General features: G+C 60.8%; 68 protein-coding genes, 1 tRNA gene and 1 pseudogene. 33 read left to right on the forward strand and 37 right to left on the reverse strand.

Going from position 1 to position 88,817, the window contains the following annotated elements:
• The 8 genes and pseudogenes from F8N21_RS30870 to fdnG all read right to left on the reverse strand — a co-directional run.
• Nucleotides 1-198, reverse strand: a pseudogene (locus F8N21_RS30870) (hypothetical protein); the annotation flags it as partial.
• Nucleotides 199-474: 276 nt separating this feature from the next.
• A tRNA-Sec gene (locus tag F8N21_RS13185) sits at nucleotides 475-570 on the reverse strand.
• A gap of 6 nt (nucleotides 571-576) precedes the next feature.
• Complete coding sequence (gene selB, locus F8N21_RS13190; RefSeq protein ID WP_150642556.1) at nucleotides 577-2,496, reverse strand: selenocysteine-specific translation elongation factor; 1,920 nt, start codon at nucleotides 2,494-2,496, stop codon at nucleotides 577-579.
• A complete protein-coding gene (gene selA / locus F8N21_RS13195; RefSeq protein ID WP_150642557.1) occupies nucleotides 2,493-3,923 on the reverse strand; it encodes an L-seryl-tRNA(Sec) selenium transferase in 1,431 nt (476 codons plus the stop codon). Before selA ends, selB begins: the two co-directional genes overlap by 4 nt.
• Nucleotides 3,924-4,016: 93 nt before the next feature.
• Nucleotides 4,017-4,943 (reverse strand): formate dehydrogenase accessory protein FdhE, encoded by a 927-nt coding sequence (gene fdhE, locus F8N21_RS13200; protein ID WP_150642558.1) that lies wholly within the window; start codon nucleotides 4,941-4,943, stop codon nucleotides 4,017-4,019.
• A 4-nt stretch (nucleotides 4,944-4,947) separates the two neighbouring features.
• Complete coding sequence (locus tag F8N21_RS13205; RefSeq protein ID WP_150642559.1) at nucleotides 4,948-5,601, reverse strand: formate dehydrogenase subunit gamma; 654 nt, start codon at nucleotides 5,599-5,601, stop codon at nucleotides 4,948-4,950.
• Nucleotides 5,598-6,542, reverse strand: coding sequence for a formate dehydrogenase subunit beta (fdxH, locus tag F8N21_RS13210; protein ID WP_150642560.1), 945 nt, complete (start codon nucleotides 6,540-6,542; stop codon nucleotides 5,598-5,600). The genes F8N21_RS13205 and fdxH overlap by 4 nt, the downstream gene beginning before the upstream one ends.
• On the reverse strand, nucleotides 6,543-9,611 hold the full coding sequence (fdnG, locus tag F8N21_RS13215; RefSeq protein WP_150642561.1) for a formate dehydrogenase-N subunit alpha: 3,069 nt from the start codon (nucleotides 9,609-9,611) through the stop codon (nucleotides 6,543-6,545). It lies immediately after the preceding gene.
• A 457-nt stretch (nucleotides 9,612-10,068) separates the two neighbouring features.
• Here fdnG and F8N21_RS30875 point away from each other — a divergent pair, with 457 nt between their 5' ends.
• Nucleotides 10,069-11,163 carry a hypothetical protein gene (locus F8N21_RS30875; RefSeq protein ID WP_150642562.1) on the forward strand — a complete coding sequence of 365 codons (1,095 nt, stop codon included), beginning with the start codon at nucleotides 10,069-10,071 and terminating at the stop codon, nucleotides 11,161-11,163.
• An 81-nt stretch (nucleotides 11,164-11,244) separates the two neighbouring features.
• Here F8N21_RS30875 and F8N21_RS13225 read toward each other — a convergent pair whose 3' ends face one another.
• From F8N21_RS13225 to F8N21_RS13265, 9 genes are all read right to left on the reverse strand, one after another.
• A complete protein-coding gene (locus tag F8N21_RS13225; RefSeq protein WP_150642563.1) occupies nucleotides 11,245-11,583 on the reverse strand; it encodes a carboxymuconolactone decarboxylase family protein in 339 nt (112 codons plus the stop codon).
• A gap of 43 nt (nucleotides 11,584-11,626) precedes the next feature.
• Nucleotides 11,627-13,615, reverse strand: coding sequence for a thioredoxin domain-containing protein (locus F8N21_RS13230; protein ID WP_150642564.1), 1,989 nt, complete (start codon nucleotides 13,613-13,615; stop codon nucleotides 11,627-11,629).
• A gap of 9 nt (nucleotides 13,616-13,624) precedes the next feature.
• Nucleotides 13,625-14,461 (reverse strand): putative Fe-S cluster assembly protein SufT, encoded by an 837-nt coding sequence (gene sufT, locus F8N21_RS30455; RefSeq protein WP_191624308.1) that lies wholly within the window; start codon nucleotides 14,459-14,461, stop codon nucleotides 13,625-13,627.
• A 3-nt stretch (nucleotides 14,462-14,464) separates the two neighbouring features.
• Nucleotides 14,465-14,923, reverse strand: coding sequence for a Fe-S cluster assembly sulfur transfer protein SufU (gene sufU / locus F8N21_RS13240; protein ID WP_150642565.1), 459 nt, complete (start codon nucleotides 14,921-14,923; stop codon nucleotides 14,465-14,467).
• Nucleotides 14,920-16,197 (reverse strand): cysteine desulfurase, encoded by a 1,278-nt coding sequence (locus tag F8N21_RS13245; protein ID WP_150642566.1) that lies wholly within the window; start codon nucleotides 16,195-16,197, stop codon nucleotides 14,920-14,922. Before F8N21_RS13245 ends, sufU begins: the two co-directional genes overlap by 4 nt.
• Complete coding sequence (gene sufD, locus F8N21_RS13250) at nucleotides 16,194-17,522, reverse strand: Fe-S cluster assembly protein SufD (RefSeq protein ID WP_150642567.1); 1,329 nt, start codon at nucleotides 17,520-17,522, stop codon at nucleotides 16,194-16,196. The genes F8N21_RS13245 and sufD overlap by 4 nt, the downstream gene beginning before the upstream one ends.
• Nucleotides 17,519-18,283: a Fe-S cluster assembly ATPase SufC gene (gene sufC, locus F8N21_RS13255; protein WP_150642568.1), complete on the reverse strand. Its 765-nt coding sequence runs from the start codon at nucleotides 18,281-18,283 to the stop codon at nucleotides 17,519-17,521. Before sufC ends, sufD begins: the two co-directional genes overlap by 4 nt.
• A gap of 15 nt (nucleotides 18,284-18,298) precedes the next feature.
• A complete protein-coding gene (gene sufB, locus F8N21_RS13260) occupies nucleotides 18,299-19,747 on the reverse strand; it encodes a Fe-S cluster assembly protein SufB (protein WP_150642569.1) in 1,449 nt (482 codons plus the stop codon).
• A gap of 193 nt (nucleotides 19,748-19,940) precedes the next feature.
• Entirely contained in the window at nucleotides 19,941-20,258 is a 318-nt protein-coding gene (locus F8N21_RS13265) for a Rieske (2Fe-2S) protein (RefSeq protein ID WP_150642570.1), read from the reverse strand.
• Nucleotides 20,259-20,671: 413 nt separating this feature from the next.
• Here F8N21_RS13265 and F8N21_RS13270 point away from each other — a divergent pair, with 413 nt between their 5' ends.
• From F8N21_RS13270 to F8N21_RS13285, 4 genes are all read left to right on the forward strand, one after another.
• Nucleotides 20,672-22,045, forward strand: a complete 1,374-nt coding sequence (locus F8N21_RS13270; RefSeq protein ID WP_150642571.1) for a glutamine synthetase family protein — start codon at nucleotides 20,672-20,674, stop codon at nucleotides 22,043-22,045.
• Nucleotides 22,046-22,052: 7 nt separating this feature from the next.
• A complete protein-coding gene (locus tag F8N21_RS13275) occupies nucleotides 22,053-23,444 on the forward strand; it encodes an aldehyde dehydrogenase family protein (protein WP_150642572.1) in 1,392 nt (463 codons plus the stop codon).
• Nucleotides 23,445-23,447: 3 nt separating this feature from the next.
• A complete protein-coding gene (locus F8N21_RS13280; RefSeq protein WP_150642573.1) occupies nucleotides 23,448-24,608 on the forward strand; it encodes an iron-containing alcohol dehydrogenase in 1,161 nt (386 codons plus the stop codon).
• A 192-nt stretch (nucleotides 24,609-24,800) separates the two neighbouring features.
• Nucleotides 24,801-26,366, forward strand: a complete 1,566-nt coding sequence (locus tag F8N21_RS13285) for an amino acid permease (protein ID WP_150642574.1) — start codon at nucleotides 24,801-24,803, stop codon at nucleotides 26,364-26,366.
• A 211-nt stretch (nucleotides 26,367-26,577) separates the two neighbouring features.
• Here F8N21_RS13285 and F8N21_RS13290 read toward each other — a convergent pair whose 3' ends face one another.
• Entirely contained in the window at nucleotides 26,578-27,048 is a 471-nt protein-coding gene (locus F8N21_RS13290) for a YbhB/YbcL family Raf kinase inhibitor-like protein (RefSeq protein ID WP_150642575.1), read from the reverse strand.
• A gap of 691 nt (nucleotides 27,049-27,739) precedes the next feature.
• On the opposite strand from F8N21_RS13290, the gene F8N21_RS13295 reads away from it, so the two are divergent.
• The 6 genes from F8N21_RS13295 (at nucleotide 27,740) to F8N21_RS13320 (ending at nucleotide 33,690) form a co-directional block, all read left to right on the forward strand.
• A complete protein-coding gene (locus F8N21_RS13295; protein WP_150642576.1) occupies nucleotides 27,740-29,077 on the forward strand; it encodes a UDP-glucose dehydrogenase family protein in 1,338 nt (445 codons plus the stop codon).
• Nucleotides 29,074-30,060 carry an NAD-dependent epimerase gene (locus F8N21_RS13300; RefSeq protein ID WP_150642577.1) on the forward strand — a complete coding sequence of 329 codons (987 nt, stop codon included), beginning with the start codon at nucleotides 29,074-29,076 and terminating at the stop codon, nucleotides 30,058-30,060. Before F8N21_RS13295 ends, F8N21_RS13300 begins: the two co-directional genes overlap by 4 nt.
• Before the next feature lie 40 nt (nucleotides 30,061-30,100).
• Nucleotides 30,101-30,844: a glycosyltransferase gene (locus F8N21_RS13305; protein WP_150642578.1), complete on the forward strand. Its 744-nt coding sequence runs from the start codon at nucleotides 30,101-30,103 to the stop codon at nucleotides 30,842-30,844.
• Nucleotides 30,841-31,119 (forward strand): lipid-A-disaccharide synthase N-terminal domain-containing protein, encoded by a 279-nt coding sequence (locus tag F8N21_RS13310; RefSeq protein ID WP_150642579.1) that lies wholly within the window; start codon nucleotides 30,841-30,843, stop codon nucleotides 31,117-31,119. Before F8N21_RS13305 ends, F8N21_RS13310 begins: the two co-directional genes overlap by 4 nt.
• A 3-nt stretch (nucleotides 31,120-31,122) precedes the next feature.
• Complete coding sequence (locus F8N21_RS13315) at nucleotides 31,123-32,646, forward strand: ArnT family glycosyltransferase (protein ID WP_150642580.1); 1,524 nt, start codon at nucleotides 31,123-31,125, stop codon at nucleotides 32,644-32,646.
• 69 nt (nucleotides 32,647-32,715) lie between these two features.
• Nucleotides 32,716-33,690, forward strand: a complete 975-nt coding sequence (locus tag F8N21_RS13320) for an SdiA-regulated domain-containing protein (RefSeq protein WP_412071641.1) — start codon at nucleotides 32,716-32,718, stop codon at nucleotides 33,688-33,690.
• Nucleotides 33,691-33,952: 262 nt separating this feature from the next.
• On the opposite strand, the gene F8N21_RS13325 is transcribed toward F8N21_RS13320, so the two are convergent.
• Together F8N21_RS13325 and F8N21_RS13330 are read right to left on the reverse strand one after the other, a co-directional pair.
• Nucleotides 33,953-35,794, reverse strand: a complete 1,842-nt coding sequence (locus F8N21_RS13325; RefSeq protein WP_150642581.1) for a peptidase M4 — start codon at nucleotides 35,792-35,794, stop codon at nucleotides 33,953-33,955.
• 6 nt (nucleotides 35,795-35,800) lie between these two features.
• Nucleotides 35,801-38,671, reverse strand: coding sequence for a caspase family protein (locus F8N21_RS13330; protein WP_150642582.1), 2,871 nt, complete (start codon nucleotides 38,669-38,671; stop codon nucleotides 35,801-35,803).
• A gap of 820 nt (nucleotides 38,672-39,491) precedes the next feature.
• Between F8N21_RS13330 and nirB the strand changes: the two genes are divergently transcribed.
• Genes nirB through F8N21_RS13350 form a run of 3 tightly spaced genes read left to right on the forward strand, consistent with a single transcriptional unit; the run spans nucleotide 39,492 to nucleotide 42,975 of the window.
• Entirely contained in the window at nucleotides 39,492-42,050 is a 2,559-nt protein-coding gene (gene nirB, locus F8N21_RS13340; RefSeq protein WP_150642584.1) for a nitrite reductase large subunit NirB, read from the forward strand.
• On the forward strand, nucleotides 42,050-42,445 hold the full coding sequence (nirD, locus tag F8N21_RS13345; RefSeq protein ID WP_150642585.1) for a nitrite reductase small subunit NirD: 396 nt from the start codon (nucleotides 42,050-42,052) through the stop codon (nucleotides 42,443-42,445). The genes nirB and nirD overlap by 1 nt, the downstream gene beginning before the upstream one ends.
• Before the next feature lie 44 nt (nucleotides 42,446-42,489).
• Nucleotides 42,490-42,975, forward strand: a complete 486-nt coding sequence (locus tag F8N21_RS13350) for a CBS domain-containing protein (RefSeq protein WP_150642586.1) — start codon at nucleotides 42,490-42,492, stop codon at nucleotides 42,973-42,975.
• An 8-nt stretch (nucleotides 42,976-42,983) separates the two neighbouring features.
• On the opposite strand, the gene xerC is transcribed toward F8N21_RS13350, so the two are convergent.
• Complete coding sequence (gene xerC, locus F8N21_RS13355) at nucleotides 42,984-43,829, reverse strand: tyrosine recombinase XerC (protein ID WP_412071642.1); 846 nt, start codon at nucleotides 43,827-43,829, stop codon at nucleotides 42,984-42,986.
• 658 nt (nucleotides 43,830-44,487) lie between these two features.
• Between xerC and F8N21_RS13360 the strand changes: the two genes are divergently transcribed.
• From F8N21_RS13360 to F8N21_RS13375, 4 genes are all read left to right on the forward strand, one after another.
• On the forward strand, nucleotides 44,488-44,769 hold the full coding sequence (locus tag F8N21_RS13360) for a type VI secretion system contractile sheath small subunit (protein ID WP_150642588.1): 282 nt from the start codon (nucleotides 44,488-44,490) through the stop codon (nucleotides 44,767-44,769).
• Between the two features lie 179 nt (nucleotides 44,770-44,948).
• Nucleotides 44,949-45,656 (forward strand): HPP family protein, encoded by a 708-nt coding sequence (locus F8N21_RS13365; protein ID WP_150642589.1) that lies wholly within the window; start codon nucleotides 44,949-44,951, stop codon nucleotides 45,654-45,656.
• Nucleotides 45,657-46,106: 450 nt separating this feature from the next.
• A complete protein-coding gene (locus tag F8N21_RS13370; RefSeq protein WP_150642590.1) occupies nucleotides 46,107-47,210 on the forward strand; it encodes an enoyl-CoA hydratase/isomerase family protein in 1,104 nt (367 codons plus the stop codon).
• Nucleotides 47,211-47,213: 3 nt separating this feature from the next.
• Entirely contained in the window at nucleotides 47,214-48,365 is a 1,152-nt protein-coding gene (locus F8N21_RS13375) for an acyl-CoA dehydrogenase family protein (RefSeq protein ID WP_150642591.1), read from the forward strand.
• Between the two features lie 117 nt (nucleotides 48,366-48,482).
• On the opposite strand, the gene F8N21_RS13380 is transcribed toward F8N21_RS13375, so the two are convergent.
• From F8N21_RS13380 to pssA, 7 genes are all read right to left on the reverse strand, one after another.
• Complete coding sequence (locus F8N21_RS13380) at nucleotides 48,483-49,256, reverse strand: enoyl-CoA hydratase (protein WP_150642592.1); 774 nt, start codon at nucleotides 49,254-49,256, stop codon at nucleotides 48,483-48,485.
• A 28-nt stretch (nucleotides 49,257-49,284) separates the two neighbouring features.
• Nucleotides 49,285-50,412, reverse strand: coding sequence for an acyl-CoA dehydrogenase (locus F8N21_RS13385; RefSeq protein ID WP_150642593.1), 1,128 nt, complete (start codon nucleotides 50,410-50,412; stop codon nucleotides 49,285-49,287).
• A gap of 9 nt (nucleotides 50,413-50,421) precedes the next feature.
• Nucleotides 50,422-51,615: an acetyl-CoA C-acyltransferase gene (locus F8N21_RS13390; protein ID WP_150642594.1), complete on the reverse strand. Its 1,194-nt coding sequence runs from the start codon at nucleotides 51,613-51,615 to the stop codon at nucleotides 50,422-50,424.
• Nucleotides 51,616-51,627: 12 nt separating this feature from the next.
• Nucleotides 51,628-52,395, reverse strand: coding sequence for an SDR family NAD(P)-dependent oxidoreductase (locus F8N21_RS13395; protein ID WP_150642595.1), 768 nt, complete (start codon nucleotides 52,393-52,395; stop codon nucleotides 51,628-51,630).
• 16 nt (nucleotides 52,396-52,411) lie between these two features.
• On the reverse strand, nucleotides 52,412-54,070 hold the full coding sequence (locus tag F8N21_RS13400) for an AMP-binding protein (RefSeq protein WP_150642596.1): 1,659 nt from the start codon (nucleotides 54,068-54,070) through the stop codon (nucleotides 52,412-52,414).
• Nucleotides 54,071-54,445: 375 nt separating this feature from the next.
• Nucleotides 54,446-55,462: an AraC family transcriptional regulator gene (locus F8N21_RS13405; RefSeq protein ID WP_150642597.1), complete on the reverse strand. Its 1,017-nt coding sequence runs from the start codon at nucleotides 55,460-55,462 to the stop codon at nucleotides 54,446-54,448.
• Nucleotides 55,463-55,633: 171 nt separating this feature from the next.
• A complete protein-coding gene (pssA, locus tag F8N21_RS13410; protein WP_150642598.1) occupies nucleotides 55,634-56,977 on the reverse strand; it encodes a CDP-diacylglycerol--serine O-phosphatidyltransferase in 1,344 nt (447 codons plus the stop codon).
• A 295-nt stretch (nucleotides 56,978-57,272) separates the two neighbouring features.
• On the opposite strand from pssA, the gene F8N21_RS13415 reads away from it, so the two are divergent.
• The 3 genes from F8N21_RS13415 (at nucleotide 57,273) to F8N21_RS13425 (ending at nucleotide 59,897) form a co-directional block, all read left to right on the forward strand.
• Entirely contained in the window at nucleotides 57,273-57,836 is a 564-nt protein-coding gene (locus F8N21_RS13415) for a TetR/AcrR family transcriptional regulator (protein ID WP_150642599.1), read from the forward strand.
• A 55-nt stretch (nucleotides 57,837-57,891) separates the two neighbouring features.
• On the forward strand, nucleotides 57,892-58,371 hold the full coding sequence (locus tag F8N21_RS13420) for a DUF1348 family protein (protein WP_150642600.1): 480 nt from the start codon (nucleotides 57,892-57,894) through the stop codon (nucleotides 58,369-58,371).
• A gap of 746 nt (nucleotides 58,372-59,117) precedes the next feature.
• The gene (locus F8N21_RS13425) at nucleotides 59,118-59,897 is read left to right on the forward strand and encodes a TSUP family transporter (protein WP_150642601.1); all 780 of its coding nucleotides are present in this window, start codon (nucleotides 59,118-59,120) and stop codon (nucleotides 59,895-59,897) included.
• Here the strand turns inward: F8N21_RS13425 and nudC are convergent.
• The gene (gene nudC, locus F8N21_RS13430; RefSeq protein WP_150642602.1) at nucleotides 59,865-60,695 is read right to left on the reverse strand and encodes an NAD(+) diphosphatase; all 831 of its coding nucleotides are present in this window, start codon (nucleotides 60,693-60,695) and stop codon (nucleotides 59,865-59,867) included. The two genes, F8N21_RS13425 and nudC, sit on opposite strands and share 33 nt — an antisense overlap.
• A 6-nt stretch (nucleotides 60,696-60,701) precedes the next feature.
• A complete protein-coding gene (locus F8N21_RS13435; RefSeq protein ID WP_150642603.1) occupies nucleotides 60,702-61,514 on the reverse strand; it encodes a crotonase/enoyl-CoA hydratase family protein in 813 nt (270 codons plus the stop codon).
• A 301-nt stretch (nucleotides 61,515-61,815) separates the two neighbouring features.
• Between F8N21_RS13435 and F8N21_RS13440 the strand changes: the two genes are divergently transcribed.
• The gene (locus F8N21_RS13440) at nucleotides 61,816-62,598 is read left to right on the forward strand and encodes an anti-sigma factor family protein (RefSeq protein WP_150642604.1); all 783 of its coding nucleotides are present in this window, start codon (nucleotides 61,816-61,818) and stop codon (nucleotides 62,596-62,598) included.
• 117 nt (nucleotides 62,599-62,715) lie between these two features.
• Here F8N21_RS13440 and F8N21_RS13445 read toward each other — a convergent pair whose 3' ends face one another.
• The gene (locus tag F8N21_RS13445; RefSeq protein ID WP_150642605.1) at nucleotides 62,716-64,017 is read right to left on the reverse strand and encodes an ATP-binding protein; all 1,302 of its coding nucleotides are present in this window, start codon (nucleotides 64,015-64,017) and stop codon (nucleotides 62,716-62,718) included.
• 4 nt (nucleotides 64,018-64,021) lie between these two features.
• Entirely contained in the window at nucleotides 64,022-64,723 is a 702-nt protein-coding gene (locus F8N21_RS13450; RefSeq protein WP_150642606.1) for a response regulator transcription factor, read from the reverse strand.
• A 334-nt stretch (nucleotides 64,724-65,057) separates the two neighbouring features.
• Between F8N21_RS13450 and F8N21_RS13455 the strand changes: the two genes are divergently transcribed.
• From F8N21_RS13455 to F8N21_RS13465, 3 genes are all read left to right on the forward strand, one after another.
• A complete protein-coding gene (locus F8N21_RS13455) occupies nucleotides 65,058-66,212 on the forward strand; it encodes an efflux RND transporter periplasmic adaptor subunit (protein WP_150642607.1) in 1,155 nt (384 codons plus the stop codon).
• Nucleotides 66,213-66,224: 12 nt separating this feature from the next.
• Nucleotides 66,225-69,320, forward strand: a complete 3,096-nt coding sequence (locus F8N21_RS13460; RefSeq protein ID WP_150642608.1) for an efflux RND transporter permease subunit — start codon at nucleotides 66,225-66,227, stop codon at nucleotides 69,318-69,320.
• A 154-nt stretch (nucleotides 69,321-69,474) separates the two neighbouring features.
• Nucleotides 69,475-70,116: a DUF1345 domain-containing protein gene (locus F8N21_RS13465; protein ID WP_150642609.1), complete on the forward strand. Its 642-nt coding sequence runs from the start codon at nucleotides 69,475-69,477 to the stop codon at nucleotides 70,114-70,116.
• On the opposite strand, the gene F8N21_RS13470 is transcribed toward F8N21_RS13465, so the two are convergent.
• A complete protein-coding gene (locus F8N21_RS13470) occupies nucleotides 70,109-72,070 on the reverse strand; it encodes a fibronectin type III domain-containing protein (protein ID WP_150642610.1) in 1,962 nt (653 codons plus the stop codon). The two genes, F8N21_RS13465 and F8N21_RS13470, sit on opposite strands and share 8 nt — an antisense overlap.
• 538 nt (nucleotides 72,071-72,608) lie before the next feature.
• Here F8N21_RS13470 and F8N21_RS13475 point away from each other — a divergent pair.
• From F8N21_RS13475 to F8N21_RS13495, 5 genes are all read left to right on the forward strand, one after another.
• Complete coding sequence (locus F8N21_RS13475; protein ID WP_150642611.1) at nucleotides 72,609-73,649, forward strand: LacI family DNA-binding transcriptional regulator; 1,041 nt, start codon at nucleotides 72,609-72,611, stop codon at nucleotides 73,647-73,649.
• Nucleotides 73,650-73,851: 202 nt separating this feature from the next.
• Nucleotides 73,852-74,634 carry a sugar phosphate isomerase/epimerase family protein gene (locus tag F8N21_RS13480; RefSeq protein ID WP_150642612.1) on the forward strand — a complete coding sequence of 261 codons (783 nt, stop codon included), beginning with the start codon at nucleotides 73,852-73,854 and terminating at the stop codon, nucleotides 74,632-74,634.
• A complete protein-coding gene (locus tag F8N21_RS13485) occupies nucleotides 74,627-75,613 on the forward strand; it encodes a sugar kinase (protein ID WP_150642613.1) in 987 nt (328 codons plus the stop codon). Before F8N21_RS13480 ends, F8N21_RS13485 begins: the two co-directional genes overlap by 8 nt.
• Nucleotides 75,614-75,723: 110 nt before the next feature.
• On the forward strand, nucleotides 75,724-77,022 hold the full coding sequence (locus F8N21_RS13490) for an MFS transporter (protein ID WP_150642614.1): 1,299 nt from the start codon (nucleotides 75,724-75,726) through the stop codon (nucleotides 77,020-77,022).
• A gap of 21 nt (nucleotides 77,023-77,043) precedes the next feature.
• Nucleotides 77,044-78,036: a 2-hydroxyacid dehydrogenase gene (locus F8N21_RS13495; RefSeq protein ID WP_150642615.1), complete on the forward strand. Its 993-nt coding sequence runs from the start codon at nucleotides 77,044-77,046 to the stop codon at nucleotides 78,034-78,036.
• A gap of 182 nt (nucleotides 78,037-78,218) precedes the next feature.
• Here the strand turns inward: F8N21_RS13495 and F8N21_RS13500 are convergent, their stop codons facing one another.
• Entirely contained in the window at nucleotides 78,219-79,409 is a 1,191-nt protein-coding gene (locus F8N21_RS13500; protein ID WP_150642616.1) for a pyridoxal phosphate-dependent aminotransferase, read from the reverse strand.
• Nucleotides 79,410-79,450: 41 nt separating this feature from the next.
• Nucleotides 79,451-79,612 carry a hypothetical protein gene (locus F8N21_RS30460; RefSeq protein ID WP_191624315.1) on the reverse strand — a complete coding sequence of 54 codons (162 nt, stop codon included), beginning with the start codon at nucleotides 79,610-79,612 and terminating at the stop codon, nucleotides 79,451-79,453.
• Nucleotides 79,613-80,356: 744 nt separating this feature from the next.
• Here F8N21_RS30460 and F8N21_RS13510 point away from each other — a divergent pair.
• Nucleotides 80,357-80,641, forward strand: coding sequence for a helix-turn-helix transcriptional regulator (locus F8N21_RS13510; protein WP_224788214.1), 285 nt, complete (start codon nucleotides 80,357-80,359; stop codon nucleotides 80,639-80,641).
• 160 nt (nucleotides 80,642-80,801) lie between these two features.
• The gene (locus F8N21_RS13515) at nucleotides 80,802-81,452 is read left to right on the forward strand and encodes a response regulator transcription factor (RefSeq protein ID WP_150642617.1); all 651 of its coding nucleotides are present in this window, start codon (nucleotides 80,802-80,804) and stop codon (nucleotides 81,450-81,452) included.
• A 97-nt stretch (nucleotides 81,453-81,549) separates the two neighbouring features.
• Here the strand turns inward: F8N21_RS13515 and F8N21_RS13520 are convergent, their stop codons facing one another.
• Both F8N21_RS13520 and F8N21_RS13525 read right to left on the reverse strand, forming a co-directional pair.
• Nucleotides 81,550-85,821, reverse strand: a complete 4,272-nt coding sequence (locus F8N21_RS13520) for an RHS repeat-associated core domain-containing protein (RefSeq protein ID WP_191624310.1) — start codon at nucleotides 85,819-85,821, stop codon at nucleotides 81,550-81,552.
• A gap of 320 nt (nucleotides 85,822-86,141) precedes the next feature.
• A complete protein-coding gene (locus tag F8N21_RS13525; RefSeq protein ID WP_150642619.1) occupies nucleotides 86,142-87,284 on the reverse strand; it encodes a glycerate kinase in 1,143 nt (380 codons plus the stop codon).
• 436 nt (nucleotides 87,285-87,720) lie between these two features.
• Between F8N21_RS13525 and F8N21_RS13530 the strand changes: the two genes are divergently transcribed.
• Nucleotides 87,721-88,734, forward strand: a complete 1,014-nt coding sequence (locus F8N21_RS13530) for an aldo/keto reductase (RefSeq protein WP_150642620.1) — start codon at nucleotides 87,721-87,723, stop codon at nucleotides 88,732-88,734.
• Nucleotides 88,735-88,817: the final 83 nt, after the last annotated feature.

The following is an 88,817-nucleotide window of genomic DNA, read 5'->3' on the forward strand; positions in this document are numbered from 1 at the left end:
GGCTCCACGAAGTCTGCCGCCGGCAGGCGGCGGCGCGCTCGCGGCGCTCTGGCTGGCAGCCACGGCTTGACAGTCGGTGATGTCCAGCTGGATTTGTTGCGAAGTCTGGCCCTTCATTGGCACGACTGTTTCCGCCCATCCCTGGGTACCGGCAAGTGACAAGGCGAGGCACAGACTTATGGACGATAACCTATTCATGAAAACCTCCGACAAGGCCCAGCGCTCGGCAGAGGACTGGGTCGGGGGACAGGCAGGCAACGACATCGCACCTGGTGATTCTTGAGCTTCGTGCTCAAAAATTGTACACCGGTTTTTGCTACGGCTCGCCCTTGCCAAAGGTTATCGCGGGCCATCCGGCCAGTGACGGAAGTCGGCAGCGCCGTTCTTCCAAAATCCTTTCGCGCTGGGGTCGCGGGAGGTCAGTACCGACGTTTTCCTGTCAGCAACCTGTTGATCAACAAGACCTGCGCTAAATGGCGGAAGGCAGCGGGAGTCGAACCTGCCCGGGAACGGCTGCCGTCCCCAACCGGGTTTGAAGCCCGGCCGCGCCACCGGGCGCGATTGCCTTCCTTGAAGTCAGCCTTCGGTCCGTTGGGCCAGTGCGTTGTCCGCACGGATGCAGCGCTGGTCGCCAAGCCGTCGGGTCAAGCCAATCCGGTCGAAGAACTCAAGTATCTGAATGCTGCGCTTGCGGCCCAAGCCCACCCTGTCGCGAAACTCCGCTGCCTGGATCTGCGGCTTATCAGCAACCAGTTGCACTAGCATAGTCGCCATTTGGCGTACCCTGGCGTCAGTGTAAAACAGGTCACGCACGACTTGATGCACCTTCCCTAGTCTGGCCATTTTGCGCAGCAGCAAGCGCACGGCAGCTTCGTCACGGCCGATAGCGCTGGCCAGGCCGCGGACCCAGGGTGGATCGAAACCAGCCTGTTCGAGCAGCGGCTGCAATTGTTGCCACATGGCCTCGTCTTCTTCGCTCAGGCGCGCCTGGTGTTCGGGTAAATGCAGCCAGGGCCCACTGACTTCAATAACGCCGCTGGCCAGCAATTCGTCAAGCAAGCTGATGAATGTCGGCCGGTCCAGCGGCATCGCTGCGAACCGGCGCAAGCGATCGCGGTCCGGTCCCAGTTGGTCCGGTTCAAGTTGATGAAACCGCGCCAGTTGCTCCAGCAACGAAGCTTTAAGGGCCTGCCAACGGACAACGCTGAACAACAATGGACCTTGGCGCGTGGTAATGACGCAGACATCAGGCGGTAAATTCCAGCTGCTGCGCAGGCGATTGAACTGACGCTCAAGGCGTTGCGGATCGAGTCCGGTATCACTGTTGGCAAGCAGCGCAGGCAGTACCTGTTCCAGACTTTCGGTTGCGGCCAACGCCTGCAGTTGCGCCAACCGCGCCGGACTGCGGCGTTGACGGGCTGGCGCGAATGGGTCCAGCACCCGACCACCCCCGAGGGTGCGTCGGGCGCTCTGGTCGCGCAGGACCAGGCGATCACCCTGCACCGCCTGCATCGGCGTATTCACCAACAGTTGCGCGAACATCCGCTCACCCGGTGCCAGGCGGATGCCCTCCAGCAATGCGACCCGGGCAGTGACGTCCTGAGTGCCCAGGTGCACGTGCACCGGACTGAAATGTTCGAAGGCCCTTGGCTCGCTGGCCAATAGCTGCATCTCGATGTCCAGGCGCCGGGTAGGCGCATGCAGCCACTCGGCCAGCAGCCAGTCACCCCGGTGGATCTGTTCCAGGGCCAGACGTTCGGCACTCAGGTTCAACGCCACTCGTTGACCGGCCCAGGCCTCGACGGCGGCCTGATTCTGCGCATGCAAGCCACGCACCCGCACAGGCTTGCCGACTTGGCCCAACAGCAGCGTGTCGCCCACCTTCACCTGCCCGGCCAGGGCCGTGCCGGTGACCACAATACCAGCCCCGGCTATGCTGAAAGCACGGTCGATTGCCAAGCGAAAACCGCCGCCAACGCTGCGCTGCCGGACCTCGTTCTGGGCGGCCAGCAACGCCTGACGCAGGGCCTCGATACCCTCCCCGATCAGACTCGACACCGGGAACTGCGGTGCGCCGCAATAAGCTCCAGGCTCCAGCAATGCCGTGACCTGGGCGTGTACCGCCTGTACCCGCGCCGGGTCGACCCGGTCGCACTTGCTGATCGCCACCAGCATCCGGGGGATCCCCAGCAACTCGACAATCGCCAAATGCTCGCGGGTCTGAGGCATTACCCCGTCATCGGCCGCCACCACCAGCAGCACCAGGTCAATGCCCTGGGCGCCAGCGAGCATGTTATGGATGAAGCGCTCATGGCCGGGCACGTCGATAAAGCCAGTCAGGGCCGCACCCGGTTCCAGCGCCGCGTAGAGGTAGCCCAGGTCGATGGTGAGGCCACGTTCGCGTTCTTCCCGGCGACGATCACCGGCCTGGCCGGTCAGGGCCTGGAGCAAGGTAGTCTTGCCGTGGTCTATGTGCCCCGCAGTGCCGACAATCACCCTGCCCGGCCCTCCTCTTGCAGTTGATCGAGTTGGGCCAACCACGCCGCTTCGTCGTCCAGTTGGCGCAGGTCCAGCCATAGAGCATCGTCGTCGATGCGCCCGAGCACCGGAATGGGCAAGGCTCGCAAGGCTTTCTCCAGGCCGTGCAGCTGTCGTCCGCGCAACCGTTTGGGTACGTGCGGGCGCAGACACAGAGCGGCACTTGGCAGCCGGGCCACCGGTTGGCTGCCGCTGCCGATCATTCCCAGCGCCGGCAGCGCAGCCACACTCCAGCCGTCGCCCAATACCCGCGCCAACAGCGGGCGCAGGCGTTCGGCCTGGGCGAGGATATCGGCCTGCGGGCGGGTGAGCAGGCGCAGACTGGGCAAGCGTTCGGCCAGCCGATCGGGGTCGCGGTAGAGCCCCAGCACCGCTTCGAGGGCGGCCAGGGTCAGTTTGTCCACCCGCAAGGCACGCTTGAGCGGGTTCTTCTTGATCCGCGCGATCAGGTCCTTGCGGCCGACGATCAATCCCGCCTGAGGGCCACCCAACAACTTGTCACCGCTGAAGGTGACGATATCGGCCCCATCGGTAAGGGCCTGGCGCACCGTGGGTTCGGCGGGCAGGCCCCAGCGGGTCAGGTCCAACAGGCTACCGCTGCCCAGGTCCGCGAGCAGCGGCAACCCGTGTCGGTGGGCCAGTTGCGCAAGCTCGGCAGTCGGCACCTGGGCGGTGAAGCCCTGGATGCTGTAGTTGCTGGTGTGCACGCGCATCAACAGTCCGCTGCGCGGGCCGATGGCAGCTTCGTAATCCCGGGCATGGGTGCGGTTGGTGGTGCCCACTTCCTGCAGCCTGACCCCGGCCCGGGCCATGATGTCGGGAATGCGAAAAGCACCGCCGATTTCGATCAGCTCACCTCGGGAGATAATGCCCTCCTTGCGCGCGCCCAGGCTGTTGAGGGCGAGCAACACGGCGGCGGCGTTGTTGTTGACCACCGTCACCGCCTCGGCACCGGTCAGCTCGCGGATCAGGCCTTCGATCAAGTCGTCGCGGTCGCCGCGCTTGCCGCTTTGCAAGTCGAATTCCAGATTGAGCGGATAGCGGGCAGCCAGTTGCACTGCCTCAATGGCTTCCTCCGGCAGCAGCGCCCGACCGAGGTTGGTATGCAGCACAGTCCCTGTGAGATTGAACACCCTGCGGAGCTGGCTGCGATGCTGGATGGCCAGACGCTCGCCTGCCCTCCCCGCCAATACGTCGGGGGCGATTTCAACGGCATCCAGTTCACCCTTGTGCACCGGCTCGCGCAAGTCATCAAGCAGTTGCCGCAGGCCGGCCAGCAGCGCGTCATGCCCGTAACGCTCGGCCAGCAACTGGCAGGCAGGATGGCGCAGCAAGCTGTCGATGGAGGGCAGCCGCAATGCCTGGCTGGCGGATCTGGCGGACATCAGAGGCTCCCGGAAGCGATTGACCGTCGCGTCTGAGTGTAGCCGCTGAGCTCATAGGCATAAGCTCGCAGGGGCAAGCTCAAAGGGATAAGCTCAGTCGCCTCCCGGTGCCAGCATCAGATTGGGTGACAGGCGCTGATAGCCTTCCTGCTCCAGGCGCATGTCCAGGATCAGGCTGGACAGATCCGCCGAGAGCGCTTCGGCTTCGGCGTCGTTCTCCAGGTAGATCAATTTCAGATAGCTGTTGCAGCCGGGACAGACTTCCGCCCGCAACGGCGCCTGATTGGCGGCGTGCCGGTCATCCTCGAAGCTGACGTATTCAAGCCCCTTGCTCTGTTCGCAATACACGCATTTGACCCGCACCACGTGCCATTCGCAGGCACACAACGAGCACACCAGATAACGCAAACCGTTGTATTTGCCGCGATGATGAATGACCCCGGCCATCGCCGGCGAGCCGCAGGCCGGGCATTGGCTGAGGCTGTCGCCACGCTGCAGTTCAAGGTTTGGCGTGTTCAGCAGCCAATGGCTCCAGGCCGCTTGCAGCGCAGCACCGAGAAACGGCGCCAGCGCCGCCGGCAGCAGTGAATATTGGCCGCTGACCAAAGCAATCGCCCAGGCTTTGCGTTGCCCGGTGTTGGCGTTGCGCAAGGTGGCCAGCGCTTTTTCTATCGCCGGTTGAGGCGGTGCCGGATAACGCTGCAACAAGGCCTCGAGATACGGCAGCCAAACGTCTTCGCGTACCAGACTGTCGGCAGCGAACGGTGGCAAGCCATGTTCCACGCACACCCGCAGGCGTTCGGGATCGAGCATGGCGGCCACGGGCGGATCGTCCATCAGGCGCTGCTGAACATGACACAGACCCGCGATCAAACGCAGATAGTCCGCCAGTGGATGCTCGTCGGCCAGGCGTTCCAGGCGCAATGCGCGCAAGGTGAACAGGTTGTTCGGTGGCAGGTGCAGAAACGGCGGTGAACTCGCCGCCGCTTCTATCTGCCCGGGCTCGAGGATCGTGGCCAAGGGGTCATCCTTTTTTCGTGATCGGTCGCTCAGGCGTCTCGTCACCGGTCACTTCCCGGTACCAGAGTTCATGGTGTTTTTTTGCCCAGGCGCGGCTGACCCCACCACGCACCATGGCGTGGACCGAACCGCGAATCCAGATACCAGCGTAGACGTGGACGATGATGCTCAATACCAGGATGAACCCCGCCAACGCATGCAGCAGCATCGCCCAGCGAAGGCTGGTGATGCCGAAATACTCGCTGAACCAGGCGCGCCAGATCACCAGCCCGCTGAACAGCAGTACCAGCATGCAGATCAGCAACACCCAGAACAGCAGCTTCTGCCCCGGGTTGTACTTGCCGATCGGCGGCACGCCCTCCTCCTCGTTACGCATCACGCGCCCGACGCGCCTGAGCCATAACCGGTCGTTGGCGCTGAAGTAATTCGCCCGCCAGAAACTGAACACCAGGCCGAGGAACAGCACAAACATCGCCACGCCCATGTACGGATGCAGAATGCGCGTCCACGAGCCGCCGCCAAACAGGTTGCTGAGCCAGAACAACCCTGGATGGAACAAGGCCAGACCCGACAGCGCGGCCATGAGAAACAGAATCGCCACCAGCCAGTGATTGGTGCGCTGGTTGGCGGTGTAGCGCAGGATAGGTTTGTCGTTCATGGCCTGTCCTCCCCGCCCGGCTTCCCGGGATCAAAGGTGTGCACCGACGGATCGACTTCATGCACGACCGGGTCGATGGTGGTCGGATGTTCGTCCTCCTCGACCAACTGCGGCCCGATGCGCACGTAGTGGAAGAACCCGGCCAGCACCGCCGCGCCCATGGCCAATAACGCCAGGGGTTTGCTCAGGCCTTTCCACAGGTCCACCAGCGGACTGATCGCCGGGTGATCCGGCAGCCCGGCATATAACCTGGGTGTGTCGGCATGGTGCAGCACATACATGACGTGGGTGCCGCCGACACCCTCGGGGTCATACAAGCCGGCGTTTTCGAAACCGCGGCTCTTGAGGTCGACGATGCGTTCGGCGGCGTGTTCTTTCATGTCTTCCTTGGTGCCGAAGACAATGGCGCCGGTCGGACAGGTTTTCACGCAGGCCGGTTCCAGTCCCACCGCCACCCGGTCCGAGCACAGTGTGCACTTGTAGGCCTTGTGGTCCTTTTGCGAGATACGCGGGATGTTGAAAGGGCAACCCGTGATGCAATACCCGCAGCCGATGCAATGGTCCTGATCGAAGTCGACGATGCCGTTGGCGTGCTTGATGATCGCCCCCGGGCTCGGGCACGCCGCCAGGCAGCCGGGCTCGGCGCAGTGCATGCAGCCGTCCTTGCGAATCAGCCATTCCAGGTTGCCGGCAGCGGTTTCATGCTCGGTGAAGCGCATCAAGGTCCAGGTGTCTGCGCTGAGGTCATGAGGGTTGTCGTAGGTACCGAAGTTGTGACCGACATCGTCGCGCAGCTCGTTCCATTCCGAGCAGGCGACCTGGCAGGCCTTGCAGCCGATGCACTTGGTGGTGTCGATCAGCTTGGCCACTTCCTCTTGAGTGCGCACCGAAGGCGGAACGGTGGTGGTGGCCGAACGGGCGATGATGTCTTGGCTGGCCATTTAGACTTTCTCCACGTTGACCAGGAATGACTTGGATTCCGGGGTCTGGGTGTTGCCATCGCCGAGGAATGGCACCAGGGTGTTGGTCAGGTAACCGTGACGGGTGGCGCCGGTGAAGCCCCAGTGCAACGGAATACCGATCTGGTGCACCACCTGATTGTTGACCTGCAGCGGACGGATCCGCTTGGTCACCACCGCCACCGCTTCGATATGCCCGCGTTTGCAACTGACCCGCACCCGGTCACCGGCGGCAATGCCCTTCTCCTTGGCCAGCGCTTCACCAATCTCGACAAACTGCTCAGGCTGGGTCACGGCATTGATCGGACAATGCTTGGTCCAGAAGTGGAAGTGCTCGGTCAGCCGGTAGCTGGTTGCCGCGTAAGGGAAGTCCTTGGCCTGCCCGAGGGTGTCCCAGACCGAATCGAAGATCCGCCCGGCCGGGTTGCTGGTCGCCTGCTTGTTGTTCGGGTGCATCGGGTTGATGCCGATAGGCGTCTCGAACGGTTCGTAATGCTCCGGGAACGGTCCTTCGTTCATCTTGTCGAGGGCGAAGAAACGGGCCACGCCTTCGGGGTTCATGATGAACGGGTTGATGCCCGCTTCCGGTGCGGCGTCGACCTTGTAGTCGGGCACGTCGGTGCCGGTCCAGACCTTGCCGTTCCACCACACCAGCCGTTTGTTCTCGGCCCAGGGTTTGCCTTGAGGGTCGCAAGAGGCACGGTTGTAGAGAATCCGCCGGTTCATCGGCCAGGCCCAGGCCCACCCCAGGTTCTGCTTCATGCCGAAGGGGTCGCTGTTGTCGCGACGGGCCATCAGGTTGCCCTGCTCGGTCCAGCTGCCGCAGAAGATCCAGCAGCCGGACGCCGTGCTGCCATCGTCCTTGAGCTGGGCGAAGCCGGACAACTGCTGCCCGGCCTTGACCACCACAGCGCCTGTGGCGTCGGTGACATCGGCGATGGCGTAGCCGTTGGATTCCCGGGCCAGCTCTTCCGGCGTGGGATCATCGGGCATCTTGTAGGGCCAGTCGAGCTTGAGGATCGGCTCGGCCCAGGCACCGCCATTGGCTTGGTAACGCTGGCGCAGGCGCAAGAACAGATCGCTCATGATTTTCACGTCGGTGCGCGCTTGCCCCGGGCCATCGGCGCCTTTCCAGTGCCATTGCAGCCAGCGGCCGCTGTTGACCAGCGAGCCGTTTTCTTCGGCGAAGCAGGTGGTGGGCAGGCGGATGACTTCGGTCTGGATGTTGGCCGTTTCCACATCGTTGTAAGGCCCGACGTTGCGCCAGAACTCCGAGGTCTCGGTGGCCAGCGGGTCCATCACCACCAGCCACTTGAGTTTGGCCAGCGCCTTCATCACACGGTTCTTGTCAGGCAAGGCGGCGATCGGGTTGAAGCCCTGGCAAACGTAGCCATTGACCTCGCCCTTGCCCATCATGTCGAACATTTTCAGGATGTCGTAGCCGGGGATGTCGAGCTTGGGCAGCCAGTCGTAGCCCCAATGGTTCTCTGCGGTGGCATTGGCGCCGTACCAGGCCTTCATCAGGCTGACGTGGAACTTGCCGTAGTTCTGCCAATAGGACATCTGCCCGGGGCGCAACGGCTTGAGTGCGCGCTTGGCGATGTAGGCGTCATAGTCCTGCTCGGCGTCGGCCGGCAGGGTCAGGTAACCGGGCAGCAGATTGGACAGTAGCCCAAGGTCGGTCAGGCCCTGGATATTGGAGTGCCCGCGCAGGGCATTGACGCCCCCGCCCGGCATGCCGACGTTGCCCAGCAGCAGTTGCACCATGGCCGCGCTGCGGATCATCTGCGAACCGGTCGAATGCTGGGTCCAACCCAGGGCGTAGAGGATCGTCATGGTCTTGCCCGGTTGCGAGCAAGTGGCGATCTCTTCCCAGATCTTCAGCATGCTGTCTTGCGGCATGCCGCAGACCTGACTGGCCAGCTCCAGGGTGTAGCGGCTGTAGTGGTGTTTCATCAGCTGGTAGACGCAGCGTGGGTCCTGCAAGGTCGGGTCGACTTTGGCAAAGCCGTCCTCGCCGATTTCATAGCCCCAGCTCGACTTGTCGCTGTAGGTGCGCTTGGTTGCGTCGTAACCGGTAAACAGCCCGTCCTCGAAACCGAAGTCGGATTTGACGATGAACGACACGTCCGTATAGGCACGTACATACTCGTGCTGGAGCTTGTCTTCAGTGAGCAAATAGTTGATCAATCCGCCCATGAAGGCGATGTCGGTACCCGTGCGGATCGGCGCGTAATAGTCGGCCACCGAGGCCGTACGGGTGAACCTTGGATCGACCACGATCAGCCGCGCCTTGTTGTGGGCTTTGGCTTCGGTCACCCATTTGAAGCCACAAGGGTGGGCTTCGGCGGCATTGCCACCCATCACCAGGACCAGATTCGCGTTGGCGATATCGGTCCAGTGGTTGGTCATGGCACCACGGCCATACGTCGGGGCAAGACTTGCCACCGTCGGGCCATGTCAGACACGTGCCTGGTTATCGAACCCCAGCATGCCCAGGCTGCGAATGACCTTGTGAGTCATGTAACCGGACTCGTTGGAGGACGCGGAGGCAGCAAGGAAACCGGTGGTCAGCCAGCGATTCACCGTTTGCCCCTGGGCGTTCTTCTCGACGAAGTTGGCGTCACGGTCGGCCTTCATCAGGTCGGCGACGCGATCCATCGCTTCATCCCAGGACACCCGCGTCCACTCCTCGCTGCCCGGCTTGCGCACCTGCGGGTATTGCAGGCGGCTGGGGCTATGGATGAAGTCCAGCAGGCCCGCGCCTTTGGGGCACAGGGTGCCGCGGTTGACTGGATGGTCGGCATCGCCTTCGATATGAATGATGCTCTGGGCGACGTTCTTTGCCGTATCGCCCTGGCTGTACATGATCAAGCCGCAACCCACCGAGCAGTAGGGGCAGGTGTTGCGGGTTTCATGGGTATGGGCCAGCTTGAAGTGGCGCACTTGCTCGGCGAAGGCAGGCGTCGGGGCCATGCCCAGCGCGGCCAGGCTCGAGCCCCCAAGGCCGAGCGCGGCGACCTTGAAGAACTGACGACGGTTGAGGTCCATCGTGCACTCCTGATCAGGTGGAAGTACCCGGTATTAACCAGGATCCAGGACGATCACGGTGACGGCTGTAGAGTCACCGACACTTGACATTTTAGTCAGGATTGCCCGGGGCACGATGAAAACCGATCATCGGTGGTGCCGGGCAGCGTTCTACGAGCTGTGCGGCGTTGATGAGTCAGGTGGGTGGTTTTTGGGTTAGCTGCGCCTGCCCCGTAATAAGACGTTTCAGCGAATCAACAATGCCTGGCCCTTGGGCGAATGGACCCGCTTTTATCAAGGCCCATCCTTCATCTTTTGAATCACTTCCGCGCACAGCTTTCGCTTGTTCACGTAGTAAAGTAGCAATCAAGCAGCAGCAGAACGCCGCATAGCTCTTTTAGTGGTTATGTGCGGCTACTTATTGGGCAGAAAAATAGTATGAAAATATAAACCCAACATGAAAATACAAGGTGTATTTATGAAAAAGCATGGATGCTCAACACTCCTGCTTGTTGGTTTGCTTTTTGGGGCGGGAGTCAACACCGCAGTTGCCAGTCCGGACAAGGCCCATCGAGTGCTAATAATAACAAAAGGTAAAGGTGGTGATGCCAATGGTGCCGCAGCCCTGATAGCTGAATGGCCTAGGAAAAAAGCAGATTTGGTTAATTTATCCGACATACCGCCCAATCTTATTGATGCGAAAAAATACAGTTGCATCCTCCTCATTGGGCAAGGTGCTGTTGGCGAAATGCTCCTTGGTGAAAATAGAAAAAATTTACTCACGGTCAAGAAAATTGGCATGTACTCACATTTGATTGACGCTCCCATTATGCAATTCTTAAAAGAGGAACACACTCGACCACCTAATGTATTTTTTTTAAAATCACAAATTTTTCTTTTAAGATTCAAAGACTTGGCGTTATTTAAAAAGTTGAGTCAAATGGAAGATGACTATCTTTGGAGTACATCTCTAGCTATTCGAAGCACTCGCAAAATGATGCGGAACAGCCTGCCCGCTCACTCCCCATTTTTAGAGATGGATAATGTCATTTGGCTAGGTGGTAATTACACAACATCCTCAGGAAGCCAGCGAATACTGAGCGATCAAGAAATTCTCGATAGCTTGAGAAATCTCCACAACACTATAAAGCCAGGCTCCTCGGTGGCTTTGATGTTAATGCCGAGACTCTTCAAGCCAAATGCGAATCGCGAAGACAAACTCATCCTGCTTACAGAAATAGCATCCATTTATTCCGATACGGCATTTCATTTCTATGCCAATGCTTTGATGGCTGACGAGCTCAATACCGTTAAAACACCCATACATGAAGCGCCATCCTACGATGAGCTAATGACGCTTCCATGGTGGAAAACGCAGCATTTCGCTTCAGCAGATCAGTATAATCTATTCTCCGATTTAAACGCTGACGCTGAAAATGTAGCGCCTTTTTTATTAGACCCCTCTGATGCAGAGCAAGCACTGTACGCCATAAATTTCATCAATAAAAAAGACAGTAGAAGTATGCTTCAGGAAATCCTGTCCCATGGTTGCAAGGGTCTGCACACGCAATAAAAAATTGCACATTAATCCTGAAATGCTGCCTTCATTGAAAGCATTCAGGGATTGGCTGATGCCAAGCCAACGTTATAAGCTTTACCCGGGGACAGACTTGTTTCCTTTCTCAATCACATCGTCCGCCCAGCTAATGGCCGCAATGACGGTGGGGAAACCAATCGTGCTGGTCAGTGAGATCAGCGCGTGATGGATCTGCTCTGTGGTGGCGCCTGCTTCAAGTGCCCGTCGGGTGTGACTGTGCACTGCGCCCTCGGAGTGGATAGCCGCCGCGGCACTGAGCTGGATCAGCTGGAGGACTTGTTCGTCCAGCGGGCCGGCATGCCGCACGGCGGCACCCAGGGCATCCACAGCGACAAAGTAATCCGGGTGTTGTTGTTTGAGACGTTGGTAGGTGATGCGTGCGCTCTTGCTTTCCATCTTTTGTCTCCTCGAGTTGCAGGTGTGATGCAGTTCTTGCCCTTCACTCCAGGCAGCGCTCTACGAGCTGCGCGGCACTGGTTACAGGGCCTTGGCAGGTGCGGTTGCGGCAAACATAGGCGCAGGTTTGTCGGGCGAGCGTCTGTTGGCCTACGCCGATGGGTACATCCTCGGCAAATGCCAGGACACGGGTCGGCAGGTAGCGGCGCTGCAGGCGCGCCACCAAGGCGCTGGCGGTGGCGCGTTCGCCAACAATAACGATGCTGGTCGGGCCACGCTGGACGAAGTCCTGCGCTGCCAGCAGATGGGCGAAGCCGAAAGGATTCTGCGCGGCGGCAGCGCGGTACATGGCGAACACCTGCTCGGCACGCTCGCGGTAAAGCTCGCGGCCGGTCAGCTCAAACAGGCGCAGGAAAGCCCAGACGCTGGTCGAGGTGCCCGACGGCCAGGCATTGTCTTGCGGCGCCCGTGGCCGGTGCACCAGCGACTCGCCATCGCTGGGGGTGAAGTAGAGTCCGTCGTCCCAGAATTTCTCGAGGATCAGCTCGACCAGCCGGGTGGCGCGTTCCAGATAACGTTGATCGAAGTCGCACTCATAGAGGTCGAGCAAGGCGTTGGCGAGGAAGGCGTAGTCCTCGAGGAAGCCTGGAACCTTGGCCGTGCCCTCCCGCCAGGCGCGGTACAGGCCACCCTCGGCAGTCGAAAGTCGGTTCAGAATGAAATCGGCGGCGTGCTTCGCGGCGTCCAGCTGGGTTGGGGTGCCGGTCGCCTGGTAGGCGGCGCAGAGCCCCTGGATCATCAATGCGTTCCAGCTGGTGAGGATGTTCTCGTCGCGTCCCGGGCGAATGCGCTGGGCACGCGCTGCCAACAACTTGTCGCGCAGGCCCGCCAGTTGCACTTCCTGTGCCGGGTCCAGCGTGGCTGCGCGGTGCAGCACGGTGCTGGCATGCTCGAAGTTACCGCTGGCGCTTACACCGTAGGCCAGGCAGGCCAGCGCGGCGTCCGGCTCGCCGAGGACGGCCTGCATCTGCGCGGGTGTCCACACATAGAATTTGCCCTCTTCACCCTCGCTGTCGGCGTCCTCGCTGGCGTAGAAACCGCCCTCCGGGTGGGTCATGTCACGCAAGCAGTACTCGATCGTCTCCTCGAACACCCGCCGCCAGGCTGGCTTGCCAGTGGCGCGATAGGCGTCGGCATAGAGTTTCACCAACTGGCCGTTGTCGTAGAGCATCTTTTCGAAATGCGGTACCGCCCAGCGTTCATCCACACAGTAACGCGCGAAGCCGCCGCCCAGGTGATCATAGAGCCCACCGGCGGCCATCTGATCCAGGGTCAGCTCCAGGGAGCTCAGCAAATCCGGCTCGCGCACACGCTGATAAAGGCGCAGGACCAGATCATGGCAGGCCACGTTGGGAAACTTCGGTGCGTTGCCCAGGCCACCGTGCACCGGGTCGGTGTTGCGGGCAAACAGCCGAGCGGCGGCGGCCGGCTGGTCTGGCTCCAGCGGCGTGTCGCCCTCGAGCATTTGCGTGTCCATGGCGCGGTAACCCTGGAGGAACTGTTCGACGTTCTGTCGCAGCGCCGCGCGGTTGTTCTGCCAGGCCTCGCTCACACCGCGCAGGAGCTGGCTGAATCCTGGCCTGCCGTAGCCCTCCTGCGGCGGGAAGTAGGTGCCGCCGAAGAACGCCTCGCGCTCCGGGGTGAGAAATACCGTCAGCGGCCAGCCGCCGCCCTGCCCCAGCATCTGGACGACTTTTTGATAAATGTCATCGAGGTCCGGCCGCTCCTGGCGGTCGACTTTGATATTGATGAAGTATTCGTTCATCAGCCGCGCAACTTCTGGATCCTCGAACGACTCGTGGGCCATCACGTGGCACCAGTGGCAGGCGGCGTAACCCAGCGACAGGTGGATCGGCTTGTCCTCGTCGCGGGCACGCTGGAACGCTTCCTCGCCCCAGGGATACCAATCGACGGGGTTCTCTGCGTGCTGGCGCAGGTAGGGCGAGGTTTCTTTGGCGAGTCGATTGCTCATGGCGGCTCCTCAGAACAGGCCAAGCTGCAGACGGGCCGCATCGGACATGCGGCTTTGATCCCAGGGCGGCTCCCAGACGATCTCGACCTCGACCTGGCTGACTCCGGGGATGCTCTGGACCCTGGCGCGCGCGTCCTCCTTCAGCACGTCGCCCATCCCGCACCCGGGCGCGGTCATGGACATCTTGATCTCGACGCGCTGGCTGCCATCGGCGAGCGGCCGGGCTGCGCATTGATAAATCAACCCGAGATCCACCACATTGACCGGAATCTCCGGGTCGTAGACGGTGCGCAGCGTGTCGAGCACCTGCTGGATGTCGAAGGCTGCGCTGAGCACCGGTTGGGGTTGTGGCTGGCGAACATCGAGCCCCAGGGCATCGGCGTCCTCGGCGGCGATCCGCGCCAGCCGGCCTCCGGAGATCTGCAGCGTGATGCTGCCACCCAGTGCCTGGGCCACCATCACCCGCTCGCCGCGCCGCAGTTGCAGCTGCTCGCCGTGGGGAATCCGGGTCGCCGGGCAGTCCCGCGTGAGCTCGATCGGCTGCGCACGGCCAGGCTGATTCGGGTTGTCGAAATGAAAGCCGGCGCCTTGCAATTCATACGCAAAGTCGATGGACAGGCCATCGGCTCGCCCAGCGCTGGCGGGATCGAGCAGCAGCCTGATGCCGTAGGCGGTTTCGACGACGATATCGCCCTCGACGCCGGGTTCGAACAGAAACTCATGGGCGAAGCCCTCGTCGATCCTCAGTCGCACCGAATCTGTGCGCCCATCCGCCAGCGCGGCGCCAAGGATTTGCTGCGCCGAGTCGCTGAGGTGGATCCTGGGGATGACTGGATCGGCTGTCATGGCTTACTCCGTCGTAACCTGCCGGGCGCTTCCTTCGAGGGCGCTGCGCAGGGTGTGCCAGGCCAGGGTGGCGCACTTGACCCGCACCGGGAACTCCCATACCCCGGAAAGCACCGCGAGCTTGCCGAGCTCCCCGGGCGTCACCCGGCCGTTGGGTCCTTCGGTGAGCAACGTATGCACACGGGCAAAGAGTGCCAGCGCCTCTTCCGGTTTCTGCCCCTTGACCGCCAGGGTCATCAAGGATGCCGAGGCCTGGGAGATGGCGCAGCCGACCCCCTGGAAACCAATGTCCTCGATCACGCCGTCCGCGAGCTTGAGATAGATCCTCAGCTGATCGCCACACAGCGGATTGAAGCCCTCCGCAGTACAGGTAGCGTCCTCGAGCTTGCGGAAATTGCGCGGTCGCTTGCCGTGGTCGATGATCACGTCCTGATAGAGGTCGCGCAGCTCGTCGCCGCTCATCGAAATACCTCCCGGACCTTGGCCAGACCGGTCACCAGTGCATCGATATCCTGCTCGGTGCTGTAGCAGCCGAGCGAGGCGCGGGCGGTGGCGGCCACCCCGAAGCGGTTCATCAGGGGCTGGGCGCAGTGGTGCCCGGTGCGAATCGCGATCCCCTCGCGGTCGAGGATGGTACCGATATCGTGTGGATGGATGCCGTCGAGGACGAACGAAAGCACGCCGACTTTCTGCGCCGCAGTGCCGATCAGCCTGAGGCCGGGTACTGCCGCCAGCGCCTTCGTCGCGTAGGCCAGCACGCTCTGCTCGTGGGCGGCGATAGCCGCTGGCCCCAGTTCGCGGATGAAGTCGATCGCCGCGCCCAGGCCGATTGCCCCGGCCATGTTCGGCGTCCCCGCTTCGAAGCGGTACGGCGGTTTGTTATAGATCGTCTTCTCGAAGCTGACCGAGAGAATCATGTCGCCGCCGCCCTGGTAAGGCGGCATGGCGTCGAGCAGCTCGTGGCGGCCATAGAGCACGCCGATACCGGTGGGACCGTACATCTTGTGGCCCGACAGCGCGTAGAAGTCGCAGCCCAGTGCTCGCACGTCAACCTGTTCGAGGTGCGGGGCCGCCTGGGCGCCATCGACCAGCACCCGGACGCCCCGGGCGTGGGCAAGTTCGACAATGCGCCGGATCGGGTTGATGGTGCCAAGCACATTCGAGACATGGGTCACGGCCACCAGCCGGGTCCTGGGCCCGATCAGCCGCTCCAGTTCATCGAGCAGCAGTTCCCCGCTGTCGTCGATGGGGGCCACCCGCAGTCGGGCACCGGTTTGTTCGCAGAGCATCTGCCAGGGCACGATATTCGAGTGGTGCTCCATGGCGCTGATCAGCACCTCGTCGCCCGCGCGGACCTGCGCCTTGCCATAGGTCTGCGCTACCAGATTGACCGCTTCGGTGGTGCCGCGGACGAAGACGATCTCTTCGACCTGCTCGGCGTTGAGGAAGCCCTGGACCTTGGCCCGAGCCTTCTCGTACTCCTCGGTGGCGCGCACCGAGAGGTAGTGCACGCCACGGTGCACGTTGGCATTCTCCTGCAAGAAGAAATGCGAAATCGCCTCGATGACCTCCAGCGGCTTCTGGCTGGTCGCGGCGCTGTCGAGGTAAACCAGCGGTTTGCCATAGATCTGCTGGGCGAGAATCGGGAACATCCGGCGCACCCGCTCGACGTCGTAGCCTGACCCAAGGTCGAGCTGTTTCGGTAGCGCGTGAAGGCTGCTTTCGATATCACTCATGGCGACACCTCCAGGCTGCGCAGCTGCGCGGCGACCAGACGCTCTACATCGGCCCGCAGCGGCTCCAGGTCAATCAGCTCGAGCATCTCGCTGACGAACGCAAAGGTCAGCATCGACCGCGCCGCCGCCAGGGAAATCCCTCGTGAGCGCAGGTAGAAAAGCGCCTGTTCATCCAGTTGACCGACGGTGGCACCGTGGGCGCATTTGACGTCATCGGCAAAGATCTCCAGCCGCGGCTGGGTATTGATCTGGGCCAGGGTCGACAACAGGAGATTCTTGTTGGTCTGGCTGGCATCGGTCTTCATCGCCCCCGGGCGCACGATGATTCGCCCGTCGAAGACCCCATGCCCGCGCTCATCGATCACGCCTTTATAGAGTTCGCGGCTGGTGCAGCGCGGTGCCAGGTGCTCGATGGTGGTCTGGTTGTCCAGGTGCTGCTTGCCCCGTGGCAGGTACAGACCGTTCAGGGCGACCTCGGCGCCGGGCCCCTCGAGCGCGACTCGCACCTCTTGCCGCGCCAGCGCCGCGCCCAGTGCCCAGGAATGCGCGGCAAAGTGGCTGCCCTCGGCCTGGCGCACGCTGAGCAGCGCGACATGGAATGCTGCCGTGCTTTCGTTCTGCAGTGTGTAATGCTCGAGCGCAGCGCCTGCGTCAAGTACCACCTCGCTGACGGCATTGCTGAAATAGACCTCGCCCTCGCCGCCAAGGTGGCTTTCCACCAGGGTCGCGCGGCTCCCTGCGCCCACCCGCACCAAGGCCCGTGGATGGGTTATCAGCGGCGTGGCGCCCGGGATCGAAAGGAACACCAGATGGATCGGCGCTTCGACCGTCGTGTGAGCGGGTATCTGCACCAGGGCTCCGTCCTCGGCGAGGGCCGCATTGAGCGCGGTAAACGCCTGGGGCTGCGTGCGGAATGCATGGGAGAACGGCGCTTCGAGCGTCCCGCTGTCGGCACGCAGCAGCGTCGCGAAATGGGTCACCCGGGAATCCGGCGGGAGCGCCTCAAGCACCGAAAACTCAGCAGCGAAATAGCCGTTGACGAAGACCAGTCGCGGGCCGCCGTAGTTGCCGATGCGCTGCTCGATGCTGGCGTCGGACAGGCCCCGGCTCGCGCCCGGCCTGGCTGGCTGGAATGGGGTCTCCAGGATGGGCGCGACCCGTGTGTACTTCCAGGCCTCGTCCTTGGCCGTAGGAAAGCCGTGTTCGGCTACCCACTGGAACGCCGCGCGGCGCAATTCCCGCAGCCAGGCGGGCTGCCGGTCGTTGGCCGTTGCCTCAAGTTGCGCGAGGAACGCCGTACCCGCGGTATTCGGCGCGCTGGTCATGGTCCGGCTCCAGGGATTGCCGGATCCTGCTCGAAACTGGCATAGCCATGCTTCTCGAGCTCGACGGCCAGCTCCTTGCCGCCGGACTGGACGATCCGGCCGTTGGCCATGACGTGCACGCGATCCGGGACTATATAGTCAAGCAGTCGCTGGTAGTGGGTGATGATCAGCAGCGCGCGATCCTTGCTCCGCAGCGCGTTGACGCCGGTCGCGACTATCCGCAGCGCGTCAATGTCGAGGCCCGAGTCGGTCTCGTCGAGGATCGCCAGTTTGGGTTCGAGAATCGCCATCTGGAAAATTTCGTTGCGTTTCTTCTCGCCACCGGAAAAGTCGACGTTGACCGAGCGGTTCATAAAGCTCTGGTCCATCTCCACCAACGCCATGCGCTCCTTGGCCAGCGCGAGGAAATCCAGCGCGTCGAGTTCCTCGAGGCCACGCTGCTTGCGCACGGCGTTGAGGGCCGTGCGCAGGAAGTAGAGGTTGCCGACACCGGGGATCTCCACCGGGTACTGAAATGCGAGGAAAATACCCGCGACCGCCCGCTCTTCCGCCGGCATGCCGAGCAGATCCTGGCCTTCGTAGAGCACCTCGCCGCTGACCTCATAGGTGTCGAGGCCCGCCAGTACCTGGGCCAGGGTGCTTTTGCCGGAGCCGTTCGGCCCCATGATCGCGTGCACCTCACCCGCGTCGACCCGCAAGGTGATACCCCGCAGGATTTCACGGCCTTCGACGCTGGCGTGCAGATCATTGATCTCGAGCATGCTCCACCCCGGGCCTCAGCCCACGCAGCCCTCCAGGCTCACGCCCAGGAGTTTCTGGGCTTCCACCGCGAACTCCATCGGCAGTTCCTTGAGCACCTCGCGGCAGAAGCCGTTGACGATCATCGGCACCGCGTCCTCCGCGCTGATGCCGCGCTGGCGACAGTAGAACAGTTGCTCATCGCTGATCTTCGAGGTGGAGGCCTCGTGTTCGACCTGGGCGCTCGGGTTCTTCACCTCGACATAAGGGAAGGTGTGGGCGCCACACTGGCTGCCGAGAAGGAGGGAGTCGCACTGTGTATGGTTGCGCGCACCGGTCGCGCCTTTCTGGATTTTCACCAGGCCGCGGTAGGTGTTCTGCCCATGACCGGCGCTGATCCCCTTGGAGAGAATGGTGCTGCGGGTGTGCCGGCCGATGTGGATCATCTTGGTGCCGGTGTCCGCCTGCTGGTGGTTGGCCGTCAGGGCGACCGAGTAGAACTCGCCGACCGAATAGTCGCCCTGGAGAATCACCCCGGGATACTTCCAGGTGATGGCGGAACCGGTCTCGACCTGAGTCCAGGAAATCTTCGAGTGCGCGCCTGCGCATTTGCCCCGCTTGGTGACAAAGTTGAAGATCCCGCCCCGCCCCTGTGCATCGCCCGGGTACCAGTTCTGCACCGTGGCGTACTTGATCCGGGCGTTATCCAGCGCAACCAGCTCGACCACCGCCGCGTGCAGCTGGTTATTGTCGCGCATCGGCGCGGTGCAGCCCTCGAGGTAGCTGACGTAGGCGCCCTCCTCGGCGACGATCAGCGTGCGTTCGAACTGGCCGGTATCGGCTGCGTTGATCCGGAAGTAGGTCGACAGCTCCATTGGGCAGCGCACGCCCTTGGGCACGTAGCAGAAAGACCCGTCGGAAAACACCGCCGAATTCAGCGTGGCGAAGAAGTTGTCGCTGTAGGGGACCACCGAGCCCAGGTATTTGCGGACCAACTCCGGATGGTTCTGCACAGCCTCGGAGAAGGAGCAGAAGATCACCCCGACCTCGGCGAGCTTGTGCTTGAAGGTGGTCGCCACCGAGACCGAATCGACCACGGCGTCCACCGCGACGCCGGTCAGGCGCTCCTGTTCGGCAAGTGAGATGCCGAGCTTGCCAAACATCTCCCGCAGCTCGGGATCGACCTCGTCCAGGCTATTGGGCCCTGGAGTTTTTGGCTTGGGCGCCGAGTAATAGATGATGTCCTGGTAATCGATGGGCGCGTAGTGGACATTCTGCCAGCCGGGTTCGCGCATCGTCAGCCAGTGGCGGTACGCCTTCAGGCGCCAGTCAAGCAGCCACTGCGGCTCGTTTTTCTTCGCCGAGATCAGGCGAATAACGTCTTCATTGAGCCCGCGCGGTGCCGTGTCGCTCTCGAGATCGGAGACGAAACCGTATTTGTACGCCTGGCCGCTGAGTTCGCGGATCCCGGCATTGTCAGTGCTCATCGCTGACTCCTCCTGCTGCTGGCAGGACGATTCAATGGTTTTAACTATACTCCTTCCCTATCCTGCGGCGCCTATGAGATCGCCAAGATCGCAGCCTGCGGCAGCTCCTACGGATTACGGGGTGTATGCAAAACCTGTAGGAGCTGCCGCAGGCTGCGATCTTTTGGGGCCACCCGGCGCTCACTGACTGACTTCAACCATCCCCCGACTCCCGCAACAGAATGTCATTGCCGTCCAGCCGAACCTCGAACCGCTCGACGTGATAGGCCGATTCCGTCAGGCATTCGCCGCTGATCACGTCGAACTCGTAGGCGTGAAAGGGACAGGTCACGACGCTGCCGCAAAGCATGCCCTCCCCCAACGGGCCATCCTCGTGCGGGCAGGTGTTGGAAATGGCGAAATACTGGCCATCGACGTTGAACAGCGCGACCGACGTTCCCCCCAGGTTTACCGTTTTTCCGGTACCCGGTTGGATCTCGCCCACGCAGGCGACCTTGACGAACTCACTCATGGTGCCAACTCCCGGGTGCAACCGGCAGGACGCAGGGCCGCCAAACCCAACAGCTGGACGGCCCGCTCTTGAATTTCAATATAGCATCCAGGTTTCCATCGCCGAGACTTGCGCATGGCAGCAGTAGTCTAAGCTTGGGGTAGCTCAGGTTCCGTGTTTTTACGCGGTCGGCGTAGGAGCTGCCGCAGGCTGCGATCTTTCCGGGCTCACCGCTGATCTGCGGGAAGATCAAAAGATCGCAGGCTACGCCAGTTCCTACAGGTATTGCGTACATCCGACAATTAACGGCTGTATGGGTACAGGTTCTGCATACACCCAAAAACTCATGGGCGTACACAACCGGCGTAGGAGCTGGCGCAGGCTGCGATCTTTTGATTCGAACAGGCCCAAACATTTCACGCAGGACTGACGTGATGACCGAGCCCCTCCTGACCTTCGAACAACTCAAGCGCGCCGCTGCCTCCGGCGAGATCGATACGGTGCTGGTGTGCATGGTCGATATGCAGGGGCGACTGGTCGGCAAGCGCTTCCAGGTCGAGTTTTTCATCGACAGCGGTCATGAAGAAACCCACTGCTGCAATTACCTGCTCGCCGACGATATCGACATGGAGCCGGTGCCGGGTTACGCCGCTGCCAGCTGGAGCAAAGGCTATGGCGACTTTGTGCTGAAACCGGACATGGCCACCTTGCGCCGCGTACCCTGGCTGGAGTGCACGGCACTGGTGCTGTGCGACGTGCTCGATCATCACCACCGGCGCGACCTGCCCCACAGCCCGCGGGCGATCCTGAAAAAACAGATCGAGCGCCTGCGCGAACGCGGCTATACCGGCATGTTCGCTTCGGAGCTGGAGTTCTATCTGTTCGACGAGAGTTACCAGGCCATCCACGAGCGCAACTACCACAAGCCAAAGACCGCCGGCCACTACATCGAGGATTACAACATCCTCCAGACCACCCGCGAGGAGCCGGTGCTGCGGGCGATTCGCAAGCATCTGCAGGCATCCGGCATTCCCGTGGAGAACTCCAAGGGTGAATGGGGCCCGGGCCAGGAAGAGATCAACATCCGCTATACCGATGCCCTGACCATGGCCGATCACCACGTCATCATCAAGCACGCCTGCAAGGAGATCGCGCAACTGCAGGGCAAGGCAATCACCTTCATGGCCAAGTGGCGCTATGACGCCGCCGGCTCCAGCAGCCATGTGCACAATTCGCTGTGGGACAAAAATGGCAAAAAGCCGCTGTTCTTTGACCCCAAGGCCGAGTTTGGCATGTCGACGCTGATGCGTTCCTGGGTGGCCGGGCAGCTCAAATACGCCAACGATATCACCTGTTTTCTCGCGCCCTATATCAATTCCTACAAGCGTTTCCAGGCCGGCACCTTCGCGCCGACGCGGGCGGTATGGAGTCGGGACAATCGCACCGCGGGCTTTCGTTTGTGCGCCGAAGGCAGCAAAGCCATCCGCATCGAATGCCGCATCGGCGGCGCCGACCTCAATCCCTATCTGGCCTTCGCCGCCTTGATCGCCGCGGGCCTGGCCGGTATCGACGAAAAGCTCAGCCTGGCGCCGCCCTTCGAGGGCGATGCCTACCTTGACGAACACTTGCCGCAAGTGTCGAAGACCCTGCGCGACGCCTGCGCCGCGCTCCGGGCCTCGAGCATGTTGCGCGAGGCGTTTGGTGAGGAAGTGATCGATCACTACGTGCACACCGCCGAATGGGAGCAGAAAGAGTACGACCGGCGGATCACCGACTGGGAACTGCAGCGCGGCTTCGAGCGCTATTGAGAACAGCATGACTGCGAAGATTCAGCTCATCTCACCGGTCGATGGCCGGGTCTATGCCGAGCGCCACTACGCCAATGCCGTGCAGATCGAACAGGCCCTGACGGCTGCCGCAGCCGCCCAGGCGTTATGGAAGCGCCGGCCACTGAGCGAACGCGCCGCCTTCTGCAGCGCCGCCGTGGATTCGATGCTGGCGATGCAGGCCGAAATCGTGCCGGAACTGGCCTGGCAGATGGGCCGCCCGGTACGCTATGGCGCCTTTGAGCTGCGCGGCTTCGAAGAACGTGCCCGGCATATGATCGCCATTGCCCCTGAAGCCCTGGCAGCGCTGGAACCCGCTCCTATTGCGGGCTTTCGGCGTTATATCAAGCGCGAACCAGTGGGTACGGTACTGGTGGTCGCTCCCTGGAATTACCCCTATCTGACTGCAGTTAATACCATCATTGCGGCACTGATGGCCGGCAACAGCGTGATCCTCAAGCACTCGTCGCAAACCCTGTTGGTCGGCGAACGGTTCGCCGAGGCGTTTCGCCGCGCCAATCTGCCCGAAGGACTGTTCCATAACCTGCTGCTCAGTCATGTCTATACCTCAGCGATCATTGCCTCTGAAGGGGTGCAGCAGGTGAACTTCACCGGTTCGGTCGACGTCGGCAAAGACATGCAAAGAGCCGCTACTGGGAGCTTTCTCGGCATAGGCCTGGAACTCGGCGGCAAAGACCCGGCCTATGTACGGGCAGACGCCAACCTCGAGCATGCGGTAGAAAACCTGGTGGACGGCAGCTTCTTCAACTCCGGGCAGAGCTGCTGTGCCATCGAGCGCATCTATGTCGATGACAAAATCTACCCGGCCTTTGTCGAGCGTTTCGTCGCCTTGACTGGCCAGTACGTACTGGGCAACCCGCTGGACCAGGCCACCACACTCGGCCCAATGGTTACGCCGAGCGCCGCCGAATTCGTTCGCCGGCAGATCGCCGATGCCGTGGCGCAGGGAGCCAGGGCGCTGATCGATCCAAAGGCTTTTCCCGCCGACGCGCCGGGTAGTGCCTACCTCGCGCCCCAGGTATTGGTCGACGTCAGCCATAAAATGTCAGTGATGCGCGAGGAAAGCTTTGGCCCGGTGGTCGGCATCATGCCGGTTGCCGGCGACGACCAGGCCATCGCCTTGATGAACGACAGCGAGTTCGGACTCAGCGCCTCCATCTGGACCCGGGATCTGGCTGCCGCCGAACGCCTGGGCGATGAGATCGCCACCGGCACCCTGTTCATGAACCGCTGCGACTATCTGGACCCGGCCCTGGCCTGGACCGGGGTGAAGAACAGCGGGCGCGGCGTAACCTTGTCGCGCCTTGGCTACGAGCACCTGACCCGAGCCAAATCCTTCCATCTGCGCCACGAGGTGTAGAACATGAGTCTGACTGGAAACTGGAACTACCCCACGAGCATCCGTTTCGGGGTCGGCCGTATCGCCGAGCTGGCCGAGGTCTGTCGCAGCCAGGGTATCCAGCGACCGTTGCTGGTCACCGACAGTGGCCTGGCGCGTGTCCCGATCACCACGGCGGCGCTGGAGGCCTTGCGCGCAGCCGGCCTTGGTGTAGCGCTGTTTTGCGACCTCAAGCCGAATCCGGTCGAAGCCAACCTGGCGGGTGGGCTCGAGGCCTGGCGCGCGGGCTTTCACGACGGGGTGGTCGCCTTCGGCGGTGGCAGCGGCCTGGATATGGGCAAGCTCATCGCCTTCATGAGCGGCCAGACCCGACCGGTCTGGGATTTCGAAGACATCGACGACTACTGGACTCGCGCCGACGAAAGCACCATTGCCCCGATCATCGCGGTGCCCACCACCGCCGGTACCGGTTCCGAGGTCGGTCGTGCGGCGGTGATCATCGACGAGCGGACCCACACCAAACGCATCATCTTCCACCCGAAGATGATGCCGCGGGTGGTCATCAGCGACCCGGCCCTCACCGTCGGCATGCCGGCAAAGGTCACCGCCGGCACCGGCATGGATGCATTTTCCCATTGCCTGGAAGCGTACTGCGCCCCTGGTTTTCATCCCATGGCCGATGGCATCGCGGTGGAAGGCATGCGTCTGGTGGCCAACGCCCTGGTGCGGGCGGTACACATGCCCTCCGACCTCGAGGCGCGGGCGCAAATGCTCGCGGCTGCCGCGATGGGCGCCACCGCCTTCCAGAAAGGCCTGGGCGGGATGCACGCCCTCTCGCATCCGGTGGGCGCTCTGTACGACACCCATCACGGCATGACCAATGCCACCTTCATGCCCTATGTGCTGCAGTTCAATCGTTCGGCTATCGAGGAACGCATCACGCGTCTGGCGGCTTATCTGCGTCTGCCCTCCCCGGGCTTCAGCAGCTTCCTGGCCTTCGTCCTCAAGCTGCGCAAGGACATCGGCGTGCCCCATACGCTGGTTGAACTGGGGGTGGATGACGGGCAGGCCGAGCTGATCGCGGACATGGCGATTGCCGACCCCTGCGCCAGCGGCAACCCGCTGCCATTGACCCGGGACGGCGCGGCACAGATTTTCGCCGCGGCTTACCACGGCCGTCTGTAGGAGCTGAGCTTGCTCGCGATGGACTCAAGGGCGGCGCGTTTATTCAGACGACACGCGTTTTCGTTAACGCCATCGCGAGCAAGCTCAGCTCCTACAAAAACCAAGATCGCCGCCTACTGCGGCTCCTACCTCGTTTTACGATAGGTGCCGATCAGTTCGGCCTGTACCAAAACCTGACAAGGGACACATATCATGAGTCCAGCAAGCCAACCGGGCACCCGCGCGCCGCAAGACGATGACGTCAAGGTGTTGCACAGCATGGGCTATGCCCAGCAACTCTCGCGACGGATGGGGGTTTTCTCCAATTTTGCGATTTCCTTTTCGATCATCTGCATCCTTTCCGGTGGCATCAACTCACTGGCACAGGGCACTTCGGGCGCGGGCGGCGCGGCGATCGGCATCGGCTGGCCACTGGGCTGCCTGATCTCCGGAGTGTTCGCCATGGCCATGGCGCAGATTTCTTCGGCCTACCCCACCGCTGGCGGCCTCTATCACTGGGGCTCGATTCTCGGTAACCGCTTCACCGGCTGGCTGACAGCCTGGTTCAATCTGCTGGGGCTGGTGACTGTGCTCGGCGCGATCAACGTCGGGACCTATTACTTCTTTTTCGGTGCCTTCGGACCGGCTCTGGGAATGGAAGACACCATCACCACACGGATCCTTTTCCTCTCGGTGCTGACCGGTACCCAGGCGCTCTGTAACCACTTTGGCATCGGCCTGACCGCCAAGCTCACCGACTTTTCGGGTTATCTGATTTTCGCCACGGCCATCGCGCTGACTATCGTCTGCCTGATGGCTGCGCCCAGCTACGAGTTCGTCCGCCTGATTACCTTCGGCAACTATTCCGGCGAGACCGGCGGCAACGTCTGGCCACAAGCATCGAACAGCTGGATTTTCCTGCTCGGCCTGCTCCTGCCGATCTACACCATCACTGGCTACGACGCTTCCGCGCATACTTCCGAGGAGACCCGCCAGGCGGCTATATCGGTGCCGCTCGGGATGGTCATGTCGGTGGTCTGGTCGCTGCTGTTTGGCTGGCTGATGCTCAGTGCGTTCGTGCTGATGCTGCCGAGCATGGACGAGGCGGCCAGGCAGGGCTGGAACGTGTTCTTCTGGGCGATGGACACGCAGGTTAATCCGACCGTAAAAATGGCGCTGTACCTGGCGATTTTCATCTCGCAGTTTCTCTGCGGGTTGGCGACAGTGACCTCGGTCTCACGGATGATTTTCGCGTTCTCCCGTGACGGCGGCCTGCCCTGCTCGAAAGCACTGGCCAAGGTCTCACCCAAGCATCGCAGCCCGGTGGCAGCAATCTGGACCGGCGCCACACTCGCAGTGCTGTTCGTCTGGGGATCGTCCGTGATATCGATCGGCGAAACCCCGGTCTACACCATTGTGGTTTCCTGCACGGTGATCTTCCTGTTCTTCTCTTTCATCATTCCCATCGTGCTGGGCCTATTCACCTATGGCACCCCGAAGTGGCCGACCATGGGACCTTGGAACATGGGGCGCTGGTTGTACTCATTCTTCGCCATCCTCTCGATCCTCTCGATGGTGCTGATCTTCATCATCGGCATCCAGCCGCCGAACGACTGGGCGCTGTACATCACCATCGGCTTTCTGGTGTTGACCGCCATCGTCTGGTTCGCCTTTGAAGCCCGGCGCTTCCAGGGCCCACCCATGGGCGAGATGATCATCAAGCGCCAAGCCGAAATCGCAGCGGCGGAAGAGGCGTTGAACAAGCAAGCTGGAAACTGATCGGCAATGCCTCTCGGTTAACCCCCGTACGCGGGTCGTAGCAGCTGGCGTAGCCTGCGTTCGGCTGCGCAGCAGTCGTTATTCATGCCACCACGGTTAACCGGTAAAACCGCAGCGCCCGATTTTACGACTGCTGCGCAGCCGAACGCAGCCTTCGGCAGCTGCTACGGAGGAATGTGTGTTGAGCGCCCCGTTTCATAACCCGCAATCCTCACCGGGTTTTAAGATAGGTACCTATCAGCTCGGCCTGTGCCAGCACATGACCGCGCATGGCGCTTTCCAGTTGGGCCTTGGTGGGCAGCTTCAAGTCCGCCAAGACCGTGTCCAGCGCGTAGAGCTTGTGAAAATACCGATGGGTGCCAATAGGCGGACAAGGTCCACCGTAACCGACTCGCTGCCAGTCGTTGAGTCCCTGTAGCGTGCCGGGCGGCAGTGCGTGCAGGTCTTCTGGCAATCCGGCTGTCCCAACGGGCAAGTTATAGAGCAGCCAATGAACCCAGGTCATCTTCGGGGCCGCGGGATCTGGCGCGTCCGGGTCGTCCATGATCAGTGCCAGGCTCTGGGTGCCTGTGGGCACACCACTCCAGGTCAATGGCGGAGAAACATCCTTGCCCTCACAGCTGTAGAGCAACGGTATCGGACCCTGGGCAGGAAAAGCGGGAGATTCGAGCACGAATGGCATGGTCGTTACCTCTGTTTGAGTGTGTTCGACAACAGACTCGATGCCGCGCGGGCGAGTCCGCTATCCCCGATAAACAAGCACTATAGCTGTGCCACGGGGACCACGGCGGTCATGCTGTCTGACGCTCGCGGCCCTGCTCACCCGCTCGTGCTGCCTCGATGGGATAAAACTGTAACCGATCGGTTTGTGCCAGTGGTATTTCGCCACCAATATTTTTTCGCTCACAGAATTGCTCCAGCCCCGCCCCCCTTCTTATTACCAGTTGCGGCACTGAGTTAATCAGCCAGGCAAGTACATTGCCTTGGTTAAACTATTCTCATTTCCATATATGTTATTTCCGATGGCGAACCAGACTGTCCGCGGTCACTTGCCAATCCTGGATAACACAACTAATTACCAATAGCGTACCCGTTGGGCACCATCCACTCTACAAGCACCAGGCTCTAACAAGAGGGTTAACTACTTCCGGCGCCATCAAACCTGACTGCGAAAGCTTTAATTATAACCGAAGTGCCCGCAACATAATTTTCACAATTCCATGACATATTTTTCTTTGCTCTACGCAAAATATACTGGAGCTTAGCAACGTCTTTTAGATACCAGCCATTTACCTCCACGCGCGCCTTACCCGGTGAGAGCGATGGTTATTGCTTGTTTCCCTGGCCGCCTTGATTTTGACATGGAGTAACTGATGAAAGTTACGGTCTTCGGTACCGGCTACGTCGGACTGACGCTGGCTGTTTGCCTGGCGCAAGTCGGACATTCGGTCTGTTGCATCGATGTCGATACGCAGCGAATCGAGTCGTTGAACAAAGGGCTCTGCCCTATCTTCGAGCCAGGGCTACCGGGATTGCTGGAAAAGAACCTGGCCTCCGGGCGCCTGACTTTTACCACTGACAGCGATTTGGCCGTTGATTTCGCAAAGATCATTTTCATTGCCGTAGGCACACCCTCGGCGGCAGATGGCAGCGCGGATCTAAGCAATGTCTTCGCAGCAGTGGATACCATTACCACACATGCTAAAACTCCCAAGATCATTGTCAACAAGTCAACTTCACCGGTGGGCACCGTTGACAGACTTAAAGCCGGGATCACCAGGCGCTTCGACGGTAGTGGAGCAAATGATTCCTTTCATGTGATCAGCAATCCCGAGTTTCTCAAGGAAGGCTGCGCCATCAATGATTGCATGCGCCCGGAACGGATCATCATTGGCGGTGCCGAGGACTCGGTTGTGGAGGTCCTCAGAGAGCTGTATCAACCCTTCAGTCGCAACCATGAGAAGTTTATCGTCATGGATGCCCGCAGCGCCGAAATGACCAAATATGCCGCCAACTGCATGCTCGCCACCAAGATTTCGTTTATCAACGAAATGGCCAACCTGGCGGAACACCTGGGCGCAGACATCGAGATGGTCAGGCGCGGCATCGGCTCGGATTCGCGGATCGGTTATGACTTCATTTATCCGGGCTGTGGATTTGGCGGGTCGTGTTTTCCCAAAGACCTCAAGGCGCTTAGAAAAGCTGCCGAAGACATAGGCTTTGATCCTCGATTGCTGCAGGCCGTGGAAGAGGTCAATCGTAACCAGCAGGATCGACTGTTTCAAAAGATCACCCGCCATTACAACCAGTCCCTGGACAATAAAACCTTTGCTGTCTGGGGGTTAGCGTTTAAACCTAATACCGATGACATGCGCGAAGCATCCAGTGATGTGCTTCTCAGATCTCTATGGAAGGCCGGCGCTCGAGTGCAAGCCCATGATCCCCAAGCGATGATCGAGGCTCGACGCCTTTACGGGGAGCGCAAGGATCTGCAGCTGATGCGCAACAAAGAAGACACCCTGATCGGGGCCGATGCTCTGGTGGTCGTCACCGAATGGCAGGATTACCGGGTCCTCGATCTGCAGCGAGTGCCCCAGTTGCTTGCCGATCGCGTGGTATTCGACGGACGCAATCTGTTTGACCCTGCTCATTTGGCGGCGGCGGGACTGACCTACTACGGGATCGGACGCGGCCGGACGAATCAGGCATGACCATACTTATCACAGGGGCCGCGGGATTTATTGGATTTCATAGCGCCAGGCGTTGCTGCGAAGAGGGGCTGGAAGTAGTCGGCATCGACAACCTTAACCATTACTACAGCCTTGATCTCAAACATTCGCGTCTGCAGCAATTGGCGAAGTATCCAAACTTTCACTTTAAAGCCATGGATATTATCGATAAAGCCGGACTACTTGAGTTATTCGAGACTCATGGCTTTACCGAAGTCATTCATCTGGCTGCACAGGCCGGCGTTCGCTATTCAATAGACAACCCGGACGTCTATGCCGAATCCAACCTTATCGGTTTTCTCAATATTCTTGAAGCCTGTCGTAACTTCAAGCCGAACCATTTCATCTACGCATCCAGCAGTTCGGTCTATGGCCTGAACGCCAAATTGCCGTTTTCCGTGGATGACCGTACCGATTGCCCCGTCTCTTTTTATGCGGCCACCAAGCGTGCCAATGAACTAATGGCCTACAGCTACGCGCACCTCTATGGCTTACAAACCAGTGGCCTGCGTTTCTTCACTGTTTATGGGCCCTGGGGGCGTCCGGATATGGCGCTGTTCAAGTTTACTCAGGCGATCTTGAATCGGCAGCCGATCGATATTTATAACGACGGGCTGATGTCACGGGATTTCACCTATATCGATGACATCGTCGAAGGCATTGTGCGTTTGCGCCTGAGGCCGCCGTCCTGGCAGTCAACCCTTGAGATCGGCGTTCCACCCAGCAAGGTCTACAACATTGGTCGCGGGGAACCGGTGAAATTACTGGATTTCGTCGACTGCCTGGAATCGGCGATTGGCGTCAAGGCACAGCGCAATTATCTACCGATGCAAGCGGGCGATGTCGTACAGACATGGGCCGATGTATCGGCACTCGCCCAGTGGGTCGACTTCTCCCCGAGAGTATCGGTTGAAGCCGGAGTGGCAGAATTCGTGGAGTGGTACCGGGACTATTACCAGGTATAGCGGCACCATTGTTATAAAAAATAATATTCCTGGGGAATTTATGAGCGACAGCATCTATGTATCCGTGTTGATTCCGGCCAAAAATGAGGCGAATAATCTGACGCCACTTCTGGAAGAGATTCGCAGCGCACTGGCCGATGAGTCCTATGAAGTCATCGTGGTCGATGATGGCAGTACCGATAACAGCATTGGCGAATTGCGCGCACTGAAAAACAGCGGTTTCAGTCAACTGCGGATCCTCAGCCATGCCTGCTCGCTGGGGCAAAGTACCTCTATCTATCACGCCGCGATTGCGGCACGCGGTCACTGGCTGGCAACGCTCGACGGCGATGGTCAGAACGATCCTGCGGACATCCCCGGGATGCTCGCGCTGGTGCGTGGCAGCGAAGGGCTGACCGGGGGCGTCAAGCTGGTGGCCGGCCATCGCATCAACCGTCGCGATACCGCCAGCAAACGCTGGGCCTCGCGCTTCGCCAATGGTTTGCGCAGCCGCCTGCTCAAAGACTCGACACCCGATACCGGCTGCGGTCTGAAAGTGGTGGAACGGGCAGCTTTTCTCAGCCTGCCGTACTTCGATCATATGCACCGTTTCATTCCAGCACTGATTCAGCGCCACAACGGCCGGATGGTCGTGCATCCGGTCAATCATCGGCATCGCGGCGCCGGCATCTCGAAATACGGGAACCTTGATCGGGCTCTGGTCGGCATTCTCGATCTCGTTGGCGTTTGGTGGTTGATCAGACGCACCCGTCTGGATGCAACGGCGCAGGAGGTCGAAGGATGAACATAAGCAAAGAAGCCCTGTGGCTGGTAGTCGGCTTTGCCGGCCAGATCGTATTTACCGGGCGCTTTGCCCTGCAGTGGCTCTACAGCGAATACAAGAAGCGCAGCCTGATTCCCGTGGGCTTCTGGTATTTGAGCCTGGTGGGCAGCGCATTGCTGCTGGCTTACGCGATCTACCGCCAGGACCCGGTATTCATCGTCGGGCAATCATTCGGTTTTGTCGTGTACCTGCGCAACCTGCAATTGATCGCGCGTCACAAAGCGCTTAAGGAATAGCCCGTGCGTACACGCCTGACACCAAGGGTCGAATGTCTGGGACTGGTCCTTTTATCTGTGCTGCTGGTGGGTGCCGGCCTTGGTTTGAGAGAGCCCTTCAATGTCGATGAAGAACGTTTTCTTGGGGTTGCGCTGGAAATGCTGCAAAGCGGTTCCTGGTTCATTCCCCACCGTGCCGCAGAAATCTACCCGGACAAGCCACCACTGTTCATGTGGACCGTGGCGTTTTTCACTCTGCTGACCGGGCTGCCAAAAGTCGCGCTGTACTTGCCGGGATTGATCTCCTCAGCAGTTACGAGCGTCTGCCTTTATGACCTGGGGCGGCGTTTATGGAACCGGCGCATCGGCAGGATCGCCGCCCTGCTGTTTCTGGCGACCTATCAGACCTACAGCATTCTGCGGACCGGGCAGATCGACAGTTTCCTCTGTCTGTGGATCGCGCTGGGGATGTATGGGCTGGTCCGGCATCTGCTGCTCGGCCCGGCTTGGGGCTGGTTCTACCTGGGCTGCGCGGCGATGGGCTTTGGCATCATCAGCAAGGGCGTCGGCTTTCTCCCGGCGCTGATGCTGATCCCCTATGGGTATGCCGTGCACAAGGACTGGCCCGGCGTCGTGGCCATGCCCGGGCACAAACGAGCCTGGCTGCTGGGCCTGCTGGTGACACTGGCGGCGATTGCGCTGTGGCTGGTTCCGCTGGTGTTGTCGGTCGTACGGCACAACAGTGCCGATGGCGTGGAGTACCTGAAAAACATCCTGCTGCATCAGACCGCTCAACGTTATGCCAGCGCCTGGGCCCACCAGGAGCCGTTCTGGTACTTCTTCGTCAAGGTCATTCCGCAATACTGGCTGCCGATGTTCCTGGCCTTGCCATGGCTGGTGCCGGCCTGGCGTCGACAGTTGCTCAAGCACGATGCTCGGGTGCTGGTCTTGCTCGGTTGGGTAGTGCTGGTGCTGTTGTTCTTCTGCCTGAGCAGCGGGAAACGCAAGCTTTACATCTACCCTGCGCTGCCCGGGCTGGCACTGGTCGCCGCGCCGCTGGTGCCCTGGTTGCTGCGCCGCTGGTTTGGCCAGCGCCCGCGAGCCCGCAAAATATTCACCACGATGGCGGTGATCTGGTTCTGCGCCTGGTTCGCTCGAGGTTTTATCGAACCGATCAAGGATGGCGCCAACCCCCACGAAGCGCTTATGCGGCAAACCGCCGAAGTCACCAAAGGCGCTGAATTGGTGCTGGTCGAGTGGCGTGAAGGTCATTGGCTGTTCGCCCGGCAACCCATAGTGCATTTCGGTTTTATCACCTGCGACAGCATCGATCAGGCCGCTCAATGGTTGCGCGATCACCCCCGGGCATTTGCTCTGGTACCCGCCAGCCAGATCACTCGATGCTTCCTGCCGGACAGGGCGCGCAAGCTCGGCAAGACCTCCCGCGCCGAGTGGCTGGTCGTCGGTGCCGATGCCGACAATGGACAATGCCACCCCCCTGGTCCCGCCAGGGTCTACCGCTTCGAGTGGGACACACCGGCTCTATGAGTTGCAGCTAAAACTATAAAAGACAGGCGACAACGCCCCCCGGACTCCTGATGAATGGAGAGGTAATTGATGTTATTTGAAACGCTAAAAGCCAATCGCGGCCACGAGAAGTTGCGGGTGAAACCTCGACGTAGCTCATGGCAGTGGCGACTGGGGTGGTTGCTGATGGTCCTTGGTCTGATGGTTTTGTATGCCGCCTCCTCACGGTTTTACTGGCATCAACAAGTGTACTTCTACCTGCAGAACCGCTGGACTGGCGATACCGCGCCGGGGAAAAACCTCTGGCTACCGGGCTACCATCTGCTGATTGACGGCAAACCGCTGGAAAACACCCTGCACAACCTGTCCGGGATCACTTATGACTACGATCACGATCGCCTGTTGGCGGTCACCAATGGGTCACCTATGGAAATCCTCGCCCTGAGCAAGACCGGAGAAGTGCTTGAGCGCTATCCATTGGCAGGTTTCGAAGATGTCGAAGGCATCACCTATATGGGTAACGGCCGTGTGGCATTGGCCGATGAAGGTCTTCAGCAGCTGGACGTTATCGATCTGCCGACTGTGGTGCGCCCGATTCACGTCGATGAGGCACAATTCATCGCGCTGGCGATCAATCCGAGCCACTCCAACAAAGGCTTTGAAGGCGTTACATATGACGCTGTAAATGATCGCCTGCTGGCAATCAAAGAGCGCGATCCCCGCCAACTGTATGAAATATCCGGCGTCATGAAATCCCTCGGCGGCCCTCTGCGGATCAAGGTCACGGACCTGACCTCGTGGATCAATCGCAGCGTGTTCGCCAGGGACTTGTCCGACGCTTACTACGATCCGAAGACTGGCCACCTGGTGATCCTCAGCGACGAATCGAAGTCGCTCATCGAGCTGGATGGCGACGGTAAGTTCGTCAGCTTCCTGCCCCTGAGAAGCGGTATTTCGCAGCTCAAGGACGATGCACCGCAAGCCGAAGGCGTGACGATGGACAGCTCGGGCAACCTGTATGTGGTCAGCGAGCCCAATCTTTTCTACAGGTTCCAGAAGAAATAGCACTGAGGAAGCTTTCAGATGAACACCGCACCTGTGGCGAGGGAGCTTGCTCCAATGCCGATCAGTCAAGGAGTTTGAGGTTCAGCACTATCTCCCCGTAGCAGCTGCCGAAGGCTGCGTTCGGCTGCGAAGCAGTCGTAAAATCAGGCACTGCGGTATTCCAGGCAAACCGTGCAAGCAGGATTTGCGACTGCTGCGCAGCCGAACGCAGGCTTCGCCAGCTGCTACGGTTCGCGTAACGGTCTTGACTGACTGCATTCACTCATGTGCCCTGCCCCCCATGCACCAGGCGGAACACCTCATCTTTCTGCATGTAGTGGTCCTGGCTGACCCGCCAGTATTTCTGGCCTTCGGTGCTGGTCAGAAATCGGCGTCGCCGTTCCAGCCGGTCGTGGCCAGCCACGCCTTTCAACATCACATAGCGCACTTCGCCAAGGGGGCCGAGCAGCACGGTCGAGCCCCCTTGATAGGTAAACCCCGGGCCCAGTTCGCAGGCCTTTACGTGGCGCTGCTGAGTGATTTCCGCCACCAGGTCGAAAGTAACGCTCTGATCGGGACCGACTCGCCGGGAGGTGCGGATCGACTGGATGCACGGCAGGCTGACGCTGTCGCCCTGCAGGCGCGGGTCATCCGCGGCGACCAGGCCGAACTCGGTCAGGTGTTCCGGCCGGCTGACATACATTCCCAGCACACCGGCCTGGCGGCGCAGCTCCTGGGGGCTGGCGCAATGCGCCGGGTCACCTTCAAAACGCAGGGAGGCAAAGTCCAGGGCGGACACGGGAGGCAGGTGTATCCGCGGCGGGCACCATAACAAGGCGTCTTCCGAGAGGCTGGTGACGTTGCGCGGGTATATATTGCGCCGCCGGAAGCTGTCGATGATCGCTGCGCGGTAGTCCCATGTGTCATCCGGCACCACGTCGTGGTCGGCGGTGATCAGCGCTCGCAAGTAGTCGCCGAAATTGATCGCCGTGGGCGGGCAATAATCGATGGCGCGGATGCAGATGGTGAGGAACTGGCGGGCCAGTTTGCTGGCCTTTTCCGCCAGCAGGACCTGCAAGTCGTGGGACATGTCACCGGGTGGGAGTATCCCGCAGCCGTTGGTGGCGAGACGGATGTAGCGTGCGATCTTGCGCTCGAAGATCTGCGCAAAGGCTTCGAACAGCGCACTGACCAGAATCGATCCCAGTTCGTGCACTTCCATGTCCGGCTGGTACTGTCGCGGCTGCTCCAGATTGCTTTCGATCGCGCTGCGCAGCGGGCCGTTCTGGCCGGTGGTGTGACCAAACTGCTGAGCCAGCTGAGTCAGCAGGCTGGCCTGCAGCAGATTGCCTTTGCACCGGCGGATCGAGGCGATCAACACTTCCCGGTAACTGAAGTGCTGGAAAATCGCCACCAGATCGGCGAAGGCTTCATGGAACGCTGGCACGTCCGCACTCAACGGCAGGCTGAAGCAGGGGCGCAGACCATCGAGCAGCGCATGGGTGACTTCATGGGAAATGATGTCATGGGACAGGCAAGTGAAGACGTAGCCGCCCGGCAGTGATCGATCGCTGGGGGTGGCGCTGGCCTTGAAATAGCCAAAGCGGATCTCGCCGCCCTGGCGGCCTTTGGTGTAGTACGCGTTGCAGTTCTCGCCGTAATGCGGGTGCAAGATCAGCGGCATGGGTTGCTGGTCATTGCCGAATCCCCAGCTCGGATCACGTCCCAGCGCCAGCTTGAAAGCCAGGTAGACGTTGCTGCTGACGGCATAGACCATCTGCTGATGAAAACGTGGGTCCGACGGCGAAGGTTCATAACCGTTGGCGATCAGCACACTGAGTTCATCCAGGTCAGCCTGGCGATACTCCAGGCCCAGCTGGGTATTGCGATGTTCGACCCGGAACAGACCACCGCAGGGGCCGACGGTCAGTGGTTCGAAAGGCACATTGAGGGTGCCGATGGCGCCTTCCAGGCGCCGCACCGAAGGGTCCACCGTATAGATCCGCAGCGGTCGGTACAACGGGTCCGCGGGTTGCCGTTGATAGGGTGGGCTCGGTACCCAGGCGAATGACTCCGCCAGGCAGAAGTCGACCCCTTCGCCAGGGCGCTTGGGCTCCTGTGGCACGCTCGGTTACCTCCTGCCCGGTTGATTGTTCAGCTGTTGCAGTTGCTGCAGGATCTGCATCAGCACGGCGTTGTCTGCCTCTGTCTGGCGCCCCGGTCCGGGCATGCCGACGTTCTGCAGCGGCTGCAGCAGCACCGCGCTTTTGGCGTTGTCGGCGCAATCGAGTTTGGGGTGCTGACGGGCCTGCGCACCGAAATCGCCAACTACCCGCTGGGTGAACTGCTCATGAGTGACCTGACTACCCTCGTCGAGCACCCGGGTGGCGCGCAGGGTGAACTCGCCATGGCCGTCGCTTTCCCACGCCACTTCATCGTCCTGGCAGGCGGCGAACTTGATATCGCGCATGCGCTGCACCCCGCCACTGTCCATGGCACGCGAGGCTGCGCAGTGGGTCTGGCGAAAGAGCGCATGGGCGCGATTGATCTCCTCGGTGGGCGGCACGAATCGCTTGCGAACGTCTCGTCCCGGTGGTCGCTGGTTGACGCCACCCACGGCAAAACGCGTATTGCTGCCCGAATGACAGCAGTCCATAAAGCAGGTGAGGTGCACCCCATCCGGCAAGCGGGCGAAGATCTCGGCGATGTCATCGTCGATGTACAGCGCGCCCGTGGCAAAGTCCACCGGGCACAGTGCTTCGTCATTGCCATCGGCTTCATCGCCATTGAGGTCGGCGACAAAGGTCCCGTGGCCCGAGTACTGGATGACGATGACATCCCCGGCCCGCGAGTCCGTGACCATTTCGCGAATACTCCGGTCGATCGCCTCGCGGGTGGCCTGGCCGTCGAGCAGCATCTGGATGGAAAAGCCGCGCCGGCTCAGCGACTGCGCCCACATCTGCGCATCGGCGACACAGCCGGCAAGCCGATGTTCCGGTTCGGGGTAATCATTGATCCCGATGCACAGCGCCATGCGCCGGCCACCGGCTGCCGCCACCGAGGCGCCGATAACCTGGATCGCAGTCGGCGATGCCGGGTAGCGTGGCGGTGCAGCTATCGAGGCGTTCTGGCGCCACTGCTCGAAGCCTTCTGGCCAGTCGACTTCATCGGTCCATGCCCGAGCCTGGGACAGCGCCTTGGCCCGCGGATAGGGGTTGATCCGGCCGGCATCCGGCAGACCGAGAATGCGCAACAAGGCGCTGTTCATGGTGACCGGGTCATCATCGAAGCCACCATGGGAAGTCGACTGGCTGGCCGAGCGCCCAGTGTCGGCGGCGGTCTGCGACCAGATGACTTGCCCTGGCCCGCTGTTCTTGCCGTCGAGGCAGAACAGCTGCTTGAGCACCGGATCATCGCGCAGGCTCTCTTCGAGCCCGAGAATCGGCGTGCCGCGTTTTTCCTCCAATCCATTGAAAATCAGGTAGAGCAGCGACTTGCGATAAACCCCGGCGCAATCGTCGTCTTTCTCGAAGTGCTTTTTCATGGTGAAGATCGTGACCTTCTCCGCCACCTCGCCCTTGTGCAACAGCTCCAGCAGATGCTGCTTGAAGGTGTCGACTCGCACCGCTGGCGCGAGAAATTGCAGGGTGGCGAATTTCGGTACCCGGAGGTGGTGCGCGGCGGTCAGGAAATGGCAATGGAAAATCGACCCGGCACTGTGGCCCATCCCATGCAGTTCGACACTCTCGGGATGGGCGTCGCAAAATTGCTTGAGCTTGCCGGCCACGTACCAACCGCCACCCTCTACCGGGTCGGCTGCCCGTTCGGCGCTGAACTTCATCCCGCCCCAGATACTTTCCCCGCCCAGGGCTCGCGCCGCGCCTTCGATCAGCAGGTCCGAACTGAAGTCGGCCAAATCCCGGGTCGCGCCCGGCCAGGCACGCTTGAGCAGACTGCCGATGGTCTCGAAGAAGCCGGTCCGCCAGATGAAATAGATCGGATAAATGCCATTGCTCAGCCACCACGCCACATGCTTGTGGGCAATTTCCAGACCGCCGGATTGCGAGATCAACCCGCCGTGGGCATACAGCAGCACGCGCAGCTTGCGGTTCTCCCGTTTCGCCACGGCCAGGGCCTCGAGCAGATGCTCCTCGAAGATCGCATCGACATCGGCTGCTGAAGTGGTGACCTCGCCTTCGCTGGTAAAGCGTCCCACGGAGAGGTTGACCAGATGCGGCTGCAGCGCGGCCAGTTGCCCTGGGGTCAGCCCGGGACCGCGCGGCGCCGCGAACGGCTCCCGCGGTTCATCGGCAGACCGCGCCTCCTGCTCGTCATGAGACAACTCCGCGTCCGCCGGATCGGTACCCCTGGGCGTACGCGACAGCGCGTCAATCGCGTCGCGCAGGATATAACCCTGCTCGCCGGGAAAAGGTCCTTCCTGCGGTTCACCGATGCCGCGACCCTGACTCTGGCTGGCTATCTGTTCGCGCAGGCTCTGCACCTCGGCCAGGATCTGCGGGTAATCCAGGCTGCTGCCCGGGCAGGACTTGCTGGACATCATGTTATGAAAACGCAGGCTTTCCAGCGGCAGGTCGAATTGCTCCTGCACCAGGGCAACCACCCGCAGTGCCGAGTCCCGCTGCGGGCCATCGAAGGGGTCACGGCCCTGGTCAAAATCGCCGATCATCTCGAACATGAACGGCCCGAACGAGGCATTGCCGTTATGCCCCGCCGCACTCGCCGGAGCCTGGTTCCAGTTGCGCCCCAGCCAGATGAAACCTTGCGGATCAATGGTGATGTGCTGGGCAATATCACTCCAGCCATTGGTCTGGGTGTGAAACCGCCACATGCCAACGATCGTTTCATGCCCCTTGAAATCCCTGCGGCTCGGTCGCCAGGTGTGATGCATGTGCACTGCATTGATTTTGCGACTGAAGGGATATTGCGCAAGCAGCTGCGCGAACTGCTCCAGGCTGAGCCTGATAAAGGTGGGCGTCGACATGATAGAAAACCTCTGGGGCAAAGGTTAATCAAGATGACACTGAAGGAAACTCTAGGTGGGAATGGCTCTTTGTCCATTTATGGGGGCGGTCAACACCGGTCACTAAAGCTTCAACGCGGTCCGTAGCAGCTGCCGAAGGCTGCGTTCGGCTGCGAAGCAGTCGCAAAACCTGCCACCACGGTGGAGGCAGGTGCAATGCGTCGACTGGATTGCGACTGCTGCGCAGCCGAACGCAGGCTTCGCCAGCTGCTACGAGGAATGTGCGAAGACAGAAATTCACATATAGCTGGCAAAGTCCCGAACTGCCCCAAAACAAGCCACCGGCAAACTCGTATCGCACCTTTCTGGTTCAATTCCCCTCCCATGCCCCACTTGTAGGAGCAGCCGGGCGGCGTTCCGTTTGCTCGCGATGGACGTTAACGATTACGGGTATTTTCTGAATAAACGCGCCGCTCTTGAGTCCATCGCGAGCAAGCTCGCTCCTACAGGGGCCAGGGGTGGGGGCAGCCGCCAAAAGATCGCAGCCTGCGGCAGCTCCTACGCGGGGGTTGCGCACATCCTTTGTTTCGCGGGGGAAGCAGCTCGGCTGAAGCTGGCATGGAATGTGCTCTACACCTTGTATACCTCCCGAGTGGTCACTGCTGACCACCTGCCTGCAAAGGCCCGGGACGGGTGAACCGGGCAACGTGGCCGCGGCTTTCACCCCATCACACACGAATGAATACCAGGCAAAGGCGCCTGGAGCTGCTGGTCGGCTCCAGGCGTTTTTTTTTGGTTTTTTTGGCCATGCCAAGGCAGCGGCTTCGACTGAGGAAAGGCAATGAACGCTATCGTCACCCCGATCAAGAGCGAAACATTGGTTGTCATCGGCAACGGCATGGTCGGTCATCATTGCGTCGAGCAACTGATCGAGCACGGTGCCCTCGCCCACTATCAGGTGCATGTGTTCGGTGAAGAGCGCCAGCGTGCCTATGACCGCGTGCACCTCTCGGAGTACTTCGGCGGCCGCGATGCCGAGTCCCTGGCCTTGGGCGAGGCCGATCTGTATGCCCGCCACGGCGTGCACCTGCACCTCGGAGTGCAGGTCCTGGAAATCGACCGCGAGCGCAAGGAAGTGGTCACCAGTGCCGGACGCCAGGCTTACGATCGCCTGGTGCTGGCCACCGGTTCCTATCCCTTTGTCCCGCCGATCCCCGGTGCCGAAGGCCGTTCGCGTCTGGTCTACCGGACCCTGGACGACCTCGACGCCATCCGCGAGGCTGCCGCCAATGCCCGTCGTGGCGTGGTGGTCGGCGGCGGTCTGCTCGGCCTCGAAGCCGCCAATGCCCTGAAATCCCTGGGCCTGCAAGCCCATGTGGTCGAATTCGCCCCACAACTGATGCCGGTGCAACTGGACGCCTTGGGCGGTGAAGCGCTAAAGGCGCGAATCGAGGCCCTGGGGGTTGGTGTGCACCTCTCGCGGGCGACCAAGGAAATCGTCATCGGCGAAGACTATGCCTATCGCATGAACTTCAATGATGGCGAGTTCCTCGAAACCGACCTGATCGTGTTCTCCGCCGGCATCCGCCCGCAGGATGCCATCGGCCGCAGCGCCGGGCTGGAAGTGGCCGCTCGCGGCGGTCTGGTGGTCGACAATCATTGCCGCACCAGCGACCCGGAGATCTTCGCCATCGGTGAGTGCGCGTCCTGGAACGGCAGCATCTTTGGCCTGGTCGCACCGGGCTACAGCATGGCGCGCAACGTGGCCGCGCAACTGGCCGATCAACCCTATGAGCCGTTCACCGGCGCCGACATGTCGACCAAGCTCAAATTGCTGGGTGTCGATGTCGGCTCGATCGGCGATGCTCACGCCGCCACGCCGGGTGCCAAGAGCTACCGGTTCATCGACGAAGCCAGCGCCAGCTATCGGCGCCTGGTGGTCTCCGCCGACGGCAAGCACGTGCTTGGCGCGGTGCTGATCGGCGACAACAGCTACTACGACACCCTGCTCCAGTACGCCCAGAACGGCATCGCGCTGCCCAAGGATCCATCGAGCCTGATCCTGCCGCTGTCGGACGGTGCGCCGACGCTCGGTGCCGATGCGCTGCCGGACAGTGCGACCCTCTGCTCCTGCCACAACGTCAGCAAGGGCGCGGTGTGCTGCGCGATCGACGCCGGCTGCACCGACCTCGGCGAGCTCAAGGGCAAGACCAAGGCCGGCACCGGTTGCGGCGGTTGCAGCGCGCTGCTCAAGCAGGTCTTCGAACACGAACTCAGCGCCCGTGGCGTGGCCGTCGACAAGAGCCTGTGCGAACACTTCGCCCACACCCGTCAGGAGCTCTACGCCCTGGTGCGGGTGGAAGGGATCATCAGCTTCGACGAACTGCTGGCCAGACACGGCCGCGGTCACACCGGCTGCGATATCTGCAAACCGGCGGTGGGCTCGATTCTCGCTTCGTGCTGGAACCAGCCGATCATGGATCCGGCGCTGGTGTCGCTGCAGGACACCAACGACACCTTCATGGCCAACATGCAGAAAAACGGCACCTACTCGATCATTCCGCGCATCGCCGCTGGCGAGATCACCCCGGACAAACTGATCGCCCTTGGCGCCGTGGCGAAGAAATACGACCTCTACACCAAGATCACCGGCGGCCAGCGCATCGACCTGTTCGGCGCCCAGCTGCATCAACTGCCGGACATCTGGGGCGAGCTGGTCGAGGCTGGCTTCGAGACCGGCCACGGTTACGGCAAGTCGTTGCGCACGGTGAAATCCTGCGTCGGCAGCACTTGGTGCCGCTACGGCGTGCAAGACAGCGTGGGCATGGCGCTGCTGCTGGAGAACCGCTACAAGGGCCTGCGCGCACCGCATAAATTCAAGCTGGCGGTGTCCGGCTGCACCCGTGAATGCGCCGAAGCCCAGAGCAAGGACATCGGCGTAATCGCCACCGAGAAAGGCTGGAACCTCTATGTCTGCGGCAACGGCGGCATGCGCCCGCGTCACGCCGAGCTGCTGGCCACCGACCTGGATGACGCAACCCTGCTGCGCTACGTCGACCGCTTCCTGATGTTCTACATCCGCACCGCCGACAAACTGCAGCGCACCTCGGTCTGGCGCGAAAGCCTGGAAGGCGGCCTGGACTACCTCAAGGAAGTCATCATCGACGACAGCCTGGGCCTGGCCGCCGAGCTGGAGTCGCAGATGCAGCTGGTGGTCGACCGCTATGAATGCGAATGGGCCAACGCCATCAACGATCCGGAAAAACTCAAGCGCTTCCGCACGTTCGTCAACGACAAGCGCGGCGACCCGGACATCCATTTCGTCAAGGAACGCGGCCAGCGCCGGCCCGTACACGCTAGCGAACTCCATTTGATTCCCGTAACCGAGGAGGTGCTCTGATGAGCCAGTCAAACGTCGTCCGTATCGAAGCCCAACGCGCCAATCAAAACCCCGCGCTGTGGCAGGCGCTGTGCAGCCGTGAGGATCTGGTGGCCAATTCCGGCGTCGTCGCCTGGCACGAGGGCGCCCAGGTGGCGCTGTTTCACCTGCCGGACAGCCAGGACAAGACTCTCTATGCCATCGACAACCGCGACCCGAAGTCCGGGGCCAATGTCATCGGCCGCGGCATCGTCGGCAGCCTCAAGGGTGAGCTGGTGATCGCCTCGCCGCTGTACAAGCAGCACTTCCGTCTCGAGGACGGCAGCTGCCTGGAGTATCCGGAGCAGTGCCTGCGGGTCTGGCCGGTACGGCTGAACGGCGATGTGGTGGAGATTGGCGTGAGTAGCGCGGGTTAACTGTCCGCCCTGTCGCCCTCGTTAACAGCACTGGAGAAATCCCGATGAAAAGCGTTGCGCAACTCCTGAAGTTAAAGGCCCGGCAAAACCAGCAGGTCCATACCATCGGCCCCGAGCAGATGGTGCTGGAAGCCCTGAAGGTGATGGCGGAAAAAAATGTCGGCGCGCTACCGGTGATCGAAAACGGCCAGGTGGTCGGCGTGATCAGCGAGCGCGACTACGCACGCAAGATCGTGCTCCAGGGACGCTCCTCGGTCGGCACCCCGGTCCGCGCGATCATGAGCGCGCCGGTGGTGACGGTGGACTCCAGCCAAAGCATCGAGCAGTGCATGGGCGTCATGACCGACAGCCACCTGCGCCACTTGCCGGTGGTGGACAACGGTCAGCTGCTGGGCCTGCTGTCCATTGGCGACCTGGTCAAGGAAGCCATCGTTGAACAGGCCGACCTGATCCGCCAGTTCGAACAGTATATTCGCGGGGATTGGACTGACCTTTCCATCGAGCAGCACAGCCGTGACACGCGAGCCTGAGAGGCCCTTCAAAGGTCGAACCGATCGATCGCCCTGCGCCGCTCGTTGTCATCCCGCACATCGTAATTCGCGGTGGTCTGGATGTTGCTGTGATGGGCGAGCTTTTGCGCGATCGACAAGTCGTGCTCTTCGATCACTCGGGTGATGAATGAACGCCGAAAATCATGGGGCATGATTTTCACCCCGACCTGGGCGCCGCGTTGCCGGGCAATGTAGTAAATCGCGTGCTTGGTAATGCGCTCACGGGTGATATGACTGCCGCGGCGGATCCGGTTGAACAGAAATGGATCGTCCTCCTGCCCTTCGACCAGGTGCGAGCGGCGAAACTCCAGCCATGCATCCAGCTTGGCGAACGCCCAGGTGGGTGCGTATTTGATCAGCTCCTTGTTGCCTTTGCCGGTGACTCGCAAGCTGCGCTCATTGAAGTCGACCTGCTTGAGCTCCAGGTTCACCGACTCGGATTTGCGCATGCCTGAGCCATACAGGATCGCAATCACCGCGGCGTCCCGCAGTCCCTGGGGGCGTGGATCGGCGGCACAGACCGCCATCAGGTCCTGAATCAGCGTGCGTTTGAGATTACGCCCCTGGGACAGGCGTGTGCCGGCGATGGGCTTGACCGAGCGCATTTTCAACAGATGGTCCTGGGTGATCAGGCTCAGGCGCCACGCTTCGTTCATCACCCCGCGCACAGCATTGACGTACAAGGATGAGGTGTTGGGTGCATAACCATCGGTACGCAAGGCCGCAACCAGGGCGATGACGTCGCCAGGTTGCAGGTCATGCCAGGGGATTTCTTCGATATTGACCTCGTCGAATCCCAGCCGGTCCGCGGCATCCTGCAGCACATAGCGCATGGTCAGCCGACTGGAAGGCGCCAGACGCGCCAGGTAGAGCGTCAGTGGATTCGCCTTGCCCTGGGTGGCGCTTGAGGTATTCGGTGATTCGGTATCGGGTTGATCAATCAAACTGAACAGGCCTTAAATGAAAATAGCTCAACCTGCTAGTCCTGTAGGAGCAGCCGGGCGGCGTTCCGTTTGCTCGCGATGGACGTCAACGACAACGCGTGTTTTCTGAATAAACGCGCCGCCCTTGAGTCTTTCGCGAGCAAACGGAACGCCGCCCGGCTGCTCCTACAGGTGTTCAGGGCTTCAGACGGAACCCGTCATTCAGTTGAGCGAACTTAATGCAATAAAGGGTTTTTTCTCGGCAAAAAGTCGCCGTAGCGCAGACCCCGAACCTTAGCTGCCCGACACTCGGATATACAGCTTTTTGCCCGGTTTTTCCGATTTTCCGACCATTGCCCAGGCTAAAATCCCCGGTTAGCCAATGCCAAGGGTACATGCCATCGCTGTCGCCGAAAACTCTTGCACCCTCCTCTCTTGCAGAAAAAACCTACATATAAATCGGTAACCATCACCTATGAGCGTCCCCAGAGCGGCTCATAATTACCCAGTAAAATCGACTTACAATAAATTTTCATGAGCTACTCGCCAAACCACTCCAGATGCCTCCATGCCCGAAGATGACCCCCTTAGCGCACAGCCACGCCATGCCCCTCAGTTGCGCGAGGGCAACAACCCACTTGCCTGCCAGACTCTACTGCCCTTGCCCCAACTGAACAAACTGAGAGAGTTGCGTAATGCCCTGGTAGCACTCAAGGGACCGCTGGCGGAAAAACCGGGGTTGCGCGAGCGTATTGAATGGGGGCTTTTCAACAACGAAGCCAATGACCGGATGTTGGGCAAAGTGGTGTGCAGGCCGCTCGACTTGTGCCAGCCATCGGTACCCGATTAGAGCGGCGATACAGCAAAACTAATGAAGTTAAACCGCATTATTATGAATTTGTAGAGGATGCCGTTCATCGGCACACTGTGCCGGTTCCTCCCCCAAATGCTGGAACGTTCAAAGGGCTCTCTGGTGCTCCAGAGGGCCCTTTTTTTTGTCGGTTTTTTTGTCATTGGATCGTCTTCGCCATGTTCGCTCGCTGGTTACCTGCCGCCATCAATACCCGCCCCGCCGAATGGAGTCGTGCCGCCATCGGCATGTCCCTCGGGACTCTGTTCAGTGTCTGGTGCTGCGCGAAAGTGTTCGGGATGGGGGTTGCATTGCACCTGATCGGTCCGCTGGGCGCTTCGGCGGTGTTGCTGTTTGCCGTGTCCTCCGGCGCCCTGGCTCAGCCGTGGTCGATACTGGGTGGCTACTTTACTGCGGCGGTGGTTGCGCTGTTGGTGGCTCATGTGCTCGGTCGCGGCCTGGGCAGTGCTTGCCTGGCCGCCGGCATGGCGCTGATTCTGATGTGCTGGCTGCGCTGCCTGCATCCCCCGGCCGGAGCCCTGGCCCTGTTGCTGGTGCTGGCCGATCCGGCGACCATCGCCCTGGACTGGCTGGCCCTGGGCTCGGTCATGCTCAGCGCGTTATGCATGCTGTTCAGCGCGCTGGCCTATAACAACCTGACGCGGATTCGCTACCCGAAAAGCCATAAAGAGAAGGTCCCGGTGATTCCCGCCGATCACCCACCCATAGACCCTGCAGGCATCACCGCCGAAGACTTGAAGCGCGCGCTGGAAGACATGCAAGAGTTCTTCGACGTGACCCCCGAGGACCTCGAACTGTTGATCCACGCCAGCGAACTGCACGCCAGGCGCCGCAGTATCGGTGAAGTGCTGTCCAGCCGGGTCTGAGCCTGTTGGTGCTTGTTCAGACAGGTGTCGTAACGGCCTGCGCAGACAGCCCGGTTGGGCTGAGAAGGGCTATTTGACAGCCGAATCGGCTGTGGCCCTTGCTTGGCCCGATGCCAGTCAGTCAGAAGTCTTGAGGCAAACATCGTACGTGTGGCGAGGGGGCTTGCCCCCGCTGGGTCGCGCAGCGGCCCTAAAACCTTCAACCACATTTTGTCAGGTACACCGCATGCACCGATTTTACGACTGCTGCGCAGCCGAGCGGGGGCAAGCCCCCTCGCCACAAGGGACCGCGCTCGACTCAAGACAGTCTGCGAGACGCAGCCACCCTGCAAAAATGCACACCCAACCTGCAGTTATCCGGGTTGTACACGGCAAATTTGCACTGTTACGATCCGTCATCGTTCGCGCGCGAATACTTTTATAAAGAACAATAAAAGCAGGGAGTTAGTGATGACTGCTCAGGTTTCATCTCAAGTGACACGGGACGTCGATGCCCAGAACGAAGTGCTGGCCCAGGTCCGCAACCATATCGGCCACCTGACCCTCAACCGCCCCGCCGGTCTCAATGCCATTACCCTGAACATGGTCCGCTGCCTGCAGCAGCAACTCGACGCCTGGGCCGCTGACCCGCAGGTGCATGCGGTGGTCCTGCGCGGTGCCGGCGAAAAGGCCTTCTGCGCTGGTGGCGACATCCGCTCGCTGTATGACAGCTTCAAAAACGGGCAAACCCTGCATCAGGAATTTTTCGTCGAGGAATACGCCCTCGACCTGGCTATCCACCACTACCCCAAACCGGTGCTGGCGCTGATGGACGGATTTGTTCTCGGCGGTGGCATGGGCCTGGTGCAAGGCGCGGACCTGCGGGTGGTCACCGAACGCAGCCGCCTGGCGATGCCGGAAGTGGCGATCGGTTATTTCCCGGACGTCGGCGGTAGCTATTTCCTGCCGCGCATCCCCGGTGAACTGGGGATCTACCTCGGCGTCAGCGGCGCGCAGATCCGCGCCGCCGATGCGCTCTATTGCGGGCTGGCCGACTGGTACCTGGAAAGCGCCCAGCTGACCCTGCTCGATCAGCGCCTCGACAGCCTGCAGTGGCACGACACTGCGCTCAAGGATCTGCAAGGTCTTCTGGCCAAACTCGCCGTGCAACAACTGCCTGATGCACCACTGCGAGCGCTGCGCCCGGCCATCGACCACTTCTTCGCCCTGCCCGATATGTCGAGCATCGCCTTGCAGTTGCGCGAAGTGACGGTCGCCGACAGCCACGAATGGGCCTTGGCCACCGCCAATCTGCTGGAAACCCGCTCGCCGCTGGCAATGGGCGTAACCTTGGAGATGCTGCGCCGTGGTCGCCATCTGAGCCTGGAAGCGTGCTTCGCCCTGGAGCTGCATCTGGACCGTCAGTGGTTCGAACGGGGTGACCTGATCGAAGGCGTGCGCGCCTTGCTGATTGACAAAGACAAGACTCCGCGCTGGAACCCGCCGACCCTGCACGCCCTCGATGGCGGGCATGTCGCGAGTTTCTTCAGCGGTTTCGACACGAGTGGGAGCTGAGCCATGCACGACCTTGAATTGAGTGAAGAGCAAGTCATGATCCGCGACATGGCCCGGGACTTTGCCCGCCGTGAAATCGCGCCGCACGCCCAGGCCTGGGAAAAGGCCGGCTGGATCGATGACGCCCTGGTGGCGAAGATGGGCGAGCTGGGCTTGCTCGGCATGGTGGTCCCCGAGGAATGGGGCGGCACCTATGTCGATTACGTTGCCTATGCCCTGGCGGTGGAAGAAATCTCCGCCGGTGACGGCGCCACCGGGGCCTTGATGAGCATCCACAATTCGGTGGGCTGCGGGCCGGTGATGAATTACGGGACCGAAGCGCAGAAACAGACCTGGCTGCCGGATCTGGCCAGCGGCCAGGCCATCGGCTGCTTCGCCCTGACCGAACCCCAGGCCGGTTCCGAAGCCCACAACCTGCGCACCCGCGCCGAGTTGCGCGACGGCCAGTGGGTGATCAACGGCGCCAAGCAATTCGTCAGCAATGGCAAACGGGCCAAGCTGGCCATTGTGTTTGCGGTGACTGATCCGGATCTGGGTAAAAAGGGTATTTCCGCGTTCCTGGTGCCGACCGACACCCCGGGTTTCATCGTCGACCGGACCGAACACAAGATGGGCATCCGCGCTTCGGACACCTGCGCCGTGACCCTCAACCAATGCACCATTCCCGAAGCCAACCTGCTGGGTGAACGCGGCAAGGGCCTGGCGATTGCCTTGTCCAATCTGGAAGGCGGTCGAATCGGTATCGCCGCACAAGCCCTGGGCATTGCTCGTGCGGCCTTTGAAGCAGCGCTGGCCTACGCCCGCGATCGGGTGCAGTTCGACAAACCGATCATCGAGCACCAGAGCATCGCCAACCTGCTGGCGGACATGCACACCCGCCTGAACGCGGCGCGCCTGTTGATTTTGCACGCGGCGCGGCTGCGCAGCGCCGGCAAACCCTGCCTGTCGGAAGCCTCACAGGCCAAGCTGTTTGCCTCGGAAATGGCGGAAAAGGTCTGTTCTTCGGCGATCCAGATCCACGGCGGTTACGGTTATCTGGAAGATTATCCGGTGGAGCGCTACTACCGCGATGCGCGGATTACCCAGATTTATGAAGGGTCGAGCGAGATACAGCGGATGGTGATTGCGCGGGATTTGAAGAACTATCAGATCTGAAGCAAAAGATCGCAGCCTATCGGCAGCTCCTACGGGATTTGCGTACACCCGGTATTAACGGGTGAACGCGGTCGGTGTAGGAGCTGCCGCAGGCTGCGATCTTTTCAAGGCACCAATTTACTTCCCTTTAAACTGCGCCGCACGCTTGTCGATAAACGCCGCCATCCCTTCCTTGCGATCTTCGATGGCAAATGCCGCATGGAACACCCGGCGTTCGAAACGCACGCCTTCGGACAGGCTGACTTCAAAGGCGCGATTCACGCTTTCCTTGACCATCATCGCGATCGGCAGGGATTTGCTGGCGATCACCGCCGCCACTTTCAGCGCCTCTTCAAGCAGTTCATCCACCGGCACGATGCGCGCCACGATCCCGGCGCGTTCGGCTTCCACCGCATCGATCAAGCGCCCGCTCAGGCACATCTCCATGGCCTTGGCCTTGCCCACTGCGCGGGTCAGGCGCTGGGTGCCGCCCATGCCCGGCAGTACGCCGAGGTTGATTTCCGGCTGGCCGAATCTGGCGTTGTCGCCGGCCAGGATGAAGTCGCACATCAACGCCAGCTCACAGCCACCACCCAGGGCAAACCCGGCGACCGCGGCGATGATCGGCTTGCGGCGGTTGGCCACTCGATCACTGTCGCTGAACAGATCGTCGAGGTAGATCTGCGGATAGGTCAGCTCGGCCATTTCCTTGATGTCGGCACCGGCGGCGAAGGCCTTCTTCGACCCCGTGAGCACGATACAGCCGATTTCGGGGTTGGCTTCCAGGCCATCCAGGGCCTGGTTCAACTCGCTGACGATCTGCGCATTCAGCGCATTCAAGGCTTGTGGGCGGTTGAGGGTAATCAGACCGACGCGGCCGTGGATTTCCAACAAAATCGTTTCATAGCTCATGAATAGTTCCTGATTCAACGGTAGAGATTCAAAGATTGCGCGAAATAACCATGCGCTGAATGTCGCTGGTGCCTTCGTAGATCTGGCAGACGCGCACATCGCGGTAAATGCGTTCCAACGGGAAGTCGCTCAAATAGCCATAGCCACCGAGGGTTTGCAAGGCTGAAGAACAGACCTTCTCGGCCATCTCCGAGGCGAACAGCTTGGCCATCGACGCTTCCACCAGCGCCGGCTTGCCGCTGTCGCGCAGGGCCGCGGCGTAATGCACCATCTGCCGGGCGACGGCAATCTGGGTGGCCATGTCTGCCAGGCGAAAGGCCACGGCCTGGTGCTCGATCAGGGTCTTGCCGAAACTTTCCCGCTCGCGGGCATAGTCACGGGCCGCTTCAAACGCGGCGCGGGCCATGCCCACCGATTGCGAGGCAATGCCGACACGCCCGCCTTCGAGGTTGGCCAGGGCGATCCTGTAGCCTTCACCCTCCTCGCCCAGGCGATTGGCGACCGGCACTTTCACGTCCTCGAACAGAATCTGGCAGGTGTCCGAGGCATGCTGGCCGAGTTTGTCTTCGATCCGCGCGACCTTGTAGCCCGGCGTGTCGGTCGGCACGATAAACGCGCTGATGCCGCGTTTGCCGGCACTTGGATCGGTCACCGCAAACACAATCACCACCCCGGCGTTTTGCCCGGAAGTGATGAACTGTTTGCAGCCATTGAGTACGTAGTGGTCGCCGTTCAGCCGGGCCCGGGTTTTCAGGCCGCTGGCGTCGGAGCCGGCCTGGGGTTCGGTCAGGGCAAAGGCCCCGAGCATCGCGCCGCTGGCCAGGGGTTTGAGGAATTGCTCTTTCTGTTGATCGTTGCCGTACTTGAGGATCGGTACGCAACCCACCGAGTTGTGCACGCTCATGATGGTCGAGCAGGCGCCGTCACCGGCGGCGATTTCTTCCAGGGCCATGGCGTAGGCCAGATAACCGGTGTCGCACCCGCCCCATTGCTCCGGCACCAACATGCCGAAAAAACCCAGCGCGGCCATCTCACCGATAGCTTCCTTGGGGAAGCGATGTTCGCGATCCCACTCGGCAGCGAAGGGTTTCAGGCGTTCCTGGGCGAACTGCCGGGCCGCTTCGCTGATCTGCAGTTGTTCGTCATTGGGGAGCATAAGGATTCCTTAATACAAAACTTCAACAGCCATGGCCGTGGCTTCGCCGCCGCCGATGCAGATGGCCGCCACGCCTCGATGCAGGCCTTTCTGGCGCAGGGCCGAAAGCAGCGTCACCAGAATCCGTGCACCGGATGCGCCTATCGGGTGGCCCAGGGCGCAGGCGCCGCCGTGGATGTTGACCTTTTCATGGGGGATTTCCAGTTTGCTCATGGTCACCAGACTGACCACCGCAAACGCTTCGTTGACCTCGAACAGCTCGACTTCATCCAGCGACCAGCCGGTCTTGTCCATCAGCTTCTTGATAGCCCCGACCGGTGCCACCGGGAACAGGCCCGGCGTATCGGCGAACGCCGCATGGCCGTGAATCACCGCCAGTGGCTTGAGGCCACGGTTTTGCGCCTCGGAGCGACGCATCAAGAGCAATGCCGCGGCGCCGTCGGAAATCGAACTGGAGTTGGCCGCGGTCACCGTACCGCCTTCGCGGAACGCCGGTTTCAGACTGCCGATCTTGTCCAGCCTGGCTTTGGGCGGTTGCTCATCGTCGATGATCAGCTTCTGCTCTTTGCCGACCATGACCTGCAATGAGACGATCTCGGCGGCGAAACTGCCGTCGTTGATGGCCTGCTGGGCACGAGTCGTCGACTCAATGGCAAACGCATCCTGGGCTTCGCGAGTGAAACCGTTGGCTTGCGCGCAATCCTCGGCAAAGGTGCCCATCAGGCGGCCCTTGTCGTAGGCATCTTCCAGGCCGTCGAGGAACATATGGTCGATGACCTGGCCATGGCCCATGCGGTAGCCGCTACGGGCGCGGTCCAGCAGGTACGGTGCGTTGGACATGCTTTCCATGCCGCCGGCAATCACCACCTCGGCGCTGCCGGCAACAAGCATGTCGTGGGCCAGGATGGCCGCTTCCATGCCGGAACCGCACATTTTGTTCAGGGTGGTGCAGCGGGTCGACTTGTCGAGGCCGGCACCCAGTGCCGCCTGGCGCGCAGGCGCCTGGCCGAGACCGGCCGGGAGTACGCAGCCGAACAACACTTCGTCTACAGCCTCGGGGGCAACGCCGGAGCGCTCAACAGCGGCGCGAATCGCGGCGGCACCCAGTTGCGGCGCGGTGAGGCTTTTCAGTTCGCCCTGGAAAGCGCCCATCGGGGTGCGGACGGCGCTGACGATAACAATCGGATCGTTGGAAATTGTCATGACAAATTCTCCTTACTTGGCGGCCATGCGCAAGGCACCGTCGAGACGGATCACCTCGCCATTGAGCATGCTGTTTTCAATGATATGCCTAACCAGCGCAGCGTACTCGGACGGTTTGCCCAGACGCGGCGGGAACGGCACGCCGGCGGCCAGGGAGTCGCGAACTTCCTGGGTCATGCCGGCCATCATCGGCGTTTCGAAGATCCCTGGCGCGATGGTCATCACGCGGATGCCGTAGCGCGCCAGTTCACGGGCGGCAGGCAGCGTCAGGCTGGCAATCGCGCCTTTGGACGCGGCATAGGCCGCCTGGCCGATCTGGCCATCGAAGGCCGCGGCCGAGGCGGTGTTGATGATCACCCCGCGCTCGCCGTCGGCATCGGCCTGGCCTTCGGCAATGGCCGCGGCCGCCAGACGCAGCAGATTGAAACTGCCGATCAGGTTGACGTTGATCACCTGGCTGAAGCTGTCCAGGCTGTGGGGACCGTTCTTGCCGAGGATTTTCTCGCCACGCACGATGCCCGCGCAGTTGACCAGCCCATGCAGGCCGCCAAAAGTGGCGACCGCCGCCTTGACTGCTGCCTCGGCGGCGGCTTCCTGGCTGATATCGGCGACGACGCTCTGCGCCCGCGGACCCAGCTTTTGCGCTTGGGCGGCCACGGCTTCGGCGTTCATATCCACCAGCATCACCTTGGCGCCGGCGGCCACCAGCATTTCAGCGGTAGCGGCGCCCAGGCCGGATGCGCCGCCGCTGACCAGAAAAATCTTGTTTTCGATCTGCATCATTTTTTCCTTCGGTTCAAACCTTGTGAGCCGCGGCCTCTTGAGCCTTGGCGATTTCCTGGTTGCGCAAGATAAAGCGCTGCAACTTGCCGCTTGGGGTTTTCGGCAACTCGCTGACAAATTCGATTTCACGGGGGTACGAGTGCGCCGCCAGGCGCTTGCGCACATGCTGGCGCAGTTCTTCGGCCAGCTCCGGCGAAGCACGGTATTGCGCGCTGAGCACGACGAAGGCTTTGACCAGTTCGGTGCGCTCCGGATCCGGCTTGCCGACCACCGCCGCTTCAACCACTGCCGGGTGTTCGATCAGCGCGCTTTCCACGTCGAACGGGCCAACCCGATAGCCTGAAGTGGTGATCACGTCATCACTGCGGCCGACGAAACTGATGCTGCCGTCCGGGTTCAGCTCCACGGTGTCGCCGCTGAGGTAGTAATTGCCGACGAAGGCTTTGGTTGCAGCGCCTTCGTAGCCGGCGAACCAGCACATCGGTGACTGGGCGCGGTCGATGGCCAGAATCCCCGGATGCCCGACCGGCAATTCCTCGAAGTTCTCATCGAGCACCACGATCCGGTGTCCCGGTGAGGCGAACCCGGCCGAACCGACATGTACCGGGTGCTCCAGCGCGTGGTGGTTGCACAGCACCATGCCCAGTTCGGTCTGGCCGTAATGGTCATGGATGACCACGCCGAGGTTGTCGGCGAACCAGCGGATCACTTCCGGGTTCAGCGGCTCGCCGGCGCTGCTGACGATCCGCAGCTTGCCCTTGATCGAGCGGGCGAACTCGTCACCGCCGGCGATCAGCAAGCGATAGGCGGTCGGCGAACCGGTCAGGTTGGTGATGCCGTACTTGTTGATCACCCGGCAGGTGCTTTCCAGGGTGAACGGGCCATCGTAGAAAGTGATCGGATGGCCCATGGCCAAGGGGCCGGTGACGCCGAAATAGATGCCATAAGCCCAACCCGGATCGGCGACGTTCCAGAACGCGTCTTCCGGGCGCAGGTCCACTGCGTCGCGGGTGTAGCTCTGGAACGCCACGATTGCCTTGAGCGGTACCGACAGGGCCTTGGAGGGGCCCGTGGTGCCCGAGGTGAACATCAGCAGGAAAGGATCTTCGCCGCTGAGCAGCACCGGCTCACAGTCCGCCGAATAATTGGCCTGTTCGGCCCAGAAACTGAAATCGCCGCGCACGATGCCCAGGCCCTTGGGGCCGCCGACTGTGACGATGGTCGGGCAGTCGGGCACTTCGCTGAGCTTGGAACGGTTGCCGGCATCGGTCACCACCACGGCGGCACCGGAGCTGCTCAGTCGATGCTCGATGGCCTTGGGGCCGAAAGCGGTAAACAGCGGCTGATAGACCGCACCGATGCGCCAGGTGGCGAGGACGGTGATCAGCAATTCGACATTGCGCGGCAACAGGCCGGCGACCTTGTCGCCCTTCCTGACGCCCTGGGCCAGCAGGAAGTTGGCGAAGCGCGCGGCCTTGTCCTGCAACTCGCTGAAGGTATAGGTCGCACTGGCGCCGTCGCGGCCTTCCCAGAACAACGCAATACGCCCGGGCAAGGCGTGCCGGTCGCAGCACTCGACACAGGCATTGAGCCCCGCCAGTGTGCCCTTGAGGGCTTCATCGACAGTTTTTTGGTAATCGAATTGTGCAGTGGCAGCCAGGTAATCGCGCATCGCCATAATCCCTCATTATTCTATTTGGACGGGAACCACATAAAAATCAGGGAAATACTCACCCCGCAGGGGGTGCAGGGCAATGGTCAAAGCTATCAAGTTGTTTGACTGGTTTGGCCAAGGATCAGGGATCTGTTGCCTGTGCCGGCGCTATCGCGAGCAAGCTCGCCTACGGGGCTTTACGCTCGATCGAGATATTCGGGTGTGCCCGGTTGGCGTAGGAGCTGGGTAGGAGCTGTGTAGGAGCTGTGTAGGAGCTGTGTAGGAGCTGTCGAGTGAAACGAGGCTGCAATCTTTTGATCCTGGCGTCCATTCAGACAACGAGTTGTCTGTGGGAAAGATCAAAAGATCGCAGCCTTCGGCAGCTCCTACCCGCTACCCCGCCTCATTCAGGATCAAACTCCGATAATGCCCGGGATTGGACCCCGACCATTTGCGAAACGCCTTGTAGAACGAACTGGCATCGGCAAACCCCAGCCGCGTGGCGATCTCGGCGAAGCTGATCTGCGGCTCGGCCAGCCAGAGAACCGCCAGTTCCTTGCGCACGCTGTCTTTGAGCCCTTGGTAGGTCTGACCCTCTTCGGCCAGACGGCGGCGCAAGGTCGAGGCCGACATGCACAGGCTTTGCGCCAGGCTCTCGGTTTCCGGCCAGCCTTCGGCGGGCAACTGGCGCAGATCGTGTTTGATCCGGCTGGCCAGGCTTTCGGGATCGCGATACTTGACCAGGATATTGGCCGGCGCATGGGCCAGAAACCGCTTGAGCTCTTCACGGCTGCGCTTGATCGGCAGCTCGAGGCAATCGGCGGCAAAAATCATCCGGGTTCGCGGTCGATCGAAGCGCAGGTTCTGGGAAAACATGACCTTATAGTCGTCGCAAAAATCCGGTTCCGGGCAACGCAGCTCAACGGCCAGGATCGGAATCCGCCGCCCGGCCAGCCAGCAGGCGACGCCGTGGACGATCATCCAATAGGTGAAATAGGTGAACGCCCGGCGTGGCTCCTGCTCGTCCTCCAGCAGGACGATTTCCGCCAGGCTTTGCTGCTGAACCAGCTGCGCCGGCATCCGCTCGAGCATCAGCGACAAAAAACCCAGACCCGACTCCAGTCCCGCGGCCAGGGTCAATTGCGCCATCGACGAGCGACAGAGAAACTCCAGGCTGCCGGATTTGAGCTTGCGTGGATCCATGCCGAAGAATTCATCATCCATGCGCCGGGCCAGCAGGCGCCATAGACGTGCATAGTCGGTGGCCGGGACCCGCGCCAGCGGTTGATCGAGCAGCGCCGGATCCATGCCGACCTTGTTCAGTACTTCATCCGTCGCAGGGCCAGGCGCACAGCTCTGCAGCAGCGCTTCGCGTACGAGCTGGATGGAGATGGTGTCTTTTTCCGACATCGACGATTGCACTGCCCTGCGCAAATGAATGGGGCGCTCATCTTAACGTGTAGGAGCTGGCGCAGCCTGCGATCTTTTGGCGATTTTGGGGATTGCCCAAGATCAAGGTCAAGGTCAAGGTCAAGGTCAAAAGATCGCAGCCTGCGGCAGCTCCTACAGAGACGCCAGGCCTTACAGAATGCGATAGAGCAAGCGCTCGATGCGCAACCGGCGGACCCGGCGCAAGAACTTGCCGACCGCCGCCGGGTACTCCACCAGGGTTTCCAGCTGCTGATACTGCTCGATGCGGCGAGTGTTGCGGAAAATCTCCAGCAGCTCAGCCTCCCGAGGTTCCTTCAATTGGTTTTTCGGGTCATCGATCAGCAAGCCGTTTTCCAGGTCCAGGCGAAACGCTCGCGGATTCAGGTTGTTGCCGGTCAGCAAGGTGTAACGCTGATCGACCCACAGGCCCTTGAGGTGATAGGTATTGTCGCCATCGCGCCACAGGTGCAGGTTCAGCTTGCCGTTGTCGATCATCCGCTGATGGCGCTTGGCGAAGCGTCGCAGGCTGATTTCATACAGGTACGGCAGCGCGGCAATGACCTTGAACGGTTCGCTCGGCGGAATGTAGAAGTCATTGGCGGTCTTGTCGCCGACCACGATATCGACTTTCACCCCGCGGGCCAGCGCCCGGTTGATTTCCCGGGTCACGGCCAGCGGCAGGTTGAAATACGGCGTGCAGATCGTCAATTGTCCCTGGGCGCTGGCAATCAACTCGCAGATCACCCGGCTCAATGGATTGTTCTTGCCGACCCCCAGCAGCGGGCTCACCGACAACCCCTCCTTGCTCAGGCTGCCGCAGGTGGTGTCGTAGGCCGCGTACTTCAGGCGACTGCGCAGATCACCGATGTCGTTGCGCAGGCTGCGGGTAGTCGGCAGGTTCGGCAGATCGAGGCGGTGCACGGCTCTGGAGCCGATCAGCCCGTGCTCGATCAGGTGCTGCATGGAGTCGGCCAGGGCGCTGTTGCGCAGCACGTGATAGCGATCGAAACGGTACTTGTCGAACTTGTGCAGATAGACGTTGTTCAGGCTGGCGCCGCTGTAGATCACGCAGTCATCGATCACGAAGCCTTTGAGGTGCAACACGCCGAACAACTCGCGAGTCTGCACCGGCACCCCGTACACCGGCACTTCACTGGCGTGGGTGCGGGTTTGCTCTTGATACCAGGCCGAATTGCCCGGCTGCTTGCCGGCACCGATCAATCCGCGCTGGGCCCGCAACCAGTCGACCACCACCACTACATCCAGTTCGGGCCGGGCGGCCTTGGCGGCGTGCAAGGCATCGAAAATTTCCTGGCCGGCTTCATCCTGTTGCAGGTAAAGCGCGACGATATAGATGCGCTGCGTCGCCTGGGCGATTTTCTCCAGCAGGCAACGGCGGAATTCGGCGGCACCGGACAAGATGGTGACGGCATCGGCGGTCAGCGGAAAACTGCGTAGTTTAGGCAGCAGGGAGCGTTTGAAAAGCGACGGCATAGGGCTCGCAAAAGGTCGAATCCGAAGAGCGGATGAGCTTACACCATGCGTACGCCCGGGTCTTCTGGTGAGCGGAAGATCAAAAGATTAAAAGATTAAAAGATTAAAAGATTAAAAGATTAAAAGATTAAAAGATCGCAGCCTGCGGCAGCTCCTACGCCGATCGTGTACACCCGCAATAACTGGATGAACATCGATCCCGTAGGAGCTGCCGCAGGCTGCGATCTTTTGCGGCCAGAAAGAACAACAAAATATCCACTTGACCAAGGAGAACGAACGTTCTACTGTTAACCACATGAACGATATCAACAGCAACGAAACCCGCGACATCATCCTGGATGTCACCGAAAAGCTGATCTATAAAAGTGGCATCGCGGCCACCGGCATGGATCTGCTGGTGAAAACCGCCGGCGTCTCCAGAAAGAGCATCTACCGCTACTTTGCCAACAAGGACGAGCTGACCGTGGCCGCCTTGCAGCGCCGTGATGAACGCTGGATGCACTGGTTGCGCGGCGAAGTCGGCAAGGCCCCCACTCCAGAGGCGCGCCTGCTGAACCTGTTCAGCGTGCTCAAGGACTGGTTCGCCAGTGAAGGCTTTCGCGGCTGCGCCTTTATCAACACCAGCGGCGAAACCGGCGACCCGCAACACCCGGTACGACGGGTGGCCAGGGAACATAAACAGAAACTGCTCGACTACCTCGCCGAGCTCTGCAAAGAACATGGCGCGCAGGATCCGCAGGCGCAGGCTTTACAGCTGCTGATCCTGATCGACGGCGCCATTACCGTTGCTCTTGTCATGGGCGATCAGAGTGCCGCCGATAATGCGCAATGCATGGCGCGAAAGTTATTGGACCTTTGATTGATTTAAACAAGACAACAACTGTTTGAACGTTAACTTTCTGTGGAGACTTGAAATGTCATCTAACGCCGAAGTTCGTCCGCCACTTCCGCCCTTCACCCGCGAGTCGGCCATCGAGAAAATTCGCCTGGCCGAAGACGGCTGGAACTCCCGCGACCCGCAACGGGTGTCCCTGGCCTACACCCTGGACACTCAATGGCGTAACCGCGCCGAGTTTGCCAGCAACCGCGAAGAAGCCAAGGGCTTCCTGACCCGCAAGTGGGCCAAGGAGCTCGACTACCGGCTGATCAAGGAACTCTGGGCCTTTACCGATAACCGCATCGCTGTGCGTTACGCCTACGAATGGCACGACGATTCCGGCAACTGGTACCGCTCCTACGGCAATGAAAACTGGGAATTCGACGAACAGGGGCTGATGTCCAACCGTTACGCCTGCATCAACGACATGCCGATCAAGGAAAGCGAGCGCAAGTTCCACTGGCCCCTGGGCCGGCGCCCGGATGAGCATCCGGGACTGTCTGATCTGGGAATGTAACAGCTGGTATCAGTAGGAGCTGCCGCAGGCTGCGATCTTTTCCGGCTCACCGCCGATCTCAGGAAAGATCAAAAGATCGCAGGCTGCGCCAGCTCCTACGCCGACCGCATGCACCTGCACTATCGTGGGTGACCGCCATTCCCCGTGTAGGAGCTGCCGCAGGCTGCGATCTTTTGATCCTGGCGATGGTGGTGTCCGCCGAAAAGACCGGGGGCACCTGCAACCCCGTGGCCGTCCTGATGCAATCAAGCCAGCGCTTCCACCCGGCCAACAGTGGGTGCCGGTGTGGCATCCGCCGGTGGGAGCTGACCGTCGTAGCAGCTGCCGAGCCTGCGAGGCTGCGTTCGACTGCGAAGCAGGCGTGAAATCAGGCAATGGGTTCTTTCAAGTAAACCGCGTACGCAGGCATTGCGAGGACTGCGGTCGAGCGCGAGCCCGGCTCGAAACGCAGCCTCGCAGGCTCTTTCAGGTAAACCGCGAGCACAGGATTTGCGAGGACTGCGTCCTCGAACGCAGCCTCGCAGGCTCGGCAGCTGCTACGGGCGTAGTTCTTCACCGTATTTCAAAGTTGTGTAGATACCTATGCCCCCTGGGGAGAGGGTTGGGTGAGGGATGATTCCTGAGCCTGGCGAACATTGGGGCTCGCCCCGCAAATGCTCTGCAACAGTCGCCGCAAGTAAAACATAGGGGTAATATACCGGCCTTTCGCGCAGCCTCTTCTGCGCCCCGCCGAATAAGTCGATCCCATGCCTCTGGAACTCAGCGTAGACCTCGCGACCCTCGCCATTCTTGTCCTTGTTGCCTTTATTGCCGGTTTTATCGATGCCATTGCCGGCGGTGGTGGCCTGCTGACCACCCCGGCCCTGCTCACCGCCGGTTTGCCACCGCATCTGGTGCTCGGCACCAACAAACTCAGCGCCAGCTTCGGCTCGGCCATCGCCAGTTTCACCTTCTACCGGCGCAAGCTGTTTCACCCGCGCCAGTGGCTGCACGCGATAGTCGGGACCCTGGTGGGCGCATTGACCGGCGCGGTGGTGGCGCATTACCTGCCGGCCGACTGGCTGAACAAGATGCTGCCGGTGATCGTCTTCGCCTGTGGGGTCTACCTGTTGTTTGGCGGCACGCCAAAAGCGCCGCTGGACAGCGACGCGCCAATCAAGAAGAAGTGGCAGTCGAGCCAGGGCTTCACCCTGGGTTTCTATGACGGAGTGGCCGGCCCCGGCACCGGTGCGTTCTGGACCGTAAGCAGCCTGCTGATGTACCCCATCGATCTGGTCAAGGCCAGCGGCGTGGCCCGCAGCATGAACTTCGTCAGCAACATCGCGGCGCTGTCGGTGTTCATTTTTTCCGGTCAGGTGGACTGGATCATCGGCCTGAGCATGGGCCTGTCGGTGATGGTCGGCGCATTCTTCGGCGCGCGCACCGCCATCAGCGGTGGCGCGAAGTTCATTCGCCCGGTGTTCATCACCGTAGTCCTGGGCTTGACCGTGCGCCTAGCCTGGCAACACTGGTTCAGCCTGGCCTAGGCGCCGCGCCACATAGATGTCGATCAGGTAGCGGGCAATCGAGCGCGATGCCGGCAACGGCGGCAGCGCATGGATGTTGAACCACTGCGCATCCTCGATCTCGTCCTCCTGGGGGACGATCTCGCCGCCGGCGTACTCGGCATGGAACCCGAGCATCATCGAGTGCGGGAACGGCCAGCACTGGCTGCCCAGGTACTGGATGTTCCTGACCTCGATCTGTACCTCTTCGCGCACCTCTCGAATCAGGCAATCCTCGGCCGACTCGCCAGGCTCGGCGAAGCCGGCCAGAGTGCTGTAGACCCCGGGGACAAAACGCGGCGAGCGTGCCAGCAACACTTCATCGCCGCGGGTAATCAGCACAATCATGCTCGGCGATATTCGTGGGTAATGCCGCAGATCGCAGGGTTCGCAGTACATCGCGCGCTCCCGGGGAATCTGCTGCATGGCCTGGCCGCAGTTGCCGCAGAAGCGATGTTCACGGGCCCAGGTGCCGATCTGCGCGGCGTAACCCAGCACTTTGTAGACCGTATGATCACCCTCGAGCATAAACGCCCGCAGACCTTGCCAGCGACAACCCGACACCTCGGATGAGCTGTTGAGTTCCAGCAGGTAAACCGGCTCGCCATCCAGATGGCCGATCCCATGCTCAGCCAGGATCGACAGGTCCTGGCGCTTGAGCCATTCCCGCGGGAACAGCGCGCCGTTGTCATCGAACAGAAAACCGTCGCGGCTGCGCGCCACAGCCCAGCCGCCGGCAATGTCGGTATCCAGTACTGCAGTGGTCCAGCGTGAAGTCATTTTTTATCAATCCAGAAATTCGGGGTTCTGCTTGCTCATCTGCGCGGCCATGGCCACCCGCAAATCGGTGGATTGCAGCATGGCGGCGTTCCAGGTAGCAATGTATTCCAGGCCGTCGTTAATGCTGTGATCGCGCATGTAACTGATCATCTCTTTGGTTCCGGCAATCGCAATCGGCGATTTGCCGGCAATTTCCCAGGCGATGCTCATCACGCCGTCGAGCAGGCTGGCCGCATCCGGGTAGGTGCGGTTGACCAGGCCAATGCTACGCGCTTCTGCGGCTCCCAGGGTACGCCCGGTGTAAGCCAGTTCACGCAGCATGCCGTCGCCGATAATCCGTGGCAACCGTTGCAGGGTGCCGACGTCGGCAGCCATGCCCATGTCGATTTCCTTGATCGAGAATTGCGCATCTTCGCTGGCATAACGCATGTCACAGGCGGCAATCAGATCGATAGCCCCGCCCAGACAGTAGCCCTGGATCGCGGCAAGCACCGGTTTGCGGCAGTTGTCGACAGCATTGAAGGACGCTTGCAGTTGCAGGATCTTGCGCCGCAACAGGCGCGCGTTGCGGCCGACGTCCTTACCCAGTTCATTGGCCACCGAGGCCAGCATCATCAGATCGATACCGGAAGAGAAATGTTTGCCGGCCCCACTGAGCACCACTACCCGGACTTCATCGGTGTCGTCGATCCACTGGAAGATCTCGATGATTTCGCTCCAGAACACCGCGTTCATCGAATTGATTTTTTCCGGACGGTTGATCTGCACATGGGCGATGTTGTCCGTCAGTTCGACGTGGAAGGCTTGGTAGTCGGACATGCAGTGATCCTTTACTGATCTTTAATGAAGGCAGAACTATAACAAGGCATTGTGACTGGCCGTAAGCCAGTGCATTGGCCAAAAGCGGGACTGACTGATCCGTAGCAGCTGCCGAAGGCTGCGTTCGGACCGGGGTCGCGCTCGACCGAAGCGGTCGTAGTTCGGCTATTGCGCTCAGCCTGGAAAAACGCGGTGTATGATTTTACGACCGCTGCGCGCTCGAACGCAGCCTTCGGCAGCTGCTACGGGGTGATGCGCTGATTCTGCACTCAGTGCCCAGCCCCTCCACAGGAGAACGGCGATGACCGATCAACCCTCGCGACCCGGGCCCTCGGATGAAGAGTTGGTGGCCTACCTCGATGGCCAATTGAGCAGCGAGGAGCGCCTGCGGATCGATTCCGCACTGGCCAATGACGAAAGCCTGGAACAGCGGCTTGAGTGGCTGTCCAGCAGCGACATGCCGTACCAGAGCGCCTATGCGGACTCGCACGATCAGGTGCCCCGGAACCGACTGGCGACGAAGCTCACGGAGCCGGCTCCCGCTGCCAGCGCGCCATGGACCCGCCGCCGTTTCATCGGGACGGCGGCAGGTTTTCTGCTCGCCGGGATCGCCGCGGATCGGCTATACCTCGGCTGGCAGACCTCATCCCCCAAGGTTGCGACCCACTGGCGTAATCAGGTGGCCGACTCCATGGCCCTCTACACCCCGCAAACCCTGGAGCACCTGCCCGCCGACGAAGCCTCGCAGCGGGCGCAGCTGCAGACCATCGGCCAGCGCCTGGGCCTGACGCTGGAACCGGCGCAGCTGAAGCTCCCGAGGCCGGCACTCAAACGCGCACAACTGCTCGAACACAATGGCGTGCCGATTGCCCAGATAATCTATCTGGACCCCCTTCATGGGCCGCTGGCGCTGTGCATCACCCGCTCGACCGTAGGCAACCGCGAGCCGGCGCAGGAGCAACGGCGCGCAATGAATATCGTCTACTGGTCGGACATGGCCTACGCCTACATGCTGATCGGGCGTAACCCGCCGTTGGAGATGGAGGCCATGGCGCAGTTGGTTAGAAGCAGGTTGAGTGTTTGAGCTCAGGCTTGAATCTCCAGGTAACCCGAAAAGATCGCAGCCTATCGGCAGCTCCTGCACCGACCGCGGAGTGAACGCAAATCCGTAGGAGCTGCCGCAGGCTGCGATCTTTTGGGTTCACCCCGCCATCGGCAACCACAACCTGAACCGCGCCCCACCCAGCGGTGAAGCTTCTACCGTCAACGTTCCGCCTTGGGCTTCCAGCGCCCGGCGGCTGATCGCCAGGCCGAGGCCGAAACCGCCGGTGGCGCGGTCGCGGCTGCGGTCGAGGCGGTAGAAGGGTTCGAAGATCCGTTCCCGTTCGTCGTCGGGAATGCCGATGCCGTCGTCCTCGACCCAGATCTCACAGCCTTTCGAGCACACATGGACGCCGACCTGGATGCGCTTTTCGCAGTAGCGCATGGCATTGCGCAGCAGGTTCTGGATGGCGCGGGCGGTCAGCCGTGGATCAAGGACAAAGCGCTCGTACAGGCCATGCAGCAAGACATCGATGACGATGTGGGGGGATTGCAGCTCTTCGTCGACGCTACCCAGAATGCTGTCGATAAACTCATCGAGGGACACCTGCACCTGCTCCGGCACCCGTGCCGGGTTTTGCAGGCGGCTGTAGGACAGCAGTTCCAGCACCAGCTCATCCAGTTCGCGAATGTGCGCGACCAATCCCTGCAGGCGTTCGCGACTGGCCGTCGGCAAGTCGTCGGACAGCGCCAGCGCCAGGCCGAAGTCGAGCCGGGTCAGCGGCGTGCGCAATTCGTGGGACACCGCGTTGAGCAGGTCGCGCTGCTGGTTGAGCAGGTTTTCGATGTCGGCAGCCATGGTGTCGAAGACATGGGCCAGGCTGCCGATGTTGGAGCTTGGGGAAATCTGCGTGCGCTCGCTCAACTGGCCCTTGCCGAAGCGCTCGGCAGTGCCTTTCAAGCGCTCCAGATCGCGCCAGTGCGGGCGCAGCCAAATCAGCAGGCAGGCCAGCAACGCTGCGCCGATCAGCACGTTGATGCTCCAGTAGAGCAAGCTGACGTCCGCCGGATCCGGCGGAACAATCAGCTTGACCGCCAGCTGTTCATCCAGCGGCGCCACGGCGAGCGTGCGCCAGGCCCAGTCGCCCATGCGGATGACCTTCTCGCCACGCAGCAGGCGTTCGGTTTCATAGGCGCTGAAGCCTGGGTCGTCATTGCGTACCAGGACCACCTGCAGCGGCCGGAACTCCAGATCCAGTTCCGCCGCCAGGGCTGGCCATTGCGCGGCGGGCACCCCGTGAAACTGTTTGACGATCAGGTTCTGCAGGCCGCGGGACTGGTCGAGGTTGTAGTTCACAAAACGCTCGTGAAAGACCTTGATCACCAGGTCGGGTATCAGATAGATCGCCGCACTGAAGGTGACGATGGTGATCAGGTACAGCCGGATGAGGATTCGCAGCATCGGCTCAGCATTCCCACTCGGAACGACTGAACAGGTAGCCCCGGCCCCACACCGTCTTGATCTTGCGGGCTTCACCGGCGTGGTCGTCGAACTTGCGCCGCAGCTTGGAGATGGCCACGTCCACCGAGCGGTCGGTGCCGTTGAACTCGATGCCGCGCAGGCGTTGCAGAATCTGGTCGCGGCTCAGCACTTCGCCGGCGTGGCGGGCCAGCACCACCAGCAGGTTGTATTCCCCACTGGACAACTCCACCGGTCGTGCGCGCCAGGTCACGCTGCGTTCCGACAGGTCGATGCACAGGTTGCCGATGAGGATCCGGTCGCTGGCGGTTTGCGGTTCATTCAGACTGCTGCGGCGCAGCAAGGTGCGCACTCGCGCCAGCAATACCCGCGGCTCGCAGGGTTTGGTGACGTAGTCGTCGGCGCCCATTTCCAGGCCCAGGACTTGATCGTGACTGTCGTCACGGGCGGTGAGCATCAGGATCGGCAGGCTCGCCGAGTCGGCCCGCAGCAAGCGGCAGACTTGCAGGCCATCGAGGCCCGGCAGCATCAGGTCGAGGATCACCAGATCCGGCGGGTTCGAGCGGGCACGTTCGCGCACCTGGTCGCCCCGGTTGAGCACGCTGACGTGATAGCCGTTGCGTTCGAGGTAGCTGGCGATCAGTTCGCAAAGCGCGGAGTCGTCTTCGACCAGGAGGATGTTGGGCATGGATTGATGTCTGTTCACTTAAAAAAGGCTAAGGGCAACGCTTACTCGTAGCAGCTGGCGAAGCCTGCGTTCGGCCGCGTAGCGGTCGTAAAATCTGCAATCGCGTTTCTACAGGTAAATCACAGTTGTCGGGTTTACGACGGCTGCGCCGCCGAACGCAGGCTTCGCCAGCTGCTACGGGGAATGCGCCACCAGTAATCAAGCCGTCAAGGATATACGCGCGCGCACGCCCCTGAGCAAAACCTTCACACAATTTCACAGAGCCCCTACAAAGCTTCACCGCTAACCTCGGCGGCTGCCCGTAGCATGCCGGGGTCAATCGTGGGGTATTCACATGTCAAAGAACCTGTTCGCAAAGCCTGGCCTGATTGCACTGGCAGTGATGCTGAGCGCTTGCGACAAGGCCTCCATCGCCGAAGAACAGCCACCACTGGCCAGCGTCCGGATCGAGACCGTCCAGGCCCGGCCGCTGTCCATCAGCAGCGAATTGAGTGGGCGGATCGCCGCGCCACGCATGGCCGAAGTCCGTGCGCGAGTGGCCGGTGTGGTGCTGCAGCGCACTTTCAACGAAGGCACTGACGTCAAGCAAGGCGACGTGCTGTTTCGCATCGACCCGGCACCGTTCAAGGCCGACCTCGACAGCGCCCGGGCCAGTCTGCGCAAGGCCGAGGCCAATGCGTTCCAGGCGCGCCTGCAGGAGCAGCGCTACGCCCAGTTGGTTGAAGGCAATGCCATCAGCGGCCAGGACTACGACAACGCCCGGGCCAGTGTCCGGCAGACCGCCGCTGATGTAGCGGCCAATCAGGCTGCGGTCCAGCGCGCCAGACTGAACCTGGGCTATGCCACGGTCACCGCGCCGATTTCCGGGCGCATTGGCCGAGCGCTGGTCACTGAAGGCGCCCTGGTCGGGCAGAACGAAACCACCCCGCTGGCGCTGATCCAGCAACTGGACCCGATCCACGCCGACCTGACCCAGTCGACCCGCGAACTCAACGACCTGCGCCGGGCCTTCCGCGCCGGGCAGCTGCAGCAGGTCGGTCAGGATCAGGCCAAAGCCACCTTGATCCAGGACGACGGCAGCCTTTATCCGCTGCCGGGCAAACTACTGTTTGCCGACATCAGCGTCGACCCGGGCACCGGCCAGATCATCCTGCGCAGCGAGTTTCCCAATCCGGACCTCGACCTGCTGCCCGGCAGTTTCATCCGCGTGCGCCTGGAACAGGCGGTCAACCAGCAAGGCATCAGCGTGCCGCAACGGGCCATCCTGCGTGACAGCGCCGGTATCGCCCAGGTGCTGCTGGTGGACGCCGAGCAGCGGGTCAGCCAGCAGCCGGTGCAGCTGGCTTCGGTGCAGCAGGACCGCTGGATCGTCACCGACGGTTTGAAGCCCGGCGACCGCATCGTCACCGAAGGCCTGCAGCACGCACGGCCCGGCGAGCAAGTGCAGATCGACGACAGCCCTCTTCCCATTGCCCAGGCTGCTCAGTAAACAGGAAACCCCATGCCGCAATTCTTTATCGACCGCCCGATCTTCGCCTGGGTGGTCGCGCTGTTCATCCTGCTGGCCGGCGCCCTGGCCATCCCGCAGTTGCCGGTAGCGCAGTACCCCAACGTCGCGCCGCCGAAAGTCGAAATCTACGCCACCTACCCCGGCGCTTCGGCGCAAACGGTGGACGAAGGTGTCGTCAGTCTGATCGAGGAACAGCTCAACGGCGCTGACAACCTGCTGTATTTCGAATCCCAGAGCAGCCTCGGCAGCGCCACCATCACCGCGACCTTCCAGCCCGGCACTCACCCGGAAATGGCTCAGGTCGACGTGCAGAACCGCCTCAAGGCAGTAGAGCCGCGCCTGCCGCAAGCAGTGACCCAGCAAGGCTTGCAAGTGGAGAAGGTCTCGGCCGGTTTCCTGTTGCTGATCACCCTGACCTCCAGTGACGGCAAATTCGACAACGTGGCGCTCAGCGACTACCTGGCGCGCAACGTGATGAACGAGATCCGTCGTATCGAAGGCGTCGGCAAGGCGCAGCTGTATGGCGCCGAGCGGGCCATGCGCATCTGGATCGACCCGCAGAAGCTGGTGGGTTTCAACCTGACCCCGGCCGATGTCAACGCAGCCATTGCGGCGCAGAACGCGCAGATTTCAGCCGGCAGCATCGGCGACCTGCCGACCCGCTCGACCCAGGAAATCACCGCGACAGTGCTGGTCAAAGGCCAATTGTCGAGCCCCGAAGAGTTCGCCGACATCGTCCTGCGCGCTCATCCCGATGGCTCCACCGTGCGCATCGGCGATGTCGCCCGGGTCGAGATCGGCAGCCAGGAATACCAGTTCTCCACCCGTCTCAACGGCAAGCCATCGACTGCTGTCAGCGTCCAGCTGGCGCCGGGGGCCAATGCCCTGAGCACTGCGACCCTGGTCCGGGCGAAGATGGATGAGCTGGCGCAGTATTTCCCGGTCGGAGTGGAATACAAGATCCCTTACGACACTTCACCCTTCGTCAAAGTCTCGATCACCAAAGTGCTTTACACCCTGGGCGAAGCGATGCTGCTGGTGTTTGCGGTGATGTTCCTGTTCCTGCAGAACATCCGCTACACGCTGATCCCGACCCTGGTGGTGCCGGTGGCGCTGATGGGCACCTTCGCGACCATGCTCGCGCTGGGTTTCTCGATCAACGTGCTGACCATGTTCGGCATGGTCCTGGCCATCGGGATCCTGGTGGACGACGCCATTGTGGTGGTGGAGAACGTCGAGCGGATCATGGCCACCGAGGGCTTGTCGCCCAAGGAAGCGACGCGCAAGGCGATGAAGCAGATCACCGGGGCAATTATCGGCATCACCCTGGTGCTGGTGGCGGTGTTTATCCCGATGGCCTTCATGCCGGGTTCGGTGGGGGTGATCTACCAGCAGTTCTCGTTGTCCATGGCCACCTCGATTCTGTTCTCGGCGTTCCTCGCCCTGACCTTGACCCCGGCCCTGTGCGCGACCCTGCTCAAACCGATTGCCCAGGGTGACCATCACGCCAGGGGCGGTTTCTTCGGCTGGTTCAACCGGCGCTTCGAGCAACTGAGCAACAGCTATCAGCGCGGGGTGGTCTACGCGCTGAAACGCACCGGGCGTTACCTGCTGATCTACGTTGTGCTGCTGATCGGCCTGGGGCTGTGCTTCAGCCGCCTGCCCTCCTCGTTCCTGCCAGTAGAAGACCAGGGCTACACCATCACCGACATCCAGTTGCCACCAGGCGCGAGCAAGAACCGCACGGTGCAGGTGGTGGAACAGATCGAAGCGCACAACGCCAGCGAGCCCGGGGTGGGCGACAGCACGGTGATCCTCGGCTTCAGTTTTTCCGGCAGCGGGCAGAACGCGGCGCTGGCCTTTACCACGCTCAAGGACTGGTCGGAGCGCGGCAGTGACGACTCCGCCGCCTCGATCGCCGACCGGGCCAATATCGCCCTCAGCCAGATCAAGGACGCGGTGGCTTATGCCGTACTGCCGCCGCCAGTCGACGGTCTCGGCACCTCCAGCGGTTTCGAATTCCGCCTGCAAGACCGTGGCGGCGTCGGCCATGCCGCGCTGATGCAAGCGCGCACCGAACTGCTGGCAGCCGCCGAGAAGAGCCCGATCCTCGCCAATGTCCGCGAAAGCGCCCTGGCCGAGGCGCCGCAGGTGCAACTGGAAGTCGACCGCAAGCAGGCCAACGCCTTGGGCATCGCCTTTGCCGATATTGGCAATGTGCTGTCCACCGCGGTGGGTTCGGCTTATATCAACGACTTCCCCAACCAGGGCCGGATGCAGCGGGTGGTGGTGCAGGCACAAGGCGATCAACGCAGCCAGGTGGCCGACTTGCTGAAGATGCATGTGCGCAACAACAGCGGGGAAATGGTGCCGTTGTCGGCCTTCGTCCAGGCCAAGTGGACCCAGGGCCCGGCGCAGTTGACCCGCTACAACGGCTACCCGGCCATCAGCATTTCCGGGGAGCCGGCGCCCGGCTACAGCACTGGCGAAGCGATGGCGGAAGTCCAGCGGCTGGTGGCGCAATTGCCCACGGGCCTGGGCCAGGAATGGACCGGGCTGTCGTTGCAGGAACGCCTTTCCGGCGCCCAGGCGCCGATCCTGCTCGGGCTGTCGCTGCTGATTGTGTTCCTGTGTCTGGCGGCGTTGTACGAGAGCTGGTCGATTCCCACTTCGGTGTTGCTGGTGGTGCCGCTGGGGGTGCTCGGCGCGGTGCTGGCCGTGACCCTGCGGGGGATGCCCAATGATGTGTTCTTCAAGGTCGGGCTGATCACCATCATCGGTCTGTCGGCGAAGAACGCGATCCTGATCATCGAGTTCGCCAAGAGCCTGTACGACGAAGGCCACGACCTGATCGACGCCACGGTGCAAGCCGCGCGCCTGCGACTGCGTCCGATCGTCATGACCTCGCTGGCGTTCATCCTCGGGGTGGTGCCACTGGCGATTGCCACCGGCGCCAGTTCGGCGAGCCAGCAAGCCATCGGCACCGGGGTTATCGGCGGAATGATCACCGCGACCATGGCGGTGGTGTTCGTGCCGGTGTTTTTTGTGGTGGTGATGAAGCTGGTCAAAGGTCGCCATAAAAGCTGACGGATCAACGCGGTCGGCGTAGGAGCTGCCGAAGGCTGCGATCTTTTGAAGGCATCCAAAATGCTGAAGATCAAAAGATCGCAGCCTGCGGCAGCTCCTACAAAAGCTTGGTTGCCTGCTATGGTGCGGTAAAGCCCTATCATATCGAGCCCCCATGCCTCACCTCGCCCGCACCCACCCGCGCCTGACCGCCGCCGCCCTGCTCGGCGCGGCCGTCGGCATTCTGGTTCCGGCCGATGCGGTTATCAGCAAAATCCTTATCGGCTGGAATGCGGGGGTCTGGATCTACCTGATGCTAATGTTCTGGCTGACATTACGTTCGCAAGCCACTGATGTTAAACGAATTGCCGAGGTCGAAGACGAAAATGCCGGACTGGTGCTGTTAACGGTGAGCATTGCAGCAATCGCCAGCCTCGCCGCCATTACCTTCGAACTGGCTGGCAGCAAAGACCTGGACACCACCCACAAACTCCTGCGTTACGGCTTCACCGGTTTGACGGTGATCGGCTCCTGGCTGCTGACCGGGGTGATCTTCAGCCTGCATTACGCGCGGCTTTTCTACACCTGGAATGGCCAGCAACCGGCACTGCGCTTTGCCGAAGGCGAGACCAATCCCGATTACTGGGACTTTCTGTATTTCTCCTTCACCGTCAGCGTCGCGGTGCAAACCGCGGATGTCGGGGTGGCCACCCGGGGACTGCGCAAGATTGTGCTGGCGCAGTCGTTGATCGGGTTTGTGTTCAATACCGCGATATTGGGCTTCTCGATCAATATCGCGGCGGGGTTGTTTAGTTGACTGGAGCCTCCCATTGACTGATTTCAATAGGGTGCGTTTTCTCACGCCACTTTATCGTCTGGGAATAGTACGTTCTGCCTTCGACTTTGGCGCTCACTTTGCCCATCGGAGCGATATTCGCGTTGTTGTTAAAAGCAGCATTGCCCGCCGCTCCTGTGCTGTCAGTGATGCTCTCGGTATACTGCACACCAATGCCTCTTGCGCCACTCCACTTTACAACCGCCCCTTCCAAAGGTTTTCCGGCCGCATCGAAGACCCACACAGTCACCCTCACACTGGAAGAAAATGATGGATTGAGCGGCGAGGCGCTAACACCCGATGCACGAAACCATATGGCCCTCGACTTGCCAACGCACTTTGCTTCCAGACGAATTTGGTTTGCGTAATCAAGTCCATCCGCAGGCGCCGTAAAACTGTTCAAACAATATCCACTTGCATCCGTTTTTCCAGAAGTCTCGTCCAGCGTCAGGCCCCCTCCAATTTGCCACTCGACATCGGCACCAGAGGCAGGGAAACCGTATTCATCTTGTACGTTCAGGGTAAGGCCGACTCTATCGTTCGGGTTCAAACCCACTTGAGTGGAGATAAGCCTCAGGAAAAAGGGATTTGTCACCAGCCTCCGGGCAGGTTCCGAGAGATTACCTGTCACGTCAAAGGCCCTGACACTAAAGATGTAACCCATATTTTTCAGCAAATCTTTCATCGTGTAGCGGGTCTGATCGGTTGTATCAGACAACACTTCATCGTCTGACAAGGTGCTCACACGGACGGCATAGCCTTTGACCCCAATATTATCCTCAGACGGATCCCAGGCCACAGTCAACCAGGTCACGTCATCGATCACCCTCAGGTTTGTCGGAATCGTTGGCGCCTGACGATCACCAGGTGACACGTCAAGGGAACTGACGTCGGAGAGATTGCCCGCCGCGTCGTAGGCGCGGACTGCGCAGTAATAAACAACCCCGGGTTGCAGGCCGGTCACTGTGTAGCTGGTCGTTTGAATATCGGTCTGGGTTCCGTCCGGGCTGAAAAACCGATAACCCGTCACTCCGACATTGTCCGTCGATACGTCCCAGCCCAGGGTCACCGAGGTGTAGGTACTGCTGAGCAAACGCAAGCCGGGTGGCCGTGCCGGCGGCTCACGATCAGGATTAGGCGTACTTTGTGCCTCAGCCTGCGAGACGTTACCGGCCGCATCCCGAGCGCGTACCGAAAAACTGAAGTACGCGCCTGCCGGGTTGCGCACCACAAAGCTGGTTTGCACGATGGTGTCGACCACCGTGTCATTGACCGAAATCTCGTAACCGGTCACCCCATTTGCCCCGTCCCAAGTGAATGTAACGCTCGACGGTGTTGTGGCTACAACCTCAAGGTTGGTGGGTGGATTTGGCGGCGTTGCAGTGGCTGCCTCAGAAAGACTTCCAGATGTAGTCATGGCCCTGACTTGAAAGGTGTGGGAGGTAGCGTTCATCAACCCAGTAACCAGATAATCAAGCCCACGAACAGAAGCAACGAATTCTTCATCGCAATAGATCACATAGGCAGAAATCGGGACGGTTGTGGGCGGTGCGGTCCAGCTCAACGAAGCCGATGTGCCTGTGATCCTGCGGACTCGCAGGTTGCCTGGTTTGCCGGGACTTATACCAATGTGAGCCTCGCTCGGCTGCGACCGGTTATTGCCTGCCGCCATCGCGTAGACAGAAAGGCTGTACTCGACATCAGCTTTCAGACCCGTTATTTCACAGGGCGGCCGGGACACGGTCACTGTGTCGATGCCGTCGCCAGACACTTCATATCCCACTGCATCAGGGCACAAATGACACGTCGAGTAGGGCTCATCCCAGGTCAGGAGCGCTGTCGTAGGGTTGGTTCTTCTCCCCTGCAGATTGCCCGGACTGCAGATCTGCCAGGTGGTGGCCGAGGTTTCCGAGAGGCTATTCGAGAATTGGGTCATGTTCGCGCTCCCTGCGTAGTTAATGTCAGTACTTCTACGCTTATAAAGTCGCGACCACACCTCACAGAACTGCTAGTTGCATTCGGTTTTAATGTGTGCCTTCCCTACACGATAAGCGCGGATATTGCTGGGGTCAGCGTGGTTGAGTTTGTGAGCGTAAGGCCCTCATGGTCGCCCCAGTGCTAAATCCTGTCGCCGCAGAGCGCTTTGCGCGGGTTTCTTGCCGGTAAGTCATGATGCAATCTCCAAAGACTCACCGGCCTGGTGTGGGAGCGGGCTTGCTCGCGATGCAGACGCCGCGGTCTATCAGGTGAATCGTGTCATCGTTCATCACGAGCAAGCCCGCACATTAGATTTTCTTTGCATCAAGCGAGTGTTCCCTTAGCTTGCCCGCGATATAGGTAGTCCGGCTGCAACTTTTCTTTCACTCCCTCCTTCATCCCTCTTGACGACCTATTGGGTTTTGGTGTCTTCTGAAACCGGTTTCAGCGAAGACAGCCGCTGCATCCCGATAACTCCAATAAAAAGGTCGTGCACCGTGAACACTTTCTCCGCCGCCCAACGCAGCCGCGTGACCATGCTCGATGTCGCCGAACGCGCCGGGGTCTCCAAGGCCAGCGTGTCGCGTTTTATCGGTGAAGACCGCGCCCTGCTCTCCGATGCCATTGCCTTGCGCATCGAGCAGGCGATCAGCGAGCTGGGTTATCGCCCGAACCAGATGGCCCGCGGCCTGAAACGCGGGCGCACCCGTCTGATCGGCATGTTGGTGGCCGATATCCGCAACCCTTATTCGATTGCCGTGATGCATGGCGTGGAAACCGCCTGCCGCCAGCACGGCTACAGCCTGGTGGTGTGCAACACCGACCGCGATGACGAGCAGGAACGCCAGCATCTGGCGGCGCTGCGCTCGTACAACATCGAAGGTTTGATCGTGAACACCCTGGGCCGTCATCCGGACCAATTGCGCGAACTGCACCGGGAAATGCCCATGGTGCTGGTGGATCGCAAGGTCGAGCAGTTGCACAGCGATCTGGTCGGACTGGACAACTCCGCTGCGGTCCACACCGCCCTGGCGCACCTGGAAGAGCAAGGCTATCGCGACGTGCTGATGGTCAGCGAACCCTATGACGGCACCAGCTCGCGGATCGAACGGGTCAGCAGCTTCACCTCCGAAATTATTCAACGCCCGACCCTGCATGGCGCTGTGGTCGAGACTGGCGCTGAGCTGACGGCGCGTCTGCAAGCCTTTCTCGCCACTCCCGGCCCCGGCGCGAAAGCCCTGTTCTGCGCCAACGGTATTGCCGCACTGGCCGCGACGACTGCGCTGCGCGAGCTGGGTTGCCGGTTGTTCGAGGAGATTGGTTTGATCGCCCTGGATGACCTGGACTGGTACCCGCTGGTAGGCAGCGGCATTACTGCCCTCGCCCAACCGACCGAAGCTATTGGCGCCAGTGCGTTTGATTGTCTGCTCAAGCGCTTGCGCGGGGATGACGGGCCGGTGCGAACCCTGGATTTTGCTGCGCAGTTGATGGTTCGGGGATCGACGCAATTGAAGAGCGTGCAGCAACACCCTTCGTAGCAACACCCTTCGTAGCAGCTGCCGAAGGCTGCGTTCGGTGGCGTAGCCGCCGTAAAACCTGCCATCGCGGTAGCTCAAGTACAACGCGGTAGCTGGATTACGACTGCTGCGCAGCCGAACGCAGGCTTCGCCAGCTGCTACGGGACATCGGCGCAGCTATTATTTTGCACTAAAATGAAACCGGTTTCAGAGGTCAATAACAATGAATACATCACCTGTCTCCATTAGCCTTTCCAGCTACGGCGCCGATCTGGTTCGCCAGCGTGGGCAACTGGCATTCGTCGAGGTACTGGCCAGGGCCGGGGCTACACGCATCGAATGGCGTGAAGAACTGCTCACCGCCGAAGACCCGCGGGAACTGGCCCGGGCCATCGAACAACAGGGCCTTGAGGCGGTGTTTTCTTCGCCGCTGGAGCTTTGGGTCGCTGGTCGGTGGCAACCCAATCCGTTGCTGGCCGCAACCTTGAAACGGGCACAATCCTTCGGCGCAAAATGGTTGAAGGTCTCGTTGGGTTACTTCACCGACAACAACGATCTCGACAGTCTTGCCGCCTGTCTGGCGCAGCACCCTGTCCAGCTGCTGGTGGAAAACGACCAGACCATCCGGGGCGGACGCATCGAGCCATTCCAGCGATTTTTTGCCCAGGTCGAACAACACCAGCTGCCGGTGCAAATGACCTTCGATATCGGCAACTGGCACTGGCAGGACCAATCGGCCGCCACCGCCGCGCGCCTGCTCGGCCGGCATGTCGGCTACGTGCATTGCAAGGCCGTCACCCGCAGGGCCGACAGCAAGCTGGTGGCGATCCCGCCCGGCCCCGACGATTTACATCAGTGGGAACAACTGCTGCGGCATATGACCCAAGGCGTTACCCGAGCGGCGGAATACCCGCTGCAAGCCGATGATCTGCTGCAATTGACCACCGAGCATGTTGCCGTCCTCGCCCGACTGGGCCAGACCCACTTGGAGAGCGCCCATGTCTGAGATCGATATCCTGTCGTTCGGCGAAACCATGGCCATGTTCGTCGCCGAGCAAACCGGCGACCTGGCGCAGGTCCGGAACTTTCACAAACGCATCGCCGGGGCCGACAGCAACGTCGCCATCGGCCTGTCGCGGCTGGGCTTCAAGGTGGCCTGGTTGAGCCGGGTCGGCGCCGACTCCCTGGGGCGCTTCGTGCTCGATACGCTGCAAGGCGAAGGTCTGGACTGCGCCCATGTCCAGGTCGATCCGTTGCACCCGACCGGCTTTCAGTTCAAGTCCCGCGAAGAGGCTGGCGCGGATCCCCAGGTGGAGTACTTCCGCCGGGGTTCGGCCGCCAGTCATCTGTCGATCGAAGGGATCCACCCGCAGCTGCTGCAGGCCCGGCACCTGCATGCGACCGGCATCCCGCCGGCGCTGTCGGACACGGCCCGTGAGCTGTCCCGCGAGCTAATGACGCAAATGCGCGCGGCCGGTCGCAGCGTGTCGTTCGATCCTAATCTGCGTCCGGCCCTGTGGGCCAGCGAGCAACAGATGATCACTGAAATCAACCAGCTGGCCGCCCTCGCCCACTGGGTCCTGCCGGGATTGAGTGAAGGTCGCTTGCTCACCGGCTTCGAAGACCCGGCCGACATCGCCGCGTTCTATCTGGACCGGGGCGCCGAAGCCGTGGCGATCAAGCTCGGTGCTCACGGCGCTTACTACCGGACCCCTCTGGATCAGGGTTTTGTCGCGGCGGTGCCGGTGGCCCAGGTGATCGATACTGTCGGTGCCGGCGATGGTTTTGCAGTGGGCATGATCAGTGCGCTGCTGGAGAACCACAGCTTCAGCGACGCAGTGCAGCGTGCCAACTGGATCGGCAGCCGCGCGGTACAGAGCCGTGGGGATATGGAGGGGTTGCCGACCCGATCCGAAATGTCTGTCGAATTTGAGGCCGCCATCGCGAGCAAGCTCGCTCCCACAGGGGATCTGTGTTGCACCTGAATCCAATGTGGGAGCGAGCTTGCTCGCGATGAGGCCCTACCAGCCTCCACAAAAACTGAAACAACCCCGTTACCTGCTGCGACAAAAACAACAAGCTCAGGAGCACTATCATGCAAACGCCCAAACTCGCCACCCGCCGCTGGTGGTACATCATGCCCATTGTGTTCATCACCTATAGCCTGGCGTATCTGGACCGGGCCAATTATGGCTTCGCCGCCGCCTCCGGGATGGCCGCCGACCTGATGATCACCCCGGGGCTGTCGTCGTTGCTCGGCGCGCTGTTTTTCCTCGGTTACTTTTTCTTCCAGATCCCAGGCGCGATCTACGCGCAGAAAAACAGCGTGAAGAAGCTGATCTTCGTCAGCCTGATTCTCTGGGGCAGCCTGGCGACCCTGACCGGGATCGTCTCCAACGCCTACTGGCTGATCGTCATCCGCTTCCTTCTCGGGGTGGTCGAAGCCGCGGTGATGCCGGCGATGCTGGTGTACCTCTGTCACTGGTTCACCCGTGCCGAACGCTCGCGAGCCAATACCTTTCTGATCCTCGGCAACCCGGTGACCATGCTCTGGATGTCGGTGGTCTCCGGTTATCTGGTGCAGCACTACAGCTGGCGCTGGATGTTCATCATCGAAGGCCTGCCGGCGGTGCTCTGGGCGTTTATCTGGTGGCGCCTGGCCGATGATCGTCCGGCCGACGCCAAATGGCTGAGCGAGACCGAGAAGCAGGACCTGCAAAGCGCACTGGCCGCCGAACAGGTCGGGATCAAAGCAGTGAAAAACTACGCCGAGGCCTTCCGTTCGCCGAAGGTGATCATCCTTGCGCTGCAGTTCTTCTGCTGGAGCATCGGTGTCTACGGCTTCGTGCTGTGGCTGCCGTCGATTCTCAAGCAGGGTGCGCAGATGGACATGATCGAGGCTGGCTGGCTGTCGGCGCTGCCCTATCTGGCGGCGGTGATTGCGATGCTGTTGGTGTCCTGGGGTTCGGACAAGATTCAGCGGCGTAAACGTTTTGTCTGGCCACCGCTGTTGATCGCGTCCATCGCGTTCTACGGTTCCTACGCCCTCGGCGCCGAGCATTTCTGGTGGTCCTACAGCTTGCTGGTAATTGCCGGGGCTTGCATGTACGCGCCTTACGGACCGTTTTTCGCCATCGTCCCGGAAATCCTCCCGGCCAACGTCGCCGGTGGCGCCATGGCCTTGATCAACAGCATGGGCGCCCTCGGTTCGTTCGGCGGCTCGTATCTGGTCGGTTACCTGAACAGCTCCACCGGTTCGCCCGGCGCGTCTTACCTGTTGATGAGCGGCGCGTTGCTGCTGTCAGTGGTGCTGACGCTGTTCCTCAAGCCCGGGGCCAGCGATCGAGCGTTGCCCAAGATCACGCCGAGTCGTTCCGTGGCTGCGCATTCCTGAATTGAACTGAAGGTGAACCCGATGAAAAAGCACGTCGTCCTCTACAAGAAACTCTCGCCCGAGTTGATGGCCCGTTTGCATGAACAGGTCCAGGTGACCTTGATCGACAAGCTTGACAGCGATGGTCTGATGCGCCTGCGCGACGCCCTCCCCGGTGCCCAGGGTCTACTGGGTGCCAGCCTGCGGCTGGATGCCGGGTTGCTCGATCTGGCGCCCCATCTGGAAGCCGTTGCCAGCATCTCGGTGGGCGTCGACAACTACGACATCGATTACCTGACCCGGCGCAATATCCTGCTCAGCAATACCCCTGACGTCTTGACCGAAACCACTGCCGACACCGGTTTCGCCCTGATCCTGGCCACGGCGCGGCGGGTGGTCGAACTGGCCAATCTGGTGCGTGCCGGACAGTGGAACCAGAACATCGGGCCGATGCATTTTGGCAGCGACGTGCACGGCAAGACCCTCGGCATCATCGGCATGGGGCGGATCGGCGAGGCGCTGGCGCAACGTGGGCATTTCGGTTTCGGCATGCCGGTGATCTACCACAGCCAGTCAGCGAAACCTGTCGTAGAGAAGCGCTTCAATGCCCAGTACCGCAGCCTGCCGGAGTTGTTGCAGCAGGCGGATTTCATCTGCCTGACCTTGCCGCTGACGGCCGAGACCGAAGGCCTGATCGGTGCCAGGGAGTTTGCGTTGATGCGTGCGGAAAGCATTTTCATCAATATTTCCCGGGGCAAGGTGGTCAATGAAGCGGCGCTGATCGTTGCACTGCAACAGCGGCAGATCCGCGCGGCCGGGCTGGATGTGTTCGAGCGCGAACCGCTGGAGCATGATTCGCCGTTGCTGCAGTTGAACAATGTGGTGGCGACGCCGCATATCGGTTCCGCCACCCATGAAACCCGTGAGGCCATGGCGCGGTGTGCGGTGGATAATCTGCTGGCGGCATTGGCTGGTGAGCGGCCGGAGAATCTGGTGAATGGGTCAGTGTGGGAGAGGAGATTGAAGGCGGTCTGATATTCCGTCGTACGCGATCCGTAGCAGCTGCCGAGCCTGCGAGGCTGCGTTCGGCTGCGCAGCAGTCGTAAAATCAGGCACTGCGGTCTTCCAGACAAACCGGGGAAGCCGGATTTACGACCGCTACGCGGCCGAACGCAGCCTCGCAGGCTCGGCAGCTGCTACGGGTGCCCGCCTGACAATCAAACCAACGGCCGCTGCTCCAACAACTCCCCCGCACACCGCACGATCCGCCGACAGGCCTCGGCCAACCGCTGCTGATCCACCACCAGGCCAATGCGGATATGCCCCGCCGCACTCGGCCCGAACGCCTCCCCGGCCAGCACCGACACGCCGTACCCTTCCAGAAGGCGCTCGGCAAAGGCCTGGGCGCCGAGGCCGGTTTGACGAATATCGACCATGACGAACATACCGCCATCAGGCTTCACCGCGTCAAGGCCCGGGCAATCATCGAGATGGGCACACACCAGATCCCGACGCTGACGGTACTCCTCACGCATCTGCGCAAGCTCCGGCAAATCGGCGTCAAGGGCGACCTCGGCCGCCTTCTGCACGAAGTCCGGCAAGCCAAACAGCATGCACAGCGACAGATGGATCAAGTGTTCGGCCAACGGCTTCGGACCGACCACCCAGCCGACCCGCCAGCCGCTCATGGCATGCGACTTGGACAGGCTGTTGAGGGTCGCCGTCCGCTCGGCCATGCCCGGCAGGCTGGCCGGGCTGATGTGCTCGCCCTCGAACAACAGCTCGCTGTACACCTCATCGCTGATCAGCCACAAATCATGTTCGATGCACAACTGCGCCAGGGCCTGCCAGATCGGCATCGACAGACTGGCACCCGAGGGATTGTTCGGACTGTTAAGCAGCATGGCCCGGGTCCTCGGAGTGATCAGCGCGGCAACGTCCGCCGGATCCACCCGAAAGCCATTCTCCGGACGTACCGCCACCGGCACCACCTTGGCCCCGCAGGCACCGAACACCCCTTCATAGGTCACGTACATCGGTTCGGCGACTATCACCTCATCACCCGGATCGAGCAGGCATTGCACCACTGAATACACCGCGCATTGCGCGCCGGGCATGACCACCACGTGATCCCCATCGACCGCCTGACCGCTGCGTCGGCTATGGCGCCGGGCGATGCTGGTGCGCAGCGAGCGGTTGCCACGCACCTCCGAGTAATGGGTATCGCCGGCCAACAGGCTGTCGATGGCGGCCTGGACGATCGGTTTCGGGGTGTCGAAATCCGGGTCGCCGATTGACAGCAATAACACGTCGGCGCCCTGCTCGATCAATTCCAGTGCTCGGTCATGAATCTGCCAGGCCGCGGCTCCGTCGCCGGCGATTCGTTGGGTCAAGGCTGAATAGCGCATGTAGCTCTCCTGTTGCGCGAACTCCAAGGCTGAACCCTAACTTAAATCACCAAACGCGCCAGCATTGCATTCAAATCCACCGCCAGGCGTGACAGCTCATGGCTGGCCGCGCTGGTCTGGTTGGCACCGGCCGAGGACTGGCTGACCAGGTCGCGAATGTAGCGACACAGGATGACTCTCGGGTGATGTCGGGCGGCGTGCATCCGTGCCGTATCCGTTATCAGGAGAGCGTTGCTCCTGATAGCGCCGGGCCGTTGGGGTAATGGAAAGCCGGCCTTACCCCTGTATCCATAGGTATCTACACATCTTTTAAGGGCTGCCGAATACTGTGGCGAGGGGGCTTGCCCCCGCTGGGTCGCGAAGCGGCCCTAAAACCGGCAATCGCAATTTTCCAGGTAGAACGCATCCGCTGGTTTTACGACTGCTGCGCAGCCGAGCGGGGGCAAGCCCCCTCGCCACAGGTAGGATGTTCGGCCAACGAGATGTGTAGATACCTATGCCCTGTATCGGCAGGGCTTGAGGTTTTATTCAGGGTCACTGGAGCGCCGTTCATCGGTTGGGGCGATGCATTCGGACGGAAGCCTGGGGTGGGGGTCGGCAAATAGCCGGAAAAAAACGTTCATTTCATTGCGCCGGGATTTCTAAAAAATACAAAAAGTCCCGTTTAATCAGTAATTTATTGTTCAAAGTGTTGCGCGGGGGTATCGCGCAGAAAATACCTACATCCACCCATGCGATAGCCGACAGCCATATCAGCAATTCGTCAGTAAAGTGGCCTACCTGTAATTTCTGACAGGTTCCAAGGTCGTTAATTTTCGATATAACTGGACCGCGCCTACAGCCCTGACTCAGGTGTCTGAAGGCAGGCCGCATGAACCATGCCTCTATGAAGTAGGAAGATTCTGCCGTGCCCACGCCATCATTGATGATAAATGGGAGAGCCCGTTATGTACCGTACCAACCCAGCCCCAGTCCGGTCATCGCCAGCCCAGGTCAATTTCCAGCCACAGGAACCCGAACCACCCAAGGCGATAACACTCACGACCCGGGAAAGAGAAGTCCTGCAGTGGAGCGCTGCCGGCAAGTCCTCCTGGGAAATCGGCCAGATCGTCGAATGCACCGAGGCCGGTGTGAACTACCACTTCTGCAACATTCGCCGAAAATTCGGCGTGAGTTCGCGCTGGAGCGCCGTGGTCAAAGCGCTGGAGCAAGGCCTGATTCATTTGCCTTGAACCGGGGCCGGCCGTGGCGTACGGCGCCCCGTCAGCCTGAACAGAGACGCCCCATGCACCCGGGACATACGCCCCCTGCGACAGCCCCCTCCAAATCCACGCCAATGCCTGCTGCGATGCACCTGCATCGCGCTGGCGTTGCCGACGCGGGCGCGGCTCGATGAGCCAGCGCATCATCCTCGCTGATGACCACCCGGTAGTACTGATGGGGGCAAGAATGGCCTTGACCGCTGCGGCCGGATCGCCGTTTTCCGTGGTCGCTGAAGCCCATGATGCCGAAGAACTGATCGACCGACTGGAGTGCACACCATGTGACATTTTGGTCAGCGACTACTCAATGCCCTACGGGTGCTTTCCCGATGGCCTGGCGTTGATGAGTTACCTGAAACGGCACTTTAGCGAAGTGCGACTGGTTGTCATGACCATGCTCCGCAACCCGACCTTGCTCCAGGCCCTGCTCAACCATGGCGTCTGCGGCGTGTTCGACAAACGCAGCCCGTTGAGCGAACTGAAACAGGCAGTGCATAGCGTGGCCAAGGGACGTCGCTATCTCAGCCCTTCTTTTGCCGAGATTCTCGAGGCCCACACCTTGCCCCGCTCTAGCGCTGACGCGTCGGCAAGTCTTTCTGAACGAGAAATGGAAGTGGTGCGGCTGTTCGTCCAGGGCCTGTCCGGCCGGCAGATCGCCGCGCAACTGAACCGCAGTGAAAAAACCATCAGCAGGCAAAAACGCACCGCCATGGACAAGTTGGGACTTGGCCATGACGGTGGGTTGGTGGAGTTTGCGCGGGTGAGTGGGTTGAGGGGGTAAGCCGTGTTTTCTCGTTCACTACTGCGCTGAAGCAAAACGTCAAGAAGGTTCCCGCGCTGGAGCGCGGGAACAACCGAGCTACGACAATGTGTCAGTGTTAATTAAATCTATTGCCTGCCTTTTTCTCTTTTTCTCTTATAGCATTCACTCTCTCTTCTGGTGTCTGTTTCGGCGTGGGATTAGGTGCCTGAACAGGTTTCGGTTTCGGTTGCGCCCTTACCGGTTTAGGTGCCGACTTCGATGAGCCAGGAAGAGGCATTTGCCCTCGTCCTGATTGGTCGATATATCCACTACCGTTAACGGGTCTAGCCGTTTCAGCTTTTGAGAAGACTGGACTACTTGCGAAATTCGAGTGGCTTACCCAGCTCTCGGTAGATCCAGCTGTTGGGGCTCTGGCCGAGGTGCTGGGCTGAGGAATGCTTTCAATGACGTCGTAAGCAGATGTACTCGGGACACTCTTGCTGGCGCTTTTGACTACCGTGTCGGTTTGGCTGCCAGCTAGTTTGCCTGCGCTGGTTGCGGCCTGACTTGAGCTTGTAACCGTCCTCGTAACTTGCGTCGTTACAGTGCTACTCTGCGCTGCCCTAGAGACCGCTAGAGCTCCTGCTGTGCCTGCAACTTCTGCTCCTGCCGCAGCTAAAGCTTCTTTAATCCAGCCCATATGCCCCATCGGATCCGTATATTTAATCGGATTCCCCAAACAATACATATACGCATTCAATCCCCCCTCCCCAAACGGACTCCAGCTGTCCGGGCTATGAAACCTCATCAACAACGGATTGAACGCCCTGTATCCATTCCCGAGCAAATACCAACCAGTTTGCGTCTCCCGCAGTTCGCCGTTGTAGCCCAAATGGTTGCTCACCGGCATATCATCGGGACGATGGCCATACGGTGAGTAATAGATGTCATTGGCAAAACCTTGCCCGACCTCACACAGCACAGTGTTTTTATCATCACTGGCCAGCAACATGGACTTTGGGTCAGCACCTTCCTGGTGCTCGGCGAGCACCACGCCATTAGCACTGACAAAGGTGCTGTTGTTCGACGCGCTACGCAGGTTGGCCAATTGATCGCCTTGATAAAAACGCTCTTGATCGCTCCCCCCAGTATTTTGGCTGGCAAGTTTGTCCAGGGGGTCATAGCGATAGCCACTCGGCGTTTCGCCGGGCAGCGCGCTGACACTGATCAAACGGCCAAGGTCGTCATAACCCAGGCTGCGTCCGACTTCGTCATGCAACAGGTTGCCATCGGCGTCGTAGTCCAGGTTGATTATCTGCTCAGGGTCGCCCGCGAATTGACTGGCCACCTTGATCAACTGCGTCGGATCCTTTTCTGTGTCGTAGGTATATCTGGCGCGATTTCTGCCACCGGGTGAATCATCGGTGTCCGGGGACCAGGTATCTACCCGCTGCAAGTTGTCCAGTTCGTCGAATATGAACAACTGCATCTCGATCGGCCGATTGTAAGGATCCAAAGGCTGTTGAGTGCCGCTGCAGTTGTACTCTTCCAGACGCCCTCGAACATCGTAGCCATAGGTTTCGTCACGCAGCACCGTCTCGCCTTCCTTTAACGTGCGCTGTACCAACCCATCTACTTCATTGTAGACCTGGCTCAGTTGCTGAGTCTGACCCGCGCCAAAATCGAACTCGCGCAGTACTTCACGTCCCAGGTCATCGTAAGTCAGTTTGATTTCCAGACGCTGCGCGCCGTCGACGGTTTCAATCTGTTCCGGCTGGCCCAGACTGTTGTAGTAAAACCTGGCAGTCGTAGTGCCCAGTGTTGTGCTTTTAAGCTGGCCGCTGAGTTTGTCGTAGTCATAGGTTTGATCCTGTTCGAGTACATCGCTGTACTTTAACAACCGAGCCTGACGACTGTAGTAGTAGTGCATGCTGAGCGGCGCCTCACCGGGTTGTTCCCGAGTTTCGCTTTTTATCTCACCGGTGGTGTAGTACTCACGGGAAAGTTTAAGCCCGTTTTCTTCAGTCCACTTCAAGCGGGCGTTTTTCTCATCGTATTCATAGGTCGCAGCAATGCCTGCGGTGGTGCGCTTCAGCGGGTCCTCGCCCAAGGCCGGCAGGTATACATAGTTGACTTCCTCGAGGGAAGGCCGGATGACTTTGTACGGTTGAGTCTGCCCCGGATTGAAGCAATATTCCGTAACGCGACCGCCGGTGATCGATTGGGTCATTCGATCGAGGCCGTCGAACGCTTGCTGCCCCAACTCGTTGTCATTGACGCCAATCCAGACGGGCAAATCTTCGCTGCTATGCAGTGCGTACCTCCGCTCGACCACAGCCTTGTCGGGCAAGGTGCTCTTGACCATCCGATCAAAGGCGTCATACAGGTAGGCCGTCTTGCGCGTCAGGGCATCGATCTCATGGGCGGTGCGCCCCAGCCCGTCATAGCGGTAGCTGTGCTCACTGATCGGCTCGACTCGCGGGTCGGTCGGGTCATCCCCCAGTTTGTAACGTTTGTCGAAGTCGGGTTTCGCGAAACGGTTGTTTTTGCTGACGGTCTTGCCCATGCCCTCGATCCAGGTGGTGACGGTTTGGGCGATCGGGTCGCTCACTTCATGCTCCTCGACCCCGTCGGGGCGGATCATGCTGCGCTGCTCGCCCCAGTCGTCGTAGCGGTACTGGCTGACCAGCACCAGATCATCGGCGGCGTTGGCGCTGCGCCAGTCGTATTCGGTTTCTTTTTCCAGTTGTCCCAGCGCGTCATAGCTGGCGACGTAGGTGTCGCGAAATTTCTCGGCCATGGCGCCGATTCGATTGTCCTTGTCCTGGCGTTGCTCGCGGATCGCCCGGTTCAGGCCGTCGAACAGGGTTTGGGTTTTGACGCCTTTGACGTCGGTGGCTTCCTGGCTGGCCTGTTGATTGTCAGCGTTGGTCAGGACGTAGCGGTAGCTGCGGCTCGCCATATAGAGGGTGTCGGGTGCCACGGTTTCGCGGGTCACCCGCAGCAAGGCGTCATAGAGGTAGCGGATTTCCACGTCGTTATCGTCGCGGGTCAGCAACGGCTCGCCGTGCAGCAACGAGTGTTCCAGGGTCACGACCTTTTGCGTGTGCTTGCCGTCGACGCCGTGGTCGAAGCCGGTCAGGGTTTCGGTGGTTTGCAGCACGGTTTCACCGGCGAAGGCGCTGGGGAGCTTTTGGTAGGTGTAATCCGTTTTGGTGGTCAGGCCTTCGAGGGTGATGGCTTGCTGGTGGCGCCGCCCGTGCAGCAAGGCATTGCTCGGGTCGTTGTGGGTGAGGTAGGTGCTGCGTTGCAACTCTTGTTCCTGGTCGCCGTTGACCTGGTACAGGGTTTCGTCGGTCAGTATCAGCCAGTCGCTGCTGGCCTCCGTGTCCTTGACCGGCGGCATCAGCGCGTAGCGGTTGCGGGTGCGCAGCACCGGGGCGCCGTCTTCCCGATCGGGGGCCGGGGACACGGTTTTTTCCCGCAGGCTGCGGACAAAGCCGTACTCACCCGACGGGTCGGGCGGGCACTCTCCGGGGATGCCCGCGAGCGGGAAGTAGCTGTAGCTCTCCTTGACGCCATTGGCCTGGGTCTGTTCCGTCAGGTTGCCGTGGGTGTCGTAGGCGCTAAGCGCTGTCTCGGAACGCGACGTACCCTGTTTGACACTCCGGCGGGTTTCGACGCGCTTGGCCAGCTGGCACTGGGGGGCCTGATTCTGGAACGGCTGGTCGAGGTCGTCGTCGGCGTAATAGGTGGTAAAGACCTGATGAACGTTGTTGCCCTGGGTGGTTTTTTCTTCGCTGATCAGGTGAAAGCGGTTGTCCCCCGCTTCGTAATCAGGATACGCGGGAATCTCGACGATCACTTTGTTGCCATTGGCCGCCAGGTAAGCATCGTTGATTTCATCCGCAGCCAGAATGAACTGCGTAGGGTTGAGCAGATCGTACGGCGGTGTGCGGTCGATCCGCAGTGGCGTGGTCGTTGATTCTTCGTTGAATCCCGGGCCATTCCAGAGCTTCAACGTCCATCTGAGATTGAATCGACCCTGGATCTCTTTATCGAAGAGGGGAAGGGTCACCTGTTTGGGGAAATCCGGGCGGTTTTGCGGGTAGGGAAAGTCCTGCTCCTTGAGCGTCTGATAGGTATTCTCGCCAACCCGCGCCATTTCAATCCGGACTTTGTCAGCCTGGCCGGGAATTGGTACAAGATTTTCCCATGCCGGAATATTAACGACTAGCGGCAGGTCATTGCTCGATGCCGGGCGCAACCCTTCGGTATCTCCCGGGATCAGGCCGTCCACGGTGAGGGGATTGAGCGGACCCGCCGCTGGAGAGCTACGTTGGGCCAGTCGTTCGCGATTGGCCCAACGTACCCGCTCCGCGTTTTTCTGTTTGTCTGAACCTGCCATGTTCTCTCTCCAGTACCGTTCATATTCAGCCGTGACCCTCGCCATGGCTGTGGAACCTGTCTGGCAGTTCGATCCATCATTGAGCACTGCATACAACGCCTTATCGTTCTGCCAGGCCTTCGAGGCCTTGAACGAATTAGGCACGAGATTTTAATACTCCGATACTGTCAGAGTTGACAGGTACCCTGCTCGCTTGACGCCCTTTGGCAGACCCTGGCCAGGCCGTATAACAACCGTGCGCGCCCCTCGGCAAGGGTGGTTACTGAAGATGCTTCGCGAGCAGGCGATGACGGTTTATCAGTCACCAACCCTTTCGATTGTTATGATTTTCGCACCGCCAACCGCCACACCCGCGCAATATCCCCTGCCCGTTCGCGCAGCAATTGCGGCGCATTGGCGCACGCCTGTGCAAGACTCATCGGCCCAGACGGCAAGGCAAACGCGGTATCGACGCCGTGCTCATACATCTGCTCATATCCATCGCCCAGGGTGCCGGCGATTACAATCACTGGCACGCCGTACTGTTTGGCAATTCGCGCCACACCAAAGGGCGTTTTGCCACGCAAGGTCTGGGCATCGAAACGGCCCTCGCCGGTGATCAGCAGATCGGCGCCGCGTACGGCTTCTGCCAAACCGACCAGCTCAGCCACCACTTCCACGCCTGGGCGGAACTGCGCATTCAGAAAGGCCTTCGCCGCAAACCCGAGTCCGCCGGCGGCGCCGCTGCCGGGTTCGTCACGCAGGTCTTTGCCCAGCACTTGAGCGCAGTGATCGGCGAAGTGGCCGAGGGCTTGATCGAGTTGCCGTACTTGTTCAGGAGAAGCACCTTTCTGCGGGCCGAAGATGGCCGAGGCGCCGTGGGGACCGCAGAGTGGATTGTTGACGTCGGCGGCGATTTCGAAACGGACTTGCGATAGGCGCTGGTCCATCTCGTCCAGATCGATCCTGGCCAGTTCTTTGAGTTTCAGACCGCCCCGACTCAACGTTTGCCCTTGTTCGTCGAGCAAGCGCACACCCAAGGCCTGCATCGCACCGGCACCGCCGTCGTTGGTGGCGCTGCCACCGATCGCCAGGATCACCCGCTGCGCACCGGCATCGAGTGCCGCGCGGATCAACTGACCAGTGCCGAAGGTGCTGCTGATGCACGCATCGCGCTGATCGAGCGGGACCAACTGCAAACCACTGGCTTCAGCCATTTCGATGATCGCGGTGTAGTTCTGGGGCAACCAGCCCCAAGCGGCATCGACCGTTGTGCCCAGCGGCCCGAGAACATCGGCGCGGCGCAGTTCACCCTCGCACGCGGCGAGAATCGACTCGATGGTGCCCTCCCCGCCGTCGACCATCGGGCACTTGACCAGTTGCGCATCCGGCCAGACATCGGCCAGCCCGAGGGCGATGGCATCGGCTACACCCTGGGCGCTGAGGCTGTCCTTGAACGAGTCGGGGGCGATGACGATTTTCATGTGAGTTCTCCAGTTCCAGTGGAGCCATGCTGCCAGCAGACACGAACAATAACACCGGTCCGCTGCACACGCCGCAGACGGGATTATTGTTCACTTCCACAAACCCCGTAGCAGCTGGCGAAGCCTGCGTTCGGCTGCGCAGCAGTCGTAATCCGGTATGTCGTATCCACCTGATGGACCGCGTTGCCCGGTTTTACGACCGCTGCGCGCTCGAACGCAGCCTTCGCCAGCTGCTACGGGAGATTGGATTTACGCCAGTGGTGGAGATTGGATTTACGCCAGTGGTTATGTGAGATGAGATTACGCGCTCAAGTCCGCAAACCCTGTGCTCGGTATTTGTATGCGCTGGCAGGATTGAGAGGGAACGCAGAACGGTGTAATAAAGAACCTCATTTTTGCGTCTGCCCGCACTCAACTCCGAAAGAGGATTTCGAACATGAGCTATCGCCCCCTCGGCCAATCCGGTTTGCAAGTCTCCACCCTGACCCTGGGCAGCATGATGTTCGGCGAACAGACCAGCACCGAGGATTCCTTGCGGATCATCGACAAGGCCTGGGACCAGGGCATCAACTTCATCGACACCGCGGACGTCTACACCAACGGCCGTTCCGAAGAAATTGTCGGTGAAGCGATTGCCAGCCGGCGTCAGGAGTGGATCGTCGCCTCCAAGGTCGGTTTCGGTCCGGTGGACGGCGTGCCGAATCGCAGTGGCTTGAGCCGCAAGCATATCTTCAATGCGATCGACGCCAGTCTGACCCGGCTGGGTACTGACTATCTGGACATCTACTACCTGCACCGCGAAGACCACAACACGCCGCTGGAAGTGACCGTGTCGGCCATTGGCGACTTGCTGCGCCAGGGCAAGATCCGTTACTGGGGGCTGTCCAACTATCGCGGCTGGCGGATTGCCGAAGTGATTCGCGTGGCGGAAAAACTCGGGGTCGACCGGCCGGTGATCAGCCAGCCGCTGTACAACATCGTCAATCGCCAGGCCGAAACCGAGCAGATCACTGCCGCCCACGCCTACGGTCTTGGTGTGGTGCCTTACAGCCCGTTGGCTCGCGGGGTGCTCAGTGGCAAATACGCGCCGGATGTCAAACCGGACGTCAACAGCCGCGCCGGACGCCAGGACAAACGCATCCTGGAAACCGAATGGCGGGTCGAGTCCCTGCGCATTGCCCAGCAGATCCAGCAATACACCCTGGGGCGCGGCGTCGGTATCGTCGAATTCGCCATCGCCTGGGTGCTGAACAATTCGGCGGTCAGCTCGGCCATCGTCGGGCCGCGCACCGAAGAACAGTGGGATGCCTACACCCAGGCATTGGCGGTGAAGATCACTGCCGAAGACGAAGCCTTTATCGACTCGCTGGTGACACCGGGGCACGCCTCTACCCCGGGGTTCAATGATGTCAGCCATTTTGTTTCTGGGCGGGTACCGCGCAATACTTAAGCCTTTCGCGGGCAAGCCCCTATGCCGGTCAGTTAAGGAATTTCAGGTTCATTACCCGTAGCAGCTGCCGAAGGCTGCGTTCG

The sequence above is a fragment of the Pseudomonas fluorescens genome, assembly GCF_902497895.1.
GTDB lineage: Bacteria > Pseudomonadota > Gammaproteobacteria > Pseudomonadales > Pseudomonadaceae > Aquipseudomonas > Aquipseudomonas fluorescens_BP.

Coding starts and splice junctions, on each gene's coding strand:
- selA (WP_150642557.1), bottom strand. CDS start 3,923: ATGTCCGCCAGATCCGCCAGCCAGGCATTGCGGCTGCCCTCCATCGAC.
- F8N21_RS13205 (WP_150642559.1), bottom strand. CDS start 5,601: ATGAACGACAAACCTATCCTGCGCTACACCGCCAACCAGCGCACCAAT.
- fdxH (WP_150642560.1), bottom strand. CDS start 6,542: ATGGCCAGCCAAGACATCATCGCCCGTTCGGCCACCACCACCGTTCCG.
- F8N21_RS30875 (WP_150642562.1), top strand. CDS start 10,069: ATGAAAAAGCATGGATGCTCAACACTCCTGCTTGTTGGTTTGCTTTTT.
- F8N21_RS13225 (WP_150642563.1), bottom strand. CDS start 11,583: ATGGAAAGCAAGAGCGCACGCATCACCTACCAACGTCTCAAACAACAA.
- F8N21_RS13230 (WP_150642564.1), bottom strand. CDS start 13,615: ATGAGCAATCGACTCGCCAAAGAAACCTCGCCCTACCTGCGCCAGCAC.
- sufT (WP_191624308.1), bottom strand. CDS start 14,461: ATGACAGCCGATCCAGTCATCCCCAGGATCCACCTCAGCGACTCGGCG.
- sufU (WP_150642565.1), bottom strand. CDS start 14,923: ATGAGCGGCGACGAGCTGCGCGACCTCTATCAGGACGTGATCATCGAC.
- F8N21_RS13245 (WP_150642566.1), bottom strand. CDS start 16,197: ATGAGTGATATCGAAAGCAGCCTTCACGCGCTACCGAAACAGCTCGAC.
- sufD (WP_150642567.1), bottom strand. CDS start 17,522: ATGACCAGCGCGCCGAATACCGCGGGTACGGCGTTCCTCGCGCAACTT.
- sufC (WP_150642568.1), bottom strand. CDS start 18,283: ATGCTCGAGATCAATGATCTGCACGCCAGCGTCGAAGGCCGTGAAATC.
- sufB (WP_150642569.1), bottom strand. CDS start 19,747: ATGAGCACTGACAATGCCGGGATCCGCGAACTCAGCGGCCAGGCGTAC.
- F8N21_RS13265 (WP_150642570.1), bottom strand. CDS start 20,258: ATGAGTGAGTTCGTCAAGGTCGCCTGCGTGGGCGAGATCCAACCGGGT.
- F8N21_RS13270 (WP_150642571.1), top strand. CDS start 20,672: ATGACCGAGCCCCTCCTGACCTTCGAACAACTCAAGCGCGCCGCTGCC.
- F8N21_RS13275 (WP_150642572.1), top strand. CDS start 22,053: ATGACTGCGAAGATTCAGCTCATCTCACCGGTCGATGGCCGGGTCTAT.
- F8N21_RS13280 (WP_150642573.1), top strand. CDS start 23,448: ATGAGTCTGACTGGAAACTGGAACTACCCCACGAGCATCCGTTTCGGG.
- F8N21_RS13285 (WP_150642574.1), top strand. CDS start 24,801: ATGAGTCCAGCAAGCCAACCGGGCACCCGCGCGCCGCAAGACGATGAC.
- F8N21_RS13290 (WP_150642575.1), bottom strand. CDS start 27,048: ATGCCATTCGTGCTCGAATCTCCCGCTTTTCCTGCCCAGGGTCCGATA.
- F8N21_RS13295 (WP_150642576.1), top strand. CDS start 27,740: ATGAAAGTTACGGTCTTCGGTACCGGCTACGTCGGACTGACGCTGGCT.
- F8N21_RS13300 (WP_150642577.1), top strand. CDS start 29,074: ATGACCATACTTATCACAGGGGCCGCGGGATTTATTGGATTTCATAGC.
- F8N21_RS13305 (WP_150642578.1), top strand. CDS start 30,101: ATGAGCGACAGCATCTATGTATCCGTGTTGATTCCGGCCAAAAATGAG.
- F8N21_RS13310 (WP_150642579.1), top strand. CDS start 30,841: ATGAACATAAGCAAAGAAGCCCTGTGGCTGGTAGTCGGCTTTGCCGGC.
- F8N21_RS13320 (WP_412071641.1), top strand. CDS start 32,716: ATGTTATTTGAAACGCTAAAAGCCAATCGCGGCCACGAGAAGTTGCGG.
- F8N21_RS13330 (WP_150642582.1), bottom strand. CDS start 38,671: ATGTCGACGCCCACCTTTATCAGGCTCAGCCTGGAGCAGTTCGCGCAG.
- nirB (WP_150642584.1), top strand. CDS start 39,492: ATGAACGCTATCGTCACCCCGATCAAGAGCGAAACATTGGTTGTCATC.
- nirD (WP_150642585.1), top strand. CDS start 42,050: ATGAGCCAGTCAAACGTCGTCCGTATCGAAGCCCAACGCGCCAATCAA.
- F8N21_RS13350 (WP_150642586.1), top strand. CDS start 42,490: ATGAAAAGCGTTGCGCAACTCCTGAAGTTAAAGGCCCGGCAAAACCAG.
- xerC (WP_412071642.1), bottom strand. CDS start 43,829: ATGCGCTATGTGCTGCAGGATGCCGCGGACCGGCTGGGATTCGACGAG.
- F8N21_RS13360 (WP_150642588.1), top strand. CDS start 44,488: ATGCCCGAAGATGACCCCCTTAGCGCACAGCCACGCCATGCCCCTCAG.
- F8N21_RS13365 (WP_150642589.1), top strand. CDS start 44,949: ATGTTCGCTCGCTGGTTACCTGCCGCCATCAATACCCGCCCCGCCGAA.
- F8N21_RS13370 (WP_150642590.1), top strand. CDS start 46,107: ATGACTGCTCAGGTTTCATCTCAAGTGACACGGGACGTCGATGCCCAG.
- F8N21_RS13375 (WP_150642591.1), top strand. CDS start 47,214: ATGCACGACCTTGAATTGAGTGAAGAGCAAGTCATGATCCGCGACATG.
- F8N21_RS13380 (WP_150642592.1), bottom strand. CDS start 49,256: ATGAGCTATGAAACGATTTTGTTGGAAATCCACGGCCGCGTCGGTCTG.
- F8N21_RS13385 (WP_150642593.1), bottom strand. CDS start 50,412: ATGCTCCCCAATGACGAACAACTGCAGATCAGCGAAGCGGCCCGGCAG.
- F8N21_RS13390 (WP_150642594.1), bottom strand. CDS start 51,615: ATGACAATTTCCAACGATCCGATTGTTATCGTCAGCGCCGTCCGCACC.
- F8N21_RS13395 (WP_150642595.1), bottom strand. CDS start 52,395: ATGCAGATCGAAAACAAGATTTTTCTGGTCAGCGGCGGCGCATCCGGC.
- F8N21_RS13400 (WP_150642596.1), bottom strand. CDS start 54,070: ATGCGCGATTACCTGGCTGCCACTGCACAATTCGATTACCAAAAAACT.
- F8N21_RS13405 (WP_150642597.1), bottom strand. CDS start 55,462: ATGTCGGAAAAAGACACCATCTCCATCCAGCTCGTACGCGAAGCGCTG.
- pssA (WP_150642598.1), bottom strand. CDS start 56,977: ATGCCGTCGCTTTTCAAACGCTCCCTGCTGCCTAAACTACGCAGTTTT.
- F8N21_RS13415 (WP_150642599.1), top strand. CDS start 57,273: ATGAACGATATCAACAGCAACGAAACCCGCGACATCATCCTGGATGTC.
- F8N21_RS13420 (WP_150642600.1), top strand. CDS start 57,892: ATGTCATCTAACGCCGAAGTTCGTCCGCCACTTCCGCCCTTCACCCGC.
- F8N21_RS13425 (WP_150642601.1), top strand. CDS start 59,118: ATGCCTCTGGAACTCAGCGTAGACCTCGCGACCCTCGCCATTCTTGTC.
- nudC (WP_150642602.1), bottom strand. CDS start 60,695: ATGACTTCACGCTGGACCACTGCAGTACTGGATACCGACATTGCCGGC.
- F8N21_RS13435 (WP_150642603.1), bottom strand. CDS start 61,514: ATGTCCGACTACCAAGCCTTCCACGTCGAACTGACGGACAACATCGCC.
- F8N21_RS13440 (WP_150642604.1), top strand. CDS start 61,816: ATGACCGATCAACCCTCGCGACCCGGGCCCTCGGATGAAGAGTTGGTG.
- F8N21_RS13445 (WP_150642605.1), bottom strand. CDS start 64,017: ATGCTGCGAATCCTCATCCGGCTGTACCTGATCACCATCGTCACCTTC.
- F8N21_RS13450 (WP_150642606.1), bottom strand. CDS start 64,723: ATGCCCAACATCCTCCTGGTCGAAGACGACTCCGCGCTTTGCGAACTG.
- F8N21_RS13455 (WP_150642607.1), top strand. CDS start 65,058: ATGTCAAAGAACCTGTTCGCAAAGCCTGGCCTGATTGCACTGGCAGTG.
- F8N21_RS13460 (WP_150642608.1), top strand. CDS start 66,225: ATGCCGCAATTCTTTATCGACCGCCCGATCTTCGCCTGGGTGGTCGCG.
- F8N21_RS13465 (WP_150642609.1), top strand. CDS start 69,475: ATGCCTCACCTCGCCCGCACCCACCCGCGCCTGACCGCCGCCGCCCTG.
- F8N21_RS13470 (WP_150642610.1), bottom strand. CDS start 72,070: ATGACCCAATTCTCGAATAGCCTCTCGGAAACCTCGGCCACCACCTGG.
- F8N21_RS13480 (WP_150642612.1), top strand. CDS start 73,852: ATGAATACATCACCTGTCTCCATTAGCCTTTCCAGCTACGGCGCCGAT.
- F8N21_RS13485 (WP_150642613.1), top strand. CDS start 74,627: ATGTCTGAGATCGATATCCTGTCGTTCGGCGAAACCATGGCCATGTTC.
- F8N21_RS13490 (WP_150642614.1), top strand. CDS start 75,724: ATGCAAACGCCCAAACTCGCCACCCGCCGCTGGTGGTACATCATGCCC.
- F8N21_RS13495 (WP_150642615.1), top strand. CDS start 77,044: ATGAAAAAGCACGTCGTCCTCTACAAGAAACTCTCGCCCGAGTTGATG.
- F8N21_RS13500 (WP_150642616.1), bottom strand. CDS start 79,409: ATGCGCTATTCAGCCTTGACCCAACGAATCGCCGGCGACGGAGCCGCG.
- F8N21_RS30460 (WP_191624315.1), bottom strand. CDS start 79,612: ATGCACGCCGCCCGACATCACCCGAGAGTCATCCTGTGTCGCTACATT.
- F8N21_RS13510 (WP_224788214.1), top strand. CDS start 80,357: ATGTACCGTACCAACCCAGCCCCAGTCCGGTCATCGCCAGCCCAGGTC.
- F8N21_RS13515 (WP_150642617.1), top strand. CDS start 80,802: ATGAGCCAGCGCATCATCCTCGCTGATGACCACCCGGTAGTACTGATG.
- F8N21_RS13520 (WP_191624310.1), bottom strand. CDS start 85,821: ATGGCAGGTTCAGACAAACAGAAAAACGCGGAGCGGGTACGTTGGGCC.
- F8N21_RS13525 (WP_150642619.1), bottom strand. CDS start 87,284: ATGAAAATCGTCATCGCCCCCGACTCGTTCAAGGACAGCCTCAGCGCC.
- F8N21_RS13530 (WP_150642620.1), top strand. CDS start 87,721: ATGAGCTATCGCCCCCTCGGCCAATCCGGTTTGCAAGTCTCCACCCTG.